This is a genomic window from Streptosporangium sp. NPDC002544, assembly GCF_040295965.1.
In the GTDB taxonomy this organism is placed as follows: domain Bacteria; phylum Actinomycetota; class Actinomycetes; order Streptosporangiales; family Streptosporangiaceae; genus Streptosporangium.
The window spans coordinates 171,839-283,619 of the sequence record NZ_JBEOWJ010000004.1; the positions used below are offsets into that span (position 1 = coordinate 171,839).

General features: G+C 68.4%; 113 protein-coding genes and 1 tRNA gene (1 of these 114 only partly in view). 50 read left to right on the forward strand and 64 right to left on the reverse strand.

Annotated features, from left to right (window positions below):
* Positions 1-343 precede the first annotated feature (343 nt).
* The 4 genes from ABT061_RS07445 to ABT061_RS07460 all read right to left on the reverse strand — a co-directional run bounded on the left by ABT061_RS07445 (position 344) and on the right by ABT061_RS07460 (position 3,399).
* Entirely contained in the window at positions 344-718 is a 375-nt protein-coding gene (locus ABT061_RS07445) for a nuclear transport factor 2 family protein (RefSeq protein ID WP_350913747.1), read from the reverse strand.
* Positions 715-1,620: a DUF1684 domain-containing protein gene (locus ABT061_RS07450; protein ID WP_350913749.1), complete on the reverse strand. Its 906-nt coding sequence runs from the start codon at positions 1,618-1,620 to the stop codon at positions 715-717. Before ABT061_RS07450 ends, ABT061_RS07445 begins: the two co-directional genes overlap by 4 nt.
* Positions 1,621-1,810: 190 nt before the next feature.
* Entirely contained in the window at positions 1,811-2,680 is an 870-nt protein-coding gene (locus tag ABT061_RS07455) for a class I SAM-dependent methyltransferase (RefSeq protein ID WP_350913751.1), read from the reverse strand.
* Between the two features lie 119 nt (positions 2,681-2,799).
* Positions 2,800-3,399 carry a helix-turn-helix domain-containing protein gene (locus tag ABT061_RS07460; protein WP_350913753.1) on the reverse strand — a complete coding sequence of 200 codons (600 nt, stop codon included), beginning with the start codon at positions 3,397-3,399 and terminating at the stop codon, positions 2,800-2,802.
* 93 nt (positions 3,400-3,492) lie between these two features.
* On the opposite strand from ABT061_RS07460, the gene ABT061_RS07465 reads away from it, so the two are divergent.
* Together ABT061_RS07465 and ABT061_RS07470 are read left to right on the forward strand one after the other, a co-directional pair.
* Positions 3,493-4,503, forward strand: a complete 1,011-nt coding sequence (locus tag ABT061_RS07465) for an NAD(P)/FAD-dependent oxidoreductase (RefSeq protein ID WP_350913755.1) — start codon at positions 3,493-3,495, stop codon at positions 4,501-4,503.
* 239 nt (positions 4,504-4,742) lie between these two features.
* Positions 4,743-6,230, forward strand: coding sequence for an MFS transporter (locus ABT061_RS07470; RefSeq protein ID WP_350913757.1), 1,488 nt, complete (start codon positions 4,743-4,745; stop codon positions 6,228-6,230).
* Between the two features lie 371 nt (positions 6,231-6,601).
* Here the strand turns inward: ABT061_RS07470 and ABT061_RS07475 are convergent, their stop codons facing one another.
* On the reverse strand, positions 6,602-7,426 hold the full coding sequence (locus ABT061_RS07475; RefSeq protein ID WP_350913759.1) for an SDR family NAD(P)-dependent oxidoreductase: 825 nt from the start codon (positions 7,424-7,426) through the stop codon (positions 6,602-6,604).
* Positions 7,427-7,525: 99 nt separating this feature from the next.
* Between ABT061_RS07475 and ABT061_RS07480 the strand changes: the two genes are divergently transcribed.
* The gene (locus tag ABT061_RS07480) at positions 7,526-7,666 is read left to right on the forward strand and encodes a hypothetical protein (RefSeq protein ID WP_350913762.1); all 141 of its coding nucleotides are present in this window, start codon (positions 7,526-7,528) and stop codon (positions 7,664-7,666) included.
* A 58-nt stretch (positions 7,667-7,724) separates the two neighbouring features.
* Here ABT061_RS07480 and ABT061_RS07485 read toward each other — a convergent pair whose 3' ends face one another.
* Positions 7,725-8,102 carry a cupin domain-containing protein gene (locus ABT061_RS07485; RefSeq protein WP_350913764.1) on the reverse strand — a complete coding sequence of 126 codons (378 nt, stop codon included), beginning with the start codon at positions 8,100-8,102 and terminating at the stop codon, positions 7,725-7,727.
* 326 nt (positions 8,103-8,428) lie between these two features.
* Between ABT061_RS07485 and ABT061_RS07490 the strand changes: the two genes are divergently transcribed.
* From ABT061_RS07490 to ABT061_RS07500, 3 genes are all read left to right on the forward strand, one after another.
* The gene (locus ABT061_RS07490) at positions 8,429-9,178 is read left to right on the forward strand and encodes a TetR/AcrR family transcriptional regulator C-terminal domain-containing protein (RefSeq protein WP_350913766.1); all 750 of its coding nucleotides are present in this window, start codon (positions 8,429-8,431) and stop codon (positions 9,176-9,178) included.
* A gap of 376 nt (positions 9,179-9,554) precedes the next feature.
* Positions 9,555-10,340 carry a DUF72 domain-containing protein gene (locus ABT061_RS07495; RefSeq protein WP_350914213.1) on the forward strand — a complete coding sequence of 262 codons (786 nt, stop codon included), beginning with the start codon at positions 9,555-9,557 and terminating at the stop codon, positions 10,338-10,340.
* A 230-nt stretch (positions 10,341-10,570) separates the two neighbouring features.
* Positions 10,571-11,815: a serine hydrolase domain-containing protein gene (locus tag ABT061_RS07500; RefSeq protein WP_350913768.1), complete on the forward strand. Its 1,245-nt coding sequence runs from the start codon at positions 10,571-10,573 to the stop codon at positions 11,813-11,815.
* A 21-nt stretch (positions 11,816-11,836) separates the two neighbouring features.
* On the opposite strand, the gene ABT061_RS07505 is transcribed toward ABT061_RS07500, so the two are convergent.
* The gene (locus ABT061_RS07505) at positions 11,837-13,039 is read right to left on the reverse strand and encodes a sensor histidine kinase (protein WP_350913770.1); all 1,203 of its coding nucleotides are present in this window, start codon (positions 13,037-13,039) and stop codon (positions 11,837-11,839) included.
* Positions 13,036-13,692 (reverse strand): response regulator transcription factor, encoded by a 657-nt coding sequence (locus ABT061_RS07510; protein ID WP_350913772.1) that lies wholly within the window; start codon positions 13,690-13,692, stop codon positions 13,036-13,038. The genes ABT061_RS07505 and ABT061_RS07510 overlap by 4 nt, the downstream gene beginning before the upstream one ends.
* A gap of 136 nt (positions 13,693-13,828) precedes the next feature.
* Between ABT061_RS07510 and ABT061_RS07515 the strand changes: the two genes are divergently transcribed.
* Genes ABT061_RS07515 through ABT061_RS07530 form a run of 4 tightly spaced genes read left to right on the forward strand, consistent with a single transcriptional unit; the run spans position 13,829 to position 17,362 of the window.
* Entirely contained in the window at positions 13,829-14,350 is a 522-nt protein-coding gene (locus tag ABT061_RS07515) for a hypothetical protein (RefSeq protein WP_350913774.1), read from the forward strand.
* Positions 14,347-15,444: a peptidoglycan-binding protein gene (locus ABT061_RS07520; RefSeq protein ID WP_350913775.1), complete on the forward strand. Its 1,098-nt coding sequence runs from the start codon at positions 14,347-14,349 to the stop codon at positions 15,442-15,444. The genes ABT061_RS07515 and ABT061_RS07520 overlap by 4 nt, the downstream gene beginning before the upstream one ends.
* Positions 15,441-16,136, forward strand: a complete 696-nt coding sequence (locus tag ABT061_RS07525; protein WP_350913777.1) for an ABC transporter ATP-binding protein — start codon at positions 15,441-15,443, stop codon at positions 16,134-16,136. The genes ABT061_RS07520 and ABT061_RS07525 overlap by 4 nt, the downstream gene beginning before the upstream one ends.
* Positions 16,133-17,362, forward strand: a complete 1,230-nt coding sequence (locus tag ABT061_RS07530; protein ID WP_350913780.1) for an ABC transporter permease — start codon at positions 16,133-16,135, stop codon at positions 17,360-17,362. Before ABT061_RS07525 ends, ABT061_RS07530 begins: the two co-directional genes overlap by 4 nt.
* Before the next feature lie 10 nt (positions 17,363-17,372).
* On the opposite strand, the gene ABT061_RS07535 is transcribed toward ABT061_RS07530, so the two are convergent.
* Positions 17,373-18,056 carry an HAD-IA family hydrolase gene (locus ABT061_RS07535; protein ID WP_350913782.1) on the reverse strand — a complete coding sequence of 228 codons (684 nt, stop codon included), beginning with the start codon at positions 18,054-18,056 and terminating at the stop codon, positions 17,373-17,375.
* Between the two features lie 96 nt (positions 18,057-18,152).
* Here ABT061_RS07535 and ABT061_RS07540 point away from each other — a divergent pair, with 96 nt between their 5' ends.
* Positions 18,153-18,836 carry a hypothetical protein gene (locus ABT061_RS07540; RefSeq protein WP_350913784.1) on the forward strand — a complete coding sequence of 228 codons (684 nt, stop codon included), beginning with the start codon at positions 18,153-18,155 and terminating at the stop codon, positions 18,834-18,836.
* Positions 18,837-18,975: 139 nt separating this feature from the next.
* Here ABT061_RS07540 and ABT061_RS07545 read toward each other — a convergent pair whose 3' ends face one another.
* Entirely contained in the window at positions 18,976-20,241 is a 1,266-nt protein-coding gene (locus tag ABT061_RS07545) for a serine hydrolase domain-containing protein (RefSeq protein WP_350913786.1), read from the reverse strand.
* A 165-nt stretch (positions 20,242-20,406) separates the two neighbouring features.
* On the opposite strand from ABT061_RS07545, the gene ABT061_RS07550 reads away from it, so the two are divergent.
* Positions 20,407-20,682, forward strand: coding sequence for a pectinesterase family protein (locus tag ABT061_RS07550; protein WP_350913788.1), 276 nt, complete (start codon positions 20,407-20,409; stop codon positions 20,680-20,682).
* Here ABT061_RS07550 and ABT061_RS07555 read toward each other — a convergent pair.
* Positions 20,665-20,994: a putative quinol monooxygenase gene (locus tag ABT061_RS07555; protein ID WP_350913790.1), complete on the reverse strand. Its 330-nt coding sequence runs from the start codon at positions 20,992-20,994 to the stop codon at positions 20,665-20,667. The two genes, ABT061_RS07550 and ABT061_RS07555, sit on opposite strands and share 18 nt — an antisense overlap.
* Positions 20,995-21,262: 268 nt before the next feature.
* On the opposite strand from ABT061_RS07555, the gene ABT061_RS07560 reads away from it, so the two are divergent.
* Positions 21,263-21,976, forward strand: coding sequence for a YqjF family protein (locus ABT061_RS07560; RefSeq protein WP_350913792.1), 714 nt, complete (start codon positions 21,263-21,265; stop codon positions 21,974-21,976).
* 7 nt (positions 21,977-21,983) lie between these two features.
* On the opposite strand, the gene ABT061_RS07565 is transcribed toward ABT061_RS07560, so the two are convergent.
* From ABT061_RS07565 to ABT061_RS07590, 6 genes are all read right to left on the reverse strand, one after another.
* Complete coding sequence (locus tag ABT061_RS07565; protein WP_350913794.1) at positions 21,984-23,204, reverse strand: cytochrome P450; 1,221 nt, start codon at positions 23,202-23,204, stop codon at positions 21,984-21,986.
* A 28-nt stretch (positions 23,205-23,232) separates the two neighbouring features.
* Entirely contained in the window at positions 23,233-24,618 is a 1,386-nt protein-coding gene (locus tag ABT061_RS07570) for an NAD(P)/FAD-dependent oxidoreductase (RefSeq protein WP_350913797.1), read from the reverse strand.
* Positions 24,615-24,815, reverse strand: coding sequence for a ferredoxin (locus tag ABT061_RS07575; protein WP_350913799.1), 201 nt, complete (start codon positions 24,813-24,815; stop codon positions 24,615-24,617). Before ABT061_RS07575 ends, ABT061_RS07570 begins: the two co-directional genes overlap by 4 nt.
* A 618-nt stretch (positions 24,816-25,433) precedes the next feature.
* Positions 25,434-25,886: an ATP-binding protein gene (locus ABT061_RS07580; RefSeq protein WP_350913801.1), complete on the reverse strand. Its 453-nt coding sequence runs from the start codon at positions 25,884-25,886 to the stop codon at positions 25,434-25,436.
* Between the two features lie 127 nt (positions 25,887-26,013).
* On the reverse strand, positions 26,014-26,403 hold the full coding sequence (locus ABT061_RS07585) for an STAS domain-containing protein (RefSeq protein ID WP_350913803.1): 390 nt from the start codon (positions 26,401-26,403) through the stop codon (positions 26,014-26,016).
* A gap of 150 nt (positions 26,404-26,553) precedes the next feature.
* On the reverse strand, positions 26,554-26,907 hold the full coding sequence (locus tag ABT061_RS07590; RefSeq protein WP_350913805.1) for an STAS domain-containing protein: 354 nt from the start codon (positions 26,905-26,907) through the stop codon (positions 26,554-26,556).
* A 280-nt stretch (positions 26,908-27,187) separates the two neighbouring features.
* Between ABT061_RS07590 and ABT061_RS07595 the strand changes: the two genes are divergently transcribed.
* The 4 genes from ABT061_RS07595 (at position 27,188) to ABT061_RS07610 (ending at position 28,958) form a co-directional block, all read left to right on the forward strand.
* Complete coding sequence (locus ABT061_RS07595; RefSeq protein WP_350913807.1) at positions 27,188-27,472, forward strand: GNAT family N-acetyltransferase; 285 nt, start codon at positions 27,188-27,190, stop codon at positions 27,470-27,472.
* 385 nt (positions 27,473-27,857) lie between these two features.
* Complete coding sequence (locus ABT061_RS07600) at positions 27,858-27,977, forward strand: DLW-39 family protein (protein WP_211264163.1); 120 nt, start codon at positions 27,858-27,860, stop codon at positions 27,975-27,977.
* Positions 27,978-28,006: 29 nt separating this feature from the next.
* Positions 28,007-28,744 carry an HAD family hydrolase gene (locus ABT061_RS07605; protein ID WP_350913809.1) on the forward strand — a complete coding sequence of 246 codons (738 nt, stop codon included), beginning with the start codon at positions 28,007-28,009 and terminating at the stop codon, positions 28,742-28,744.
* A 138-nt stretch (positions 28,745-28,882) separates the two neighbouring features.
* A tRNA-Ala gene (locus ABT061_RS07610) sits at positions 28,883-28,958 on the forward strand.
* Between the two features lie 357 nt (positions 28,959-29,315).
* On the opposite strand, the gene ABT061_RS07615 is transcribed toward ABT061_RS07610, so the two are convergent.
* The 4 genes from ABT061_RS07615 to ABT061_RS07630 form a co-directional block, all read right to left on the reverse strand.
* Positions 29,316-29,726 (reverse strand): RidA family protein, encoded by a 411-nt coding sequence (locus ABT061_RS07615; RefSeq protein ID WP_350913811.1) that lies wholly within the window; start codon positions 29,724-29,726, stop codon positions 29,316-29,318.
* A gap of 325 nt (positions 29,727-30,051) precedes the next feature.
* Positions 30,052-31,263: an ISAs1 family transposase gene (locus ABT061_RS07620; protein ID WP_350914215.1), complete on the reverse strand. Its 1,212-nt coding sequence runs from the start codon at positions 31,261-31,263 to the stop codon at positions 30,052-30,054.
* 208 nt (positions 31,264-31,471) lie between these two features.
* Positions 31,472-31,816, reverse strand: coding sequence for a DUF1801 domain-containing protein (locus ABT061_RS07625; protein WP_350913813.1), 345 nt, complete (start codon positions 31,814-31,816; stop codon positions 31,472-31,474).
* 40 nt (positions 31,817-31,856) lie between these two features.
* On the reverse strand, positions 31,857-32,345 hold the full coding sequence (locus ABT061_RS07630; protein ID WP_030926130.1) for a cupin domain-containing protein: 489 nt from the start codon (positions 32,343-32,345) through the stop codon (positions 31,857-31,859).
* A 181-nt stretch (positions 32,346-32,526) separates the two neighbouring features.
* Between ABT061_RS07630 and ABT061_RS07635 the strand changes: the two genes are divergently transcribed.
* Complete coding sequence (locus tag ABT061_RS07635; protein WP_350913815.1) at positions 32,527-32,919, forward strand: helix-turn-helix domain-containing protein; 393 nt, start codon at positions 32,527-32,529, stop codon at positions 32,917-32,919.
* A 535-nt stretch (positions 32,920-33,454) separates the two neighbouring features.
* On the opposite strand, the gene ABT061_RS07640 is transcribed toward ABT061_RS07635, so the two are convergent.
* Positions 33,455-34,270, reverse strand: coding sequence for an ABC transporter ATP-binding protein (locus ABT061_RS07640; RefSeq protein ID WP_350913817.1), 816 nt, complete (start codon positions 34,268-34,270; stop codon positions 33,455-33,457).
* 140 nt (positions 34,271-34,410) lie between these two features.
* Positions 34,411-35,055, reverse strand: a complete 645-nt coding sequence (locus tag ABT061_RS07645; protein WP_350913819.1) for a FadR/GntR family transcriptional regulator — start codon at positions 35,053-35,055, stop codon at positions 34,411-34,413.
* Positions 35,056-35,345: 290 nt separating this feature from the next.
* Between ABT061_RS07645 and ABT061_RS07650 the strand changes: the two genes are divergently transcribed.
* Positions 35,346-37,055, forward strand: coding sequence for a 2-isopropylmalate synthase (locus tag ABT061_RS07650; RefSeq protein ID WP_350914217.1), 1,710 nt, complete (start codon positions 35,346-35,348; stop codon positions 37,053-37,055).
* Positions 37,056-38,791: 1,736 nt separating this feature from the next.
* Here ABT061_RS07650 and ABT061_RS07655 read toward each other — a convergent pair.
* Complete coding sequence (locus ABT061_RS07655; protein ID WP_350913821.1) at positions 38,792-39,985, reverse strand: sensor histidine kinase; 1,194 nt, start codon at positions 39,983-39,985, stop codon at positions 38,792-38,794.
* Entirely contained in the window at positions 39,982-40,638 is a 657-nt protein-coding gene (locus ABT061_RS07660) for a response regulator transcription factor (protein ID WP_350913823.1), read from the reverse strand. The genes ABT061_RS07655 and ABT061_RS07660 overlap by 4 nt, the downstream gene beginning before the upstream one ends.
* Positions 40,639-40,778: 140 nt before the next feature.
* On the opposite strand from ABT061_RS07660, the gene ABT061_RS07665 reads away from it, so the two are divergent.
* The 5 genes from ABT061_RS07665 (at position 40,779) to ABT061_RS07685 (ending at position 45,356) form a co-directional block, all read left to right on the forward strand.
* On the forward strand, positions 40,779-41,213 hold the full coding sequence (locus tag ABT061_RS07665; protein ID WP_350913824.1) for a hypothetical protein: 435 nt from the start codon (positions 40,779-40,781) through the stop codon (positions 41,211-41,213).
* 27 nt (positions 41,214-41,240) lie between these two features.
* Positions 41,241-42,269 carry a peptidoglycan-binding protein gene (locus tag ABT061_RS07670; protein WP_350913827.1) on the forward strand — a complete coding sequence of 343 codons (1,029 nt, stop codon included), beginning with the start codon at positions 41,241-41,243 and terminating at the stop codon, positions 42,267-42,269.
* Complete coding sequence (locus tag ABT061_RS07675) at positions 42,266-42,928, forward strand: ABC transporter ATP-binding protein (RefSeq protein ID WP_350913829.1); 663 nt, start codon at positions 42,266-42,268, stop codon at positions 42,926-42,928. Before ABT061_RS07670 ends, ABT061_RS07675 begins: the two co-directional genes overlap by 4 nt.
* Positions 42,925-44,115, forward strand: coding sequence for an ABC transporter permease (locus tag ABT061_RS07680; RefSeq protein WP_350913831.1), 1,191 nt, complete (start codon positions 42,925-42,927; stop codon positions 44,113-44,115). The genes ABT061_RS07675 and ABT061_RS07680 overlap by 4 nt, the downstream gene beginning before the upstream one ends.
* Positions 44,116-44,525: 410 nt before the next feature.
* Positions 44,526-45,356 (forward strand): alpha/beta fold hydrolase, encoded by an 831-nt coding sequence (locus ABT061_RS07685; protein WP_350913833.1) that lies wholly within the window; start codon positions 44,526-44,528, stop codon positions 45,354-45,356.
* A gap of 581 nt (positions 45,357-45,937) precedes the next feature.
* Here ABT061_RS07685 and ABT061_RS07690 read toward each other — a convergent pair.
* From ABT061_RS07690 to ABT061_RS07700, 3 genes are all read right to left on the reverse strand, one after another.
* Positions 45,938-46,231, reverse strand: a complete 294-nt coding sequence (locus ABT061_RS07690) for a tyrosine-type recombinase/integrase (protein WP_350913835.1) — start codon at positions 46,229-46,231, stop codon at positions 45,938-45,940.
* A gap of 75 nt (positions 46,232-46,306) precedes the next feature.
* On the reverse strand, positions 46,307-47,125 hold the full coding sequence (locus tag ABT061_RS07695) for a S1 family peptidase (RefSeq protein ID WP_350913837.1): 819 nt from the start codon (positions 47,123-47,125) through the stop codon (positions 46,307-46,309).
* A gap of 447 nt (positions 47,126-47,572) precedes the next feature.
* Entirely contained in the window at positions 47,573-47,941 is a 369-nt protein-coding gene (locus ABT061_RS07700; protein ID WP_350913839.1) for a tyrosine-type recombinase/integrase, read from the reverse strand.
* A gap of 577 nt (positions 47,942-48,518) precedes the next feature.
* On the opposite strand from ABT061_RS07700, the gene ABT061_RS07705 reads away from it, so the two are divergent.
* From ABT061_RS07705 to ABT061_RS07715, 3 genes are all read left to right on the forward strand, one after another.
* Complete coding sequence (locus ABT061_RS07705) at positions 48,519-51,332, forward strand: helix-turn-helix transcriptional regulator (RefSeq protein ID WP_350913842.1); 2,814 nt, start codon at positions 48,519-48,521, stop codon at positions 51,330-51,332.
* Between the two features lie 92 nt (positions 51,333-51,424).
* Positions 51,425-51,586 (forward strand): lipase family protein, encoded by a 162-nt coding sequence (locus tag ABT061_RS07710; protein ID WP_350913844.1) that lies wholly within the window; start codon positions 51,425-51,427, stop codon positions 51,584-51,586.
* Positions 51,587-51,612: 26 nt separating this feature from the next.
* On the forward strand, positions 51,613-51,867 hold the full coding sequence (locus tag ABT061_RS07715) for a hypothetical protein (RefSeq protein ID WP_350913846.1): 255 nt from the start codon (positions 51,613-51,615) through the stop codon (positions 51,865-51,867).
* Positions 51,868-53,036: 1,169 nt separating this feature from the next.
* On the opposite strand, the gene ABT061_RS07720 is transcribed toward ABT061_RS07715, so the two are convergent.
* Positions 53,037-53,363 (reverse strand): PadR family transcriptional regulator, encoded by a 327-nt coding sequence (locus ABT061_RS07720; RefSeq protein ID WP_350913848.1) that lies wholly within the window; start codon positions 53,361-53,363, stop codon positions 53,037-53,039.
* Positions 53,364-53,751: 388 nt separating this feature from the next.
* Here ABT061_RS07720 and ABT061_RS07725 point away from each other — a divergent pair, with 388 nt between their 5' ends.
* Positions 53,752-54,291, forward strand: a complete 540-nt coding sequence (locus tag ABT061_RS07725) for an RNA polymerase sigma factor (RefSeq protein WP_350913850.1) — start codon at positions 53,752-53,754, stop codon at positions 54,289-54,291.
* On the forward strand, positions 54,288-55,202 hold the full coding sequence (locus ABT061_RS07730) for a hypothetical protein (RefSeq protein ID WP_350913852.1): 915 nt from the start codon (positions 54,288-54,290) through the stop codon (positions 55,200-55,202). The genes ABT061_RS07725 and ABT061_RS07730 overlap by 4 nt, the downstream gene beginning before the upstream one ends.
* Positions 55,203-55,629: 427 nt before the next feature.
* Here the strand turns inward: ABT061_RS07730 and ABT061_RS07735 are convergent, their stop codons facing one another.
* From ABT061_RS07735 to ABT061_RS07755, 5 genes are all read right to left on the reverse strand, one after another.
* Positions 55,630-56,127 carry a tyrosine-type recombinase/integrase gene (locus ABT061_RS07735; RefSeq protein WP_350914219.1) on the reverse strand — a complete coding sequence of 166 codons (498 nt, stop codon included), beginning with the start codon at positions 56,125-56,127 and terminating at the stop codon, positions 55,630-55,632.
* A gap of 601 nt (positions 56,128-56,728) precedes the next feature.
* Positions 56,729-57,805 carry a WD40 repeat domain-containing protein gene (locus tag ABT061_RS07740; protein ID WP_350913854.1) on the reverse strand — a complete coding sequence of 359 codons (1,077 nt, stop codon included), beginning with the start codon at positions 57,803-57,805 and terminating at the stop codon, positions 56,729-56,731.
* A gap of 223 nt (positions 57,806-58,028) precedes the next feature.
* Positions 58,029-58,873, reverse strand: a protein-coding gene (locus ABT061_RS07745) for an IS5 family transposase (protein WP_502991389.1) whose coding sequence is annotated in 2 segments (ribosomal slippage) — positions 58,029-58,520 and positions 58,523-58,873 — 843 coding nt in all. Because the reading frame shifts where the segments join, the coding sequence is not laid out codon by codon here.
* Between the two features lie 235 nt (positions 58,874-59,108).
* Positions 59,109-59,672 carry a hypothetical protein gene (locus ABT061_RS07750; RefSeq protein WP_350913857.1) on the reverse strand — a complete coding sequence of 188 codons (564 nt, stop codon included), beginning with the start codon at positions 59,670-59,672 and terminating at the stop codon, positions 59,109-59,111.
* A gap of 388 nt (positions 59,673-60,060) precedes the next feature.
* On the reverse strand, positions 60,061-60,789 hold the full coding sequence (locus tag ABT061_RS07755) for a LysR family substrate-binding domain-containing protein (protein WP_350913859.1): 729 nt from the start codon (positions 60,787-60,789) through the stop codon (positions 60,061-60,063).
* Between the two features lie 55 nt (positions 60,790-60,844).
* On the opposite strand from ABT061_RS07755, the gene ABT061_RS07760 reads away from it, so the two are divergent.
* On the forward strand, positions 60,845-61,216 hold the full coding sequence (locus ABT061_RS07760) for a DUF5997 family protein (protein WP_350913861.1): 372 nt from the start codon (positions 60,845-60,847) through the stop codon (positions 61,214-61,216).
* Between the two features lie 494 nt (positions 61,217-61,710).
* On the opposite strand, the gene ABT061_RS07765 is transcribed toward ABT061_RS07760, so the two are convergent.
* Positions 61,711-62,370: a GbsR/MarR family transcriptional regulator gene (locus tag ABT061_RS07765; RefSeq protein ID WP_350913863.1), complete on the reverse strand. Its 660-nt coding sequence runs from the start codon at positions 62,368-62,370 to the stop codon at positions 61,711-61,713.
* Between the two features lie 198 nt (positions 62,371-62,568).
* Between ABT061_RS07765 and ABT061_RS07770 the strand changes: the two genes are divergently transcribed.
* Positions 62,569-63,819 carry a serine hydrolase domain-containing protein gene (locus ABT061_RS07770; RefSeq protein ID WP_350913865.1) on the forward strand — a complete coding sequence of 417 codons (1,251 nt, stop codon included), beginning with the start codon at positions 62,569-62,571 and terminating at the stop codon, positions 63,817-63,819.
* 520 nt (positions 63,820-64,339) lie between these two features.
* Here ABT061_RS07770 and ABT061_RS07775 read toward each other — a convergent pair.
* Positions 64,340-64,876 carry a GNAT family N-acetyltransferase gene (locus ABT061_RS07775; RefSeq protein ID WP_350913867.1) on the reverse strand — a complete coding sequence of 179 codons (537 nt, stop codon included), beginning with the start codon at positions 64,874-64,876 and terminating at the stop codon, positions 64,340-64,342.
* 379 nt (positions 64,877-65,255) lie between these two features.
* Positions 65,256-65,399 (reverse strand): hypothetical protein, encoded by a 144-nt coding sequence (locus tag ABT061_RS07780; RefSeq protein ID WP_350913868.1) that lies wholly within the window; start codon positions 65,397-65,399, stop codon positions 65,256-65,258.
* A gap of 481 nt (positions 65,400-65,880) precedes the next feature.
* Here ABT061_RS07780 and ABT061_RS07785 point away from each other — a divergent pair, with 481 nt between their 5' ends.
* Complete coding sequence (locus tag ABT061_RS07785) at positions 65,881-68,904, forward strand: FG-GAP-like repeat-containing protein (RefSeq protein ID WP_350913870.1); 3,024 nt, start codon at positions 65,881-65,883, stop codon at positions 68,902-68,904.
* 242 nt (positions 68,905-69,146) lie between these two features.
* Entirely contained in the window at positions 69,147-69,605 is a 459-nt protein-coding gene (locus ABT061_RS07790; protein ID WP_350913872.1) for a cytochrome P450, read from the forward strand.
* A gap of 145 nt (positions 69,606-69,750) precedes the next feature.
* Here the strand turns inward: ABT061_RS07790 and ABT061_RS07795 are convergent, their stop codons facing one another.
* Positions 69,751-70,230 (reverse strand): YcxB family protein, encoded by a 480-nt coding sequence (locus tag ABT061_RS07795; protein WP_350913874.1) that lies wholly within the window; start codon positions 70,228-70,230, stop codon positions 69,751-69,753.
* A gap of 429 nt (positions 70,231-70,659) precedes the next feature.
* On the opposite strand from ABT061_RS07795, the gene ABT061_RS07800 reads away from it, so the two are divergent.
* Positions 70,660-71,499: an SMI1/KNR4 family protein gene (locus ABT061_RS07800; RefSeq protein WP_350913876.1), complete on the forward strand. Its 840-nt coding sequence runs from the start codon at positions 70,660-70,662 to the stop codon at positions 71,497-71,499.
* A gap of 85 nt (positions 71,500-71,584) precedes the next feature.
* Here ABT061_RS07800 and ABT061_RS07805 read toward each other — a convergent pair whose 3' ends face one another.
* Positions 71,585-72,628 carry a saccharopine dehydrogenase family protein gene (locus ABT061_RS07805; protein WP_350913878.1) on the reverse strand — a complete coding sequence of 348 codons (1,044 nt, stop codon included), beginning with the start codon at positions 72,626-72,628 and terminating at the stop codon, positions 71,585-71,587.
* A gap of 101 nt (positions 72,629-72,729) precedes the next feature.
* Between ABT061_RS07805 and ABT061_RS07810 the strand changes: the two genes are divergently transcribed.
* The gene (locus ABT061_RS07810; RefSeq protein ID WP_350913881.1) at positions 72,730-73,677 is read left to right on the forward strand and encodes a helix-turn-helix domain-containing protein; all 948 of its coding nucleotides are present in this window, start codon (positions 72,730-72,732) and stop codon (positions 73,675-73,677) included.
* Positions 73,678-73,725: 48 nt separating this feature from the next.
* Here ABT061_RS07810 and ABT061_RS07815 read toward each other — a convergent pair whose 3' ends face one another.
* On the reverse strand, positions 73,726-74,277 hold the full coding sequence (locus ABT061_RS07815) for a CGNR zinc finger domain-containing protein (RefSeq protein WP_350913883.1): 552 nt from the start codon (positions 74,275-74,277) through the stop codon (positions 73,726-73,728).
* Between the two features lie 95 nt (positions 74,278-74,372).
* Between ABT061_RS07815 and ABT061_RS07820 the strand changes: the two genes are divergently transcribed.
* Positions 74,373-75,617: an MFS transporter gene (locus ABT061_RS07820; RefSeq protein ID WP_350913885.1), complete on the forward strand. Its 1,245-nt coding sequence runs from the start codon at positions 74,373-74,375 to the stop codon at positions 75,615-75,617.
* A gap of 72 nt (positions 75,618-75,689) precedes the next feature.
* Here ABT061_RS07820 and ABT061_RS07825 read toward each other — a convergent pair whose 3' ends face one another.
* A complete protein-coding gene (locus tag ABT061_RS07825) occupies positions 75,690-76,649 on the reverse strand; it encodes a helix-turn-helix transcriptional regulator (RefSeq protein ID WP_350913887.1) in 960 nt (319 codons plus the stop codon).
* A 62-nt stretch (positions 76,650-76,711) separates the two neighbouring features.
* Between ABT061_RS07825 and ABT061_RS07830 the strand changes: the two genes are divergently transcribed.
* On the forward strand, positions 76,712-77,827 hold the full coding sequence (locus ABT061_RS07830) for an epoxide hydrolase family protein (RefSeq protein WP_350913889.1): 1,116 nt from the start codon (positions 76,712-76,714) through the stop codon (positions 77,825-77,827).
* A 273-nt stretch (positions 77,828-78,100) separates the two neighbouring features.
* Here the strand turns inward: ABT061_RS07830 and ABT061_RS07835 are convergent, their stop codons facing one another.
* The 5 genes from ABT061_RS07835 to ABT061_RS07855 all read right to left on the reverse strand — a co-directional run bounded on the left by ABT061_RS07835 (position 78,101) and on the right by ABT061_RS07855 (position 82,124).
* A complete protein-coding gene (locus tag ABT061_RS07835) occupies positions 78,101-78,766 on the reverse strand; it encodes an AIM24 family protein (RefSeq protein ID WP_350913891.1) in 666 nt (221 codons plus the stop codon).
* A gap of 164 nt (positions 78,767-78,930) precedes the next feature.
* Positions 78,931-80,136, reverse strand: a complete 1,206-nt coding sequence (locus ABT061_RS07840; RefSeq protein ID WP_350913893.1) for an RNA polymerase sigma factor — start codon at positions 80,134-80,136, stop codon at positions 78,931-78,933.
* A 151-nt stretch (positions 80,137-80,287) separates the two neighbouring features.
* Positions 80,288-80,629: a YciI family protein gene (locus ABT061_RS07845; protein WP_350913895.1), complete on the reverse strand. Its 342-nt coding sequence runs from the start codon at positions 80,627-80,629 to the stop codon at positions 80,288-80,290.
* A gap of 138 nt (positions 80,630-80,767) precedes the next feature.
* On the reverse strand, positions 80,768-81,589 hold the full coding sequence (locus ABT061_RS07850) for a class I SAM-dependent methyltransferase (protein ID WP_350913897.1): 822 nt from the start codon (positions 81,587-81,589) through the stop codon (positions 80,768-80,770).
* Positions 81,590-81,716: 127 nt separating this feature from the next.
* Positions 81,717-82,124, reverse strand: a complete 408-nt coding sequence (locus ABT061_RS07855; RefSeq protein WP_350913899.1) for a hypothetical protein — start codon at positions 82,122-82,124, stop codon at positions 81,717-81,719.
* A 98-nt stretch (positions 82,125-82,222) separates the two neighbouring features.
* On the opposite strand from ABT061_RS07855, the gene ABT061_RS07860 reads away from it, so the two are divergent.
* On the forward strand, positions 82,223-84,910 hold the full coding sequence (locus ABT061_RS07860) for a helix-turn-helix transcriptional regulator (RefSeq protein WP_350913901.1): 2,688 nt from the start codon (positions 82,223-82,225) through the stop codon (positions 84,908-84,910).
* A 251-nt stretch (positions 84,911-85,161) separates the two neighbouring features.
* Entirely contained in the window at positions 85,162-86,013 is an 852-nt protein-coding gene (locus ABT061_RS07865; protein WP_350913903.1) for a DUF72 domain-containing protein, read from the forward strand.
* Positions 86,014-86,032: 19 nt separating this feature from the next.
* On the opposite strand, the gene ABT061_RS07870 is transcribed toward ABT061_RS07865, so the two are convergent.
* The 3 genes from ABT061_RS07870 to ABT061_RS07880 all read right to left on the reverse strand — a co-directional run bounded on the left by ABT061_RS07870 (position 86,033) and on the right by ABT061_RS07880 (position 88,684).
* A complete protein-coding gene (locus ABT061_RS07870) occupies positions 86,033-86,485 on the reverse strand; it encodes an SSI family serine proteinase inhibitor (RefSeq protein ID WP_350913905.1) in 453 nt (150 codons plus the stop codon).
* 160 nt (positions 86,486-86,645) lie between these two features.
* Entirely contained in the window at positions 86,646-88,121 is a 1,476-nt protein-coding gene (locus ABT061_RS07875) for an MFS transporter (RefSeq protein WP_350913908.1), read from the reverse strand.
* Positions 88,122-88,195: 74 nt separating this feature from the next.
* Positions 88,196-88,684 (reverse strand): MarR family winged helix-turn-helix transcriptional regulator, encoded by a 489-nt coding sequence (locus ABT061_RS07880; protein ID WP_350913911.1) that lies wholly within the window; start codon positions 88,682-88,684, stop codon positions 88,196-88,198.
* A 156-nt stretch (positions 88,685-88,840) separates the two neighbouring features.
* Here ABT061_RS07880 and ABT061_RS07885 point away from each other — a divergent pair, with 156 nt between their 5' ends.
* Positions 88,841-89,161, forward strand: a complete 321-nt coding sequence (locus ABT061_RS07885) for a hypothetical protein (protein ID WP_350913914.1) — start codon at positions 88,841-88,843, stop codon at positions 89,159-89,161.
* 79 nt (positions 89,162-89,240) lie between these two features.
* On the opposite strand, the gene ABT061_RS07890 is transcribed toward ABT061_RS07885, so the two are convergent.
* Positions 89,241-89,489 (reverse strand): cell division protein SepF, encoded by a 249-nt coding sequence (locus ABT061_RS07890; protein WP_350913916.1) that lies wholly within the window; start codon positions 89,487-89,489, stop codon positions 89,241-89,243.
* A gap of 162 nt (positions 89,490-89,651) precedes the next feature.
* On the reverse strand, positions 89,652-90,230 hold the full coding sequence (locus ABT061_RS07895; protein ID WP_350913918.1) for a CGNR zinc finger domain-containing protein: 579 nt from the start codon (positions 90,228-90,230) through the stop codon (positions 89,652-89,654).
* Positions 90,231-90,338: 108 nt separating this feature from the next.
* Here ABT061_RS07895 and ABT061_RS07900 point away from each other — a divergent pair, with 108 nt between their 5' ends.
* Complete coding sequence (locus ABT061_RS07900; RefSeq protein ID WP_451955949.1) at positions 90,339-91,217, forward strand: SCO6745 family protein; 879 nt, start codon at positions 90,339-90,341, stop codon at positions 91,215-91,217.
* Between the two features lie 12 nt (positions 91,218-91,229).
* Here ABT061_RS07900 and ABT061_RS07905 read toward each other — a convergent pair whose 3' ends face one another.
* Positions 91,230-91,694, reverse strand: coding sequence for a MarR family winged helix-turn-helix transcriptional regulator (locus ABT061_RS07905; RefSeq protein WP_350913922.1), 465 nt, complete (start codon positions 91,692-91,694; stop codon positions 91,230-91,232).
* A 7-nt stretch (positions 91,695-91,701) separates the two neighbouring features.
* Here ABT061_RS07905 and pip point away from each other — a divergent pair, with 7 nt between their 5' ends.
* A complete protein-coding gene (gene pip / locus ABT061_RS07910; RefSeq protein WP_502991390.1) occupies positions 91,702-92,688 on the forward strand; it encodes a prolyl aminopeptidase in 987 nt (328 codons plus the stop codon).
* A 58-nt stretch (positions 92,689-92,746) separates the two neighbouring features.
* On the opposite strand, the gene ABT061_RS07915 is transcribed toward pip, so the two are convergent.
* Positions 92,747-93,619, reverse strand: a complete 873-nt coding sequence (locus ABT061_RS07915) for a L,D-transpeptidase family protein (protein ID WP_350913926.1) — start codon at positions 93,617-93,619, stop codon at positions 92,747-92,749.
* Between the two features lie 403 nt (positions 93,620-94,022).
* Between ABT061_RS07915 and ABT061_RS07920 the strand changes: the two genes are divergently transcribed.
* Together ABT061_RS07920 and ABT061_RS07925 are read left to right on the forward strand one after the other, a co-directional pair.
* Positions 94,023-94,724 (forward strand): PadR family transcriptional regulator, encoded by a 702-nt coding sequence (locus ABT061_RS07920; protein ID WP_350913929.1) that lies wholly within the window; start codon positions 94,023-94,025, stop codon positions 94,722-94,724.
* The gene (locus ABT061_RS07925) at positions 94,721-95,161 is read left to right on the forward strand and encodes a hypothetical protein (RefSeq protein ID WP_350913931.1); all 441 of its coding nucleotides are present in this window, start codon (positions 94,721-94,723) and stop codon (positions 95,159-95,161) included. The genes ABT061_RS07920 and ABT061_RS07925 overlap by 4 nt, the downstream gene beginning before the upstream one ends.
* A 133-nt stretch (positions 95,162-95,294) precedes the next feature.
* On the opposite strand, the gene ABT061_RS07930 is transcribed toward ABT061_RS07925, so the two are convergent.
* The 3 genes from ABT061_RS07930 to ABT061_RS07940 all read right to left on the reverse strand — a co-directional run bounded on the left by ABT061_RS07930 (position 95,295) and on the right by ABT061_RS07940 (position 97,792).
* Complete coding sequence (locus ABT061_RS07930; RefSeq protein ID WP_350913933.1) at positions 95,295-95,690, reverse strand: Rieske (2Fe-2S) protein; 396 nt, start codon at positions 95,688-95,690, stop codon at positions 95,295-95,297.
* A gap of 64 nt (positions 95,691-95,754) precedes the next feature.
* Positions 95,755-97,122, reverse strand: coding sequence for a sensor histidine kinase (locus ABT061_RS07935; RefSeq protein ID WP_350913935.1), 1,368 nt, complete (start codon positions 97,120-97,122; stop codon positions 95,755-95,757).
* A gap of 1 nt (position 97,123) precedes the next feature.
* Entirely contained in the window at positions 97,124-97,792 is a 669-nt protein-coding gene (locus ABT061_RS07940; RefSeq protein WP_350913937.1) for a response regulator transcription factor, read from the reverse strand.
* 124 nt (positions 97,793-97,916) lie between these two features.
* On the opposite strand from ABT061_RS07940, the gene ABT061_RS07945 reads away from it, so the two are divergent.
* Positions 97,917-98,489: a hypothetical protein gene (locus tag ABT061_RS07945; protein ID WP_350913939.1), complete on the forward strand. Its 573-nt coding sequence runs from the start codon at positions 97,917-97,919 to the stop codon at positions 98,487-98,489.
* A 137-nt stretch (positions 98,490-98,626) separates the two neighbouring features.
* Here ABT061_RS07945 and ABT061_RS07950 read toward each other — a convergent pair whose 3' ends face one another.
* Together ABT061_RS07950 and ABT061_RS07955 are read right to left on the reverse strand one after the other, a co-directional pair.
* Positions 98,627-99,718: an Rv3169 family protein gene (locus ABT061_RS07950; protein WP_350913940.1), complete on the reverse strand. Its 1,092-nt coding sequence runs from the start codon at positions 99,716-99,718 to the stop codon at positions 98,627-98,629.
* A 163-nt stretch (positions 99,719-99,881) separates the two neighbouring features.
* Positions 99,882-100,430, reverse strand: coding sequence for a hypothetical protein (locus tag ABT061_RS07955; protein WP_350913942.1), 549 nt, complete (start codon positions 100,428-100,430; stop codon positions 99,882-99,884).
* A gap of 206 nt (positions 100,431-100,636) precedes the next feature.
* On the opposite strand from ABT061_RS07955, the gene ABT061_RS07960 reads away from it, so the two are divergent.
* Positions 100,637-101,173, forward strand: a complete 537-nt coding sequence (locus tag ABT061_RS07960; protein WP_350913944.1) for a peptidylprolyl isomerase — start codon at positions 100,637-100,639, stop codon at positions 101,171-101,173.
* A 151-nt stretch (positions 101,174-101,324) separates the two neighbouring features.
* Positions 101,325-102,200: a rhomboid family intramembrane serine protease gene (locus ABT061_RS07965; protein ID WP_350913946.1), complete on the forward strand. Its 876-nt coding sequence runs from the start codon at positions 101,325-101,327 to the stop codon at positions 102,198-102,200.
* A 49-nt stretch (positions 102,201-102,249) separates the two neighbouring features.
* Here ABT061_RS07965 and ABT061_RS07970 read toward each other — a convergent pair whose 3' ends face one another.
* Complete coding sequence (locus tag ABT061_RS07970; protein ID WP_350913948.1) at positions 102,250-102,495, reverse strand: cell division protein CrgA; 246 nt, start codon at positions 102,493-102,495, stop codon at positions 102,250-102,252.
* Between the two features lie 212 nt (positions 102,496-102,707).
* On the opposite strand from ABT061_RS07970, the gene ABT061_RS07975 reads away from it, so the two are divergent.
* Genes ABT061_RS07975 through ABT061_RS07985 form a run of 3 tightly spaced genes read left to right on the forward strand, consistent with a single transcriptional unit; the run spans position 102,708 to position 104,107 of the window.
* Positions 102,708-103,340, forward strand: coding sequence for a class E sortase (locus tag ABT061_RS07975; protein ID WP_350913950.1), 633 nt, complete (start codon positions 102,708-102,710; stop codon positions 103,338-103,340).
* Between the two features lie 39 nt (positions 103,341-103,379).
* Complete coding sequence (locus ABT061_RS07980) at positions 103,380-103,535, forward strand: hypothetical protein (protein WP_350913951.1); 156 nt, start codon at positions 103,380-103,382, stop codon at positions 103,533-103,535.
* Complete coding sequence (locus tag ABT061_RS07985; RefSeq protein ID WP_350913953.1) at positions 103,535-104,107, forward strand: anthranilate synthase component II; 573 nt, start codon at positions 103,535-103,537, stop codon at positions 104,105-104,107. The genes ABT061_RS07980 and ABT061_RS07985 overlap by 1 nt, the downstream gene beginning before the upstream one ends.
* 178 nt (positions 104,108-104,285) lie before the next feature.
* On the opposite strand, the gene pknB is transcribed toward ABT061_RS07985, so the two are convergent.
* From pknB to ABT061_RS08010, 5 genes are all read right to left on the reverse strand, one after another.
* Entirely contained in the window at positions 104,286-106,139 is a 1,854-nt protein-coding gene (gene pknB, locus ABT061_RS07990) for a Stk1 family PASTA domain-containing Ser/Thr kinase (RefSeq protein WP_350913955.1), read from the reverse strand.
* An 82-nt stretch (positions 106,140-106,221) separates the two neighbouring features.
* On the reverse strand, positions 106,222-107,724 hold the full coding sequence (locus ABT061_RS07995; RefSeq protein ID WP_350913957.1) for a serine/threonine-protein kinase: 1,503 nt from the start codon (positions 107,722-107,724) through the stop codon (positions 106,222-106,224).
* Positions 107,721-109,178, reverse strand: a complete 1,458-nt coding sequence (locus ABT061_RS08000; RefSeq protein WP_350913959.1) for a peptidoglycan D,D-transpeptidase FtsI family protein — start codon at positions 109,176-109,178, stop codon at positions 107,721-107,723. The genes ABT061_RS07995 and ABT061_RS08000 overlap by 4 nt, the downstream gene beginning before the upstream one ends.
* On the reverse strand, positions 109,175-110,554 hold the full coding sequence (locus ABT061_RS08005) for an FtsW/RodA/SpoVE family cell cycle protein (RefSeq protein ID WP_350913961.1): 1,380 nt from the start codon (positions 110,552-110,554) through the stop codon (positions 109,175-109,177). Before ABT061_RS08005 ends, ABT061_RS08000 begins: the two co-directional genes overlap by 4 nt.
* 4 nt (positions 110,555-110,558) lie before the next feature.
* Positions 110,559-111,781, reverse strand: partial view of a PP2C family protein-serine/threonine phosphatase gene (locus tag ABT061_RS08010; RefSeq protein ID WP_350913963.1) — the 3' portion only. 103 nt of this gene lie beyond the right edge of the window; only the last 1,223 of its 1,326 coding nucleotides appear in the window; its start codon lies beyond the right edge, outside the window — the gene reads right to left on this strand; the stop codon is at positions 110,559-110,561.

A 111,781-nucleotide genomic window follows, 5' to 3' on the forward strand; every position in this document is an offset into this window, starting at 1 on the left:
CTCCTCTTCGCGGATCTTCTGCCCGCCCCGCTGGGAAGCGCGGGTGTTCGCGGTGTTTCGGGTGAGAAACGGGTGAACCCGCACGCCTTCCGCAGTTCATGGCAGCGGGGCGTGCGGGTTACCGGAATCCGAGCCGGTGTCCTGCTATCGGTCGCAGGGCTTTACGGCTACTGCCGCGTCAACCTGCGGTAGATATGAGCCGCTGTCTTGACCAAGGGCAAGCGAACTCCTCGGCTCCTCCGCGGGTAGGCCGCGGAGCCATGCGCCGTTCTGCCTGGATGGGGAGCGAACGGCGCATCGGCTTCCGCGCCGTCGTGACGGCTGCAGCGAGTCCGTTGCGGCCTCAGCTGTCCTGGCCGGCGGGGATGAAGTTCGCGTATTCCTCGATGCGGGTGATCAGGCCGGCGTCGTCGAAGCGGAAGTACACCGCGGCGTGCACCTCGCCGCGCATGCCGTTCTTGGCGGCCACGTGCACGACGTGCTGCTGGAGGACTTCGCCGGACTGGGAGAGTTGGCGGGTGATGTCGTAGCGCATCGATTCCATGGTGTGGATCTTCCCCTTCATCCCCTCGATGTTCGCTTCGATGGTCTCCTCGCCCTTGCCGTCGTTGTGCCAGACGGTCGCGGTGTCGGCGCACATGGCGCGGGCGGTGTCCCAGTCAGCCGTCTCCAGGGCGCGGAGGTAGGTGACGGCCTTGTCCTTGAGGGTCTGGCTCATGGTGTTGCTTCTTTCTGTACGTGCGGGTTGCCGACGATGGTGGGGGGTCGGTTCTGGTCTGTCCTGTCGTGGATCAGGGAGCGTTCGCCGGCCTCGACGCGCATGGGCAGGTGGTTGCCGGGCGGTGAGAGGGGGCAGACGAAGACGGCCGGGTTCAGGTGGTGGTAGGAAAGGGTTGCCTGGTTGAAGTCGACCGGCAGAGTGCTGCCGGGCTCGAGCAGGGGCAGCGAGAGCCAGCGGCCGATCTCGGGTGTCTCGTTGCCGTTGGTCTCGTCGGTGAACACCACCAGGCGCTGGCCGGGCTGTTCCTGGAGGACAGCCAGTACGTATTCGGTGCCGTTGATGGTCACGGCCAGGTCGACCGGGGCCAGCATGGCCTCGGTGCTGCGCGGGACGGTCAGCCGCCGCACCTCGATGCGGCGGCCCTCGGGAACTGCCCGGTACTGGCCTTCGAACACCCACGAGGAGTCGTAGGGGAAGGTGTCGATACCGCTGAGACCGGAGCGCTCGACGGCCCCGTTGTCCATGACCACCAGGCCGTAGAAGCCGTCGGCACCACCGGCGAAGCCGACGCGATCGTCGGGGAATCGCAGTGAGCAGCCCGAGGGTACTTGCGCTGTTCCATCGACCGTCGTGCCGTCGATCGTCACGCCGTCCGCGGCCGTGGCCGTCACGGTCAGTGCGCCGGCTTCATCGGTGCTCCACTTCCCAGGGACGCCGGGGAGGGTGTGGGTGTCACGGTCAGTGATCTTGCCGCTGGTGATGACCTTGGCCTTGCCGTTCGGGCCGGCGACCTCTTCCCACCGGTCCTTGCGCCACGCCTGGTATTCGGCGGGAACGCCGTCTGCGGTGCTGGTGCCGGCTGTGGCCTGCCGACCAGAGGGGGACCGTAGTGCAGTCATCGAAGTGCTCCTTTCCTCCGTCGCGAGCGCGCCGAGGTGGATGGTTCGCGACGGTGTCTGCGCAGAGAGGCTGCGCGGGCTCAACACCCAACCTACAAGGCTCATGCCTTGCAGGCATCATGTGTTGCGTATAAGGCAAGGAGTTGGGTGCTGATGCTGCCTGGCGGGCAACCTGCGTGGAGATTGCAGATCAGCTGAGGCGTGCGGCCCAGACGGTGCGTTCGGTGCGTACCGAGAGGTCGTCGCGGTGCAGGATGCTGTGCGGGCTGTCCGTGTCGAGCAGCCGGTCGAGCGCGGCGAGATCTGCGGCCGGAAGCGCTTGTGCGGCGGCATCGCGGATGCGTAGCAGACTGCTGAGTGCGTAGCGGCCGATGGCCTCGCTGTGGGAGCCTTCGATGTTCACGGCGATGGTGCGCTCGCCTTCGAGGGTGAACCCGGCGGCGATCAGCATCGGCCCCCAGTCGGCGCCGCGGTGGGGCACGTGTTCGGCGTGGAAGTGCTCGGTCGCAGCGTGGCAGCGGTCTTCCAGGCCGGGCCGGTCCTCCGGGGCGTTCTCGGGCAGGAAGCGGGGGAATCCGGCCAGCTCGACGACGGCGAACAGGCCGCCGGGCGCGAGCATGTCGTGGACGTTGCGCAGTGCGCGGCCAGGGTCGGCCATGTGGTGCATCGAGGCCGAGGCCCAGACCAGGTCCGGCGTGCCGAGGTCGGGCCAGTCGGCGGCGTCGAGGTCGGCCTGCACGGTGCGCACGCGGTCATCCGCATCCTGGGCGCATGCCTTCTTCCGCAGGCGCTGCAGGTGTCCGGGCGAGGCGTCGACGGCTGTGACGTGTGCCTCGGGGAAGCGGTCGAGGAGGGCGAAGGTGCCCGCTCCGGTGCCGGAGCCCAGGTCCACGATATGGCGCGGGCTGGTCTTCAGGGGCAGCCATGCGGTGATGGATGCGATGTGCTCGCCGAGGACTTCCGCGTCCAGGTCGAGGATCTCCGCCTGGCCGGCGTCGTCCTGCTGGTGGTGGCCGTGCTGGGCGGAGTGGTGGGGGGCGTGCGGGTGTGCGTGGGTCATGCCGTCACCGTAAGGCGGGTTTGCTTACCCGGCACGATGGCTCCCGGGATGCGCAAGATATCGGCGCGTGATGGTGCCCGACGCGCAAGGCGCACCCGTACCGAGGGTGCGCGTTGCCGTCATTCGCAGATGTCAGGGGTGTCGCAGTCGCCGTTGCCGGTGTCGCGCTGGTGGCCGCGGCGGGCGTCGCGGTCGAAGATGCCCAGGATCTCACACGGTCCGCCTTCGGCGCCGATGGCGTGCGGCATCATGGTGGGAAATTCGGCGGCCTGGTTGGTCTCGATGCGGAAGCGGCGATGTCCCAGCATGAGGATCGCGGTGCCGGAGAGTACGACCAGCCATTCCCGGCCGGGGTGGGCACGCATGCGGGAGGGGTTGTCGGGCGGCGGCTCGGTCATGCGCTGGCGTACGACGCTCATGCCGGGGTCGCCCTTGACGGGCCAGCGCATCAGGCCGTGGGCGCCGTCGATCATCGGGCTGGTGACGACGTCGTCGGCGGCGGTCTCGACGAGCTGGTCGAGGGTGGTGTCCAGGGCGCGGGCGAGGGTGACGAGCTGGTCCAGGGCGAGGCGGCGCTGACCGTTCTCGATGCGGCTCAGTGAGGACTGGCTGAGGTTGGCGCGGGTGGCCAGTTCTTCCAGGGACCAGCCCTGCGCGACCCGCAGGGCGCGGATGCGTTTGCGTACGAGGCTGTCCAGGTCGCCAATTTCTTGCGTCATGGGCAACATCATATGCCCATGATGCAAGGTGGGTTTAACGTCGTGTGCAGAAGGCCCGGAACGGTTGGGCCACGCACGATGAAAGGGCGCGACATGTCTGTGCGGACTTCCGCGTACGCGAGCGACGCACTGCCCGGTGAGACCGTGGACGTTGTGGTGATCGGCGGCGGCGCCGCGGGCTTGAACGGTGCCCTGATGCTGGCCCGCTCCCGCCGTTCGGTCGTCGTGATCGACAGCGGGACGCCCCGCAACGCGCCTGCCAAGGCCATGCACGGCTTCATCGTGCTGGACGGCACGCCGCCCACCGAGCTGCTCAAGCGGGGCCGGGAGCAGGTGCGCCAGTACGGCGGCAGGGTCGTCTTCGGAGAGGTGACCTCTGCCGAACCGGCCGCCCCGGCCGTCGACGGTGATCTGCGTTTCATGGTCAGCCTGACCGACGGCGGCACGGTGACGGCGCGCCGCGTGCTGGTGGCCACCGGCCTGCGGGACGTGCTGCCGGACGTGCCCGGCCTCGCCGAGCACTGGGGGCACGCTGTGGTGCACTGCCCGTACTGCCACGGCTGGGAGGTACGCGACGAACCGATCGGCATCCTCGCCACCGGTCCCGCCTCGATCCACCACGCGCTGCTGTTCCGCCAGCTGACCGACGACCTCATCTACTTCACCCACGGCACCGATCTCGACGACGACACCCGAGCACGCTTCGCCGCCCGCAATATCCGCATCATCGACACCCCGGTGCAGGAAGTCATGACGAGCGAGGACGGCGGCATCGCGGGCGTGCGCCTGACCGATGGCACGGTCGTGGCCCGCCGCGTCCTCGCGCTCGCCACGCAGATGCAGGCCCGCACCGAGGGCCTGGACGGCCTGAAGCTGCCGATGGAGGACCTGCCCGGCGACATGGGCCGCCGCTTCGCCTCCGGCATGGCCGGCACCACCGAGGTGCCGGGCGTGTGGGTGGCCGGCAACGCCACCGACCTGACCGCCCAGGTGGGCGCCTCCGCCGCGGCGGGCGCTCTGGCCGGCTCCCACATCAACGCCCTCCTGGCCACCGCCGACACCGACGTGGCCCTCGCCGCCGCCCAGACCGGCACCACCACCTGACGTTAGGGCTCCTACCGGCCCACCGCGCACCCGCGCTCAGCCGCGCGAGGTGGCCGGACCCCTACTCCATCCACTTCGGCGACCGGACCTGCTCCGGCGCTGACGCTGCATGCCCATTTTGAGAGGAATCCATGAGTACGAACCAGCCTCCACAGGTGGCGGCCGCTGACGGAAGCGGCGGAGGCGCACCGGATGCACGTCAGCTGCGCACCATTCTGATTACCGTCTCCATCGCGCTGATGGCCGTCATCGCGTCGGTGTCCGGGCTGAACGTCGCCCAGACGCACATGGCCGTCGAGTTCGGCGCCTCGCAGAACACCATTTTGTGGATCATCAACATCTACACCCTGGCCCTGGCCGCGCTGCTGCTGCCGCTCGGCGCGATCGGTGACCGCCTGGGCCGCAAGCCCATGCTGATCGCCGGGCTGGGTGTCTTCGGCGTCGCCGGCGTCGCGGCGGGCCTGGCTCCGACGGCCGAGGTGATGCTGGCCGCGCGGGTGGCCGGCGGTATCGGCGCCGCGATGATCATGCCCATCACCCTCGCCGTCATCACCTCCACCTTCCCCGAGGAGAAACGTGGCACGGCGATCGGCGTGTGGACCGGCGTCGCGGGAGGCGGCGGCATCCTGGGCATGTTCCTTTCCGCGCTCCTCGTCGACGTCGCCGACTGGCGCTCGCTGTTCGTGCTGCCCGTCGTCCTGATCATCGTGGCCCTGGCCATGACGATGAAGTCGGTCCCCAACTCCCGCGAGAGGTCCGGCCACGGCTTCGACACCATCGGCGCGCTGGTATCGACCGTCGCCGTGGTTGGACTCATCTTCGTCCTGCAGGAGGGGCCCGAGCGTGGCTGGACCGCGCCCGTGACTCTGATCAGTCTCGCTGTCGGTCTCATCGCCGCCCTCGGCTTCGTGGCCTGGCAACTGCACCGCCGGGACGCATCGCTGCTGGACGTGCGGCTGTTCCGTGAGCGTGGCCTGGCCGGCGGCTCGATCACGCTGCTGGTGGTCTTCGGCGTCCAGGCGGGCATCGCCGTGGTCCTCTTCCCGTTCTTCCAGGCCGTGCTCGGCTGGTCGGGGCTGCTGTCCACGCTGGCGCAGATGCCCATGGCCGTGATGATGATGACGACCTCCGGCCTGGCCCCCAAGCTGGCCGCACGCATCGGCTCCCGCTCGACCATGGCCGCGGGCATCGCGCTGGCCGGCGTCGGACTGGCTCTCATGGCCCTCTTCGTCTCCGCCGACGGGGGCTACCTGACCATCCTGCCCGGCATGCTCGCCATGGGCATCGGCATGGGCCTGTCGATGACCCCCTCCACCGAGGCCATCACCGGCTCCCTGTCGCGCGAGAAGCAGGGCGTCGCCTCCGCCCTCAACGACGTCACCCGCGAATTCGGCACCGCCCTCGGCGTCGCCCTGCTCGGCGCGCTCCTATCCGCCGGCTACCGCAGCGCCATCGACGACAGGCTGCACGGCATCCCTCCGGAGGCCGCGAACACGGCCCGGGAAGGCATCGCCAACGCCGTTGAGGTGGCCGGCAGCACCGGCTCGCACGCGCAGAACCTGGTTCACGCCGCCCAGCAGTCCTTCGTCGACGGCTGGCAGCAGGCCATGTGGGCCGGTGTCGCCGTCATGGGCGCTCTGTTCGTCTACATCGCCCTGCGCGGCCCGAAGAATTCCGTCCCCGCGATGGCCGACGACGCCGAGGCCACCGAGCCCGTCGCCGCCTGATAACGGGGTAAGCGGTGGGCGGACGGCACGAAGACCGCCGTCTCAGGGGTAGACGTTGGGCACCGCGAGCTCGCGGTGCCCAACGCCCAACCCCAACCGTCTCAGCTCTCGGACCACCACCAAGCAGTGCCGACTACTAGCGCGCCGTACTCCGCACCGGGGGCCGCACCGCCGCCCGGTTACCTGCAAACCGGTCGCGCAGACGCCGCACTGCCGAAGATCAACACTTTGGTGGATCTCCGCCGATCGCATGGAGGGCATCGATGTACCCGCCACCGACGTCGAACCGGGTGATGTCCGGAGCCTGTCACCGGCGACCCGCGGGAGTCGGCCGGACCCGACCGCGAGAGGGCTGACCGGTGAGGGCGCGCTCAGGACATGTGGATGAGCTGCCCGGTGATGTAACGGGCCTGGTGCGAGGCCAGGAAGACGATGACCTCGGCGACCTCCTCCGGCCGGCCGACGTGCCGCAGCGGGCTGTTCGCGCGGACCGCCTCCTCGACGACCGGGGTGATCCAGCCGGTGTCGGTGGCGGGTGGGTGGACCATGTTCGCGGTGACGCCGTGGCGACCGAGTTCGGCGGCGGCGGACATCGTGTAGTTCTCCTGGGCCGCCTTGGCCGCGCCGTACGAGACCTCCTCGGGGAAGCCGCCGGAGCTTCCGGAGGTGAGACCGATGATCCGGCCCCAGGTGGCGCCGCGGCCTACGTGGCGGCGGGCGAACTCGGCGATCAGCAGGGCAGGGGCGCGCACGTCCACCGCGAACTGCCGGTCATGGGAGTCGGCGTCGACGGGGCGCAGCGCGCGCCCGAAGCGGTCGCGCGCGTTGGGCAGGAAGGTGTCGGCCAGCCAGCCACTGGCGTTGTTGATCAGGATCTCCACCGGCCCGAAGGCCGCCTGTGCCCGGTCGAACAGCAGGCTTGCGACGTCCGGCTCTGCCAGGTCGGCCTCGATGGCCTCGGCCCGGCCGCCGTCGGCCCGGATCCGGGCCACGACCTCGTCGGCGCTCTGTGCCCGCAGCCTGCCGTAGGCGTCGGGGAAGGCCGGATCGTCGACGTGCTCGGCCGGGTCCAGTCGTTTGTAGGTGAGCAGCACCGCCGCTCCGCACGCGGCCAGCGCGATGGCGGTCGCCGCGCCGATGCCCTGGTTCGCGCCGGTGACCAGTGCCACCCGGCCGGTCAGCCGAGGATCGATCATGGCCGCATCCTGGCACCCGCCGAGGCGGACCGGCCACCGGTTTTCCCCACCGTCCGCCCGGACGGGGATCGGTCACGGCAGTGGGCACGCCCGTCGGGGATGCTCGCCACGCTCGATCGCCAGTGCCCCGTCCAGCCGGCGCCGCTGCTCTTCGGTCGGCAGCGGCAGCGTCTCGGCGAAGTCCACTTCGGGGTGTCGGTCTCTGACCTTGAAGAGAAAAAGCCTCTCGAAATGATGTGAACACGGCGCGGGTGGCCGTCTCCATTCGCCGTCGGCCACGCCGCTCCGGTCTGATCGGCTATCCGATTTCCCGGTCGGGGACCGCGTAACCCTGAACGGACGGCCAGCGGACGGTGAGCACCACCGATTCCTCCTCCGCGTACCAGGAGTGATCGACACCATGACCCCACACGACGTAGTCACCTCGCTTGGCCAACAGCACGCTACGTCCTGGCAGTTCCACCCGGAAACGGCCGCTGATCAACATGAGCAGCGCCGTACGCTTCTCGCCGGTGACCCATTGCGCACGCTCGTCGCCACGCGGATGGACGCCCCATTTGATCTCGACATCACCGCTGTGCCGGACGTCATCGGTCGGCTTGAAATGTCCGAGCAGCCAACCGCGGTCATCGGCCGCATCCACGTCCGCACTACCCACGTACACGTTCTCCAGCACGGAGCGTGACGCTAGCACGGCACCCGTCTTCCCACTCGGGAAACGGCTCCGGGACGATCAGAGGCGGATCATCAAGGCCCCAAGCGGGGCAGGCCGCCGCCCGTGGTGATCGTTCTTGTGCCGGCGGGTCGTGGGCGGCGCCGTCGCGCTGAACCGCTACGCCCGCGGAGGTTGATCGATGTCGGGGTCCGCTTGCGTGACTAATCTACGTGTGAGGTACAGCATATGTTGTACAGAGTGCGTGGTTCTAAACTTGGGTCACGTTACCAACGGATCATCGAATTCGGATCGCAGCGGGCAACCGGGCGGGGAGGAACGGAGGCGTCATGGCAGAGGAGCGTGTGCTGCCCCCCGTCGTGGCGCGGATGTGGGGGCGTGAGACCGTGTCACGCCACGGGCCGCGACCGAGCCTCGACGCGGCCAGGATCATCGCCGCCGCGATCGAGATCGCCGACACCGAGGGGTTGCCGGGCGTCCGGATGAGCAGCGTCGCCTCCCGCGTGGGGGTGGCGACGATGTCCCTGTATCGCTATGTCGGCAGCAAGGAGGAGTTGCTGACGGCCATGGCCGACGCCGCGGTCCCCGACCCCCCCGAACTCGGCGGGCTGCCGTGGCGGGACTACCTCGTGACATGGACCCGCGCCAACCGTGACTTCTTCCTCGCCAGGCCGTGGATGCTGCTCGTCGCCCGCCTCACCCCGCCCATGGGTCCGCGGAGCCTACGCTGGCTCGACCGGGCGCTGGCCGCACTCGCCGACACGGGGTTGGACGCGGGCGAGAGGGTCAACATCGCGAGCACCCTCGGCGGGTACGCCCTCAGCGAGGCTACGTTCGTGCACGGGATGAGCAGCGAGCGGGAGGTCGGTGGTGACGCCGGGGTCGCGGGAATGGCGGAGTACAGCGAGGTCCTCGCCGAGGTCATCGACCCGGAGGGGTATCCCGAACTGTTCGCCGCGATCCACGCCAATGCCTTCGGAGACGCCGCCGAATGGGTCGGCGACGACGACTTCACCTTCGGCCTCGACCTCCTTCTCGACGGTGTCGAAACGCTCATCGCGCGCCGGACCACGGCCTGAAGGACCGCGCTCCCACCGGTCGGCCATGGCGATTTCCCGCATTCCCGGGCTGCTGAGCGCGAAGGTCTCCATCGACGTCGGCCTGACCTCCGGCAACGCGCACCTGATGGTCACGATGACCTTCGACTCCCAGGACTCACCGAGCACATCAAGCCGTTCCTGGCCTCGAAGACGTTCGTGCGGATCGACGAGACCTTCGCGTCATGAGCGGATCAGGGGAACCTGTGGCGCGGGTCGAGCAAGCCTACGGAGAGAGTGACGGAGGACGCTGAGGGGATCGCCGGCGGAGAAGGTGGGCGGCGGCCCGTGTGGGGGCCGCGGTGGCGGGCAGGTTCTGCTGGTGGAGGGCCGGAATCGACGGGGCTGAGCTGTCATGATGCTGGTGGGGACGTCTGGCTGGCAGTATGCCGACTGGCGCGGGGGGCTCTACCCGCCCGGCCTGCCCCAGCGGCTGTGGCTGGAGCGGTATGCCGAGTGCTTCGAGACGACCGAGAACAACAACACCTTCTACCGGCTGCCGGCGCGCGAGACGTTCGAGAAGTGGCGGGACCGCACCCCGGACACGTTCGTCATGGCGATCAAGGCGAGCCGCTTCCTCACCCATGTCAGACGGCTGAAGGATCCCGAGGAGCCCGTCGAGCGCCTGCTGGCGGCGGCCGAGGGGTTGGGAGCCAAGCTCGGGCCGATCCTCCTGCAGCTTCCGCCGACGTTGCCGGCCGATCCCGGCAGGCTCGCCGCGTGCCTTCGCTGCTTTCCCGCCCATGTGCGGGTCACCGTCGAGTTCCGGCACGTGTCATGGTGGAGCGATTCCGTCCGCGAGGTGCTGTCAGCCCACGGTGCGGCCCTGTGCTGGGCCGACCGGCTCGGCCGCCCGCAGACACCCCTGTGGCGGACCACCGACTGGGCCTACCTGCGCTTCCACGAGGGCCGAGCACACCCTTGGCCCGCGTACGGCGACGGCGCGCTCCGTTCCTGGCTGCGCCGCCTGGGCCGGGAATGGGACGAGCGCTGCGATGTCCATGTGTACTTCAACAACGATCCTGGCGGCGCCGCGGTGCGCAACGCCGCCCGATACGCGGAACTCGCGCGCGCCGAGGGGTGGCCGGTGAGTCGCACGCCGGACCGGATCCCGGCACCCGAGGAAACGGCGCTCGCCCGGTGACGCTCCCCTGCGGCAGGGCGGGGCAGACACCGGCGGCCCCGGAGAATCGGCGAACGGCCAACGCCGAGGAAACAACTGATCGAGTTACCTCTCCTCCTGTACGGCCGGGGCTGCTCCGGCGACAACGACAGACGACATGGCGGGACGTGTACGGATTCGCAGGCCGTGCCGGCAAGTGACCTCGGCTGGGGTTCACACGTTCCGTCCGGTCTTGGAAGGAGATCATGCGTATGACTGGGGCCCGACCGTCTCGGCGTTCCACGCTTGGTTTGCTGGGTGCCGCCTCCCTCGCCACCGGTGGGGTGTTGGCGGTGCCCGGGAAGGCCTACGCAAGCCCGTCCCGGCCTGGCCGGATACCGAAGGATGTGCGGCCCGGCGGTGCGTACGACCGGTTCGTCGCACAACTGGCGGCCGAGGACAAGTTCTCCGGAACCATCCTGCTGGCCCACCGTGGTCGTACCGTACTGGCCCGGTCCTACGGGATGGCCGACAGGGAAAGGAAGATCCCCAACCAGATCGACACCATCTACAATCTCGCCTCCGCCTCCAAGCCGTTCACCGCTCTGGCGATCGTCCAGCTCGCCCAGGAGCGCAAGATCAAGTTTCACGAGAAGCTCGGCACGTATCTGGACGGCTTCCCCGATGAGATCGCCGACACCGTCACCGTGCACCACCTGCTCACCCACACCGCAGGCATGGGCGATCCCACCCGTCCCGGGGACGGCGCGCCGAACGGGAAGATCTCCAACAGCGCCGAAGAGCGGATGGCCGACCTCCGGAAGGCGATGCGCGAGCAGAAGCTGGAGTTCGCCCCCGGCACCAGGCACACCTACAGCAGCATGGGCATGGAGGTTCTCGGCGAGATCGTGGCGAAGGTATCCGGGAAGACCTTCTGGGACTACGTCCACGACCACATCTTCGTCCCGGCCGGGATGACCCGCTCCGCCTACTACACCAGGCCGGAATGGCTGAGCGACAAGCGCATCGCCCATCCGTACATGTACCAGTCCGACGGCACCCGCGTCGACGCCGTCCGCAACCTGGACAAGGGCGCCGTCCTGGGCGGCGCGCCGGGGAGTAACGCGGCGCGCGCGTTCATCGGCTCCGGGGGCGGAAGCGGGTTCTCCACGGCGCCGGACCTGGTCCGCTTCGCACTCGCGTTGCAAGGTGGCAGGCTGCTCGACCGCGCCTACACCGAGCTGTACCTGGGCGGGAGGATCCCGGTGCCCCCTCGGTCGAAAAGCAGCCCCGTTGATTCTGCCCGCCAGGAGGCATTTCAGGGGTACGGGGTGCTTACTCCCATCTTCAATGGCCAGCGGATGATCGGGCATGGCGGCGGCATCGGGGGCGGAGGGACCAATTGGTCCATCTACCTCGACATTGACTGGACCGGGATCATCCTCTGCAACTACGACCTCGATATCGAGCCGATCATTGAAAAAGAAAGGCACGCTGTCACCGACGACATGTCATGAGACCCGTCCGCGATGAGGTGCTCACTGCCCCGGCAGGGTGACGGTCACCACCAGGCCGCCACCGGCCCGCGGGCGGGCGGCGACCTCACCCCCGTGCGCGCGGGCCACCGAGCGCACGATGGACAGGCCCAGCCCCGCACCCTTGGCGGTGACCATGCGCTCGGCGCCCAGCCGCCGGAACGGCTCGAACAGCGCGGGAAGCTCGTACGGCGGCACCGCCGGCCCGCTGTTGCTCACCTCGACCTCGGCCCTGCCGTCGGCTCTGACACGGCTGGTCGCCCGTACCCAACCGCCCTCCTTGGCGTTGTGCCGCACTCCGTTCTCCACCAGGTTGTGCACCATCCGCTCAAGCAGCAGGGCATCCCCCAGCGTGAGCGCCTCCCCGGCGTGCTCGGTGATCTCGATCCCGGCCTGCCCGGCCTCGGGCGCGCACTGCGCCACGACATGGCTGAGCACATCGGCCAGATCGACGGGAAGCCGCTCGGTGATCTCGTTCTCCGATCCGGCCAGCAGCAGCAGCCCGACGATGAGCCGCTCGTGCCTGGTGTTGATCTCCAGCAGGTTCTCGCCAAGCTGCTTGACGTCCTCGGAGGCCGACTTGCGGTGCATGGCCAGCTCGACCAGCGCCCGGCCCAGGGTGAGCGGGGTGCGCAGCTCGTGGGAGGCGTTGGCGACGAAGCGCCGCTGCCCGTCGAAGGAGCGGTCCAGCCGCTCGACCATGACGTCGAAGGTGTCGGCCAGATCCTTGACCTCGTCGTCGGGTCCGCGCAGGGCGATCCGCTCGTGCAGTCCCCGGTCGGCGGCGGGGGCCGCGGCGATCCGCCTGGCGGTCTCGGTCACCTGGTGCAGGGGTGCCAGGACCCGGCCGGTGACCAGCCAGCCGAAACCCGCCGCGGCACCGCCGACGACCACCAGCGCGATACCGCCCAGAGTGAGCATCGAGGTGGTGGCGGCCTCGTGCAGGGTGCTCTGCTGCTGCCTCATCCACTGCTCCGCCTGCTCCGCGTCGAGCCGGGTGGCCGACGGCGGGCCGTACATGACGTCGGTGGCGGGCGTCGAGCGTCCGATGGTGATGACCTTCGTCCTGGAGGTGAGCTGCTGGCTGAAGAGTGTGTAGGTGGCACCGAGCAGCACGATCCCGGCCACCAGGAACAGCCCGCCGTAGATCAGGGTCAGCCGGGCCCGCAGCGTGATGCGGCGCGGCAGCAGTGTCCGGGACCTCACGGGATGCGATACCCCACTCCGGTGACGGTCTCGATGACCGGGGGGTCGGCGAGCTTGCGGCGCAGCTTGAGGATGGTGAGCCTGACGGCACCGGTGAACGGGTCGGCGTACTCGTCCCACGCCTTCTCCAGCAGGTACTCGGCGGGAACCACCGCGCCGTCGGCGCGCAGCAGCTCGGCCAGCACGGCGAACTCCTTCTTGGCCAGCGGCACGTAGCGGCTGTCGCGGAACACCTCGCGGCGTGCGGGGTCCAGGGTGATGCCCGCGCGGCGCAGCACCGGCGGCGTGGCGGGGCGGCACCGGCGCCCGAGCGCCAGCACGCGGGCGGCCAGTTCGGGGAAGGCGAACGGCTTGCTGAGGTAGTCGTCGGCGCCCAGCGACAGGCCCTCGACCCGGTCGGTGATCTCGGCGGCCGCGGTCAGCATCAGCACCCGCGCGCCGGTCCCCGCCTCGACCAGTTCCCGGCAGACCTCGTCGCCGTGTACGGCCGGCAGGTCCCTGTCCAGCACGACCACGTCGTAGTCGTTGACGCCCGCTCGCTCCAGCGCCGCCGCTCCGTCGAGGGCGACGTCGACCGCGTGGGTCTCCTCGCGCAGCCACTCCGCGATCGCCTCGGCGAGCAACGGCTCGTCCTCCACCACCAGAACTCGCATGCCTCCATGGTGGCCGCCCCGGTGTTTCCTCCACGTTAGCGATCGTTCCTGGAAACGCCGGGGAAACACCGCACCCGCTTGCATCACCTCCCGAAGGGCCGGAAACGCTCCGGCCGCGACTTGAGGAGACGACACCATGCGACTGCGGACGCACCACGCGCTGGCGGCACTGCTACTGGCCCTGACCGTGACCGGATGCGGTGCCGCGCCCGAAACCGGCACGGTGGCCTCGGCTGACGGCGGGGCCAAGCAGGCGGGCGGCAGCGCCGCCCCGACCCTGAGCCAGGAGGAGAAGGGCGTGAGGTTCGCCCAGTGCATGCGGGAGAACGGCGTGCCCATGGAGGACCCGGAGGGTGGCCGCATCCAGCTCAAGTTCGACAAGAACAGCGGCGTCGACAGGGCCACGGTGGACAAGGCCATGCAGGCATGTCAGGAGTTCAACCCGCAGGGCGACAGGTCCAGGGCCGCCGACCCCAAGGCGGAGGAGCGAGGCCGCGCCTACGCGGCCTGCATGCGCGAGAACGGCCTGGAGAGCTTCCCCGATCCCAAGCCGGGCCAGCGCGGCATCATGATCACCCCCGAGATCGGTGAGGACCCCGACTTCCCCGCCGCCCAGCAGAAGTGCCAGGACATCATGACGGCCGGCGGCCCGCAGTGACCGCCGAGGAGACCCGCCCACGACGCCGCGCGCGCCGCGGGGGAAAGATCGTCCTGGCGATCGCCGCCATGGCCGTGGGCGGCGCGGCCGCCGCCGGCGTGCTGGGCATGGGCGACGGCACCGCGGCCGACGCCCCCGCCACTCGGCTGCCGCCCAAGACCGTCCCGGTGACCAGGCAGACGCTCACCGACACGCACACCGCCGACGGCGCGCTCGGCTACGGCACCACCAGCACCGCCACCAACCGGTTGCCCGGCACCCTCACCCACCTGCCGGGCACCGGCGACCGTGTCACCCGTGGCAGAGCGCTGTACCAGGTGGACGACAGGCCGGTCGTGCTGATGTACGGCACGCTGCCCGCCTACCGGACGATGCGGATCGGCGACGAGGGCCCCGACGTCAAGCAACTGGAGAGGAGTCTGAAGGCGCTGGGCTACACCGGCTTCACGGTCGACGACGAGTACACCTACTCCACCGCCGAGGCCGTCAGGCAGTGGCAGGAGGACCGGGGGCTGGAGGAGAGCGGCGAGGTCGAACTCGGCCGGGTGATGTTCGCCCCCGGCGCGATCCGCGTCGACAGTCTCCAGGCGGGAGAGGGCGACCCGACAGGCCCGGGACGCAAGGTGCTGACCTATTCCGGCACGGCCAAGGCCGTCACCGTCGAGCTCGGCGCCTCCGAGCAGCGACTGGCCAAAAAGGGCGGCAAGGTCACCGTCACGCTCCCCGACGACACCACCATCGGCGGCCGCGTCAAGGAGGTGTCCACCGTGATCAAGCCGGGCGGCCAGGGGCAGAGCCCCACGACCAGCGTGGAGGTGGTCGTCGAGCTGCGCGGTGGGAAGGCGCAGAAGGCGGCCGCCGCCTACGCCATGGCCTCGGTCGATGTCACCTTCACCGCGGGCAGGCGCAAGGACGTGCTGACCGTCCCGGTCGCCGCGCTGCTGGCGCTGCGGGAGGGCGGCTTCGGCGTCGAGGTCGTCAACGGCTCGACGTCCTCCTACGTCCCGGTCACGACGGGCCTGTTCGCGGCCGGCCAGGTGGAGATCTCCGGTGACGGGATCACCGAGGGAGCCGTGGTGGGGATGCCGAAGTGATCTCGCTGAGCGACGTGACGAAGGTCTATCCCGGCGGCGTCACCGCGCTGGCCGGCGTCTCACTGGACATCGGCGCCGGCGAGCTCGTCGCCATCGTGGGTCCCTCGGGCTCGGGCAAGTCCACCATGCTCAACGTGCTCGGCACCCTGGACCGACCCACCACGGGCAGCGTGCGCATCGACGGCTACGAGGTGGGCAGGCTCGGTGACGCCGGGTTGTCGGCACTGCGGGCCACCCGGATCGGCTTCGTCTTCCAGCAGTTCCACCTCGCCGCGCGCGTCACGGCGCTGGACAACGTGGCCGATGGGCTGCTCTACTCCGGCCTGCGGCCGAGCGAGCGGCGGCGCAGGGCGGCGTCGGCGCTGGAGCGGGTCGGGCTGGGCCACCGGATGGACCATGAGCCGCACGAGCTGTCCGGTGGCGAGCGCCAGCGCGTCGCGGTGGCGCGGGCGGTGGCGGGCGACCCTCCGCTCCTGCTGGCCGACGAGCCGACCGGCAACCTCGACTCCGCCTCGGGGGCCGGGGTGATGGAGCTGATGCGCGGCCTGCACGCGGGAGGCACCACCGTGGTGATCATCACGCACGACCGGGAGATCGCCGAGTCACTGCCCCGCCGGGTGCGGATGCGCGACGGCCGCGTGACCTTCGACAGCGCGCGGCCCGAGGCCGCGGTCTCGGAGGTGGGCCGATGACCGCCGAGATGCTGCGGTCGACACCGCGACCGGCGCTGCGACCGGCCAGGATGTGGCCGCGCGATGTGCTCAAGGTGGGCGTGGTGGGCCTGCGCACCCGGCCGATGCGGGCGTTCCTGTCCGCGCTGGGGATCGCCATCGGCATCTCCGCGATGGTCGCCGTGGTCGGCATCTCCTCCTCCTCACGTGCCGATCTGGACCGCACCCTGTCCGAGCTGGGCACCAACCTGCTGACCGTCTCGCCCGGCACGACGATGACCGGCGAGCAGGCCAGGCTGCCGGCCGAAGCCGAGGCGATGGTGGGCAGGATCGCTCCGGTGGAGTCGGTCTCGGCCATCGGGCGGGTGGCCGACGCCGACGTCTACCGCACCGGAAAGATCCCCAAGGCGGAGACGAACGGGATCGCGACCTACGCCACGCGGACCGGGCTGCCCGCCACCGTCGGGGCCGAGATCCGTAGCGGTACCTGGCTCAACGCCGCCACCGCCTCCTATCCGGCGACGGTGCTGGGCGCGGTCACCGCGCAACGCCTCGGGATCGGCCACGCGGGGCCCGACACCCAGGTAATGGTCGGCGGGGTGTGGTTCACCGTTGTCGGCATCCTGGCCCCGGCGCCGCTGGCGCCCGAACTGGACACCGCGGCACTGGTCGGCTGGCCGGTGGCCGAGTCCAGGCTGGGCTTCGACGGCCGCCCGACCGTCGTCTACACCCGCTCGCGGGACGCGGAGGTGGAGGCGGTGGCTCAGGTGCTCGGCGCCACCGCCAACCCGGAGGCCCCCAACGAGGTCGACGTGTCGCGTCCCTCCGACGCGCTGGCCGCCAAGCAGGCCGCCGACGCGGCCTTCACCGGGCTGCTGCTCGGCGTGGGCGGGGTGGCGCTGCTGGTCGGCGGGGTCGGGGTGGCCAACACCATGGTCATCTCGGTGCTGGAACGGCGCGGCGAGATCGGCCTGCGCCGCTCCCTGGGGGCGACCAAGGGGCAGATCCGCACCCAGTTCCTCGCCGAGTCGCTGCTGCTGTCGGCGCTGGGCGGGATCGCGGGCGCGCTGCTGGGTATGGCGGTCACGGCGGGATACGTCACCTCGGTGTCGTGGCCCGTGGTGATCCCGGCGTGGGCGGTGCTCGGCGGGATGGGCGCCACGCTGGTCATCGGCGTGCTGGCCGGTCTGTACCCGGCGATCCGCGCCTCCCGCCTGTCGCCCACCGAGGCGCTGACGCAGCCGTAGCGGCGCTCGACTACGACGGGGAGACCGGCCCGTGGCCGCCGTCGAGCAGCGGGGCAAGAGCCTTATGGAGATCGTCGGGGCTCCGGAAGTGCACGGCCGTCATCCCCAGTTTCCGAGCGGCCTCGACGTTCTCCAGCCGGTCGTCGGTGAAAAGGCACCGGTCCATCGGCACACCGGCGTGTTCGGCGGCGATCTCGTAGATCCGCCGATCGGGCTTCGCCACCCCGATCCGGGCGCTGCTGACCACGGCGTCGAAGGCGTAGCGCAGGCCGAGTAGGTCGAGGTCGTCCTCCAGCCGGGTGGTCGCGTTCGTGACCAGCACGACGGGAACCTTGGCCTGTGCCCGTTCCAGCAGCCCCCGGACGACCTCGTCCACCCGGAACCCGGTGTTGACGAACGCCGCACCGAGCTGCCGGGCGTGATCGGCGGAGAGAGGCAGCGCGGTGAGCGCCGTGACGATCGACGCCTCCCACTCCGCGCAGGTGATCTTCCCGAGTACGGCGGGTCCCAGCAGCTCGGGCGAGAGCGCGACCCTGGCCACCGTCCCCGGCTCCAGCCCGAAGGCACTCTCCAGCCGCGCCCGCTCGGCACCGTCGTGCAGGCGCAGCACTCCGTCGAAATCGCACAGCACCGCGTCGTACGGGGGCCGCCGCAGGTCGTTCACGTCACGCGAGGTCCGGGAGTCAGAAGACATTTCGTCATGATGCCGGGTCCGTCTCCCCAGAAGCAGGGAAATTTCCAAACATGACCCCATGGCGAACCATCGCGGGGAGGGGTACGTCATGAGGGCATGAGACATCGGCTACTCGTCGTTCTGCTTCTGCTGACCGGGATCCTCGTGATCGCTCCCGGTACGGCATGTGCCTGCTCCTGCGCTCTTCTCGAACCGGCCGAGCAGGTGAAGGGGGCGGCGGCCGTCTTCACCGGGACGGTGGTGGCCGCCCGCCGGGTCGAAGGAGACCCGCTCGGTCCCCCACCGCCGGTCGTCTACACCTTCCGGGCCGACCAGATCTACAAGGGGAAGGCGAGCGCCGAGTTCGAGGTGGCCACCAACGCCGACAGCGCCGCGTGCGGATACAACTTCGTCACCGGGTCGCGGTACCTGGTGTTCGCCGCCGCCGGCCAGTCGGGCCTGCTCACGGCCGATCCGGGGGTGGCACTGAACACCTCGCTCTGTGCCGGTAACCTGCTGGTCAGCCCGGGTGATGCCGCGTTGCGTGCCGGGGACGGCCTGCCGAGCGGGGAGTCGCTCGCCGCGGAACTCGTCACCGCTCTCGGTACGGCGACCCCAGCCCCGGCGACCCCGCCCTCGACGGCCGTCGCCACTCCTGCACCGGACGCCTCCGGCAGCGGCGGCGGCCAGCCGATTCCGATCTGGATCTACGCGGGGGTGGCCGTGACGGGCGCCGGCCTCACCTTCACCGGATGGCGATTCTCCCGGCGGCGCGGACGGAACAGGCGCCTGCCGGACTAGGCGTACCGAGCGGGCGGGCCGGTGACGCGACCGAAGGACGCCTCGCGACGGACGGGAAGATCCACAGAACGCCATGCGGTCGTCATGGTGCGGGCCGCCTCCCTGGGATACGGGCTCGCCCGGGGAGGCGGCACAGGGCTCAGAGGCCGTAGGTGGAGAACAGGTTGGTGGTCGGCCAGGTGGTGACCGCGTTCGCGGCCTTGTGCAGCAGGGAGTCGATGTCGCCGTAGCCGAGGCCCGAGGGGTCGTCACGCTGGTCGAACAGCACCACCCAGCTCAGCCCGTCGTACCTGCGGACCATGAGGGTCGAGGTGCCGGGCAGCGACCCGGTGTGCCAGGTGTTGATGCCGCCGGTGACCGGGCGCACCTGCCAGCCCAGACCGTAGTACCAGCCGTCCGCGTTGACCCCGATGGACGGCTTGGCGAACGTCCTGGCGATGGACGCCGCGGTGAGCGGTCCCGCACCGTCGAAGATCGTGCTGAACTTCGCCAGGTCGACGGCGGAGGAGAGCCAGCCGCCGTGCGCGGCCATGTTCTCGATGTTGAAGCTCCCGTAAGGGGCGGGCACCACGGTGCCGGAGGCGTCGAGCACCGTCGCCCCGGTCCTCCCGGAGAAGTACGGAGCCTCCGTCGACCGCCTCTGGCTCTTCGCGGATCTGCCGAGCGCCATCCGCTTGATCTTGACGGCGCCGAGGACCTTCTGCTGTACATAGTCGGCGTACGACAGGCCGCCGACCTTTTCGATGATCTTCTCAAGCAGCAGGTAGCCGTAGTTCGAGTAGGCGTACCTCGTTCCGGGGGCGTGGTCGAGCGGGCGCCTGCTCGACCACTCGATGACGTTGGCCTGGCTCACGGGCAGGGACACTCCGAGCAGCTTCGCGACGGCCCGGTCCTGGAACATCGGGTCCGAGGAGATCGCGCTGTCCCAGCCGCCCAGGTGCTGCAGCAGGTGGAGCACGGTGACGGCGCCGAGCCGGGCGTCGGCGGCGGTGCTCAGGCCGAGCAGTGGCGCCACCCGGGCGGACAGGCTCAGTTTCCCGTCCTGGACGAGCTTCGTCACCGCGGTCGCGGTGACCGGCTTGCTGAGGCTGGCGACGCGGAACAGCGAGGTGGGGCCCGCCTGGAACGTGGTGTCCGCGGTCCAGTTGTAGCCACGGGCCAGCATCAGCTTGCCCTTGCGCACCACGGCCAGGGACGCGTGCGGGATGGCACGTGCCTGCATGAAACTTTTCAGGGTGCTGTCGAAGGACGCCAGCCCCGAGGCGCTCTTCCCGGTGACCGTCCAGACGGGGGCGATCGTCTGGCCTGACGTGGTCGCGGCGAATCCCGGACGAGCCTGCGTGGCGGCGGCTCCGGCCGCCGCGGCGCCCGCGAGCAGCCTGAACGTGTCCCTACGGGTCAACATCCCAGATCCCCCGATCTTTGAGGTCATGACAAGATCGGGATCTTACGGGAAATCAGCCCATATCGGTTGGAGATGGGGCGGATAGGTCCGAACTTCCGCTGTTGACAGCGTCATCAAGCCTCTCTAACTTGCAGATGGTCTTGTCCGCGGAAGCTGTTCACCTGTGTGACCCGCCCCAGAGTCCGTTGTTCGGCCGACGTCAGATGCCGGCCGGGACCGCCGCCCTCCCACCCGGAGATCACCGCGACGCAGGCCGTCGCGGTGAAGGTGATGGGCGACCGTTCGTTCTTTGAGGCGTGCCGTTTCCTCGGTCATCAGGACACGCTGTACGCCGACACCCTCAGCCTGGCCGCCTTCGCCGGGCAGACCACCCGCACCTGTTTCGGTGACTGGAGGCCGTCAACGATCGGTGATCATCTCTGGTCAGCTCTGGGCCGGTGACAGTTCCGCCATCTGCGACCAGCCCTCGCCGGGCACCTCGACGTTGATGATCTCCGGTGTCTTCGTGATCAGCTCGGGCATCCAGGCCATGGCGGTCCTGAAGTGCTCCGAGTTCACGTGCGCCTCGCCCGCCGCGGGCGAGGCGAACGCCTCCAGCAGGACGAACTGGCCGGGCACCTCGACGCTCCTGGACCATTCGAAGAAGACGTTCCCGGGCTCGCTGCGAGTGGCCTGGGTGAAGTCGTCGACGAGCGAGAGCCACTCCTCGGCCCGCTCGGGACGGACCGTGAACTTGACGGCGATGAAGATCATGAGTTGTTCCCTGTCGAGAGTCGAGGCGAGTCTTCCTCGCCTGCGGTCATGGCGTGAGGCAGGTGTGCGGCGCCAGGGCCAAGATAAGCGAGCGGATGCCGGGGCGGAGGAACCCACCCGCCGTGAGCCCGCCTCGGTCGGCAGCGCATGGGCGGGTCTCAACCGGGAAGACCGGCACATGACGGGCGACGAGACCTGGCTCAGGAACCTCACCGTCCCGGACGCCGCCGTCACGTGAGCACCGTCGTCACCCGACAAGGAGCAGACCATGCAGGCTCCGCCGTCCCTGCGCGTGGCCCGGCCGGTCATGTACCACCGCTGGTCCGAGATGACCTTCATGCACTGGCGGTACCCACCCGCCGAGATCCAGCGGCTGCTGCCGGCCGGACTCACGGTGGACACCTTCGACGGCGCCGCCTGGGTCGGCCTCACCACCTTCCTGATGGAGGACGTACGGGCGCCGCACTCGCCGGCCCTGCCGTGGCTGTCGCGATTCCCCGAGACCAACGTGCGCACGTACGTACGAGATGACCGGGGGCGCGACGGCGTCTGGTTCCTGTCGCTGGACGCCGGGCGCCTGCTCGCCGTGCTCGGCGCGCGGGTCGTCTACCGGCTGCCCTACTTCTGGTCCGGCATGTCCGTCCGCGCGAACGGTGAGCGGCGCGGTTACCGCTGCCGCCGCCGGGCCGGGCCGGCGGGCGCGCGATGCGACGCGGACGTGGAGGTCGGTCCGCCGCTCGCGGAGCCGGAGCGTGACGAGTTGGCGCACTTCCTGACCGCCCGCTACCGGTTGTTCACCACGGTCGCGGGCCGGACGGCCCACGCCGAGATCGAGCACCCGGACTGGCCGCTGCGCCACGCCCGGCTGATCCGCCTGGAGGAGGACCTTCTCCAGGCGGGCGGGCTCACCGCCCCGGACGGCGCCCCCGTACTGCACGCCTCATCCGGGGTGCCGGTGAGGATCGGGATGTGGAGCCGGTGACCATGCGTCATCCCTGCCTGACCAGCAGGTGGCGCGGGCCGCGCAGGACCGCGCTCTGCCGGTACGGGGGCGGGTCGGCGACGAGCCGGGGATTCTCCAGGTGACGTACCAGCCCGTTCAGTGCGATCTGCGTCTCCAACCGGGCCAGGGGGGCGCCGAAGCACAGATGGATGCCACTGCCGAAACCGAGGTGCCGGTTGTCCTGCCGGTCGGGGTCGAACCGGTCGGGGTCACGGAAGTACGCGGGGTCGCGGTTGCCGGAGGCGAGCATGAGCGTGATCTGCGAGCCCTTCGGGATGGTGACGCCCGCGACGGTGAGGTCGCTGTAGGCGGCCCGCCAGGGGACGATGTGCACCGGAGGTTCGTAGCGCAGCAGTTCCTCGACCGTCCGGATGATCATCTCGGGCTCACGGCGCAGGCGCTCCAGCACATCGGGGTGGCGCAGCAGGGTCAGCACGCCGTTGGTGATCAGATTGACCGTCGTCTCGTGACCCGCGATGAGCAGCAGGTTGGCGGTGCTGACGATCTCCTCGTCCGTCATGCGCCCGTCGGGGCCCTCGTCGCTCGCCAGCCGGGACAGCAGGTCGTCGCCCGGTGGCCGGCCGCGGCGGCTCTCCAGGAGCTCGGCGAGATAGTGCCTGAGGTCCTTGCGGGCCTGCACGCCCTCCCGCAGGCGTTCCTGAGAATCCGTCGCGGGGTCGAAGTCGAGCAGCGCGACGATCGCCTCGACCCACCGGTGGAATCGCGGCTCGTCCTCGCGGGGCACACCGAGCAGGTGGCAGATCACGGTGACCGGGAAGGGGTAGGCGAAGTCGTCCACGACGTCGATCTGGTCCCTGCCCGCCAGGTTCTCGATCAGGCCGGTGACGATGGCGGTCAGGTCGGGTCGCATGCCGTCTATCAGCGTGGGTGAGTGCGGGGGGCCGAAGTGCCGCATCGCCATGCGGCGCAGCCGGTCGTGCTGCGGCGGGTCGAGGCCGATGAACGCCGGTGGGTCCCCGCGCTCGGCGAGGGCGGGCCCCGGGTGTTCGAGGCTGTGCGCGTCGGAGCTGAGGTGCGGGTCGTGCAGCAACGTGCTGATCTCCCGGTAGGTGCTGACAACGTAGTCGCCGTCCTCCTGCCGGGCCACCGGCCTCCTGCGCAGCTCCGCGTAGAGCGGGTACGGGTCGGCCCGGCTGGAGTAGTCGAGGATCCGCTGGAGAGTGCTGGGCGCCTGAGCGACTGTCATGACCGCTTCTCCTAAGGTTTGCCCGGGTTCAACGGCCCGGCCGTGCGAACGCCACGCGCCGCTCGCTCGGCTCGTGGCCGGTGACCATGACGGTGGCTCCGTGGGTGATGATGAGGGGATCCGGGAAGCGGGCGGGGACCGGCTTCATGTCGGCGGGCTGGTCGGGGGTGGGGCAGGAGGGCGGGAAGGGGGCCGCCGTCTCGATCAGCTGCCGGTAGTGGTCGAGCCATTTGGCGTTGTCGAAGCTGACGGCCGCGATGACCCTGCCGCGGTACCCGTAGGCCGCGACAAACCGGCGCTCCTTCACCGCCCCCTGGGTGACGGTGATCTCGTCCGCCATGATCGGAACACCGACGGACTTGATGTTGACGCCGAACTGCATGGACCAGAACGTCGGCATGGACAGGTGCGGCCAGCGGTCGGTCGGAGGGCTGACCATGTTGTGCGCCGCGACCTGGGCCTGCTCCACCGCGTTGGCCCAGTGCTCCAGCGACAGGAATCGGTACTCGTAGACCGGGTGCGGGCAGCGTGCCACGTCCCCGGCGACGAAGACGTCATCGGTGACCAGGCCGTTGATGTCGAACGCCCGGCACCCCGAGTCGCAGGCCACCCCCCAGCGGCCGGCGGCCAGCCCCGAGTCCTGCAGCCACTCGGTGTTGCGCACACCGCCGAGCGCGACCACCACCACGTCGGCGTCGATCGCCTCTCCATCGGAGAAGTGAGCGCGGCGCACCCGCCCGTCGCCCTCCAGCCGGGTGACCCTGACACCGCAGCGCAGGTCGACGCCGTGCGCACGCTGGAGGTCCGCGGCGATCGAGCCGATCATGCTGCCGAGTGCTCCCACCAGCGGGGCCTCGGCGACCTCGGCGACGGTCACCGGTATACCGCGCTCGCGGCAGACGGAGGCGATCTCGGAACCGGCGAATCCGGCCCCGATGACGAGCACCCGGCCGGGTCCGGCCTCCAGCCGCTCCCGCAGGCGACCGGAGTCGTCGCGGGTGCGGACCACGAACACGCCGTCCAGTGCGGCCTCGGCCTCGTCGGGCCAGGATCTGGCACGTACCCCGGTGGTGATCAGCAACCTGTCGTAGGGAACCTCCCGCCCGTCCGCGAGCCGCACCCGCTTGCCGGCGAGGTCCAGCCCCGAGGCGGCCACGCCGAGCAGCCACTCCGCGCCGATCTCGCGGCGCCGGGGTAGCGCGGTGCCGTCCGCGGGTACCCAGCCGGTCAGGACCTGCTTGGAGAGCGGGGGCCGGTCGTAGGGCTCGCACGCCTCGTCCCCGATGAGGGTCAGCGATCCGGTGAAGCCCTCGTCGCGCAGCGCCTCCGCGGCTCTCAGCCCCGCGAGGGAGGCGCCGACGATCACGATGCGGCCGTCACGCCTGAACGCCTTCAGGCTCTGCTCGCTGCTCATGACGGTCCAGGTGTCTCGACCAGGATCGCCTGGACCGGGCAGGCGGCGGCCGCACGCAGGACCTGGTCCCGCTGCGCGTCGTCGGGGCTGGAGTGGAACGCGAGTGCCTCCTCACCCTGCATCCGGAACGCGTCCGGGGCCAGGAAGGCGCACTGCGCATACCCCTGGCAGCGCGCCAGGTCGACGACAACCCTCATAAGGACCGTTCCTTCCGAGCCCGAACACGGTTGAGTAAGGCGCGAGGGGAGCCAGGACGGTTTTCCGTGGGTCGGGCCTACCGTGAACCCGGCCCGGGGCGATGCCGCGGCACGTCCTCACATGCCGTCGGCAGCCGCCACGGTTCCGCGAAGAACGGTCAGGGAAAACAGCGCGGTAATGCGCTGACCTGGCTAAACGAGCGTATCGCGGACATCGGGCCGGAACATCGCCCTTCTGCCAGCGGGTGGTCAAGGATTGCGTACGAGCCGGCCCCTCCGGTTCGGCCGGAACGCTCAGGATGACTGACGGTCCCGGTGCGCCCCCCAACGCATCGGTGACCCCTTTGCGGGCGGTGATGCCCGGTTGGTCGGCGGCCCGGGATCAGGGCTGTCAGCAGGTCCAGATCCGTCTGCCGGAGGTACAGGTCGAACCAGGGTTCAGCCCAGCACACTCCGGTAGTGCCGGGTGACCATTCCTGGGGATCGTTCCGGACACGCACATCTTCCGGAGAGATGAGAAAAGGCCCGGCGGTGATCGGCCGGACCCTGACGAGGGGCCGTGGCGGGTTTCCGGTGGACCCTCGCGTCACGGGACTTGGGGCCCATGACGATCGAGGCTCAGAACGCGGCCCGGACCTCTTCCTGGCCGGGGTCTTCGTGACTGAGCGCCCCGATCCGTGCCGATGGGGAGCGCAGATCCATCCGCAGGCGGACCCGGGAGCCTCCGGCGATCTGCTCGATGGTGAACTCGTCGCACAGCTGGGTCATCAGCCACAGACCGAAACCTCGAACGGTGCCCGTAGGGCGTTTCGCCGGGATGTGCTCGGTGGCCAGGAGCCCCACGGTGTCGGTGACGTCGATGGTCAGGTGGCTCTCGTCCTGCCAGACGTCCACGGTGCCCTTGCCACCGCCGTGCTCCAGGACGTTGATGACCGCCTCGTTGGTGGCGAGGAGGAGGTCGTTCAGGCGTTCGCCCCGCAGGCCGGCCTGGGTGGCGTGATGGTGGAGACGTTCTCGCAACGCGCTGAGATCCTCGTCGATCGGCCAGTGCTGGCCGTGGTCGCCGATCACGACACCCCCTTGACGTCGCCTTGTCTGGCAGTCACCGGGGGACGAGCCGACTTGCTCCAGAATCAGGGCGTTGCAGATGAGTTACACGATGCTAGACACCTGCCCGATCGTTGCCAACTTACGACGGTCATCCGCCGTGAATATCCGGGGTGGACTGCTGTGGTCGCAGTGCCTTGACGGCGTCGGCGACGGTGGGCTGGATGCCGAAGGCCTGGGCGAGTCCGGTCAGGTGGAGGATTCGCTTCAGGCGGGGGTGCGGATTGGCCAGGACGATGCTGCCTCCGCGGTCCTGGACGATCTTGCGGGTGTTCAGGAGTTGCTGGATTCCCGTGGAGTCGCAGAAGGTCAGATCGGTCAGGTCTATGACAAGGTCACCCCGGTCCTGGCCGATGGCCTGGTGAAGGTCGTGACGGAACCGCTCGGCATTGGTGTAGTCGAGTTCGCCGGCCAGGCTCAGCAGGACCATCTCCTTTACCGAGGGGTCGGACACATCGGTCACGCGGACGGCAGCGCTCACGGATACACCTCTGTGGACGGTCGAGGGGGAGGAAAGGCGGCCGGATGCCGCCGCCGGGTCGCGGTTACCTCAAGTCTGGAGCCGGCCGGTGCTCAGCTTGAGATCTTCCGAATTTCTCTAGAGCACTTTTACGCTACAGCCGAGAAGTGATCAGTTGTTATCCCGCTGACGGATACGTTTTCCGGACCTGCTGTCGAGCACCTCCGCCCAGCCGCAGAGCTCGGCGATCCGCCACGCGTGCGGCTGGAGACCCCTGACGACCAGCCTGCGGTCGCCCGCCATCCTGAACGCGATCTCCGCCAGCACCCGCAGACCGCCCACGTCGACGAAGTCGACACCCTGGAGATCGGCATACAGATCGCCGCGGGTGCGCTCCGCCGCCATGGCGAGGGCCTGCACCAGGACGTGCCGCGTACAGAGGTCGATCTCTCCCTCGCAGCGTAGGCCGACCGGCAGATCGGTGAAGAGAACGCGCAGTGAGCCGTGGCTGACCTCACCTACCATTGTGATCACCTTCTGGGTGGGGCATGAGGGTCAGTCAACGTCTGTCGTGACGGCGCAGGTGTGTCGGCTGATCGCCATGAGGCATCGGCGGTGCCGGTACCTGCTCTCATCATCCTTCAGCTGGGCGCCTTTTGGTATGGTTTGCCGGTTTCATGTTTCAGTGCGCATAAACCAGTCGGCCATCGCGTCCGCCGAAGATCCGCACACATGGGAATGAACGTCTCGCGGAATCGGCTGAAGAGGGAACCGTCGTACGGCGGTCTGGCAAAGGAGAACCTCCATGCAGGTGGATGTCAAGCTCTCCCCCGGTGGCGATTCCTTCGTGGCGACGGTGGACGGCAGGCACGCGGGGCGGCTGGAGCTCGTCCGGCGTGACGGGGTCATCGTCTATCCCCACACCAAGGTCGAGCCGGAGTACGAGGGCAACGGGGTGGGATCCGCACTCGTCCGCACCGCGTTGGACGAGGCCCGCGCCGAAGAGGCCAAGGTCGCACCTCTCTGCTGGTTCGTCAGGGAATGGATAGATCGTCACCCCGACTACGCCGATCTTGTTCAGGGCGCCTGACCGATCCATAGCGAGGGGGTTTGGGACATTCGCGCCCCCCGGTAATCGCGCCGGAGTGAGCGGACATGCTGGTCACCGCGATGTCCGGGCAGAAACCTTCCTGGCGGCCGGTGACCGGAACTTTCGGGCGGATGGAGCGGCCCGCTCCGGGGGTTATCGTAAGAACGCGGGCGGTTTTGCAACAGGATTCATGGCAGATTGTGATCATCAGATCGCGAGTCGTGCGGGATGATAGTGACAATTACCCGGTTAGCGTAGATCGGCTGTGACGCTTGTCATGCGGACCGGGTCATGGCCCGATCCCTTGCTAGGCTGCAGGGAACCGTTCGAACCGGGCGTTGTCTCACCCCGGCAGGTGAGACTTCTCAAGAAGTGGGGTCACACCGTGAAGAAGTTGCTCGTTCTGGCGCTCGTCGCCCTCGGGGGGCTGCTGGTCTGGCGCAAGGTGCAGGCCGACCGCGCCGAGCTCGACCTGTGGACCGAGGCCACCGGCAGCGAGAACTGACAGACGCGGCTACCGATTCGGGTGCTTTCATGGTCCTTGCCCAAGATGGAGTAAAGCCCATCAGGCTTGTCTGCCTGGATCTGCCAGGCACCACGATCGGTGACGTCGCCATGGTCGAGCGGGCGTTCGCCGAGGCGATCGCCACGCAGGGCATCGTGCCCGGGACCGGTGCGTACGCTCGTGCCATGGTGCACGTGCACCGGTCCCGGGGATGCTCCAAGATCGATGTCTTCCGGGGGATCTTCCCGGACAACGAGGCCCAGGCCCAGGCGGCCAATCTGACCTTCGAGCGCTCCTACGAGGGCGCCATCGGACGCGCGGGCCTGGTTCCACTGCCCGGAATCGTCGAGGCGCTCGACAAGCTCCGCGGTGCCGATGTCAAGATCTGCCTCACCACCGGCTTCAGCCGTGTCACGCTCGGCCGCGTGCTGGCTGCCCTGAGCTGGTCCGACAGGCTCGATCTGGCCCTGTGCCCCGAGGACACCGGCCGTGGCCGTCCGATGCCCGACCTGGTGCTCGCCGCGGTCATGCGACTCGGTATCGAGGACGTACGCCAGGTCGCCGTCGTCGGGGACTCCGAGAGCGAGATGCTCTGCGGCCGCCGTGCCGGCGCGGCGGTGGTCGGCGGCGTCCTGACCGGCGTCCACAGCAGGGAACGCCTCCTCAACGGGGGAGCCACTCACATCCTCGACTCCATCGCGGATCTCCCCGGACTTCTCCTTGACGGCACGCCCGCCGAGTCCCCCCTGGCCACCGCCGCCCACTGATCCTCGTCTCGCTCGAAACCCGTCCTCGCGGAGCCATCCGACACGACGCCGCGCACGGATCCAATTGGCGTAGGAGCGGTTCCTGTTGCTACGGTGTACGACTGAAGCAGGTCGTCTCCAGGCGCCGGCTTGAATCTCGGGGCCTTAGCTCAGTTGGCAGAGCGCCTGCTTTGCAAGCAGGATGTCAGGAGTTCGAATCTCCTAGGCTCCACCACCCTCACGGACACGAAGAAGCCCAGGTTAGGCATGGTTGTCGTAACCTGGGATTTGATCTTCATTCGGCCTTCTTTCGCTCCCGTGCCCGTTGCGTGCCCGATCCCTTCGTCAGTGCCCCACGGGCGAGACTGTCGAGCTTCCGGGCCACCTCCCGCTGCCGTTCGTCGGTCAAGGGGCGGCGGCGCTGAGCGCCGTCGCCCGGCCCTGCGCCTGCGCCTGCGCGCCGGGCATGCGGCCTGGGGGCCGGTCCCGGCGCGCGGGCAGGACTCCGGGCCGTCGCCGTACGCCAGCCGCGCCGCCCGGACCATGCTGCCCCGCCCATGGTCACGCCACCGCCCAGATGAGGCCTTACCGCTCAGGAATCAAGTACGGCGGCGACGGCTTCGATCTCAACGAGCTGGTCGTCGTAACCAAGCACGGTGACTCCCATCAAGGTGCTCGGTACGTCATGGTCACCGAATGAGTCCCGGACTACCTTCCAGGCAGCCACCAAATCCTCCCGCCGTGTGGACGCGACGAGAACCCTTGTGCTGATGACGTCCTGCAATGATGCGCCAGAGGCGGTGAGAGCCGCCTGCATGTTCTCGATGGCTTTCGCTGCTTGGCCCGCGTAGTCCCCAATCGCTGCCGTCGAGCCGTCCTCGTTCAGGGGACACGCTCCAGCGAGGAAGACGAGTCGCGACTCGGCAGGCGCCGTGGCTGCGTAAGCATACTCGGCGACGTCGGACAGAGAAGCGGAGCGGATCAAAGTGATGGCGCTAGGCATGGTCCCTCAGTTCCTTTCATATCGGGCACAGAGCGACCACCCTGACATCGGCATCCTGCTGCCGCATCCTCTTTTCGCAGCCAAGCCGCCCGTACCTCGCGGCCCGCCCATGGTCACGCCGCCGCACAGCTACAGCCCTACGATCGCCACTCCGTGGTCGGACGCCGTACGTGGTCGGGGGCGATCGACGATCCAGGGTTCGTTCCTCACCCTGGTTCAGCGAGCGAGGTAGTTGATCGCCGATCAAGAGGAGCGGCGTTCGGGCCATTAACTTTTGGAAACCGGCACATCGGCCGCGTCCACTTCGTCAGGGCTGAAGGAGTTCTCACATCGTGAGACTCAGGGCGATCAGCGGGTTGTGGAAGTCATCACGCGCCCACCGGGTGCCATCGGCGATGTTGGTGAAGCCGAGCAGGCGTAGCGCGCCGATCGCGTAGCTGCGCATGGTGGCCAGGATCGACGGGGCCGAGGCGGTACGGACCCTGCATCGGTCCTCCCCGAGGGTGACATCCCTCACGTAATGATCTTTGTTTTCGATCGACCATTCGCCCCTGACCAACTCGGCCAGGCGTCGTGGGCCGGCCAGCGTCGCGGGCAGGTTGGTGACGCCCAGCACCGCGACGCTCGACAACGGCTTCCAGCGCAGGTCGTAGACGTGGCGTTCGAGGAGGAAGACTTGCTTGACGTGCAGGAAGCGGGTTGTGGCCGGGGCGGGCATGACCTGGATGGTGCGGATCTCGGTGCGGCCGTGGCCGCGGTCGTAGGTGGTCCATCCGATCGGCACGTCCTTCCAGGCCAGAGCGTCGAGCTGGTCGAACAGGGCCGGCTGGTTGCCGCCGACCGGGAAGACGTAGAAGGCCTCACGCCGGTGCAGGTAGCGGGCGTGCTCCCGCTGCGTATGGAGCCTGTCGGCGCTGATCATGACGTTCTTCAGGCAGCCGATTTGGTCCAGCAGCGGGGCGAAGGCAGTGATCTCGTTGGATTTGGAACTGACGTCGATCGTCGCGACCATGAGGGCGTCGTCGGCCAACTGTGCGCCGAGTCGATGTCGGGCGGGTGTGCCGGGGGTGGCGGTGCCGCGCTGGGTCTTGCCGTCGACGGTCATGGGGATCGGTTCGTCGGGATCGTCGTACAACTCGCGCAGTTGGCCGGTCCGGTGCATGGCGTAGGCAGCGTCCACATATGCGGCGTTGACCTGCGCGATCGTTCGGCACACGGTATCGGAGTGCGGGGCTTGGAACAGGCCGGTCCGCCGATCCCGCTGGGCGCCGAGCTGGGCCAGGACCTCTTGCGGAGCGCGGGCGATCCAGTGCCGGATCGCGGCGGAGGAGACCGCGCCGGACACGATCGCCGCCTGGACCAGGGCCAACATCAAGGCCAGTGGATAGCGCCGTCCGCGTCGATCACGAGGATCTGGGACCTGGGCCCATGCCTGGCGCAGACCGGCCATGTCCACGACCTCATCGGCTGGTGTGAGAGATCCGTGCTGGTCAGCGGCGCTGGTGGTGGCGCTGATGGCGGACACGACGGGCGGCATGGCAAACTGCACGGACAACGAGGCTCAGGTAGATCGGATTGGCGTGAGAACCGCCGTTCTACGGGGCCTTGTTGCATGTCAGGACTTCGCCATGCCGTACGCGATCAACCCGTGACCTGCGAATCCCCTTCTGGTCGTCTCAACATTCGAGAACTCCGTCAGCCCTGATGCCGGGGCCGTGGCCCTGCCGCGGCAGACACCCTCGCAACTACAAGGTGGCCGTGGTCTTTTCCAGGATGCCGGCAAGTGCGTCGTAGTCGACGTTATCTCCTTCCTTGATGTCGACGGTCTTGCGTTCACCGGCGCCCATTGCCCGGAGGAATCCCTTGACCTCAGGGATGTCCGTCGCGTTGAACACCATGAACGAGATCTTGGCCTTGGCTACCGCGATGACGGCCGCGTAGTGCCCGTTCTTGAGGTAGTGCGGCTTGCCGTACTGGAGCCGTTCCTCGACACCTGGAATGGTCTCGCCGATCATCGCACGTAGTTTCTCGCACACGTCGATCTGCCACGGCTGCGTCTTGTTGATGTACTGGGTGACGTCGTCGTTCATGCTCTTCACCTTGATTTACTGTTCGCTGGAAAGGATGGGCCTATACCCAGAACGTGTCGTGGCGGAGGTAGAACTCGGCGAGTTCCTCCTCGCTGGGGCGCCCGGACACGGCGAACTCGACCAGCCCTTCGAAGTAGCCCTCGCGGGGCGCGCCGGGTGAGAAGTGCAGCAGCATGCTGGCCGGTTCACCGGACTCGTTCCGGAAGCCGTGGATGCCGCCCTCAGGGACGTGCACGAAGTCGCCAGGGACGGTGTCGATCCACCGGGTGCCGTCGTAGATGCGGATTGTGCCGGCGAGGACGTAGAACGACTCGGAGATCGAGCGGTGGAAGTGCGGGCTCGGGCCGCTCGGCACCGGGCCCATCTCCCACCGGTACATCCCGAACTGCCCGTTCGTCGAGGCCCCGGTGGCGAGGTAGTGCGTCACGGTGCCACCGGAGGACCGCAGCTCGGGCTCGTGGTCCGCGGTGCGGTAGGTGGCGTTGATCTCGCCCGTGTCGCCGAGGTAGCGGGGTTCTGGATAGCTCATGAAGGTCCTGCACTCACTGTCTGGGGGTCGTCATCGGGCACCCAGGCAGCGGCATAGGTAACGTTGGTCATGGTCGCGACCGTACCGAACGGGTCTGACAAATAGTCGCCATTCGGAAGCACTGCCGCATCGAAATACGCCTCGGACCCCCAATTTATCCGACGACTCGGTACGCCTCTTGATGCGCGAGTTCCTCACTGTGGAGTACCGGCTGCCACGTTGGGGCGAACCATCGCGGCCCCACTCATCCGGCGAACGCCGTCGACGGCATGCCCACGGCGCCCAACTGATCGATGGCGTGCACGGGGTCGTCGTCGGAAAGATCGAGCCCTTCACGGGCCGACGTGATGTACAGAACCTGCGTCAGGAGACGCAGGGGTGGCGGCTCGCGGAGATGCGCAAGCGCCGTGGGCTTACCCAGACTCAGGTCGCCGATCGTATGGGTATATCCGTGGCTCGTGTGTCACAGATCGAGAACGGCGATGTATCCACTCGTGAGGTCTTGGACCGTTACGTTGCCGCGCTCGATGGCACGCTCAAACTTGTTGCAGATTTCGGCCAACGCGTCAACTGAAGGTCAGTTGACGCGTTGGCCGAAGGGTCCTCAGGTTCGACACGGTGCAGATGGCACTTCAGCCCCGACATGGAGTATCGGATGCCGTGGCCGAGAATCTCGTCGGGTCGGCTTGTCCCGTGACGAGTACATGATCGATTGCTCCGCTGCTGGAAGCGAGCTTGGCAGTGGTGTCCGCCGTAGGCCGACGAGACCGATCACCGGGCCATTAGCGGGCCATTAAGGGCGGTCAACAGGGGTACTCACGGTCACTCGCGGACTGCCTCTCGCCCCGGGCGGGGCCGTTGTCCCTGAAGATCAGGCCGATTTGCAAGCAGGATGTCAGGAGTTCGAATCTCCTAGGCTTCACTCAAAGTTCCTCACGGGAACAGAGTCCCGAGAACAGCCTGCCCCGAGGCTCGCTCAACCCGTAGTCCCGCACGGTATCACCGTGTGAGTGTTCGTATTGGCCCCGGCGCTGTCGCTGCTGTTCTCCCGATGAGCAGAGGATCGCGTCGTGGCTGGTGTGGCCATCGGAGATGCGTCAGCGGTCAGTTCATGCCTCCAGTAACTGCCAGTTGAGCATCCGGTCGGCGCGGGCTTGCCAGCGCCGGTCGCGGTATTCGATCTGGATTGGGTAATTGAAGCTTTCGGTTACCAGCTCGGTGGTGAGTACATCGTGTGCAGGGCCGGAGGCGAGGACCCGGCCTTCTTTGATGAGCACGGCGTGCGTAGTTGTCTCAGGCAGTTCTTCAAGGTGGTGGGTGACGAGCACGGTCGCGAGGTCTGGTTGCGAGCGGTGCAGGTGATCGACTGTTTCGAGGAACTGTTCCCGTGCGGCCACGTCCAGGCCGGTCGACGGCTCGTCGAGTAGCAGCAACGGCGGATCAGGCAGTAGAGCCCTGGCGATGAGGGTTCTGCCGCGTTCGCCCTGCGACATGGTGGGCCAAGTCGCACCGTCCAGCTCTTTGAGGCCGAGCATCTCGATGAGGTATTCGGCGCGGGCCAGGATGCCGGGTTCTGCTTCCCAGCGGTTCATGAGTTCGGTTGTACCGGTCGCCCCGGTGAGGACGACCTGCCGCACGGTGAGCGCGGAGCGCAGTGGATGGCGGGGGTTGACGTGTCCGATGGACTCGCGCAGCTTGCGTATCTCGACGCGGCCGAGCTGGTGCCCGAGAACGTGGACGGAGCCGCGGGTGGGGTGTTTTTCGGCGCCGCACATACTCAGGATCGTGCTCTTGCCTGCCCCGTTGGGGCCGATGAGCGCCCAGTGCTCGCCCGCGTGGACAGTGAGGTTGATGTCGGTGAGAATCTGCCGCGATTCGCGGACGAAGTCCACGCTGTCCAAGCGCAGTATCTCGGCGGCGGTCAAGTGTGCTCCTTCCTTGCTCATGTCAATGTGTGTTCTCAGGGATGATCGCCTTGTGGTGCTCGATGCGGCGATCAGTCAGGACGCAGGACAGCCGGACAAGACCTGCCCGCCCGTGGTCAGGCTTCCAGGCCATGGAGCTGCTACGTGAGCCCCTCTCTGAGGGTCAGCAGGTGGGTACGGCTGCGTTCTGCGGCGGCGGTCTCTTCCCGGTCGGCGATCGCGTCGGCCAGTTCGGTGTGGGCGGCGTGGTCGGCGTCGCTGCCGAACTCTTTACGGATACGGAGCATGTCGATCATCGCTTCGCGCAGTCGCGGGGTGAAGCTGTCGAACAGCTCGATAAGGACCGGGTTGTGGGCGGCGGCGACGATAGCGCGGTGGAAAGCGGTGTCGGCATCGACGTGGCTTTCGATGTCGGATCGGTGCTCGGCTCGCTGCGCAAGTGCGCGGCGGATGGCACGCAGGTCTGCGGGGGTGCGCCGCGCGGCGGCGAGGGCGGCGGCTTCTGTCTCGATGGCGATGCGCGCTTCGATGACGGACACGATCCCGGCTCGGCGAAGCACCACGTCCCAGTCCTCTGGCGCGTCGAGCGCGGTGACGAACACACCGGCGCCTTGGCGTGAGGCGAGCACGCCACGACCGGCGAGCTGACGGATCGCCTCGCGGACGGTGGAGCGACCGACGCCGAGCTGCGGCGCCAGGCTGGTCTCGCCGGGCAGCTTCTCGCCCAGACCCCACTCACCGGACCTGATCCGCTCCAGCAGCAGCTCGGCGGCCTGATCCGCCAATGGTGCCCGCCTCACCTGCGCCATATTTACGACCCTCTCTCTGCTCTGCTTGTCTGAGGAGTTGTGTTAGAGTCTACTCATGTTCTCTGTCGAGCTCCTTCTTCTTCGCCGCCACGGCGGGGCCTAGCCAGACCGGCTCCCTGCCGTGGAGCCGAACCCTGTGCCGGTCGCCAGGACCGAAGAAGAAGGAAACCCTCGACATGACCACGACATCGTTCCCCCGCATCTCCACGCCCGCCGGCCCGGTGCCCGAGCAGGCACCGTCCTGGAACCGGCAGCGGCACTCGCAGATGCCCTCGCACCGTTACGCCGACGTGTACTCCCGTGTGGACGTGCCCCTCGCCGAGCGGGACTGGCCGACCCGCCGCCTCACGACCGCTCCGTTGTGGGTGCCGGTCGATCTGCGCGACGGCAACCAGGCGCTCGCCGAGCCGATGGACCCGTCCCGCAAGCGCCGCTTCTTCGAGCTCATGGTGGCGATGGGCTACAAGGAGATCGAGGTCGGTTATCCCTCGGCGTCGCAAACCGACTACGACTTCGTGCGGCTGATCGCCGAGACCGACATCGCCCCCGACGACGTGACGATCGTCGTGTTCACCCCGGCCCGGCGCGACCTGATCGACCGCACCGTCGCCTCCATCCGCGGGATCACCAACCCCGTGGTGATCCACATGTACACCGCGACCGCACCGACCTGGCGCAGCATGGTGCTCGGCTACGAACCGGATGACCTGAAACAGCTCATCCTCAGCGGCGGCCGTGACGTGCTGGAGTTCGCGGGCGACCTGCCGAACGTCCGTTTCGAATTCTCGCCCGAGGTGTTCAATCTCACCGAACCCGACTATGTGCTCGACATCTGCGACGCGATGACCGGGCTGTGGGATGCCACCCCGGCGCGGCCGGTGATTTTGAACCTGCCCGCCACGGTCGAGGTCGCCACCCCGAACGTGTACGCCGATCAGATCGAGTACATGCACAAGAACCTCTCCCGCCGCGACAGCGTGATCCTCTCCATCCATCCGCACAACGACCGGGGCACCGGCATCGCCTGCGCCGAATTGGCCGTGCTCGCCGGCGCCGAGCGGGTCGAGGGCTGCATCTTCGGTAACGGCGAGCGCACCGGGAACGTGGACATCGCCACGCTCGCACTGAACATGCACGCCCAAGGCATCGATCCGATGATCGACTTCTCCGACATCGACGAGATTCGCCGCACTGTCGAGCACTGCAACCGCATCGAGGTACACCCGCGCCACCCCTACGTCGGTGACCTGGTGCACACCGCGTTCAGCGGCACTCACCAGGACGCGATCCGCAAGGGTTTCGCCGAACACCGCGCCCGCGCCGCCACCGAGGGCCGACCTGAACGAGAGCTGGAATGGCGGGTACCATACCTGCCGATCGATCCGGCCGACATAGGCCGCGACTACGACGCGGTGATCCGCGTCAACTCCCAATCTGGCAAGGGCGGCATCGCCTACCTGCTGGAAACTGAGTACGGCGTCGAGCTGCCCCGCAGATTGCAGATCGACTTCGCCCGCCACGTTCAGCAGCACACTGACACCACCGGCGGTGAGGTCACCGCCGCCGAGCTATGGGATTCCTTCCGCAGTCTCTACCTCCACCGGCCCGCGCCCACCGATCCCGTCGTCCTGGTCGGGTACGACACTTCGGAGACAGTCGGGCAGACCCGCACCCGTGTCAGCCTCCGCATCGACGGAACCGAACAGACCAGCACACGCACAGACATCGGTCCCGTCGAAGCACTCACTGCAGCGCTCGACGCCCACGGCATCCGGATCGACGTGCTCAGCCTGCACCAGACCAGCGTCGGCGCCGGCAACGACAGCGATGCACTGACCCTGCTCGAATACCGCACCGAGGACACCATCGGCTGGTCCGCCGGCCAGGAACGCTCCGTCCTCGCCGCGAGCATGGCCGCCGTGATCGCCGCCGCGAACACCATCAAGCGCGCCCCAGCCTTGGCCAGTATCCATTGACCGCTTCTGCGTCCACTCGACCACCGGCGTCAGGTGGCACCATGTGACCCCCCAACAGGGCGCGGTATCGATCCCAATCCCTCGCCCTGTCTCCTTCCCCATACCCGATCGGCCGGACGCAAGTTCCCATGAGTTCTCATGACCGGCCCTTATCCGCGGCGGCAATCCTTGCCCGGACACGCACGGTTCACCGTCCCGTGGGTCCGGTCGCTTATGACTGCGTGAAGGTCATCGTGGTCAGGTCGGGCTCCGCGATGGCCAGTGGCTCGCCGGAGCCGCCGGGGCCGTGGTCGGCGAAGACCGTCATGGGGTGGAAGTCGAAGGTGTGTTTCCAGGTCGGGGCGGCGTGTTGTTTGTCGGAGTGGGTGATGACGATGGTGGTGTTGAGATCGAGGGGGGCAACTCGCCGTCGCTGCCTGGCGCCATCGTTGCTGCCAGTTCCCAGGCGCGCTGGCGGGCGAGGGCGCGATCTGCGCGCAGGGCTTTGAGCGCCTTGGTCGCCAACGCTTACCTCGTCTGATGCCTTCCGCAGACCCAGTTTTCTCGAGAGCAGCAGATGCGTCAGCGAGCGCCTGGACTCCGGCGGCATTCTCACGGAAGCGCAGCGCGACCTTCTCGGTGCCCGAGTGAACCGGCTTGAGCAACGTCTGCACTCGTGCGATCTCCTGCTGGTCGTTCGGCATATCGAGGTGGCATCAGGTCTGCGATAGCTCGAAGCGACGAGAGGCCGACCCGTGCGGTTAAGGCGGTGGGTTTGGCTGGCGAATCGTCCAATGACGCCGGGCGTTCCCGCGGCGTGCAGTACAGCAGCCGGATACAGCAACGTCGCCTCACCCGATTAGACGCCACCAGTCTCCTACCACCGCTTGAGCAGGGAGAGGAGGCCTCTACGTCGTGACCGGCTCCCGTTTGCGAGCAGGATGTCAGGAGTTCGAACCTCCTAGGCTCCACCACCCTCACGGACACGAAAAAGCCCAGGTCAGGCATGGTTGCCGCAACCTGGGCTTTGATCTTCATTCGGCCTTCTTTCGCTCCCGTGCCCGTTGCGTGCCCGATCCCTTCGCCAGTGCCCCACGGGTGAGGCCGTCGAGCTTCCGGGCCACCTCCCGCTGCCGCTCGTCGGTCAAGGCGGCGGCTCCGCCACCGCGCGCGGCCCTCCCCGCGCGAGCATGCGGCCTGGGGGCCGGTCTCGCGCGGGAGCCGCGCGGCCAACCAACTGCTCTCTACCGTGAATATTCCTTCGACAACGCGCGGTGCCGGGCTCTACCGGTGCCAACGACCATGAGCGCGACGAATGCGAGCACGAAGAACGACAGAAGACGCCATATCGGCTAGGCCATTCTGGGCGTAGTGAACACGAAGCCTATTCCGGCTCCGAGCCACCCGATCTGGAAGCACCAGATCGCTGCCGCCACGCGGAACCAGATCGAGCGCTTGAACTCATCCACGCGGCGCAATCTTCCATGGAACTCCCACACCGGGCAAGAGCATGCATCCGGCGGGGACTCAGCTCCGGGGTGATCGCGAAATCGGACCGACTGCACGTAGTCGAGTGGCTAGCGTGAGCCTGACCTTCCCGCCCGCCACGTCCAGGCAGACCCGTGCTTTCCGGGCGAGGGGCATCAATTTTCAGCCATCCCACAAGGATCCCTGTGGGAGAAGGAACTGTGGAGACGAGTTTTCCGCCGTCGGAACCCTGTTCACTCGGTACGTCGCAGGTTATGTCGGCAACAGCGTCACAACAGGGGCGACAAGGCCGATGGGGGCAGGCGCACGGTCACCGTCAGCCCGCCTTCCTCGCGCGATTCGGCCATCACCGTGCCCTTGTGGGCTTGGGCCGTGGCGCGCACGATGGACAGGCCCAGCCCGGTGCCGCGGTCGGAGCGCACCCGGTCGGAGCGCACCCGGTCGGTCCGCAGGCGGCGGAATGGCTCGAAGATCGCTTCCAGGTCGTAGGCGGGCACGATCGGGCCGGTGTTGGTCACGGACAGCTCCGCTTCGCCGTCGCTGAGCCTGGTGGTCACCCAGACCTCGCCGCCCTGGACGTTGTGCCTGATGGCGTTCTCCACGAGGTTCTGCACCAGCCGTTCGAGCAGGATGGGGTCGCCCTTGGTCGGCGCGGATGCCAGCGCCTGGTGCAGGACGATGGCCTTGGCGTCGGACTCCTCGCCGGCATGGTCGACGACGTGGGAGGCGACCTCGGCCAGGTTCACGGACTGATGGCGTTCCAGGACGGGTCTGTCGCTCTCGGCCAGCGCGAGCAGGCCGTCGATGAGGCGCTCGTGCCGGGTGTTGACGACCAGCAGTGATTCGCCGAGCCGCCGGGCATCAGGGGTGGCGTCGGGCCTGCGCAAGGCCACGTCCACCAGCGTCCGGTTGATCGTCAGGGGTGTGCGCAGCTCGTGGGAGGCGTTGGCGACGAACCGCTTCTGCACGTCGAAGGCGTTGGCCAGGCGGGCGAGCATCAGGTCGAAGGTGTCGGCCAGGTCCTTCACGTCGTGGTGGGGGCCGTTGTAGGCGATGCGCTCGTTGAGGTTGTGGCCGTTGGCGACCCGCCGGGCGGTGTCGGTGACCTGGTAGAGGGGCTTGAGGACGCGCCCGCTCAGCACCCAGCCCGCGGTCGTGGCGAGCGCCCCCAGCAGGGTGACGACCAGCCCGGTCTGGATGAGGAAGCGGGACATCGTCGCCTGCTCGTAGTTCTGCTGGGCGTTGAGCATGTCCCGCCTGGAGACGTTGACCAGCACCAGCTTCCCGCTCGGCTCCAGGATGGCGTGGTTGGGTACGAACTCGGGGGCGGCCTGCAGCCTGAGGCGGGTGTCGTCCAGGATGCCACGGACGATCATGTAGCTGATGCCCAGCAGCAGCAGGCCGACGACGAAGAAGATTCCGCTGTAGAGCAGCGTGAGCCGCAGGCGGACGGACAGCTTCACGAAATCCGGTACCCCATTCCCTGGACGGTCTCGATGACCTGCGGCTCGCCCAGTTTGCGGCGCAGGCGCATCATCGTCACCCGCACAGTGTTGGTGAAGGGGTCGGCGTTCTCGTCCCACGCCTTCTCCAGCAGTTCCTCGGCGGAGACGACGGTGCCGCCGGCCTTCAGCAGCTCGGCGAGCAAGGCGAACTCCTTGCGGGCCAGCGCGACGTAGCGCCCGTCACGGTAGACCTCGCAGCGGGCCTGGTCGAGCCGGATTCCGGAGCGTTCCAGCTGCGGCGGGTCGGCGCGGTGCGCGCGCCGGCCCAGTGCGTGGATGCGGGCCAGCAACTCCTCGAAGGCGAACGGCTTGGTGAGGTAGTCGTCGGCGCCCAGCGACAGCCCCGAGACCCTGGACGACACGTCCGAGGCGGCGGTGAGCATGAGCACTCGCACCGCGAGCTCCGACCCGACCACGGTCCTGGCGACGTCGTCGCCGTGCACGCCGGGCAGGTCACGGTCCAGGACGAGCACGTCGTAGTCGTTGACGCCGAGCTGTTCGAGCGCGGTCTCCCCGTCGTAGGCGACGTCCACGGCGAGTGCCTCGGCACGCAACCCTTCGGCGATCGAGTCCGCGAGCATCTGTTCGTCCTCGACGATCAGCACGCGCAAGAGAGGCCCTCCTTCATCTGAGCGCGCTAAACCTTCCAAGCGCGGCATAACACCGGCATAACAGGATTGCGTAACCGCCCTGTTAAGACGATCCGGGTCTACTCGATTCGCATTCACTGCTGACCGAATCTAGGAGACCTATGAAGAAGCTCACCGCCTTGCTTCTGCTCGCCCTGGCCACCGCGTGTTCCGGCCAGCAGGCCGCGCCCCAAGCCCAGCAGTCGCTCCCCGCCTCCGACGCCGAGGTGAAGTTCGCCCAGTGCATGCGTGACAACGGCATCGGCGACTACCCGGACACCATCGGCAGCGAGGGCTACCCGGTCAAGGACGCCGTCGCTTTCGACAAGACACAGCAGACCTGCGCCAGATGGAAGGAGGCCGGAGGAACGGCCAAGAAGGTGGACGCCGCCTATGTCGACGCCGTGACCAAGTTCGCCAAGTGCATGCGCGAGCACGGCATGAAGGTTCAGGACCCCGACCCCAAGACCGGCCAGTACCGCGTCTCCGTCGACAACAAGGATCGCAATGCCTTCGAGAAGGCGCAGAGCGAGTGCGTTCACCTGCTGCCTCGATGAACCTGCTGCCTTGATGGAGGGAGAACGATGAAACGGGTACTCATCGGCCTGGTCGTGGCCGCCGCCGCCGCGACGACGGGGGCCGTCGCGGCCCTGTCCATGGGCGGCACAGGCGACCGGGACGCCGCCCCCTCGCCGCCACAGGCCACGGCGGAGATCGTCCGCGGCGACCTGACCGATGCGGTCTCGCTCTCTGGAAAGATCATCTTTTCGGGGGAGCGGGTCGTGCGTGGCCAGACAGCCGGGACCGTCACGGCACTCGCCCTCCCTGGCCGGACCCTGCGCCAGGGCCAGGTGCTCTACCGCGTGGACCGCGAGCCCGTCGTGCTGATGTACGGCAGGCTGCCGCTCTACCGGCCGCTCCGCCAGGGCGTCAAGGACGGGCCCGACGTCCGCCAGCTGGAGACGGCCCTGAAAGCGCTCGGCCACGGCGAGGACGTCACCGTCGACGACCGGTTCTCGTGGGCTACCGCGCGTGCCGTACGGGCATGGCAGAAACGAGCCGGCCTCCCGCAGACCGGAGTCGTGAACGCCGAACAGGTCGTGTTCCTGCCGTCGAAGGTCAGAATCGCGAAGGCGGACGTGGCCGTCGGCGACAGCGTCTCACCCGGCCGCCAGGTGTTCACCGTGACCGGCACCGACCGCCTCGTCCACCTCGACCTGGACGTCGCCGACCAAGCGATGGCCAGGAAGGGTGCCAAGGTGAAGGTGGAGCTGCCCGACGGCGGCACGGTGGCCGGGAAGGTGGTCATGGTCGGCGACGTGGCCAAGCCACGCGAGGGCATCGCCACCATCGACGTCGGCGTCCGGCTCGCCAAGGTCAGGAGCGGGATCGCCGACCAGACGCCCGTCACCGTGCTGCTGGAGAGCACCAGCAGGCGCAACGTCCTCAGTGTTCCCGTCGAGGCGCTGCTGGCCACCGCCGGCGGTGGTTACGGCCTGGAGATCGGCGGGCGTGTCGTACCCATCAAGACCGGTGTGTACGGCGGAGGCCGCGTCGAGATCTCCGGCCCCGGGCTGGAAGCGGGCATGAAGGTCGGGGTTCCTGCCGAATGATCATTGAGGTCGAGAACGTCAGCAAACGCCACAACGACACCGTTGAAGCGCTGCGCGGCGTGAACCTGAAGGTCGCCAAGGGCGAACTGCTGGCCATCATCGGCCCATCCGGGTCGGGCAAGTCGACGCTGCTCAACCTCCTCGGCACCCTGGACCGCCCCACATCCGGCACCATCCGCGTCGCCGGGCACGACGTCGGCAGGCTGACCGACCGCCAGCTGTCCGCTCTGCGCGCGCTCCACCTGGGCTTCGTCTTCCAGCAGTTCCACCTGGCCGCCGAGGTCTCGACCGTCGATAACGTGGCCGACGGCCTCCTCTACGCAGGACGCCCACTGGCCGAACGCCGCGAACGCGCTCGGGCCGCGCTGGAACGCGTCGGCCTCGGCCACCGGCTGGGCCACCGCCCGCACCAGCTGTCCGGAGGCGAGCAGCAGCGCGTGGCCATCGCCCGAGCCGTCGTCGGTGACCCGCCGCTGCTGCTGGCCGACGAACCCACCGGCAACCTCGACTCCGCCTCGGGCCAGCAGGTGCTCGCCATCCTGCGTGAGCTCCACACCGCGGGCACCACCATCGTCATGATCACCCACGACATGGACATCGCCCAGTGGTGCCCGAGACGGGTCCGCATCCAGGACGGCACCATCAGGGAGGAGTCATGAACTCGCTCGTACCCGCTCGCCTGCGGCCGCGCGACGTCGCCAGGGTCGGCGCCGCGGGACTGCGGGCCAGAACCTCACGCGTGGTGATGTCCGCGCTCGGCATCGCCATCGGCATCGCGACGATGATCTCGGTGATCGGTATTTCGGCCTCCGGTCAGGAACAGCTGCTGCGTCAGCTCGACCGGCTCGGCACCAACCTGCTGCGGGTGGAACCCGGCCAGTCGTTCTCGGGCGACCCGGTCAAGCTGCACCCGGATGCCGCGCTCATGGTCCGCAGGATCTCCGGTGTCACCGACGCCAGCGCCACCGGCACCGTTGCCGTGAACATCCGCAGGACCGACCGCATCCCCAAGGAGGACACGGGCGGACTGACCGTCCAGGCCACCTCCCTGGACCTGCTGAACACGCTCGACGGACGCGTGGGCACCGGACGGTGGCTCGACGAGGCGATCGCTCACCAGCCCGCGGTCGTCCTCGGCACGGTCGCCGCCCAGCGGCTCGGTGTCAGCCGTACCGGAACGCAGGTGTGGGTGGGCGAGCGGTGGTTCACCGTGACCGGGATTCTCGCCTCGCTGCCGCTCGCGCCGGAGATCGACCGGGCCGCGCTGATCGGGTTCCCGGCGGCGCGGGAGCGGCTCGGCTTCGACGGCCATCCCACCACCGTCTACGAGCGATCGAGCGAGGAGATGGTGGAGCAGGTCAGGGGTATGCTCGCCCGGACGGTCAGCCCGGAGCGGCCGCACGAGATCGCGGTCTCCCGCCCGTCGGACGCGCTGGTCGCCCGCGCTGCCGCCGCGGGTACCTTCACCAACCTGCTGCTCGGACTCGGCGCGGTCGCACTGCTCGTCGGCGGCGTGGGCGTGGCCAACACGATGGTGATCTCGGTGCTGGAGCGCCGCAAGGAGATCGGGCTGCGCCGGGCGCTCGGCGCCACACGGGGGCAGATCAGGATCCAGTTCCTGACGGAGTCGCTGCTGCTGTCGGTGTTCGGCGGGGTGGCAGGGCTCGCGCTCGGTACCCTGGTGACTACCGGGTACGCGCTGTCGCAGGGCTGGCCGCCCACGGTGCCCACCTGGGTGCTAGCCGGCGCCTTCGCCGCCACGCTGGCCGTCGGTGCGATCGCCGGGATCTACCCGGCGATCAGGGCCTCCCGTCTGGCCCCCACAGTGGCCCTGGCGGCAAGCTGACACCGTGACCAGCGTCTGCCGGGGCGCCCCTGCCCCGGCAGACGCTCGCTGTCTGGCCCGCATGCCGCACTGGCCGCCATCTGTGGTGCGGTCGCAGCCGTATGTGGTCGGGGCGATCGACTCATTAGGGGATCCTGGTAGGGCAGCCCCGGTGCTCGGCCCTGAAGGGTCTGCGCTCTGGGCTGGCTTGTCACCGGGATGCCAAAGGCGGTTCGCCGTAGCGGGTGCCGAGTCGTGTCGTTGCTCTACAGCTGCTCCACGATCGCACCGTCTGATCGTCAGAGGCGTTGACCAGCTACGACCCATCCGCGGCACTCGCACGAGTGCGATCATGCCTGCCCATGCTGAGGCCTTCGGTCACGCGTCAACCTCAGTTGACATCAATATGATTGTCAATCTAAATTGACGTCATGGAATGGGATGAGAGACCTGGAAACAACGATGTCCCGACGCCGATGATGGTCGATGTAGGCGATCACGCGCTCTGCGCACAGGTCCGCGGGAAAGGTCCTACCGTGCTTCTCGACTGCGGCGGCTCGGGCCAGGGCATAGGCGGCTGGGGAGAGGACCTGGAGCGCACGTTAGCCGAGCGGGCCACCGTGGTGACCTACGACCGGGCCGGCGTTGGCCGCTCCGGCGGATCGCAGGCCCGTACCGTCACCGAGATGGCCGACGACCTGCGCCGACTTCTTCACGCCCTGCATCTTGAACTGCCAGCGGTGTTCGTAGGCTGGTCCTACGGCGGGCTCGTCACCCAGTTCTATGCCACCCGCTATCCCAGTGACGTGGCGGGACTGGTCTTCGTGGATCCAACCGCCAGCGGAACCCCGCCAGGCTCAGCGCTCGTACGCGACCTGTCGTTCCTTCTTGCCCCACGGCTACTGCGCCTGCGTGCGATATTCGGCGGCACCAACGCGCAGCCGCTGCGCGAATTGGCCGTCACCCTGTCCGGGATGCAGAACGTCATGCGCGAGGTCGCCCAGGCGCGTCAGGAGAGCGGATTGCCGCCCGTGCCCATCCGCGTGATCACGGCAGGCCGACGGCCGCGGATGCCCAAAGCGCATCTAGAGCATCTCAACGCCGACCATCACGCTCTGGCCGACCAGTCCCCGCATGGGCAGATGACGGTCGCCGAACGGGCCAGTCACCAGATTCCGTTCGAGCAACCCGAAATCATCAGCCAAGCGGTCGACGAGGTGCTGAGCCTGCCGCCGAACTCACAGGAAGATTTGAACGGGTAGCTCAGATTCTCCGACGCGGCTCCCTACGATCGCCATGCTGTGCTTGGCCGCCGTAGATGGCTGGGGGCGATCGACGGGCCGGGCACCAGGGTTGCACTTCGGGTTGCAATACAGGGTCGTTCAAAGTTGTTCAGGATGGGCCGCACATACCCTCTGATCTGCATTGAACTGTCCGGAACAGCGCAAGGTCGGTCTTTTAATCCGCAGGTTTCTTGGGTCGGCATGCTTCCTTGGGGCACAGGGCGGTGACGGCCTCCGGTGCTATCCAGCATTCCCGGCGTCGTGCCCGATCACCTACGGCAAGCCGTACCCATGCGGGGAGGCGCGGCGCAATGCCGGAGACCGTCTCAACGAGAGTACCGCCGTGCCCGTCGCGTGCCCGATAGGACGGGAAACGAGGGGGAACAGCGGGGAGTCACGGGGAACGCGATCAGTGCCGTGATCTGTGTCTTCGCAGATCGAGCAAGATCGGCGTATGTCTTTGCAAGCAGGATGTCAGGAGTTCGAATCTCCTAGGCTCCACCAGCCAAAACACTCAGTCTGTGATCATGAAAACCGGGCTTGAGTGACTATCTGGGTGACTAAGCTTCCCGCCCGCCTCCGAAGAGACCGTCCATCGCCGTCGTGCCTTCCTGCATGACGGGCCGGATCTGGAGACGGTAGACCGTCTCGGTGACCACGGTGTTGGCATGGCCGACCAGCCGGGAGATGTGCTCGATGGGAACGCCGGAGTCCGAGAGCAGCGAGACGAAGCTGTGCCGCATCTCCCTGGGCGTCCACTCCGTGTCGACCAGTCCGGCCTCTTTGAGGATCTTCCGGAAGTCCCGCCGGACGTTGCCGGCGCTCAGCGCGGCCCCGTTCTTCGTGCAGAACACCAGCCTGCCGGTTCCGCCGTGGTCGGTGGTCCCGCTGGTGAGCCCGGTCCGTCACCGGGTCTGCTGTGCTGCGGCTCAGCTGTTCGCGCGGATGGTCTTGTTGATCCAGTCGCTGTAGGCGGGCACGTTGGTGTAGAGGCCGGGGCCCTGCTCGCAGGAGGGGCTCTTGGCGCCTGGGCCGGAGGTGACGCCGATCAGCTCCCACCTGTTGTTGCGGCCGCGCTGGATCTGGGGGCCGCCGGAGTCGCCGTTGCAGGCCATGGCCTTGGGCTTCTGGCTGACGGTGCACAGGCGGGTGTCATCGGCGAAGCCGGGGCCGCACTCGGAGACCGCGCCACGCCGGGTGTCGAGCTGGCGCAGCTTCTTGGCCATCTTCCACTCAGCCGGGTTGGTGCTGAACTTGGTGATGCCGAAGCCGATGATCCGGGTCGGCGTGCCGGGCTTGCCCGCCTGCTCGGCGATCTTGATGGGCTTGATGCTGACTGGGCGGTCCAGGCGGACCAGCGCGATGTCGTTCTTGTTGGGTGAGTTCTGGGCGTAGTCCGGGTGCAGGAACGCCTGCGCGATCTTGCGGACGGTTCCGCCGGACTTGCGCTTGTCGCTGCCGATGCGCACCGTCCCCTTCGAGATCGAGCCGATCTCCATGTCGAGGCAGTGCGCGGCGGTCACGACCCACTGCGGGTTGATCAGGGCCGCGCCGCAGTTACCGTCCGTCAGGCCCATGAGCGGGGCCGTGGTCGGGATGGTCGCCATGAAGGGGTAGGACTCGGTGGACTTGGAGCCGTTGATGATCGCTCCGGCGCTCCCGGCGGTGACCGCGAGGCAGGCCGCGCCGGCCAGCGCGACGACAGCGGAGCGGGAGACGATACGGCGGAATGAGGTGGTACCAGACACGAGTGAAGCCCTTAATCGGTTGTTTGTGACGTTATGAAGCTATATGTCCGGCTTCGCCGAGGTGACCATGCCAGCAGGCCAACACGCGGTAGGGATAACCCCACCTGACCAGGGCGGATGCGCCCAGCGGCGCCCTGGCTACTCGAGTCGATGGGTGGCACCTCTACGAAGCCTTGATGACTGCCCAGAACGCCGAAGCTTGACGACGCGGCTGCTGTACTGAATCTGAAAGCTCGACGTGACGCGCGATCATGCCGCTGACCTGCAGCGATAGATAGTCTTTGGGTAACGTCCACCTTTGATCGTCAGTACGGCAGCGAAGTACAGCAACCGGGCCGCACAGGCACTTACATCGACAGGCGCCACCACACGCCGGAACAGGCCGAGACATGGCCGATCCGGTGACCGGCTCCCGTTTACAAGCAGGATGTCAGGAGTTCGAATCTCCTAGGCTCCACCCACTCGGAAGCCCAGGTCAGGGACCGTTTTCCCCACCTGGGCTTTGATCGTTATTCGGCCTCGTTGCATGCCCGATCCACTTTTGAGTTGTCCTCGTGCGAGGCTGTCGAGCTGCTCGGTCACCTGGTGCCGTCGCTCGTCGGTCGCGTGCTGGTAGATGATCGCGGCGCGTGTGCTGGAGTGGCCCATGCGGTCCATGAGCTCTCGCAGTGATGCGCCCGTGCTGGCCGCCAGGGTGTTCCCCGTGTGTTGGAGATCGTGAAAGTGGACCTTCGGGACACCGGTCTTCGTGAGCGCCTTGGTCCAGAAACGGCGGTTGAAGTTGCTGTTCCACAGCGGCCCGTCGTCCGGCCCCACGTACGGGGTCGAGCCACCGGACGTTGAGCGTGCCGCAGATGGAGCAGCGCAGCCCGTCGAGGAAGTACGCCAGGCCAGTCATACCGACCACCTGCCGTACTCGCCGCCCCGGCTGGCGTGTGATCTCATCTGCGCACTCACAAGCGATTTGGTCGGCCGGGGAGATTCGCGCGAATGATCTGGGCAGAGTCGGTGGGAGGGCCCTTGGCCGTCGTAGAGACGAGTGCGTTGGGCGAATGGACCGGTTGCGAGGGGGATTACGAGCGGGCCTGTGCTATCGCCTACACCGCAGACCCCAATTCACCATCCCATGAGGCACTGCGCTTCCTCCTGCAGTGGTTCGCAGCCCAACCGGCCAAAACGATCACGGGGACGAGTCACCTCTTCATAAGTGATCATCTATGAAGAGGTGACTTGGGCAACGGTTGGCTGCGCTTCATGAGGACGGTCAATTGGGGGTGCCGGTAAGCGCATGTCGTATGCCCCAAACCGGGATGATTTAGTTCGTGTCGCCTGCTGGTCCCATAAGATGATGAAGCGCCGGGCTGTGCCATTCCGGGTAGATAGAGGAGCCTAGGTGGCCGATTCGCCAGCCGACCGACCCAAGATGGTCGGCGACGCCGCCGGCAATGTTGGTCTATTCGGGCGCGACGGCGATCTCCGCGTACTCCGCTCCTTGGTGGAGCGCGCCCGGCATGATGGCGGAGCGCTGCTGTTGTTCGGCGAGCTCGGTGTCGGAAAGACGGTGCTGCTGGACGCGGCGAGCGCGTACGCCGAGGCAGCCGGTACGCACGTCTTGCGGGCATCAGGCACGCAGTTCGAGGCGGCTCACAGCTTCTCCACGCTCCATCAGGCCTTGTATCCACTGGTGGGCGATCTCGACGCGTTGAACCCGGTACACCGCAGGGCGCTCGGCGTCGCACTGGGTCTTCGAGGCGGTTCCCCGCCGGGCCTGCTGGTGATCGCGAACGCGGCCTTGGCGCTCTTGTCCCACGCGGCGGTGACCCGGCCCATGCTGGTGGTCGTCGACGACCTGCCGTGGCTCGATCGGGCCAGCGCCATGGTCCTGGCTATCGTCGCCCGCCGGGTGGCGGGCAGGCGGGTCGGTTTCCTGGCCGCCTACCGGTCCGGCGACGAAAGCTTCTTCGACCGTGCCGGCCTGCCCGATCACGAGGTGCGGCCGCTTGCGGACGAGGCCGCGGACGCGCTGGCGGCGCACTGGTTCCCCGCGCTCGTGCCCGCGGTGCGGCGACGTCTCCTGGCGGAGGCGCAGGGGAACCCGCTGGCTTTGCTTGAGCTTCCCCTCACGCTGTCGGGCCGGCAACGATCCGGTGTCGCGCGTCTGCCGGAGGTGCTGCCGTTGAGCGGCCGTCTCCAAGCGGCGTTCGAGTCGCGGATCAGCGGGCTGCCGTTGTCGGCACGACAGGTGCTGCTGCTGCTGGTGCTGGACGGCACGGGCAGCCTGCGCGCGCTGGCGGCGCTCGGCGCCGACGCGACGGCGCTGGCCCCGGCTGAGCGGGCGGGGCTGGTCTCCGTTGAAGAGGGGGCCGGCCGGGTGAGGTTCCGGCATCCGTTGACGCGTTCGGCGGTCGTCGACCTGTCCACAGCGGAGGAACGGATGCGGGCGCACGCGATGCTCGCCGAGCGGCAGTCGGACAGTCCGGAGCGCAGAGCCTGGCATCTGGCCCACGCCACGGTCGGTACGGACGAGCGGGTGGCGCAGCTGCTGGAGAAGGCGGCTCACACGGTCCGCGCACGCGGCGACGCGGCCGGTTCGGTCACCGCTCTGCTGCGGGCTGCCGATCTCAGCCCGGTCGGCGCCGACCGGAGCCGTCGGCTCGCCCAGGCGGCGTACTTCGGGGCGGTGATGACCGGCGACCTGCGGGAGGTACCGCGCCTGCTTGCCGACGCCCTGCAGGGCGAGAGCGGGAGCGTCCGATCGCTGGTCTCAGCCGTCGCGGCCGCCCATCACCTGCTGCTCAGCGGCGAGGGAGACGTCGACACCGCGCACCGGCTGCTGGTTGGCGCTATTGAGATGCAGCCCACGCCCTACGACAGTGAGAACGACACGCTCGTCGAAGCGTTCTACACCCTGGGCTGGGTCTGCTACTTCGGCGGGCGAGCTGAGCTGTGGACGCCGTTCCACGCGGCGTTCGCTCAGCTGGCCGCGCCGGTTCCGGAGCTGCTCACCCTATTGGTGGGTACCTTCGCCGATCCGGCCCGTACGGCGTCCACGCTGCTCGCCCGGATCGAGGCGGCGATCGCCGATCTGGGTGAGCACGGTGACCCGGTCTGGAGCGTCCGTGTGGGGCTGGCCGCGATGTTCGTGGATCGGCTGACCTTGTGCCGGGCCGCCTTGTGGCGCATCCTGCGCGACCATCGTGATGGCGCCGCAGTGACGCTGACCCTGCACGCCCGGTCGTTGCTCGGGCTGGATCAACTCATCACCGGTGAGTGGGATGAGCTGCGGGCTCTGGCCGAGGAGCACGTCGAGCTGTGCCGGCTGCACAACTATCGGCTGCTGGAATGCCTGGGGCTGTACCTGTTGGCGATGCTGACCGCTGCCCGTGGCGACTATGAGGCCACCAAGGCGCTGACCGATCGGATGACGGTGTGGGCGACGCCGCGGCGGGCCGGGCTGGTGCGGCGTATCGCGGCCCAGGCTCTGATACTCGACGCGCTGGGCCGCGGGGATTTCGAGGAGGCCTACCGGCACGCGATGACGATCACGGCCGCCGGCGAGCTGGCCAGCCATGTGCCGCACGCGTTGTGGGTGATCATGGATGTCGTCGAGGCGGCGGTGCGCACTGGGCGAACGGCGGAAGCGGTCGCGCACGTCGAGGCGGTACGGGCCTGCGAGGTTGCCGTGCTGTCGCCGCGGCTGGCCATGACCGTGGACGCCGCGGCTGCCTTGGTGGCGGGCGACGAGGACGCGGTCATCCTGTTCGAGCGGGCGCTTTCCGTGGCCGACGGCGAGCACTGGCCGTTCGATCGCGCACGTATCGCCCTCGCCTACGGAGAGAAGCTACGGCGTAACAAAGCGGCTATCGAGGCCCGTCGGCACCTCACCAATGCCCTGTACGCATTCCAGCGGCTGGAGGCCCGGCCATGGGCCCAACGGGCCGCGAGTGAGCTGCGCGCGACCGGGCAAAGCATCGGCCACCTCGCCCCCACCGGTCCGGGATCCCTCACCCCGCAGCAGCGTGAGATCGCCGAACTCGCAGCCGCCGGGTTGACCAACAAGCAGATCGGCGAACGGCTCTTCCTGTCGCCCCGGACCGTTGGGACCCACCTCTATCAGCTCTTCCCGAAGCTCGGCATCACCTCACGCGCCGCCCTGCGCGACGCGCTGGCCGACCTCGACGACGAGGCGCCGCCCGCGATCCCCTGAGGGCGCCAGTCATTTGGCGCAATCGAGCATGGCCTACGGCTGCCTACTGTCCTTCACGTCTGCATCACACCAGTGCGCGAGGAGGAAGCATCATGAGTTCCACTGCGGCCAACGTTGTGCTCGTGCACGGTGGTTTCGTCGACGGGTCGGGCTGGCAGCCCGTCTATGACCTGCTCAAGCAGGACGGCTACCGGGTCAGCATCGTCCAGAACCCCACACTGACGCTGGACGGGGACGCTGAGCCACCCGGCTGATCCTGGACCGCCGGGACGGTCCCACCGTGCTCGTCGGACACTCCTACGGTGGCGCGGTTATCAGCGAGGCCGGTAACCACCCGCGGGTGTCGGCGCTGGTCTACTGTCATGCGCGGATGCGGCTCCTTCGTCCGCCCCATGCCCGAGCGCCAGGTCATCCTCATCAGCCACCAGAGCAGGCCCGACCTGGCCGCCTCCGGCACCCATCCCGACATCCAAGCCTTCGGCTGGGACCTGGCCCTACGCGACGTCGACCCCGAGGCCCCGCTGTTCACCGGTGAGAAGATCACCGCCAACCGAGATATCGCGATCATCCTCGGCGTCCGGAGCGGACATCCGGTCATCCACCGCCGCAGCATGTGGCACCGAGGCCACACCGCCCGCATCCACGGCGCCTCGGCCCGCCTGGAGATCAACTCCTACACCAACGCCGACATGCTGCCCGACTGGGACGACCTCAAGCGCTTCCACCAGTACCGCAAGCGGCCCGCGTTCTTCTACCAGACCCTCATCCGCGAACACGGGATGACCCTGACCACCTCCCGCATCGCCTACGAAGACGAACGCACCCGCCTGGGCATGGACTACGCCGAAGCGATCCTCATCATCCGCCGCACCATGGCCGACCCAAACGGCCACCCGATCGAGGTCACCGAGGTCAAAGCCCCCGCCAACCGCTACGAGATCGGCTACAGCGCCGAGCTGGCCGATGATGTGAGCGCGGTGTCCACCCCCGAAGAACTAGCCGACAATGGCATCGCCCTGATGATCTGAAAAACGCGTGCTCGCTCGGTGCCTCCGCCACTCAGCGTGGGAACACCAAAAACTCAATATGGATGCGGCAGTGATAGAAGGCGGCGTTGAGCGTTTTACTGGCCTAGTCTTTTTATTCTCTGGACATCGTCCGGTTTGGGCTCATGTGCTCTGCCGCCAGGGCGGACTTTCGGTGGAACCGGAACGTAAGAGGTGCCATTTGGATGGAACTCGTACTTGGCAAGAAGCCTACGTCTCTCCGAACCCTTGAATGGTAGAAATATCAGATAGGCGACTAGTGCTCCCACCATATGCGCGTATGACGGAGACGACTGGCTGATTACTAGAAACAGCAAGCCATAGAAAAACACGACTAAGATGAACCGCCGCTCGAAGAAGAATCGGCCTTGGATATCGTCCCTGGCCCACCAGCGGTACTGCCAGGGCAGTCGGTAATGCGTCAACTGGTATCGCAACCAGGGCCATGGTGGCGGATGCTCGCGTAGGCGCAGTATGAGGCCGCTGCGGATTATGTCCAGGCAGTCGCGCAAGGTCGGGCTACTCTTGCCTGGTTCGGACAGATCCAGCAGGGTGCCCATGAGTTCGGCGCCACGGAACTCCCGGAAACGGGGCGGGTAAGCCAGGCGCATCAGCAACCGGCAGCGGCGCTCGTAGGTGGAGGCGGCGTCGGAACTCGTCACATCCCCATCCCGGGCTGGAGGCTCAAGCGACGCTGAGCGGTAGCGGCCAGGCGCGTCAGGCGGGCGGTCTCCTCGGCCAGCACCTGACGACCGTGTCCGGTGAGGTTGTAGTAGCGGCGGTGACGGCCGGAAACGACCTCCTCCTTGACCACGATCACCAGTCCGTCACCAGCCAGTCGATCCAGGGCGCCGTAAAGGGTGCCCGCGCCGAGGCGTACACGCTCTTCGGACAGCTCCCGCACCGCTTTGATCACCCCGTAGCCATGGAGCGGGCCTTGGGACAGGGCCAGCAGGATCAGGTAACTCTGCTCGCGTAGTGCCATACCTGATATATATCGTCATTCGTACTATTGGTTCAAGAGCGACTAGCCACTGTCCAGTCCCAGGAGATGAGGCTAAGTCGTCAAGGCAGTCCGCCTGCGGCGGTCTGCGCGCGCTGGGCGGTCGCTGGCCGCGCTGCGGCTCTCCGGCCGGTCGCGGCCGCGCCGCCCACGCGCTTGAACCGCCGTGACGGATAGCGAGACAAGTGAGGCGCGTTCCAAACCGGCTACGAGCTGTACACGCCGACCTCCCCAGAGCCATGCGAGGAAGCGGCTATGACCTCTCTCACAGTAGGGCGTTTGATCACCGATGGGTGATACCTGACGGCTGCGCGACATCTACCAGGTAGATGACACGACACGCACCGAAACGGTGGAGGAGAGGCCGCGTGTGAGTGATGAAGAAAGCTTCACCCGCATGTTCCAGGACCATTACGAGTCGGTTCTGCGGTACGCCTGGCGACGGGTTGGTCCTGCGGAAGCTCCAGACATAACCGCCGAGACGTTCAAGATTGCCTGGGAGAAGTACGAGCGATTCCCCCGAGAACAACCGCTGCCCTGGCTGTACGCGACCGCTCGGAATCTCACGCTGAATCTGATCAGACGAGACAACCGGCGAGATGAACTCGCCGGTCCATCGAGTGAGGGCCTGAAGCACCACGGTGTCGAAGCAGACCACGCCACCACGGTCGTCGCCCGACAAGCGGCACTGGCCGCGCTGAACAGTCTGAGCGAAGACGATCGGGAACTGGTGCTCTTGATGTCTTGGGAAGGACTCGACCTCCGCGGGGCTGCGAAGGTTGTGGGCTGCTCCCGGCCTACAGCTGCCATGCGACTGCATCGCGTACGCAAACGACTACGACGCTTGCTCGGAGAAGAGCCGCAATCCGTCGCTGCTCGCCAGCCTTCCTGCCAGGGGAATGCCGTATGACCAATGATCTCAAGCAGTTGATGACCACGCTCCAGACGCATGACCCCGCCAGTCGTGTCCGAGCGGATCCCCTGGTGCTGTCCGCCACCCTCCAGAGCGTTATCGCTGACACGGCACGGGCACCCCGGGCGATCAAACCACGCTGGTCCTGGAGGAGGTGGCTCACCCTCATTCCCATCACCGCCCTCCTGGTGGGAGCAGCGGTCGTCATGCATCCCGACGAAATTGGTCCTATGACTCTGGGGCCGGCCAAAGCGTTGGCTTTCACCAAGAATGGTGACTACATCGACGTCAGGATCGTGGAACCGGATGCCGACCCCGAGCGATATCGGCAGGACTTCGCGGCACATGGCCTGAACGTCGAATTGAAGATGGAACCCGCATCGCCCAGCCTCGTCGGCGCGATGGTCTCCGTCTCATCTCCCCAAAGGATGGTGGTGTTCCACAGCGACGGATTCGAAATCAAGGATGGAAATAGAAGCCCTAGAATCAAGAAAATCGAAGGGGCCGACTGCGGCAAGATTTGGTGCCTGGCCGGAGTGAGTATTCCTGTCGGTCTGCGCAGCCCTTTCGAGGTCACTTTTGGGCGGGCTGCTCGGCCTGACGAACGGTATGAGATCTCGGGAGATCCGACCGCTCGCGGCGAGATTCTGGAAGGAATGGAGCTGGCGAACAGGACGGTAGGTGAGGTCAAGCTCATGCTTCAGCAGCGGCATGCCACCGTCTCGCGCTACTACAAGGCTCCTCCTGAGCCCTCTCCTCGTGACGGCTCTGGCTTGGATGTGACCGAGCACCCCCTCCAGGCGGAAGATGTTCCCGACACCTGGTACATACATGAGGTGTTGGGCGGCCATGAAAAGAACACGGTAAGGCTCATCGTCGCGCCCCAGCCCACCGCCAACCCACACTGAGCGGCCTTCACACCTACACGGCTGCGCCCTCAACAGTCCACAGAGGGTGCAGCCACGCTTATAGAAGCGCTTCAGCAGTAAGCCTGAAACCGTAAGCCGCAGCGCGGATGCTCAGCCCCTACGCGCCAAGATCCTGACTGTCGCGGGGCTTCCGTCCCTTGGGCCTGGCGGCACTGCGCTTGCCACCGGATGAGCGGGCCGGTCATCTGCCGGGGTGCTGTACGGCAGCGGGATACAGCAACCCCGCCTCACACGATCACACGCCACCGGTCCGTATCTGCTGCGTGATCAGGGCAAGGAGCCCTCTACGTCGTGACTGGCTCCCGTTCGCGAGCAGGATGTCAGGAGTTCGAATCTCCTGGGCTCCACCGGCCAGAACACTTCTCAACGGGTCTTGGTGTGCGGCATCCGGGCCATTAGCCTTCCCTCAGGTCGTTTCGCCGTCATCGTTCTTCTGTTCGGCTTCCACCCGTGCGCTCAGCGCGTCGGCGATCCTCTGATCGGCATCCCGTGTGGCGTGCTGATAGATCAGTGCGGCCCGGTCGCTGTCGTGCCCCATCCGTGTCTTGAGGTCGGCCAGGCTTGCCCCCGACTGCGCGGCCAGCGTGTTGCCGGTGTGCCGCAGGTCGTGGAGGTGCAGGCCCTTGACGCCCATCTCCTTGAGTGCGTCCGCCCACCTGGCCTCATGCCGGAAGTTGTTGCCCCGCAGGAACCCTCCCCGCTTGCCGGGAAAGGCCCGGTGACCACGAACTCCGCCAGGTGATCGGAGAGCGCCGGGACTATCGCCGAGGGAATGCCGATGATCCGCCGGCCAGCCCGGGACTTGGGCGGACCAAGGGGCGGCGGCGCTGAGCGCCGCGCCCGCCCCTGCGCCTGCACCGCCCGCCGGGCATGCGGCGTGGGCGCCGGTCCCGACGTGCGGCAGGACTCCGGGGCCACCGTACGCGGCATCCGCCGACCGGACCCAAAGGCTCGGCCCTGGCCGCGCCGCCCCCCGCTATCGTCGTCGGGCTCGTACCACAAGAACGATGGCGATCACGATTAGCACAAAGAGCAAAACCTCAAACCAGCTCAGGCCGAACATGCATGCGTCCCTTCCGACTGAGATTGCCGACCTTCACGATGTCCGAGTAGATGAGTCAGGTCAATGACAGCGCCGCGCCTGGGCCACAGCGACCGGACCGGGTACGAACTTCGGACGCGTCGCCGCCAGGTACAGCACGACGATCGCCACAGGGTGGCCGGCCACCGCTCGTGGTTGGGGGCGATCGAAGGTCCGGGGCAGCCGTCGCCCCTAGGGAGTGTCGTCAAAGTCCTGCGGAGAGTGGATGCCGAACGAAGTCGTGTAGTGGATATGGCTCATGGCGGGCGTGGTGCGTTGTCATGAGTTGGCCCGGTGCCAGGTGAGGCCGGTCAGCCACGGCCCGCGGTACGGAACGGTGCAGGGTTGTCCCTGGGGCTCAATGTCGTGACCGATACGCCCCCGTCCTCCGGTGCGATCTCAGGTCGGCGGCACCGGCCGCGTGTCAGCTCCTGTCTACCGTCATGTCCCACAGAGTGATGTCGTCGTAGGTGGTGGGCTCGTAGGGCTTCTTGGGCAGCCAGCTCTCCGTGGCGAGCAGGCTGCCGCCGGGATGGAACGTCGCCTTACGGAACCCCTGGGGCCAGCGGTCGCCAGGCTCGGGGTAGTCGTACTCACCGGTGGCCGGATCCCACAGCACCAGGCCGAAGACCGTTTCCGGACCAGGTATCCCGGCGACCGCCAGCACACCGCTCTGCGGGTGGAAGGCCACCTCGAAGACACGATCGAAGAGCGCGAACGGATCACAGGCCGTACCGGTGAACAGATCCCATACCCAGACCTCGTGGGGCAGCCGTTCGTGACGCCGTAAGGCGGGCCAGCTTATGGCAGCGGCGAAGCGGGTGGCGGCTGGATCGAAAGCACAAGCTCTGATGATGCCCCCGTACAGACTGTCGGGCAAGTGCGGGCTGATGGGTTTGCTCGGGATGCCGGTCAAGGGCAGGGTGGTCGGCTTGCGGTTGCTCGTCGGAACCTCCCAGCGCCGGGCGGTGGGGCCCGCCGGACTGCTGCCCACACTGATGAGCGGGCCGCCGCCGGGCGGGAAGGTCATGTCCCAGATACTGTGGCCCGCGATCAGGAACGGGCCGGCGGCCCGCCCCTTGCGGGGGTTCCACATCCGCACCCGGCCGTCCCCGTAGCCGAGGGCCAACAGGTCGCTCTCGGGATCGAACGCCATCACCTGAGGGTGCTTGTCCGGCACGAAGGGAACACCGAATCGCTTGCCGGTGGACAGGTCCCAGATGTGCACCGTCGGCCCGTGGAAGTTGAAGACCACGGCCAGCAGATCACCTCGCGGGTGGAAGGCGGCCTGCTCTGTGTAGCCGGGCATCTCCTCCCAGCCGGGCATCGTGATGGTCTTGTCGGGCAGAGGCGATCCGCTGGGCCCATCCCAGAACAGGACGGTGCGGCTGTTGCGGGCGATCAACTCGTCCCCGCCGGCCCGGAAGACAAGGGGATCGACTGGCACGGCTTGGCGATGGTGACGGAGCACGCCCGCGCGCTGCATGAAGACGCCGTCCACAGGGCTCCTCAACGATAGGAATGACAGAGGGAATCAGCTGCATTGGACGACGCGCGGGATGGAATGGTTCGAAAAAGGGTCCGCCGCGTCTGGGGAGGGACGCGCGAGGCGGGCAGCCAGGAGCAGGAAAGGGGCGGGGCGGAGGTCGAGGCGCCGGAGGCGCAGGCGTGACAGGCGAACCTGGCGACGCACTTACCAAGGGCGGGGGTGTCGTCAACGCTGATCAGAGCCACAGCAGCAAGGACGCGATGGTGACGACGGCGGTGTAGGAGGTGGAGGTCTTGTCATAGCGGGTGGCCAGGGCGCGGAATTGCTTGAGCTGGTTGAAGCAGCGCTCGACGACGTTTCGGCGCTTGTACAGAACGCGGTCGAAGGCCGGCCGGCGACCGCCTTTGCTGCCGCGGTTGGCCCGGTGGGCGATCTGATCGGCCCGCTCGGGAATGGTGTGGCTGATACCGCGTCGCCGCAGGTAGGTGCGGATGGCGCGAGAGCTGTAGCCCTTGTCGGCCACCACATGATCGGGGCGGCTACGAGGTCGGCCACGGCCCAGGCGGGGAACGCCGATGGCGTGCAGGACCTGTTCCAGGCGGGTGCAGTCGTTGACGTTGTCGCCGGTCACCACGAACGCCAGCGGTCGTCCGCGTCCGTCGCAGGCCAGGTGGATTTTACTGGTCAGCCCACCACGAGATCGGCCGAGGGCGTGATCTGCCGGCTCATCGGGGTCAGGTCCCCCTTTTTGGCCCCGGCGGCGTGCTGATGAGCCCGCACCACGGTTGAATCGACCGCCACCAGCCAATCGATGTCGGCCCGGGCATCGGCGTCGGCCTGCAGGGCCTGCAGCATGCGGGTAAAGGTGCCGTCCAACGCCCAGCGTCGAAAGCGGGTGTAGATGCTCTGCCAGGACCCGTACCGGGCCGGGACATCCCGCCAGGCCGCCCCGGAACGAACCTTCCACACGATGCCGTTGAGCACCCGGCGGTCATCATCTCGTGGGTGGCCCATCTGCCCCGAGGGGAGAAGCGTCTGCAGCTTCTCCCACTCCTCATCCGTCAATTCATACCGGCGGATCACACCATGTCATGATCCACCAGCAAGGTCACATTGAAGACACGGCCTAGCGGGATGTTGATCGGGAAGGCCGCGAAGTGCGCCGCCTGCCGCGGCCGGGGCCGCGATGTCGGGTGTGCGCCGGCGGAGGCGATGAGCACGCGGGAACGGCGCTCAAGCGCGGACCCAGCGGACCCAGCGGACCCCGCTGCTCCGCTGCCGCCGCGCGCCAGTCCGGCTGTGACGTGTCGTCAGGTCAGCCGGATCCGCACAGCCTCTTGAGCTCGGCGAGGTCCGTGTTGATATCCGCGATCACCTGGTTGGGATCGCCGCCGGTCATGCCGGTCAGCCGGAAGTTCAGCTCCTGGAATTCGGCGGCCAGTCGACTGATCGTCGCCCCCACCGCTCCTTGCGCGTCGAGGACCGCGCCCATCAGGTCGAGGTAGGTCTGGCGAGCCGCGACCGCCTGGCTGCTGCGGGTGGTCCCGGCGTTCTGGCGGTATGCGGTCAGCGCCGTCGCCGTCTCGTCGCAGCCCCCGGGCCGGACCGCTGACACCAGCGGGGAGACAACCGGCACCGCTCGCGTGGGGCTTGGCTCCGGTGGCTGGGGCGCGCTGGACTCGGGAGGTGGGCTCGGGGCGGGCGGTGCGGGCCGGGTGGTGACCGGATCCGGTGACGACGGCCGCGGGGCCGAGGTGGTGACCACCGGGTCGGACGGGGGCTGCGGAGGCGGGGCCGGCGGCATCAGGTAGGCGACCAGCGCGACCACGGCGGCCACCGCACCCGCCAGAGCGCTCATCGCCGCCCAGTTCGGGCGCAAACCTGCTCCTCCACCCGCCGTCGGTGGCTGCGCTGGCCCGTTCTCCGTCATGCCCTCATCGTGGCCGAGCCGCCGAACTCGGTCCAGGAAACCCTGAACAGCGCCTATATAAGGCGGGCTGGTGAAGTGGCGGCAGGCGCCTTCGGTGACGCCGGTGAACGCAACCTCGGCCGAACGCCATTCCTGGCGTGCCCGATAGGGCGGGAAACATGGGGGAACAGTGGGAGGTCACGGGGAGCGTGATCGGTACGCTGAGGCGCGTTGGCGCCGGTGAAGCGAGATCGACTTGCGGCTTTGCGAGCAGGAAGTCAGGAGTTCGAATCTCCTGGGCTCCACCGGCAAAAACGCTTCTTCTGTACCAGAGATGATCGGCGCATCTGCCTGCAGGTCACCGAGGCCGGTAGCCCTTCTTTTTACGGCCGGCCGGCACGGCCCGGCGACCGGAGCCATTCTGTGCGGGTTTTTGTGCCTGCCGCTGTGCCGGTTTCTCCGCAGGGGAGGCGGGGGTACGGCCCCGCGAGCTGTTCACCGTCCGGCCGCGGACGATGCCGATGAAATCTTCCACCAGGTCAGTGGTCGCGTCTGTGGGCCAGGCCAGCGCGACCTGAGACTGCGGCGCGTCCGGCACCGGCCGGTAAGTGAGATCCCTGCGGTGGTGGAGGCGTGCCAGCGACAGCGGAACCAGGAGAATCCCAGTGCCGGCCGCTACCAGCTCGACCGCGTCCGCCGTTGTGGCCGGGCGGGTGAACGCGGGCAGCCCGGGCCGGACCGTCCACTCGATGGTGTCGTCCAGAGGATGGAACACCTCGTCGTCGACAAGGTCGGCGATGGCCACCTCGTCGGCGGCGACTATCACGTGGTCCTTGGGCACCATGACCACCGTGGTCTCCACGTAGAGAGGAATCACGCTGAGCCCGTCCCGGTCGACCGGCAGCCTGACGAATCCGGCGTCGGCGCCGCCATTCCGCAGCAGTCCCACCACCTCGGCGGCGGGGACCGCGGCCAGGGTAATCGGCACGCCGGGCATTCTCTCGGTCCAGACGTTGACCCATTTCGCGGGTGTCACCCCGGGCACGTACGCCAGCCGAAACATCCTGCCGGTCTCTTCATCAGTCACTTCCTCAGGGTACTGATGTCAAGGGAACCTGTTCCGGCTGACTACTCTTGACGCCATGACCTCGCCCAAACCGAAGACCATCCAGACAATGAAGCCCGCGACCGCGGCCAAGAAGCTGGGTGTCCCCCTCTCGGCCACTCCCGCCGAGTTCCAGGTGAGTGTCGTCTCCAGGGACGAGCTGAACGAGTTGCAGTCGACGCCACCCGCCTGGCTCGCTGACCTGCGCCGCAACGGCCCGCACACCAAGCAGGTCATCGCCGCGAAGCTCAGGATCTCCATTGCCGGCCTGATCAGAGGTGGGATCACCGGACCGCTCACCACCGCTGAGATCGATGCGCTGAAAGCGGAGAACCCGGCGTGGCTGGAGCGCGAGCAGTCTCTCCAGGTCGAGGTCCGCAAAGAAGCACTCCGCCTCAAGCAACGCTAGACGGCTGAGATCCTGCACGTTTCCGACCCCAGACGCGTCTCCAGGCTGCCGCCACCGTCTCGCCGAGTGACAACGACCTTGGACGAGGCTGGACGACGACGGATCACTGTGGACCGTATGCACAGGTGGGGGCGGGTATGTCCCAATGGTCTCGCCCCCGCCCGTCTTGCTTTGCGAGCAGGATGTCAGGAGTTCGAATCTCCTAGGCTCCACCACCCTCACGGAGGGGAAAAAGCCCAGGTCAGGCATGGTTGCCGCAACCTGGGCTTTGATCTTCATTCGGCCTGCTTTCGCTCCCGTGCCCGATCCCTTCGCCAGGACCACGGGCGAGGCCGTCAAGGCGGCACAAGCGTCGCCGCTCCCGCGCTGCGCGTGCGGCCTGGGGGCCGATCCCGCGCGACTGCCGGGCTTGCGGGGTACGGGAAGCGGCGTCGGGCGGTGACGATCAGCAGGAACTGGTCAGCCGGCTCCTCAGGTGGTTCGGCTGAGACCCATCACGTCAGGAGGGCGCGCCAGCGGTCGGCCGACTCGATCATGTCCAGGCTGACCCGCTCCAGGAACGCCGCTGTCTTGGCCAGCCTTTGCCCCACGGGGCTGTCGAGCCCGTAGGTCTCGGCCGCCGCCATCGTGGCCTGCACCGTATCGAGCGTCTGCCGCCTGCCGGTCACGATCGAGTGGTACCAGGCGTCGTCGTCGACCACGTAGATGTCGCGACGCCGCTGCGGATCGCGCTCGCGCCGGACGAACCCCTGCTCGACCAGGAAGTTCACGGCGACGGAGACGGAGGCCGGGCTGATCTTCAGCCTGTGGGTCAGCTCGGCCGCGGTGCGCCTGCCGTCCTCGGACAGCAACAGATCGAAGTGCACGCGCGCGCTCATCCTCGGCAGCCCCGTTCTGACCGCTACCTCGACGAGCTCCTCTTCCATCGTGCCGCCCGGCGGTCCGCCTGCGTGCGGGGGTGCCGGCGTGCCGCGCCGCGCCCGCTGGATCGTCGCCTGGTGTGCCTGCTGGGGCCGGTAGCCGCCGGGGCCGCCGTTGCGCCCGATCTCCCGGGTGATCGTCGAGGTCGGCCGGTCGAGCCGCCTGGCGATCTCGGCGTAGGAGAGCCCGTCGGCGAGTCCGGCCGCGATGCGCTCGCGGTCCTGCTGGGTCAATCGTCCTCCTGGCATGCCGCCAGTATTGCCTTCGCCATCATTCATTGCAACTCAGAATTGCATTCGAGGCCAACGTCATTGCATCAATTTAACGTTACTCACCTGGGGAAATGTGTTTCTGCTGATTGACTGAATTTCGAATGCAACGTAGCTTTCGAGTCAAGCTGAATGCGTACTATCGCGAAACGAGGAACGACCGTGAGTGAACCCCTCCACATCACCGAGAACACCGGAGCCCGGACGCCGCGGGCCTCCCGGCGAGTGGCGGTCACGGCGCTGGCGGCCACGCTGCTGGCCGGGGCGGCCACACCCGCGGCCGCCGCGGGTGTGGCCGTGCCGAAGGCCGCTGCCGGGCAGGACCGCCCGGAGCTGCAGAAGGCCATCCAGGAGTTCGTCGATGCCGGTTACGCCGGGGTGCAGATGCGCGTGAACGATCAGCGGGGCGAGTGGGTCGGCAGCGCCGGGGTGCGCAAGCTGGGCCAGAGCGCCAAACCGCCGACCAACGGCCACTTCCGGATCGGCAGCACTACCAAGACCTTCACCGCGACCCTGGTGCTGCAACTGGTGGCCGACGGCGAGATCGGGCTGGACAGCCCGGTGGCCGACTACCTGCCCAAGTTCAAGCTGGACCGGCAGATCACGGTGCGGATGCTGCTGCAGCACACCAGCGGGTTGTTCAACTTCACCGGCGAGTACTACGACGATGGGACGATCGTGCCGGGGATCCCCTGGGCGGGCCAGGAGTGGGTGGACAAGCGGTTCCACACCTACCAGGACGAGGAACTGGTACGGCTGGCGTTGTCCAAGCCGGCGAAGTTCGCGCCGGGGACGAACTGGAGCTACGCCAACACCAACTACGTGCTGGCCAAGCTGCTGATCGAGAAGGTCACCGGCCACTCCTACGCCACGGAGATGAAGCGGCGGATCCTGGGGCCGCTCAAGATGCGGCGCACTGTGGTGCCGGGCACCTCGCCGGAGATGCCCAGGCCATACGCCCACGCCTACTACCGGTATGAGGACGCCGGCCAGTGGAAGACGATCGACGTCACCCGCCAGAACCCCTCCTGGATCTCCGCCGCCGGTGAGATGATCTCGACCACCGAGGATCTTCAGACGTTCTTCTCCGCCCTGCAGGGCGGCAAGCTCCTGCCGGCCCCGCTGCTGGCCGAGATGCGCAAGCCGCACCCCAAGAGCAGCGGCCTCTTCGGCAGCTACGGCCTCGGGCTGTACGTGCAGGACCTGGGCCCGGGCTGCGTCGGCACCGTCTTCAACCACAACGGCAGCAACAACGGCTACGGGGCGCTGATCTACAGCACGCCCGACGGCAAGAAGACCATGGCCGCCTCGATCACCACCGGGGACGCCGCAACCGACCCGGCGCAGGTGTTCCCGAAGGCGCTGGACAAGCTCCTCAAGGAGGTGTTCTGCGGCGGGAAGGCCGCGGGCTGACGGGGCCGAGCCGGCCAGGCATTCCACACCAACTCCCGCCCCCTGGCGGTCGGCGATCCTGCCGGTCGCCGGGGATAGGGCGGGGAAGTAGAGCCGGATCATGAGCGCCGCAGGTTGTCCGCGACTTCTGGACCATGCTCTACCAGACGATCGACGACTGACACCGCGCCCGCGCCTGGTACGCCCGCCCGCAACCCGCGGCACCCGACGGTCAGCCCCTGGCGGCCGAACCGTCGACGTTTCCACGAGGGTGTGGTCGTGGCCTGTTCGCCTGAGGCCGGCTCGCCCGCCCGGCGGCACAACCGCGACGGCCAGGCCAAGCAGTGCCGGGCGCGAAAGGTCGGGCAGGTGACCAAGGCCGAACGCATCGGCGGCAGAGCTCACCACCAGGGTCAGCCCCGCTTCGCCGCGCTCAGCGCAGGAGATCAAATGGGCCTTGATCGTTGTCAGGCCTTCTCGATCTCACGTGTCCGTTGCGGACCGATGGCTTCTTCATGCGGTCAAAGAGGTCCGAGGTCGATCAGATCGACAGCGGACGACGGTAGCGGACCTTGGTGATGAGGAACCCGTCACTCCGGTCCTCGACCATGCCACCGTCCTTACTCCAGCCCTGCCCTCGATAAAAGTCCTGGGCCCTGTCATTGCCTTCGAGCACCCACAGGGTGGCCTCGGCATAGCCGGCTCGGGCCAAGTTGTCGACGACTTCCGCCATCAGCGCCTTGCCGACCCCGGTGCCCCAGACCTCGGGCAGCGTGTAGATCGATCCGATCATGCCTACGGCTGTCGGGTCGTCATCGGCGTCATCGGTGGGATAGAAGCGTGAGTAGCCCACGACCCTGTCGGCTTCCTCGGCCACCAGCGCGCCTGACGAGGGCCACTGAGATTCGGCGATGACGTTCGCCCACGTTTTCTGGAAGGCCTCGGTGTCCAGGTTCGCCAGGTACTCCCCGGGCATGAGTCCGTGGAAGGCCGCCTGCCATGACGCGGCCTGGATCACGCCAAGGGGCGCAGCGTCCAGCGGAACCGCCTGTCGAACTCGGCGCGTCACGATTTCCACTCCGATAGGTCGGGTTGCCTACGTCCGGGCGAACGTACAGCGGCTCCGTACGAGCGCCAAATCGTATCCCGTCGCCTTGGGGATACTGCACCGGTTTTTCTGCTGGGCGACTAGCCAAGCAGTTGACCGAGCAAGACCTACGGGAAGAGCTACTGGCATGATCGTCGGGCCATTAGTGGGCCATTAAGGGGGGTAAACAGTGGTCAATCACGGTCACTCATAGACGGTCCGCCGCCCAGGTCCAGGCCGTTACGGCTTAAGCTCGGGCCGATTTGCAAGCAGGATGTCAGTGGTTCGAATCCGCTAGGCTCCACTCCACGTCGAAGGCCACTTCCCATGATCAGGAAGTGGCCTTTTCGGTCTTGTACGCAAAATACAGCTACGAGTCCAGCCGATCGCCGAGCTTCTTGAGGGCCCTGCGCGTCTCCTCCGATGAGACCTCGCTGCAGATGTTCATGATCACCGAGATCTGGGAGTGCCCGAGGATCCGCATGGCCACGCGCGGGTGGACGTCGAGGGCCACGAGCAGGGACGCGCAGGTCTTTAGCGAAGTAGTCGGTGACCCTGGCCGGCCGCCATATGCCGCCGCTGGTGGTCTCGTACTCGGAGAAGTCCAGCTGCCCCACCTGGTTGGGGCCGTCCGGCGGTTCGGCGTTGCGGGCCTTGGCCAACTCCCGACGTTCACAGCCCTGCTCAGCCAAAGTGAAACCTTGACAATCCAAGACATACACATATAAACAAATGAGAAACCACATGAATCAGTAGTGAACCCACATGACTTAGCCGACGTCCCCAGCGTTCCCGCCGTGGGGAGTGTCCCTCGCCCCCACCGAAAGGGCAGTCCTATGAGGTTCTTAACGATCATCCTGATCGCCGCAGTGATGATCGCGACCGGTGGGACGAGCCCCGCTGCGGCCGAAGGAAGAACGACGTCGTTATGCGCACGTCCGCCCTCTCTCGGGACCGCAGTCAAGATCAGCTGCGGTGCCGCCTGGGGAGGACAGGTGGGCGCGCTCGCCGTCGCCGCTGAGGATGTGGTGATCAGCGTCGACAACGAAGGCATCGATCCCGCGATGGTGGAGCGGATGATCGAGCTTAAGGGGTTGGATCAGGGGCTCCTGAGCGACGTCATCAGGAACACCATCGAGACCTACGCCCTGGGCCCCCCGGATCCCGACATCCGCTGGTTCGACTTCGACGGCACCATCGTGAACGCGAACGGCGAGCTGGCGATCGTCATCCCCCAGGAGGATGTCCAGGCCGAGATGGAAGATTGGGTGATCACGACCGTCGCCGGGACCATCGGGCAGTTTGCCGGGCTCGCGGCGGGTGCGATCTGCCTGGCGGCCTTCGCTCCCGGCGCCGCCGCGGCCGGCCCCGTGTGCGGGGCCGTCTTTGGTTTCACGAACGCGTTCGTGTGGACCCTGTTGAGTTCGGTGCTCAGCGGTAAGGACCCGGGTGACATCAAGGTCCTGGGAGCAGCGCTCTGCGCCGGGGTCGTCGCCGCCGTCGGCGGCGCCGTATGGGGCAACGCCCTGGCGCCGTGGGTGGCCGAACGCGCGCAACCCATGCTCATTCGGCTGGGCAAAATCGTTGTCGACGCCGCCCGCTCCCTCGCTTGGTGGTTCGGGGACGCGGTGATGTCCGCCGGAGTCTGGGTGGCCGCGCAGCTGGTCATTCTGGGCCGGGTCATCTACCCCATGATGGTTGAGGCGGCTCGGCGCCTCGGCTACCCCACTCCCGCCTCGAACATGCGCATCATGCCGCTGGGTGATTCGATCACCCAGGGGATGGGCAGCCCGACGCGGTCGAGTTACCGGGCCGAGCTGTGGGAGGGGTTGGATCCGGTCACCGACGTGATGAACTTCGTGGGCACCCAGAAAAGCGGCAACGTGCCCGACAACGACCACGAAGGCCATATCGGGTGGCGTATCGACCAGATCGCCGCGGTCGCCGAGTGTGCGCTGCCGTACTACCGGCCCAATGTCGTGACCCTGCACGCCGGCACCAACGACATGAACCAGAACTATGCCGTGGAGACGGCGCCGCAGCGGCTGGTCCAGCTGGTCGAGCGGATACTCGCGCTCTCGCCGGGGGTGACGGTGGTGGTCGCGACCCTGGTGCCGTCCACCAAGTCCGATGTGGGCCCGCGCATCCAGGAGTACAACCGGCGCATCATCCCGCTGATCCAGCAGCTGCGTGACCAGGGCAAGCGGGTGCGCCTGGCCGACATGAGCGCGGTGACCACCGCCGACCTGTACGACCAGCTCCACCCCAACGACACGGGGTACCGCAAGATGGGGGAGTCGTTCACCCTCGCCGTCAACCAGGCCGCGGCCGGTGGGCTGATCGTGCCGGTGTCCGGCGGGCAGGAGGGGCAGAACCCGTGTGTCGGGCAGGCGGTCCCCGTGACGTGGGAGAACTGGGGGCGGATCGCCCCCGGGGTGGGCCCCGGCATCTCGCGGGACCAGGTGCAGTTCGCCGACGTCAACGGTGACGGCCGCGACGACTTCCTCACCGTGGACGCCGAAGGGCGCGTGCAGGCCCACATCAGCGTCAATGGAACCTTCACTTCCTGGGGTGAGATCGCCCCCGGGGTCGGCGTTCCGGGCAGTCGGGTCCGCTTCGCCGACGTCAACGGCGACGGCCGCGACGACTATCTGATCGTGGCGGAGAACGGCGCCGTGGCGGCCTGGCTGAACACGCCCGGCGGCGGTGGCCGGCCGTCGTGGTCCCTGTGGGGTCCGGAGCCCTGGTACTCCGCTGGCCTGATCGCCACTGGCGTCGGCGCGCCCGACAGCCAGGTCCGTTTCGCCGACGTCAACGGCGACCGCCGCGCGGACTATCTCGTCCTGGCCGACGACGGGTCCGTACGCGCCTGGCTGAACACCCCCGGCGCCGGCGGCCGGCCGTCGTGGAGCTCCCTGGGGCAGATCGCCGCCGGCACGGGGTCGCCGGGCTCGCACGTGCGCTTCGCCGACACCGACAAGGATGGCCGGGACGACTACCTCGTCGTGGGCGACGACGGTTCCATCACCGCCTGGCGGAACGCGCCGGGCAACGGTGGCGTACCGTCCTGGTCCTCCCTGGGCCGGATCGCGACAGGGGTGGAGGGGGGCTCCCGCGACGCGGTGCGCCTGGCCGACTTCGACGGCGACGGCGATGCCGACTACCTCGCCGTGGCCGAGGACGGGGGCGTGCGCCTCTGGCTCTACGGCGGCCCTGGCTCCTGGGCTTCCCAGGGTGCCGTGCTCGCCGGTCAATCCGGGGCGAAGGTACGGTTCGCGCAGATCGAGGGCGATGCCCGGCAGGACTACCTGATCGTGGAGGACGACGGGTCCGTACGCGCCTGGGTGAACACGCCCGGAAACGGCGGCAAGCCCTCCTGGCAGAGCCTGGGGGTGATCGCGCCGGGAGTGGGCGCGCCCGGCGACCGCGTCCAGTTCGCCGACATCAACGCCGACGGCCGCGACGACTACCTCGTGGTGCAGGACAACGCATCGGTGTCCGCCTGGCTGAACACGCCCGGGAACGGTGGCAAGCCCTCCTGGCAGAGCCTGGGGGTGATCGCGCCCGGGGTGCAGGGCGTCACCGGGAACATGGTCCGGTTCGCCGACTACGACGGCGACGGTCGTGACGACTATCTCGCGGTCTCCGACAGCGGCGCCGTGCGTGCCTGGCGGAACACCTCTGGGAACAACGGCATCCCTTCTTGGTCTGCCCGCGGAGTCCTCGCCGCCGGTGTCGGCGGTGCCACCCGGGACAAGCTCCGCTTCGCCGACATCGATGCCGACGGCCGTGACGACTACCTCGTGGTCCAGGACAACGGAGCGGTGCTGGCCTGGGTGAACAACGGTGGCGAAGGGTCCGGCGGCTGGATCAACCAGGGGACGTTCGCGTCCGGGGTCAGCGGCGCCACCCGCGACAAGCTCCGCTTCGCCGACGTCAACGGCGACAGTCGGGCCGACTACCTGATGGTGTCGGAAAGTTCGGCGGTGGATGCCTGGCTGAACCGGGCCGGGGCCTGATCGCCGTACGTGCGTGCCGATGGGGGCTCCCCGTCCGTGCCGGGGTGGAGGCTCGGCCACCGCGACTGGTAAGACACGGGCCGACATCCCTTCCGATCGGGGATCCCGGCGGATCGCTGCGAACAACTCGGCCTTGCCCTTGTTCTGGTGCCAATCCACACCTACATAGCCAGTTGGGCCCGCTCAACGGTCCATCTCCTTGCACGACTGGCTGGCCGCGCACGCGGTCACGCCCGTCGCCTATGGTCGAGGAGTTGCTGCGCTACGAACCACCGGTGCAGATGCTGACCGGTCGCAGTACGCCGGCCGACATCGACCTTGCCGGCACCACCATTCCCAAAGGCGCACCACTCGCGTTGGTGCTCGCCGCCGGCGACCGCGACCCCGACCGCACCGACAACCAGCACCTCGGCTTCGGCAGCGGCATCCACTACTGCTACGGGCCCCGCTCGCCCGGGTCGAGGCGCAGGTCGCATTGTCCGCGCTGGCCCGCCGACTGGTGTAACCCCGGCTGGTCACCGACCCGCCACCTTACCGGCCCAGCCCTGCGCGGCCCCCGCCACCTCTTCGTCGACATCGACGCCATCGCCCCGGCAGCCGAGGCAGCGATCGGGGTGCAGCCCCGCGAACGGGTGCCACGACATCGCGTGCCCGTCGATGGGTACGGCAACATGGCGTCCGAGGCGTCGGTCTTGGTCTGATGGTGGAGGAGCCGACCGGCGACCCGCTGGATCTGCCGGCCGATGGTCATCTCGGCGTTGTCGAGGTCGACGTCTTCCCGGACTTACGGCAGAAGGTCAGACCGTGCCCGCTGCGTGGCCCGCCGGGAGAGTGAAAGGCTTGCGATCAGGTAGTCCCTGCGTTCTGCCGGGAAGCCAGCAGGCCATCAAGCTCGGCCTGTTGCTCGCTGCTGAAGGCACGCCTGGGGAGGAAGCCCGTGAACTGCCTACCTATGAAGAACAACCAGAAATCGGTGCCGGTCACGACCCGTTCGAACAGCGACCATCGCATCGTGGTGGTGGACTGGTCGGTTCGGCACTCGTACCCGTCGTCGGTCACCCGGAGCGTGGTCGGCACGCAGAGGTAGGCGAGCTGCCGCTTGCCGGTACGTCGGATCGACCAGGTCAACGTGAGCGGGAAGACGACTGCTCCAATGAGCATGGCGACGCCCATGTATGTGGCGTCGACCAGGATGCAGACAAGCCCTGACACGATCAGGACCGACGGCAACGCCAGATAGGCGATCTTGAGCTGCTGTCTGACGCCCTGTCCGAGCGCCTGCGCCACTTCGTCGGGAGTGGGCTCGTATCTGACTGTGAAGTCCACTATGCCGCCTTCGTCCGTGTGGTGACACATCATTCAGGGCTCTGCGCAGACTCGCAACGCCGTATCCGCATGATGAAGCCGATCTGGTGATCTCGTGGAGGTGGGCCAAGACGACCGGCCGGGCCATTAGCGGGCCATTAAGGGCGGTCAACAGGGGTCGGTCACGGTCACTCGCGGGGAGGTCGCCGCCCAGCTTGCGGCCCGTACGGCCGGAGGTCGGACCGATTTGCAAGCAGTGTCAACGACGAAGATTCAGACGTCGTTGACACACGGACCCCGTTCGCAGAACTGCTTCCAATGACCTTGGGTTCTCGACTTCCGGTGCGAAACGCAGCACCGGCGAGGTATCCGCCGCGGTCCGAGCTCGCGGCCTACGTGACGCTGATGGGCGCGAGAAACCTGATCGTCGGCTCACTACACTTGCCGGCCATGACGGCGATGGAGGAATTGATCCGCCTTGTGGCGCCGCCCACGGAACCGGTCGACGCGCACGGCGACTGGAGTGAGGTCGAGGCCACCCTCGGGCTTGGGCTGCCCGCTGACTTCAAGACGCTCATCGAGCAATATGGGCACGGCCAGTTTGTTGACTTCATCACGCCGCTGACTCCGTTTGGCGCCCACGACCTGCTGGTCCAGTACGCACAGCGGCTGCTGGACAGAGAGCGGTCTTTCCGTGAGAGGTATCCCGACGAATGCCCGTACCCGTTCTATCCGGAACCCGGTGGGCTGCTGGAGTGGGCCGGCACCGACAACGGTGACTCGCTCTGCTGGCTGACCGACGGAGAGCCGGACAGTTGGCGGGTCGTGGTCTGGAACTCGCGCGACGTCTGCTACGACGCACATGACGTCGGCGCGGTGGAGTTCCTTCACGGCTGGTTGAGCGGACGGATCACCACGACGATATTGCCCGACGGGGTCGAGGCGTCGCCGTGGTTCGAGCCGTTTCGCGAGCGCGAACACGTTTACATCAAGCTGTCCGAGGGCGAGTTGCCCTACCTTGAGCGGCTACGGATTCTCCGTGATGCGCTCGCGCCCACGGCCGATCGGGGCGCGAACGATGATGGAGACGACTGTCGACAAGACCATTTCGCCGCCACGGACCTCGGCTGGTTGCTGACCTACGAGACGGCCTACGGTCACCAGATCCGGGTTGCCTTCCCGGCTGAAGACGAAGGGCGGGCGCGCGTCACACTGTTCGATGCCGTCCGCCGCATGGGTTGCCAGGTGCTGTCGACGACGACGCACCGCGGAGAGCCTGTCTGGCCCTAGCCACACGTGATAGGGATGCCAGGCCGTGTCCGCGGCCGGCATCGACCGCACTGACCACGGTCTGAATCCCGGTACGGGTCGTCGGTCAGCCGCGTGTGTCGAGCGGGACGTGCACCGAGAGGTGCGCGGACAGGGCGCGGAGGAAGTCCGGGGCGTCGAAGACCGCGCCCGCGGAGGCGACGCCGATGGTCCTGGTCCGGCCGGTGAGGATGCGGTCGACGGCCTCCACCGCGAGCGGCGCGCTGATGGCGTAGATGTCCTGACCGGCGGCGGCCACGCGGCGTTCCGCGCCGCCCGAGCGGACCAGGACGTCGACGACGAAGGTCTGCGCGGATCGGCCGAGCTCGTCGACGGCGGCCGGTGCCGAGGCGTCAGGGGCGGACAGGTCCGCGGCCGCCTTGGCGGTCATGTAGGTGCGCACCTCCGGGACGGCCAGGTGACTGGGAACGGTGACGACGTCGGCCATGGTGAACTCTCCGATGACGCTCTGGGGGCCGAGCGGAGCCGGGAAGGGCCACTCCAGGGTCGGCAGGGCGTCGTCGTGGTACTCCAGCCGTCCGCCGGTGTAGCGGACACGGCGGCCACCCCGCCGCTGCCCTGAGACCGTGCCCGAAGCGAGTGTTCCGGCCGTGGGGTGCCAACTGCTCAGGCCGTAGGCGATGTGCGCCTCGTCCGCCGCCGCCCAGTCGCCCAGCGCGGTGGTGACCAGCAGGTCGCCGAGGCCGCCGTAGAAGGCCATCGCCGGGACCACCACGGTGCCCGTGGCGCGGGCACGCTCTGCGAAGTGCGCGAACGTGTCAAGGTTCGCCTCGATCTCGGCCGCCACGTCGACATATGGGATGCCGGCCCGCAGCGCCGCCTCGACCAGCGGGGCGGCGGTCGTGGCGAAGGGCCCGGCGCAGTTGATCACGGCAGCCGCGCCGTTCAGCGCGCGGTCGAGCGAGGCCGGATCGTCGGCCGACGCCTGCCGCGCCTCAAGCCCCGGCTGGGCCTGCGCCAGCGCCAGCAGCTTGTCCTGGTCGCGGCCGAGGAGCAGCGGGACATATCCGCGCTCGCGCAACTCCGCGACCACGAACCGCCCGGTGTGCCCGTAGGCGCCGAACACCGCCACGTTCCGACCCGATTCCATGTCTGCTCCCTCGTGCTCGAAGTGATCCACTGCGGAAATCCTGTCCCGGTCGGCCTATCGGGGCCAGTGTCCGAAACGACATGACCCGTACAATTCCCGACATGAGCCCTGTCCCGCGCTCTGTCGCGGTCGCCGCTACCGACGGGATGCTGCACTTCGAGCTGGCCCTGGCCTACGAGGTGTTCGGCTCCGCCCCGGCCGCCCTGCCAGGCCCCTGGTACGACGTCAGGGTGTGCGGCACGCACGCCGCCCGGGTCGGCCGGTTCCTGCTGGAGCCGGACTGCGGGCTCGACCGGCTGGCGCACGCCGACACCGTGATCGTCCCCGCCTTGGCGGACGTCGACGAGGACCCGCCGGCCGACCTGGTCGAGGCGGTGCGCGCGGCCCACGAGTCGGGCGCGCGGGTGGTCTCCCTGTGCACGGGCGTGTTCGTGCTCGCCGCCGCCGGCCTGCTGGACGGGCTGCGCGCGACGACCCACTGGGCCCACACCGAGGAACTGGCGGCGCGCTATCCGCGGGTGCAGGTCGACCCGGATGTGCTGTACGTCGACAACGGCAGCGTGCTCACGTCCGCGGGCAAGGCCGCGGCGATGGACCTGTGCCTGCATCTGGTCCGCCGCGACCACGGCTCGGCGGTCGCCAACGTGGTCGCCCGCCGCCTGGTCGTGCCGCCCCACCGGGCCGGTGGCCAGGCTCAGTTCGTCACCACACCGGTGCCCGCCCAGGACGGCCATCCCCTGGCCGAGCTGCTCACCTGGGTGATGCGGCGGCTGGACCAGCCGCTCACCGTGGAGGACCTGGCCCGCCAGGCGAACATGAGCTCGCGCCACCTGGCCCGCCACTTCCGCTCGGTAACCGGCACCACCCCACTGCAGTGGCTGCTGACGCAGCGGATCCGCCGCGCGCAGGAACTGCTGGAGACCACGGACGACAGCGTCGAGGCCATCGCCTCGGCCGCGGGCATGGGCACGGCGACGACACTGCGCCGCCACTTCCACCGCACGATCGGCGTACCGCCGGACGCCTACCGGCGGACCTTCCGAGCGTGAGGCCTATGGTCCTTGGCGTACCGCCACGTCCCAACACGACCGAGGCCCTCAGGAGGAGCGTCCCGCGTAGTAGCGCCGCGACTTGTCGCGGCTGCCGCAGGTGGTCATGCTGCACCACCGGCGGCGACGATTCTTGCTGACGTCCAGGAACAACCAGCAGCACGAGGGACACTCACCGAGCCGATCCAGTGGCCCGTGGGTGAGTAGCTCGACCGCCGAAGCCGCGACCTCCCAGAGCAGGATTCGCACCGTACGCGGTCCACCCCACGAGAACCGGAAGTTCCCACCGGCCTCCTCCAGCCGGCCATGGGCAATGCCGTCACCGTGCAGCGCGACGACGACATCAAGATCTGGCCGCGGCGCCGGACCCCCCTGCGCAAGCGGCTGAAACACCCGGAACATCGCCTCACGCAGCTCGCGGGCATCCGGCAGGGTCGCTGCGAGCCCGTCCGGTTCCTCGATCGGATGCCCCGTCGCCGCGGCCCAGGCCACAGCCTCCTCCGGCGTACCCAGCCAGTCTCGCCGAGCCACCGGACGAGCGTTGACCGTGTTGGCGAAGTCCAGGCACAGCGCGTTCCCAACCAGCTCGATGGCAGTCACGGCATCGAGTATCTCACCGATCAAATCCCATTGACAGGTCAAGTGGCACGGGCCACGCTATGACCGATCAAAGCTATTTGAAAGGTAAGAAACGAATGCGCCTCCTCCCCTTGTCGCTGGGTCGGCCGTTCAACGCGCTGTGGTTCGGCACCGGTGCTGCGAACCTCGGCGACGGCATGGCGCTGTTCGTCCTGCCACTACTCGCCATCGCCGCCGACGCCTCACCCGGCGGGGTGGCGGCCGTGACGGCGGCGCTCACCCTGGCCTGGCCGGTCTTCGGCCTGCACGCCGGCTGGATCGTCGACCGGGTCGACCGCCGGACACTGCTGAGCGGCGTCAACCTGGTCCGCGCGCTGGTGCTGTCCGGCCTCACCGTCAGCCACTTCACCGGCACCCTGTCGCTGCCGCTGCTCCTCGCCGTGGCGGTGCTGCTCGGCGTGGCCGAGACGCTGGTCGACACCGCGCTGACCTCGACCATCCCCATGGTCGTCGAGCCCGCCGGTCGCAACAGAGCCAACGCGCGCATCGAGGCGACCATCAACGTCACGAACCAACTCGCCGGCCCACCGCTCGCGGGCCTGCTGGCGAGCCTCACCCTCGCCCTGGCCACCGGTGCGAGCGCGGCCCTCTACGTTCTGGCCGTCGCAGGCATCGCCATGATGGCCCTGCGCCGGGCGCCCGCCGAGGCCCGAACCTCAGCGGGCGGCGGCGTGGTCGCCGGCTTCCGGTACCTGTGGCGGCAGCCGGTGGTGCGAACGCTGACCCTCTTCACCGCCGTGATGAACATCCCCTGGGCAGTCGCGACGGCCCTGCTCGTCGTGTACGCCGTCAGCCCCGGCCCGCTCGATCTCACCGCAGCCCAGTACGGCCTGGTGCTGACGGCGATGGCCGTGGGCGGGTTGCTCGCGGCGGCGGTGGTGGAGCCGTTGCGGCGCCGGTTCGGGGTGACCAGGCTGCTGATCGCCGACGCCGCCGGGACCGTTCTGCTGGTGGCGCCGGTGGCGCTGGACGGGCCGGTGTGGACCGTGGCCGCCGGGGCAGTGATCGCTGGGGCAGGGTCGAGCATCTGGCGCATCCTGGTGGCCACGATCCGGCAGAACCTGTCGCCGCCGGAGTTGCTGGGGCGTATCTACGCCGCGTCTCGGGTGCTCAGTTGGGGCGTGATTCCCGCCAGCGCGGCGCTGGCCGGAATCGCGGCGGAGCTATGGGGGGTACGGGTGGTGTTCGTCCTGGCCACGGGGCTCGCCGTCGTCGTGCTGGGCGTCTTTGTGCCGTACGCGCTCCGTACGGATCTGTCTGCGGCCATCGAGCCGAAAGTGGACCATCAGCCCGTCGCGTGAGCGCGGTCGACGGCACTTGGCGCAGGCTCCCATCCTTTGCCAGGCTTGGTGGTGATCAGGTGGAACGGGTCGTCAGGCAGTCGCTCGCGCGTATCGGCCGGCGAGACGGCGCAGGTGCGCGAGGAGTTCCGGTGGCCCGGTGACGTGGAAATCCTCGCCGAGCAGGCCCAGGTAGACGCCGAGGGTCTCGACCGTGTCCGCGCCGGTGTGCAGGACGCAGGTGCGTTCGTCGATGCGTTCGACCGTGCCGACCGCCGGGCTGATCCGATCGGCGACGACATCGGCCGGCGCGTGCACGGTGACCTGTGCCCGGTAGCGCCAGGCGGCGGCGGACGCCCGGTGTGACACGTACCCGGCGACGTCGTCGTCGGGCAGGTCGCGCGGTGTGAAGCGGGGGCCTGTCGGGGTACGGGGCCGTATCCGATCGACGCGGAAGGTGCGCCAGTCGCCCCGCTCGACGTCCCACGCCAGCAGGTACCAGCGGCGGCCCCAGTTGACCAGCCGGTATGGCTCGACGATGCGCAAAGTGGCCGTACCGGCATGGTCGTGGTAGTCGAACCGGAGCTGTTCCCGGTCGCGGCAGACCGCGGCCAGGGTGGTCAGGATCAAAGGGGCGACGCTGGGACCGGCGTCGTCGCGGGGAACCGGCACCGTGTAGGTCTGCAGGGTGTTGACCCGGCGCCGCAGCCGGGACGGCAGTACCTGCTCCAGCTTCGCCAGCGCCCGCAGGGACGCCTCCTCGATTCCCGCGACGGCGCCACCGGTCGCGGTCCGGAGGCCGACCGTGACGGCGACCGCCTCCTCGTCGTCGAGCAGCAACGGCGGCAGGGCCGCGCCGGCACCGAGACGGTAGCCGCCGACGGCGCCGCGCGTGGCCAGTACCGGGTAACCGAGACTGCGCAGGCGCTCCACATCGGTACGCACGGTCCGCCCGCTCACCCCGAGGCGCTCGGCGAGTTCGGCACCGGTCCAGTCGCGTGAGGTTTGCAGGAGGGAGAGCAGCCGCAGGAGACGGGCCGAGGTTTCCAACATTGCTCAAGGTTCTCCGACAATTAGGAACAAACTCATCCTAATGGTCCGACAGAGTCGATGACATGACCGAGATCCGCGAATTCCGCATCGACATCCCGCAGGCCGACCTGGACGAGCTGACCGAGCGCCTGGCCCGGGTCCGCTGGACCAACGAGCTGCCCGACGCCGATAGCGACTACGGCGTTTCGCTGCAGTACCTGCAGAGCCTCGTCCAGCGGTGGCGCGACGGGTACGACTGGCGCGCCTGGGAGACGAAGCTCAACGAGTACCCGCAGTTCACCACGGTCATCGACGGGCAGAACGTGCACTTCCTGCACGTCCGCTCGCCCGAGCCGGACGCCACGCCGCTGCTGCTCACGCACGGCTGGCCGACCACGATCGTCGAGTACCTGGATGTGATCGGCCCGCTGAGCGACCCGCGAGCCCACGGCGGCGACCCCGCCGACGCGTTCCACCTGGTGATCCCGTCGGTGCCCGGTTTCGGCTTCTCCGGTCACACCACGGAGCGGGGTTGGAACCGGTACCGGATCGCGAAGGCGTGGGCCGAGCTGATGCGTCGCCTCGGGTACGAACGGTACGGCGCGCACGGCAACGACGGCGGCTCGCTCATCTCGCCCGAAGTGGGCCGTCACGATCCCGAGCACGTCATCGGTGTACACGTCACCCAGGTCTTCTCGTTCCCGTCCGGCGACCCGGCCGAGCTGGCCGACCTGTCCGAAGAGGACCGGAAGAAGGTCGAATTCCTGCAGTGGTGGCTGGAGAACGGCGGCGCGTACGACAAGCTGCAGTCCACCGCGCCGCAGACCCTGGCCCACGCGCTGGCCGACTCACCGGTGGGGCAGCTGGGCTGGAACGCGCAGCTGCTCGGCCCGAACCTCGACCCCGACTACGTGCTGACCAACACGATGATCTACTGGCTGACCAACACCGCCGCGTCATCCGCCCGCCTCTACTACGAGGACTTCCACCCCACCGGCAAGCCGGCCGAACCCACCACCGTGCCGCTCGGGCTGGCGAACTTCGCCGGGGACTTCCAGTCGATCCGCCCGTTCGCCGAACGTGACCACAAGAACATCCTGTCCTGGAACGTCTACGACACCGGCAGCCACTTCGCCGCGCACGACGCGCCCGACCTGCTGGTCGACGACATCCGCGGCTTCTTCCGCCGGCTCCGCTGACCTCGGCCGACCGGGTACGGGTGGCGAGCGTCCGCCACCCGTACCTCTGATCTGAACCTTCGGGAGTGCCCGCATGCCGACGTTGACCCGCCGCGCCCCCCTTCGCACCGCTGTCCGCGTCCGATCGCGAGGAGTTGACCGTCGAAGGCGGCGGCCTGCCGGACCTGCTCGCTCCCAAGGCGTCACACGAGATCCGCCCCAGCATGTATAGCGACTCATCACGGACGCACTGCCGGCTCAGCGGACGTTCTGGCTCCGCCGCTCCCCGCGGGCCTACTGTGCCTGTACCACCGGCGGGCCCTCGCTCGCCTGGACGAGGACGAATCCCTGGCCCTGGAAGGCGAGTTGCATGGCCTCGCCACTGCCACGGCCGATCAGCGCGCCGACCTTCATGGTTCGGTTGACGCCCACGTGTAGGCCGGCACTCCAGCAGACCGCGGACTGACCGTCGGCGAAGGTCGGCATCTGGGAGGTATCGAGGAGCACCGGCGTGCCGTGCGCGGTGACCGCGACCCAGCCGGTGCCCTTGATCGTCATGTTGAACAGGCCGCCCGCGACGATCCCCGCGCCCTGCACGCGCTGGATGTCCCAGGTGAGCTGGGGATCGAAGGCCAGCAGGTTGCGGCCGTTGACGGTGAGAGCCTCGTTCTCCAGGTAGAACAGGTGGATGTCGTCGGCGCTGTCGGCCAGGAACAGCAGGCCCTGCCCCCTGACCCGCATCAGCGGGGCGCCCTCGCCGGTCACCATCTTCTTGAACAGTTTTCCGACCCCGCCCGATCCCTCGTAGTCGAACTCCATCTGGCCCTGGAAGGCGACCATCGAGCCCTGCCTGGCGAGCACCTCGTGCGGTAGCCGGACGCGAAGCATCTTGGGGTTCTGCAGGGCGAAGTTGGCGGGAACCTGCTGGAAGTCCAGGTTCCCGAAGAGCGCGCTGCGCATGAGGCTCCCTTTGACGGGTGTAGTCGACATGGGTAGTGACGAACGAGGACGGTGCTCCGGTTCCCGTGGCCTGGTCGTACTCCCACGCTCGACGACCCGGCGGTGGCGGTCCGACCTCTGACCGGACTCGATTCCGGCGGGCGATGCGGGGGCCGAGCATGCCGTCAGCGAAGCCGCAGCCGGTTGCGCAGGAAACGACGCTCGGCGTCGGTGGGTGCGAGGTCGAGCGCCGCGCGGTAGCTGTCGGTCGCCTCCTGCGTGCGGCCGGCGCGTCGCAGCAGGTCGGCGCGGGTGGCGTGCAACAGGTAGTAGTCGTTGAGCTGTCCGGTCTCGGTGATCGCGTCGACCAGTGGTAGCGCCGCCTCGGGACCGTTGGCCATGCCGATCGCTACGGCACGGTTCAGATCCACGATCGGGCTTGGTGCGATGCGCGCGAGCTGTGTGTACAGCCCGACGATCTGTGGCCAGTCCGTCCGGGCCGCGACCGGCGCGGTCGCGTGGCACGCCGCGATGGCCGCCTGGAGCTGGAACGGCCCGGCGCGGCGCCGGCGTAGTGCCTGTTCGCAGATCGTGGCACCCTCCGCGATTTGCGCCTGGTCCCACAGCGAGCGGTCCTGCTCGGCCAGGGTGACCAGCTCGCCGGCCGCGTCCACGCGCGCCGGCCGCCGGGCATCGTGCAGCAACATCAGCGCGAGCAGGCCATGAGCTTCGGGCTCGTCGGGCATCAACACCGTCACCACCCGCGCGAGACGGATGGCTTCCCGGCACAGCCGGGCCTTCCGCGGGTCTCCGTATCCTTCGTTGAACAGCAGATAGAGCACGTGGAGTACGGCGGGAAGGCGGTCTGGTAACAGGTGCGCGGGCGGCACCCGAAACGGGATGCCCGCGTGCGCGACCTTCTGTTTCGCTCGAAAGAGGCGCTGACCCATGGTGCGCTCCGGCACCAGGAACGCACGCGCGATCTCCACGGTGCTCATGCCGGCCAGGCTCCGCAGGGTCAACGCCACCTGGGCGTCGAGGCTCAGCGACGGATGGCAGCAGGTGAACATGAGCTCCAGGCGCTCGTCGGGGATCTCGCTGTCGCTCAGGTAGGGCGACGGCTCCAGGTCCATCGCGGCCACCTTCCGTAGCTTCGCCGCCTCGGTCGACGCGCGACGCATCCGGTCGATCGCGCGGTGGCGTGCCGTGGTGGTCAGCCACGCCAGTGGCTGGTCCGGTACGCCTGATTCCGGCCACCTTTGGAGTGCCTTCGTGAACGCGTCCTGCGTACACTCTTCGGCCAGGTCCCAGTCGCCGCCGGTGAACCGGATCATGGTGGCCACGATCCGGCTCCATCCGTCGGCGTAGATCCCGGCGATCCGGTCCTCCACCTGACCTGTCACCGGCGTCGTCCGTCTTGGCCGCTAGTGCTCTGTTCCTCAACGGAGGTTGCGAACGCGCTGCAGGGAAACCGAGACCGTCGGGCCCGCCTTCCTGGCGCCAGGGCCGGGGGGATCTGTACTTCCGGTAAGGAACGTCGCACTAGTCCTCGTCGTCCGGCCAGAACGGACGCAGCTCGATCATCCCGGCCCACGCCATCGGGTGCCTGGACGCGACGTCGACGGCCTCGTCGAGGTCGGCGCACTCGAGGATGTCGAAGCCGGCTATCTGGTCCTTGGTCTCCGCGTACGGGCCGTCGGTCAGCAGCACCTCACCGTTGCGGACGCGAACCGTGGTCGCGTCGCTCGCCGGCCGGGTGCGGTTGCCCATCAGCCGGATCCCCTTGCCGTCCATCTCCTTGACCCAGTCCTCCACATCCGGGGCGCCGTCGTCCTGGCCGGGCGAGTAGCTCGGGTCGGTGCACACCAGCATCAGGTACTTCATCGGGCTGCTCCTGTCGCGGAATCGGTGGTGGTCATGGATGACGAACAGGCAGGGCCCGCTACTACAGGTTCACATCAAGATTTTTTGCGCAGCCGGGCAGTCGGAACAGCCGCAATCGAAGGCTCGGGGCGGAGAGAGTCAACGAACGCTTCGGCTTTGGGCTGACTCGTGTTCTCTCTGTTTCGTACTCGGAGGAGGCTGGTGCTCCGGCGGGATGCGGTAGACGGACACGTGGGAACGCGACTCGGCGGTGAAGTCGGCCCCGGCCCAGTCCGCATGCCTGGTCTCCAGCTCGAACCCGGCCAACTGAGCCATGAGGTCGAGCTCGGCCGGCCAGATGTAGCGGTGCGGGCTGCGGAACAGCTGAGCCTGCCTGCTCTCATCGAACCTGAAGTGGTGCGACACGACGTGCTGGCGCAGAACGTCGTAGGTGTCCAAGCCGATGTAGCCGGGCTCGGAATGCCACACCGTGGCCTGCTGCCCCGGTGGGAGCTTGCGCAGCTCAGGCACCCAGAGCTCGATCACGAAGCGGCCGCCGGGTATGAGGTGGCGGGCGGCATTGCGGAAGCACGCGACCTGCTCGGCTTGGGTGAGCAGGTTCGAAATCGTGTTGTAGACGAGGTAGACGAGCGTGTATTCGCCCGGGGCGACGGCAGTCGCCATGTCGCCGACGATTACTGGGATCGTCGCTTCGTCCACTTTCGTGCGCAGCTGGTCGATCATCGGAGGTGACAGTTCGATGCCGGTGACGGGCACCCCTCGCGCGGCGAGCGGGACGGCCACCCGGCCGGTTCCGATGGCGAACTCGAGCGCCTGTCCGTCGCCCGCGAGTTCGGAGAGGCGGTCCACGGTCGGTCCCAGGACCTTGGGCGCGAACATGCCGGTGCCCGGCGTGTCATAGCGCCGGGCGGTGTCGACGTCCCAGAGCTCCTCCTGCTGCATGCCTCCAACGATCGTCATGGGTATACGCATTGTCCAATGATTTTGCGACCCTACGGGTCGCGAACGTACGCGAGCCGCTGCGCGCTCGGATCCTGTCAAGGATCGGCCGGGACACGACGCCGGCCTCCGTTGGATCGCGGCGGGTTCACGCGGCCTTGCGAAGGCCGGCGAACTGCAGGCCGGCGAAGCCGGCGACCACTACCGCCTGTACGATCACCAGCGCGGTGCCCAGGCCGGTCAGCGGGAACCAGCCGGCGATGAGCAGTTCCGCGCTCGCGGCCACCCAGGCGATGTTGACGGCCATCACGACGCCCACGGCGGCCTTGCTCACCGTCGGCCGCGAGGCGAGGAAGAGCAGGGCGGCCGCGAAAGCGACCAGGAACGCGCCGATCGGGTAGAGGAAGGCGGCGGGGAGGCCGAACATCTCGCCGAAGATCGCCGCGACGACGACGTAGACGACTCCGTTGGCGCCCGTGCCCACCGCGTCCTGCCTGAGGGCGAAGCGGAGCAGCTTGGCGTCGGTGGTCTTGACGGTGCCGGCGATGGTAGCCATTTCGAAGATCCCTTCGTGGTGCTGACGTGCGTGTGATCACGAAGTTACGCAGGTCCGCGCCATCCCGAATCAGTCATCGTGACGGTAGGTTCCTGACCGTGCTGTACGGGCGATCCAGTGAACAAACGGACATCGAACGGCTCCTGGCGGAGGCCAGGGCCGGCCAGAGCGGGACCCTCGTCATTCGGGGGCAGGCGGGGATCGGTAAGTCGGCGCTGCTGCGCTATGCCGCCACGCGAGCGGAAGGCATGCGAGTGCTGCGCGGTGTCGGCATCGAATCCGAGGCCGAGTTGCCCTTCGCCGCGCTTCATCTGCTCCTTCGCACCGGGCTCGACCGGATCCGCGCACTGCCCGATGCGCAGGCCGCGGCACTCAGCGGGGCCCTGGGCCTGGGCGACATCGCGCCGGAGAACCGGTTCCTGGTCGGGCTGGCCACGCTGAGTCTTCTCTCCGAACTCGCAGGGGATGGCGCACTGCTCTGCCTCATCGACGACGCGCAGTGGTTCGACCGGGCGTCCATCGACGCGCTGGTGTTCGCCGCCCGCCGCCTTGAGGCCGAAGGTGTCGTTATGATCTTCGCCGCCCGCGCGGGTTTCCACGCCGCGGGGCTGCCCGAGCTCCGGCTGGGTGGGTTGGACGGTGCGGCCGCCGCCGCCCTGCTCCCCGCCGACCTGCCACCGCAGGTGCGAGAACGCCTCATCGAGGAGTCGGACGGCAACCCCCTGGCGCTTGTCGAGCTGCCTGCCGCGCTCACCGCGGAACAGCGGGCGGGACGATTGTCACCGGTGGGTGCGATGCCCGTCGCCGATCGAGTTCGGGAGGCGTTCCAAAAACAGATAGCCGCGCTTCCCGAGCCGGCGCGGGCCGCGTTGCTGATCGCGGCGGCGGACGGCTCCGGCGAGCTTGAGACGGTGGCGGCCGCGGGCGCCTCCCTGCAGGGCCTTGAGTCAGCCGAGCGGAGCCGCCTGATCGAGATAAGGGGGACGACCATCGGCTTCCGTCATCCCTTGATCAGGTCGGCCGCCTACCAGAGCGCGCCGGTCACTCGGCGCCTTGCCGTACATCGGGCCCTCGCCGACGCCCTCACCGGCTCGGCCGCCGTGGACGCGGCCGACCGGCGGGCGTGGCACCTGGCCGCCGCCGTACTCGGATCTGACGAGGGGGTCGCACGGGAACTGGGGGAAGCGGCGGAACGGGCACGTACCCGCAGCGGCTACGCCGCGAGCGCGGCCGCCTACGAGCGAGCCGCCGAGCTCACCGCCGATCCGGTACGACGATCCGGACGGCTGGCCGCCGCCTCGTTGGCGGCGAGTGACGCCGGGCTGACGGGCCGCGCCGCCGCGCTCGCCGACAGCGTCACGTCCGATGTGGACGACCCTGATGTGATCACCGCGCTGATCCAGGTGCGTGCCCATCGCGAATTCGAGCTGGGCACACCGCTCGCGGCGGGCCGGATCATCCTGGACGGCGTTCCCCGGGTGGCGGCTCGCTCCTCGGAGTGGGCCACCTGGCTACTGGTGGAGACCGTCCGCTGCGCCTGGTTCGCCGGTGACGCGCGGCTGGCCGAGGAGGCGGCCGCGAGTCTCCGCGCGCTTCCCGAGACCGGCTCGCCACTGGTCAGCGGGGCGCTCGGGCTGACCCGCCTGCTGAGCGGTGACATCGAAGGAGGGATCAGGCTCATGGGCGAGGCGGTCGACGGACACGCGCTCGCCGGACTGGGGGTGCCCGGGCTGACCTTCATCGCCTCTCTGTGCCTTCCGCTGGGCCGTGCCGTCCACTACGAGGAGATCACCGGCCAGATCCTGGCGGAGTGCCAGAAGAGCGGAATGATCGGCTGGCTCGCCTTCGCGTTCCAGGATCATGGTCTCGCGCAGGGGTGGCTCTGCCGGTACGGCGAGGCCAGGGCGGCCCTGGACGCGGGGCTGCGACTGGCGGTGGACCTGGGCCATGAGCACCGGGTCAGTCACCTCATGTGCTCTCTCGGATGGGTGCTCGCCCACCAAGGGGATGTGGAGAGGTGTCGAGCGACCGCCGAGGAGGGCGTCGCGAGGGCCGACGGCCAAGGACAGGCCCTTGCCGCGGCCATCGGACGCTGGGCACTCGGCCTGCTCGAACTCGGCCTGGGCCGCCCGGACGCCGCCCTGCGGCAGTTGGAGGCCATCTCGCTGACGGGCATCGCCGTCCTCTCCGCCGCCGACCAGGTCGAGGCGGCCGTTCGTGCCGGTCGGCCGGAGCGGGCGAAGGAGCCACTCGCCCGATACCTGGCCTGGGCGCGGCACGTCCGTCAGCTGTCACCCGACGCGATCGCGCTGCGCTGCCGTGCCCTCGTCGAGGGGGACGAGGCGCACTTCGCGCATGCCGTGCGCTGCCATGAGGCAGCCGGTCAGCCATACGAGCAGGCGAGGACGCGACTCGCCTACGGCGAGTGGCTACGACGGGCACGGCGGCGAGCGGATGCCCGGTCGCAACTGCGCGGCGCGCTGGAGATCTTCGACCGGCTCGGCGCGGAGTCGTGGGCCGAGCGCGCCCGGGTGGAGCTGCGCGCGACCGGAGACGTTCCGGCGGCGCCGCGCAAGGCCGACGACCCGCTCAGCGTGCTCACCCCCAGGGAGCGCCAGATCGTACGGCTGGCGGCCAACGGCGCCTCCAACCGCGACATCGCAGCCCAGCTTTTCCTCAGCCCGCGGACCGTCGGCTATCACCTCTACAAGGCGTTCCCCAAGCTGGGGATCACCTCCCGATCCCAGCTGGCAGCCGTCGCCCGGTCCTCACGGGTACCCGACTGATCGTCCACCCGGATGTGCGGTCGAAGCATGTGCGGTGACGACCCGGCCTGTCCAGCTCCGATGATCAGGGCTCATCACCCGCCTCGTCGATCTCATCGCCAAGGCGGGCGAGGACGCCGGACGTGGCGGTGCGGTTCGGTCTCGCGGGATCATCAAGGCCGTAGGTGGGGTGCCGCGGCCGGCCGGGTGGGGAGTCCTTTCAGTCCTGCTGCCGGTTCTCTCTCCTACCGGCCTTGGATAGCGTCGAGGTCATGCGGCTTCATGTGGGATGCGCGATGTGGACTCTCAAGTCATGGCAGGGGCGTTTTCTGCCTCATCCGCTCCCGGTCGGGGAGCGCCTGCGGGCCTACGCGACCTGGTGCAACGCGGTGGAGGGCAACACGACGTTCTACGCGACACCGACGCGAAGCACGGTGGAGTCGTGGGCGCGGCAGACCGGCCCGGACTTCCGCCTGGTGGTCAAGCTGCCCAAGTCGATCACGCACGAGGGGCGCCTTACCGGCGTCGAGGAGGAACTTCGATCGTTCCTGGAGGCGATCGAGCCACTCGGGCCCCGCGCTCACGCCCTCTGGATCCAACTGCCGGGATCATTTGCTCCGACCGACCTCGGCACCCTGGCGGGCTTTCTGCGCAGGCTTCCCCGCTCGTACAGATGCGCCGTCGAGGTCCGCCACCGCGCGTTCTTCGACGACGAGCGATCCGAACGGCTTCTCGAAAGGGTTCTCGCCGGTGTTGGTGCCGAGTGGGTTCCCTTCGACACCGTCACCCTCTTCCAGAGCCCTCCGACCAGTGACGCCGAACGAGACGCGTGGACGAAGAAACCGCGTGTGCCGCGCCGGTCGGTCGCGCTCACCGACCGTCCGATCGTGCGCTACCTCGGCCGGGACGCCACGGAGCGCACGATCGAGGGCTGGCGGCAGTGGATCGACACGGTCACCGAATGGCTACGTGAGGGCCGCTCGCCGACCGTGTTCATCCATACCCCCGACAACGCCGATGCGCCGATGCTCGCCCGTCGTTTTCACGACGACGTACGGGCCCGGCTGCCCGAGGTCGAGCCGCTGCCCGAGCCCATGCCGACCGAGCCGCTGACCCTCTTCTGACCGCGCAGGTTCAGCGTGGTCAGAAGCTGCCCACGGCTCCGAGCGCATTGCGCATCTGGCAGCTGTTCCCGAAGGTCTGAGACGACATGGTGAACCGGCTCTTCCACACACCGACCGCCGACACCGTCACCGGCTCATAGATCAGTGGGCAGACCAGCCCCGCCGCGGGCTTGAACTTACGCACGTCGCCACTCGCGGGTTCCAGAGCCGTGCACGCCTCCCGTGTTCTCGGGTGCGTCCCTCCGCCGACCGGTGAACACTGCAACACCACCGCCCGAGTCGACGGCAGGACGGTCGCCCCCTGAGTGAGCGTCAGCACCAGCGCCCGGGCTGACAACTCGTCTCCCGGCACATTGGACGCACCCGGCCTGGGGTCACCGAGTGAATCAGCGCCGGCGGGTGACGCACTGAGCGTGGCCGTCGCAGCGAGGAACGCCGAACCGAGGACCATCCACTTCGTAAGCCGCTTCATCCAGACCATCTCCCAGCTCACGTGGTGTTCGACGCTCCCAGCGTGACCAGCGGTGACGAGGAGACCAAGTACCGACCCTCCAGGTGCGGGTCAAGATTCCGCGAGGGTAAAGCCGGGGGAGGCACATCCGGAGCCGGGGCCGAACCGGCCGCGGTGGTGATCAGGCGATCCCGGACCGGACCGTCGGTGCGGTGGAGGGCTCGTCCTGGGGGGCGGTGTCCGGCCTGGGCTGCCGCAGCACGATGAGCGCGACGGTGAAGGCGGCCACGAGCAGAGCGGCGGCGGTGCCGAAGGCCAGCTGGTAGCCGCCGGTCAGGGCGGCCGCCTGGCTCTCGCCGGCGGACAGCAGTTCCTCGGTACGCGAGGCGGCCAGCGTGGACAGTACCGCGACGCCGGTGGCCATGCCGACCTGCTGGGTGGTGTTGAACAGCCCGGAGGCCAGGCCCGCGTCGTCGGCCCCGGCACCGGACATGCCGAGCGTGGCCAGCGCGGGGAGCACCAACCCGCCACCCGCGATGAGCAGCATCACCGGGAGCAGGTCGGTGACGTAGTTCGCGTCGACCGGGACGCGGGTGAGCCAGCCCATCGCGCCGAGCAGGAGCGCCAGGCCCGCCAGCAGGACGGCGCGCTCGCCGAAGCGGGTGTTGAGCCGGGCGGAGACGAACAGGGACACGCCGCCGATGGCCGTCGCCGCGGGGAGCATCGCCAGGCCGGTGTCGAGCGCTCCGTAGCCGAGGACCTTCTGCATGTAGAGCGCGACGAGGATCTGGAAGGCGAACATGGCGGACAACGCCAGCATCTGGGCCAGGTTGGCACCGGAGACGTTGCGCGAGCGGAAGACCCGCAGTGGCATGAGCGGGGTCCTCGCGGTCGCCTGACGGATGAGGAACGCGGCCAGCAGGGCGAGCGACACCGCGCCGAGGCCGAGGGTGTGCGTCGCGAGCCAGCCGTACTGCTCGATCTTGACTACGGTGTAGATGCCCAGCATCAGCCCGCCGGTGACCAGCACGGCGCCGAGGACGTCGGCCCCGGCGGCGAGCCCCGCCCCCCGCTCGCCCGGTAGTGCCCTGATCGCCAGTGCGATCGTGGCCAGTCCGATGGGCAGGTTGATGAAGAAGATCCAGTGCCAGCTGAGCGCGTCGGTGAGAACTCCGCCCAGAACCTGGCCGATCGAGGCTCCGGCGGCACCGGTGAAGCTGAAGACGCCGATCGCCTTCGCGCGCTCCCCGGCCTCGGTGAACAGCGTCACCAGGATGCCCAGCACGACCGCGGAGGCCATGGCGCTGCCGACGCCCTGTAGGAAGCGGGCGGCGATCAGCATGCCGGGCCCGGCGGCCACTCCGGCCAGCAGCGACGCGACGGTGAAGACCGCGTTGCCCGCCAGGAACATGGTCTTACGGCCGATGAGGTCACCCAGCCGACCGGCCAGCAGGAGCAACCCGCCGAAGGCGATGAGGTAGGCGTTGACGGTCCAGCTGAGCTCGGCGGGTGAGAAGCCCAGATCCCGCTGGATGGCCGGCATCGCCACGGTCACGATGCTGCCGTCCAGGATCGTCATCAGCGCCGCGGCGGACAGCACGGCGAGTGCCGACCAGCGTGATCGGGCTGGTTGGAGCGAAGGCAGGGTCTGCGGCATGGGTCATCTCCTGTCCGGAAGGGAACAGGAGTGACCGTAGCAGATAGTTTTGTTGTAGACGATCCTTTGTGGATCTACTTTGCCCGCTGCCGTGCCCGCCGGACCGCCTGCGGCGCCTCGACCGGGACGGCCAGATGGCCGGTCACCAGGCGATTCATGGCCCGTACCAGTACCTCGCGCTCATCGGCGGGCAGCGATCCCAGTGCCGCCCGGTGCACCCCGTCGACGATCTCCTGGCTCTGCCGTGCGACCTCGGCGCCCTTCTCGGTGACCGAGATGATCCGGGCCCGCCGGTCCGTGCTGGACGGGCGGCGCTCGGCGAGCCCCGCCTTCTCCAGGGCGTCCACCGTGACCACCATCGTGGTCTTGTCCATGTCGCCGATCTCGGCGAGCTGGATCTGGGTGCGCTCCTCCTCCAGGGCGTGCACCAGCACGCAGTGCATCCGCGCCGTCAGCCCGATCTCGGCGAGCGCCGCCGCCATCCGGGTTCTCAGCACGTGGCCGGCATGGTCCAGCAGGAACGACAGATCGGGCTCGGTGCGGGTGGGTGCCATGGCGGTCATGTCCCCAGCATAGCGATTAGTTCTGTTCTGGATTATCTGCAAAGGTTGTTGACGGCCGCCAGATGATCGCTGTGCCTGACGGAAAAGTTCGCTTTCGATAGTCAGTGAGAGAATATCCGCACGATAATTAGTGCATTTCCTGCGACGATGACTCACATGAGCGACATGCTTCTTGGCCTTGCCGATCTCCGTCGGGCATGTGCTCTACTGCTCGACGCGGTGGAGAGGCAATACGGCGAACACGTTGAGTTGGAATCACTCGCGGTGGACTACTACTGGGACCTGTCCCTTGCGGCGGCTTTCGACATGTCGAATGACCCGGCCGCGGAGATAGGGGTCGGTCAGGTAAGTGACGACCTCGACGAGATTCACGCTCTGCTCGCTCGTGCACCGGACGAACCCGTGATCCTGTGGCATGATCTCGCGCATCTCTGCGGGCTGCTGCGAGCGATCGCTCTGGCCGATGCCTCCGGGTGATGACCGCCGGTCTGCCCGGGAGCGATCGACGGTGGTCGGTCGCGGGAACTCGCGGGGAGCACGCCGCCGGGTCGGCTGCCTACCGCGCCTCGTGAGCGGCCGATGGCCGCTCGGCCATTCCGCGAGGCATCAGCAGGAACACCTTGGGAGACAGGCGGTCCATATTCCCGCCCCTGCCGAACACCAGGCCGGCGGCGAAATCCACGAACTGCTTGGCCTCGCTGTCCGGCAGCTTGGTGAGGTCCATCACCACGGGGGTACCGGTACGAAAGAAATGCCCCACGTAGAGGGCCTCGTTGTAGTCCCGGGGACACAGTGTTTTAATCACCGCATCAGTCTCCACCGCCCGCGGTGACCGTCAAGTCCTCTGCTGAATCGGTGGTCACGCGTCGCGGCGAAGATTCCGGTCATCCACGCGGGGCGTACATGCTCGGCGGGCTCGGCCGTCGCCCGTGCTCCGCCGCGAGCGGCCCACACCCCGAATCAGGATCTATCCGGGGTCCGTGCCGGACGTCGCGTCCTGCGCGGGGTGGCGGGCGGCCTGCCGTCTGGCGCGGTAGGCGCTGGCCTTGGCCCGGTTCTGGCAGGACAGGTCGCAGAATCTGCGCGAGCCGTTGCGGGTGGTGTCGAAGAAGACCAGGTCGCACCCGTCGGCCTGGCAGGCGCCGAGCCGGGTGGCCTGGCCGACGCCGATGACCATGGCCAGCGCCGTGCCCATGTCGGCCGCCCAGGCGTCCACGAGGGGCGCGTCGGGCCGGTGGAAGGCCAGCCGGTGGGGCTGACCCGGATCGACGCGCAGGCTGGGGACGGCGGCGTGCCGTACCAGCAGATCGTTGAGTGCGGCCGCGACCTCGGTGATGGTCTCGCCCGCGCCGAACGCCGGCCGTAGCCGGGCGGCGATCCCGGCCAGCCGATCCGCCTCCGCGACGGTGAGGGCACGCGGAGCCCGGTCGGTCACGACGCCCTCCTTGTTGATCGCGGCCAGTCGCTCGGCGCTCGAGGCCGGTGGCGTGACCTCGCGGCCGTGTGCCGAGGTGGCGGTGAGGCGGTTGACCAGAAGAGCGGCCAACTCGATCCTGCTACCGACGTAACTGTCTATTTGAGGTTGACGAGTGATGCGCCAAGGATCTATTGTCACTGTCATATTCTACATAGGTAGTGATGAACGGGGCTTATGATGTCGGAGTTCTCCAAGCTGGCACGGCAGATGTGGCACCAGATCGAGCCGGTGCACGCGTCGCTCTACTTCTCCCCCGAGGCTTTCGATGAGGCGGCGCGGCTCGGCTACGACATCGAGTCGCGCTGGCCGAGCTACTTCGCCTGGCGTACGGCGCCGCTCGGTGCCGCCGGGCCGAAGCTGGTCACCGGCACCTACTACAGCTTCAGCCCGGCGGCCGTCGCCGAGCACGTGCCGGGCATCTGGGCCACGGCGCGGCCCGAGGCGGTGCTCCAGGCCCGGTTGCGGGCGGTGGACCGCACCTTGCGCACCCTCCTCGGTGACAAGGTCGCCACGCCCGAGCTGGCCGAGGCGGCCGAGCTGGCCGTCAGGGCCGCCGAGAGCGCCGAGGTCGTCCACCGGCCCCTGGCCGCCGCCAACCTCGATCTGCCCTGGCCCGAGGAGCCGCACCTGGCGCTCTGGCAGGCCTACACCGTGCTGCGTGAGCACAGGGGCGACGGGCACCTGGCAGCCCTGGCGACCGCGGAACTGGACGGGTGCGAGGCGCTGGTCTCGTTCGCCGCGATCGGGGCCGCACCGGTGAGCAACTTCGCGGGCCGCGGCTGGAGCGACGAGGAATGGGCGGCCGCCCGCGACCGGCTGGCCACCCGTGGCCTGGTCGACGCGGAGGGGGTCGCCACCCCGGCGGGCCAGGCGCTCCGTGACCAGGTCGAGCGGATCACCGACGAACTGGCCGCCGGGCCGTGGCGCGCGCTCGGGACCGAGTCGGCCCAACGGCTGGCCCTGCTCAACCAGCCTCTGCTGGGCGCGGTGTTCGAGTCGGGGATGCTGCCGATGGTCAGCACCCTGGGCATCGGCAGCGTGCGGGCGCCGGAATAGGGACGGCCCGGTCTACAGATCGACCGCCCCGGCGATCCTGTCCCGCATCGGCCGCCTGCTCAGCGACTCCAGCGCCTCGTCGACGAGCCTGCTCAGCGGGTAGGACAGCTCAGCCTCCAGTTCGGCCGCCGCCGCGCTGGTCGCCGCCCACTCCTTGTCGAGGAGGGGCATCAGTGACTCGGCTCTGGGGGTCAGCCTGACGATCCGCTGGCGCGCGTCGGCGCCGGGGGTGAGAGTGACCAGATCCTCCTTGGCCAGCTGCGCGACCGTCTGGCTGGCCGCCGAATGCGTGACACCGATCGCTCTGCCCAGGTCGCGGATGGAGCTGGGCCCGGTGGTCGCCAGTGTTCGCAGGATCGGTGTGTAGCGCGGGCGGAAGCCGTCCAGGCCGAGGTCGCTGTAGACGGCGGCGACCCCCGCGTCCAGCTGGTCGAGGAGATGGCGCAGCCGCGTACCGAGTAGCTCGGGAGTTGACATGCCACTAATGTACCAGTGCTGTTATATCTCCGGAGAGGAACTCGCCTTGTACCCCCCTATCGAGCCCCACGAGCACGGCCTGCTCGACACCGGTGACGGCAACCTCGTCTACTGGGAGGTCTGCGGCAACCCCGCCGGCAAGCCCGCGGTCGTCGTCCACGGCGGCCCCGGGTCGGGGTGCGGGCCCGGCCACCGTCGCCTCTTCGACCCCTCGCGGTACCGGGTCGTCCTGTTCGACCAGCGCAACTGCGGCCGCAGCCTGCCGCACGCCGGCGACCCCGCGACCGACCTGAGCACCAACACCACCCATCATCTGGTCGCCGACATGGAGCGCCTGCGCGAGCACCTCGGCATCGACCGGTGGCTGCTGTACGGCGGATCGTGGGGCTCCACGCTGATGCTCGCCTACGCCGAGACCCACCCCGAGCGGGTGTCGGAGATGGTCGTCGCCAGCGTCACGATGACGCGCCGCTCCGAGATCGACTGGCTCTACCGGGGGGTCGGGCGGTTCTTCCCCGAGGAGTGGGAGCGGTTCAGGCGGGGAGTCCCCGAGGCCGACCGCGACGGTGACCTGCTCGCGGCCTACGCACGGCTCATGGCCGACCCCGATCCCGAGGTGCGGGCCAGGGCGGCGCGCGACTGGACCGCCTGGGAGGACGCGGTGATCTCCCTGGAGCCCAACGGCACGCCGAACGCCTACAGCGACCGGCCGTCCGCCGCCCTGCTGGCCTTCGTACGGATCTGCGCGCACTACTTCTCCAACGCCGCCTGGCTGGAGGAGGGGGTCCTGCTGCGCGAGGCCGGACGGCTGGCCGGGATCCCCGGCGTACTCGTCCACGGCCGCCTGGACCTGGGCGGACCGCTCGACACGCCATGGCAACTCGCTCAGGCCTGGCCCGACGCCCGGCTGGTCGTGGTCGACGACTCCGGGCACACCGGCAGCGACACGTTCAGGACGGAGATCCTCTCAGCCCTCGACGCCTTCGCCGCCTGAGCACGCGAAAGGCCGGCGGCCGGTACGGGAGCGGCCCAGGATTCGCCGAGCTGAGGTCTCACCTTCCCCGCGAGCCGTGCGCGGGGCGTGCGGACGTGGCGTGTCCGCGCGGAATACGGGGGGCCTCGGGGTGCCGAGCCCTGGGGATTAGCCGGGGGCGTTCCGGGTGAGCCTCCGGGCGGCGTTCGACGCGGACCTCGGGACGGCGGACGTACACCGGATCACCCGGCTGGAGGAGCCGGTAGAGGGGGACGGCGTTGTGCAGCGGGACCCGGACGCATCCGTGGGAGGCGGGGAAGCGGGGAACGAGGGTGGAGCCGTGGATGGCGATGCCGCCGTTGAAGTAGACGGAGTAGAACATCGATCCCAGGATCCCGGTGGACCAGCCGGGGACCCGCGCTCCGACCCGGTAGTCGCCGACCGGGGTGTCGGCGAACCCGCAGTGGCCCTTCTCGCAGTACGACATGCGGGCACCGGTCGAGATATGGGTCACCAGCACGGGTTTCCCTTCCTTCCACACCGTGAGGAGCTGGCGTCGCAGATCGATCTCGGCCCGCTCGGGCCCTCCGTACCCCACCAGGGGCCTGATGCGCCTGGGGCGTAGGAGGGCCTGCCAGGTCGGCAGGTCGATCCTGTCGACGGGCCTCAACCCGTTGGCCTTCTGGAAGGCCCATACGGTCATGCGCAGCGCGGAATCATACGTGGAGCTGAGATTTCCCGGGGTGAAGCCCAGATCTCTAAGCCTTTTCTTCGCATTATGCACCTCGATTCCCCTGCTGCCCATTTTGAGGATCGTGAATTGGTCGGGAAGGGGGGCCTGCTGGAAATCCGGGGAGGGGTCGATCGCGGCGTGCGCGACGCCGATGGGGAGGGTTGTGGCCAGGGCGAAGATGGCGCCTGCGATCAGGGAGCGGTGGACGGTGCTTCGCATATGTGACGCCTATCCGCTGGCAGGAGGGATTAACCCTGTAATGCCGCTTGCCAGAAAGTAAGAGTTATACCGCTACGTGCGACCCGACGGTTAATGTGGAGGGATTTTCCCGAGAAAACAGATATGTGTTTTCAGGTGATGTTATGTGATGATTTTAGGGACCTATATAAGATATTTTCGGAGCCGTTGAGCGCGAACGGTGCACTGCCGCGCACCGCTCGCGCTCGCGTGCGGGTGCGCCCTGGGGCGTACGAGAAGCGCGGAACCTGAACGCCGGTCCTCGCTCCCGCCGACCCGCTCGCGAGCCGTACGAGAACGCAGGGTCTGGTACGGCGTGCGGTGTACCTATATAGTGCAGATTGCAATAAAGAATTTTGCACTACACGGAGCGTGGGGAGTGGCCATGGCACGGGGCGTCGATCTGGTCCGGCTGACCGTGCTCGCGCTGCTCTCGGTCCGGCCGAGCCACCCCTATGAGATGCACCGCTTCGTCGTCGACACCCACAAGGACTACGTGACCGGGCTGCCGCGCAGCCTCTACCACGCGGTCGACCGTCTGGTCAGGGACGAGCTGATCGCGGCTGTCCAGACCAGCAGGGAGGGGCGGAGACCGGAGCGCACCGTCTACGAGCTGACGGATGAGGGCAGGGCGGAGCTCGCCACCCGGCTGCGGCGGCTGCTTGAGCAGGTGGGGCCCGACAGCCTCACCTTCACCGCGGCGATCTCGCTGATGGGGTGCCTGCCGAAGGCCGAGGTGGAGCGGGCGCTGCGGGTCAGGGCGGCCACCCTCGAAGGGAGGGTCGTCGCGGCCGACGCCAGTCTGAAAGGGCTCACCGAGAGTGGGCTGCCCCCGGTGCTCCTGCTGGAGCTCGAATGCGAACGCGCCCTGCGCGCCGCCGAGCTCGACTGGGTACGCGGTCTCCTCGTCCGGCTGGAGTCGGGCGAGATCACCTGGACCGGCAGCCTCAACCGTGAGCTGCCGGGCTGGATCGACGAGGACGATGAATCGCCCCATCCGCGCGAAGAGCAGGAGAAGGACCAAGAACCGCCCGGTCTCTCCGGAGACGACGTCGCACGGCTGAACACCCCTGGGAGCTCACTGTGAAGTCCACTCCGCTGTTCGAGGCGGCCGGGGTGATCGAGGCCCCGGTAGGCCGGGTGGAGCGGCTGCTGCTGGCCGTGCGTCCCGGACCCGTCGGCGCGGACAACGTCTGGCTGCTGGCGGAGCACGGCGGCGTCGTGGCGGGCGGCCCGGAGCGGTTCACCCTCAGCACGCCGATACACACCATGACCGTCGAGGTAGGCGAACACACCATCGCCTTCCAGGGCGGCTGGTGGTACCGCGGGGAGTACGCCGTCGAGCCGCACTCGGAGGGCGCCCTGCTCACCCACCGGGTCCGCAACGTCGCGACCTGGGGACGGTGGGGCGTGCCGCTCGCCAACCGCTTCTTCATGGGCTTCGACAGGAGCACGCGCGACGGTTTCACCGCGGGACTCCGGCGGATCGGCGATGAACTGGGCTGCCGTACACGCCTGCTCTGAGCGTACGGCGTTTCCGGTACCGGCTCCCGCGGTGAGAGCCGGAGAACGCCGGATGTGCCCCTCTGGGGCGCACGGGATGCTCGCGGACGTCACGAAGACATCCCCGTACGGGATCCAGAGGAGCACCGGCCGATCAGCCGAGCCGGATGACGCCCTTGGAGACCTTGATCTTCCTGCGGGCCAGCGGCCGGGTGGCCGGCCCTCTGGCCACCGAGCCGTCGGCGATCCGGAACCTGCTGCCGTGGCAGGGGCAGTTGATGATCCCGCCGCGGATGGTGGCGACCGCGCAGCCCTGGTGGGTGCATTTGGCGCTGAAGGCGCGGAAGGTGCCCTTGACGGGCTGGGTGACCACCCATCTGCCGTTGATGATCCGGCCACCGCCGACGGGGATGCTGCTGGTCTTGGCGAGCACGGGGCCGGCGGTCTCTCCGGCCGCCTCGGCCTCCTCGGCCGCCTCGGCCGGGCGTACCAACGCGACGGCCGACGCGATCGCGGCGGCGGCGCCGCCCGCGAGGCCTCGGAAGATCATTAATCGACGGGTGGGGGTGGGCATGGCGGGCCTCCCGGGGGGACGAATGGATCGCGTGTGTGGTTCATATCACAGGAAAGCGGGCCTGCAGGCAGGCTCCGCGATCCTCCCCGGCGATGCGCAGGCTGCCACCGTGCCGTACCGCGATGTCCCTGGCGATGGCCAGCCCGAGGCCCGATCCGCCCGCGTCCCTGTCCCTGGCCTCGTCCAGCCGGGTGAACCTGTCGAAGACCGCCTCGTGGTGCTCGGCGGGGATGCCGGGGCCGTCGTCGCACACGTCGAGCACCGCCTCACCGCCGTCGGATGCCAGCCGGACGGTGACCGCGGAGTCCGCGTGACGTACGGCGTTGTCCACCAGGTTGGCCACCAGGCGGCGCAACTGCCCGGCCGAGCCGAGGACCACCGTGTCGGCCGCCACCTCCAGCGTCACCCTGATCTCCGGCCTGGGCCGCGATCGGGCCGCCTCCTCGGCGGTCACCTGGCCGAGGTCCACCTCCTCGTGGCAGACGGGCTCTGCCGCGTCCAGGCGGGCGAGCAGGAGGAGGTCGGAGGTGAGCACCTGGATCCGTTCCACGTCGGTCAGCGCCTCGGCCGCCAGCGGCCCCGGCGGTGCCAGCTCAAGGCGCGTCCTCAGGATGGCCAGCGGGCTGCGGAGCTCGTGGGCGGCGTCGGCGACGAAGCGCTTGTGCCGGCTGACCGCCAGTTCGAGGCGGTCGAGCGTGCGGTTCATGGTCTCGGCGAGGCGGGCGATCTCGTCGCGCGACCGCGGTACGGGGACCCGCCGGTGCAGGTCGCTGGCGGTGATGTCGGCCATCTCGGTACGGATGGCCGAGACCGGTGCCAGTGCCCGGCCGACGGCGAGCCAGGTCAGGACGGCGACCAGCAGGAGCAGCGCGGGGATGCCGGGCAGCAGCAGGCCCCACAGTGCCCGCAGCGCGTCTCCCGTCGGCTCCAGCGACGCCCTGGCCTGCACGACCAGCACGCCGTCGGCGGCGTCCACGGGCATCGTGGCCAGGGCGAAGTCGTCTCCGGGCGCCCACTGCGCCACCTCGGCGGGCTGGGCCGCGGTGTCGCCCTGGAAGTCCCGCACGACTACCGGGGGCTTTTCCCCGGGCGATGCGGTGGCGGCCGGGCTTCGGACCGAAAGCTCGGAAACCAGCGGTGCGGGGTACGTGAGGATCTTGACGTCGGGGTCGAGGAGAGTCGTCCTCGCCAGACTGACAACATCGGCGGGTTTTCCGGCGACCGCCACGCCGCCGGCGAGCACCTTGGCGGTGGCGTCGGCACGGCGGACGGCCTCGTTGGAGGCGCTCCGCGCCAGGCTCCCGGTCAGCACGCCGACGAGCACCGCGGCCGCCACGCCCAGCGCGACCGCGACGATGGCGGTGGCCGCGAGGGTCGTCCGGAGCCGCACCGACAGACGCGACGCCACCTCAGGCCTCCAACCGGTAGCCGGCGCCGCGCACCGTCACCAGCGACGAGCGGCCGAACGGAGAGTCGATCTTGCGGCGGAGCGCGCTGATGTAGACCTCCACGATGTTCGGGTCGCCGTCGTAGGAGAAGTCCCACGCCTGGGCCAGCAGCTCGCTCTTGGAGACCACCTCGCCCTGCCTGCGCGCCAGGCCGTGCAGCACCGCGAACTCCTTGGGGGTGAGGGGGATGTTCACCTCCCCGCGGCGGCAGCGGAGCCCCGCGGGATCGACGGTCAGGTCGCCGACCACGATGGACACCGGTCTGGCATGGCCGCCCCGGCGTACCAGCGCGCGCAGCCGGGCCAGCAGCACCACGTAGGAGAACGGCTTGGACAGGAAGTCGTCCGCGCCGGTGTCCAGGGCCTCGGCCTCGTCGTGCACCCCGTCCTTGGCGGTGAGCATCAGGATCGGCGTCCAGTTCTCCGCGTCACGGAGCCTGGCGCAGACGGTGTAACCGTTCATCCGGGGCAGCATGACGTCCAGCACGATCACGTCGTACGGGTTCTCGGTCGCCATCCACAACCCGTCGCGCCCGTCGTACGTCACGTCGACGGCGAATCCCTCGCCCGCCAGCCCATCCTTCAGCAGATGGGCCAGACGTTTCTCGTCCTCAACCAGCAGCACACGCATACCGCTCAGAGTGCCGCACTCCGCCTAAAGCCAACCTGAAGATGATTTCTGCCGCCTTCAGGCTGGGTTCAGGCAGCGGGCGGGAGTCTGTGATCTCCAGATCCGCCTGACAAGGAGAACACCCATGCGTATCCGCATGCTCGCCGCCGCCGTGGTGACCGCGGGGGCACTGATGGCCACCCTGACCGGGGCCGCCAACGCCGACGACACGCCCACGCCGGGTCCCAAGGAGGGCACCGTGCAGATCCAGTGTGAGGGTGGCGGCCAGGCGACCCTGATAACGCGCCGGCTGACCGAGGCCGAGATCAAGGAGTTGGCGAAGGCCGGATCGTCGCCCGCCGCGCCCTTGGTACGGGCCGATGAGGCCGGGGTGCCGAGCGGCCAGGTCAAGGTCTTCAGGGGCACCCGGGCGGAAGGGGAGGACGCGAAGGTGCTCCCTCCGCTTCCCGAGGGCGTGACTCCCGGCAAGGACGTCAAGGTCATGGCCGCTCCCTCGGTGCCTGCGGTGCCCGGGGCCCCGGAGGCCGTGGCGATGACCGTGATCCTCGATGACGTCTCCGAGGGGGCCGAGAGGGTCGAGGGGGCCAGGAAGGCCGAGAAGGTCGAGGGGGCCGAGGGGCCCGGAGGTGCCGCGTTCAAGGTCACGAGCACGCCCGCCGAGGGCGCCCCCGTCGTCACCTGCGCCAAGAAGGAGTAGCTCCGCGGGGGTGATCCCAAAGACCTGCGAGCCGGCCGGGGAAACCCGTGCGGGAGTGACTCCGGCCGGCTCGCAGCCGATCGGGACGATCGGGGAGCGTCCCGGGAGGCCGTACCGTGTTGGGGGGCCGGTGCGGTTCAGCCCTCGGGGAAGGTCGGGTGCGGGCCCAGGGCCCAGTACTCGTACAGGCCGTAACCGACGTGGCCGTCGTACTCGAAGCGGCCGACCGCGTCGACCAGGCCCCACATCGTGGCGGCGTCCTCCGGAAGGGTGTGGGTGACGCCCTGGACCACCGGTTCCGGCCCCTGGTACATGCCGTGCCTCCAGTCCGATTCCAGGCCATATCCGGTGCCCACCATCAGGTGCACCGGGAGAATCGGGGTGCAGTGCACGTCGAAGGGCTTGCCACCCGGCGGAGAGAAGGAGATCGTCGCCTCTCGTACGTCCCGGGTGCCCTCCGCGTACGTCGGACGGTACTCGGGACGGCCGAGATACTCCTCCTCGCCCTGCCTCGGGGTGCCGAACCCCCACACCCGCACCGCCTCCTCCAGCACCCGGCGGCCCTTCTCGTCCTCCTGGACGATGCACAGGATGGCGTGGTCGTCGAACTGGATCGGGGTGTAGAGCCAGTAGAAGGTACCGGCGTCGCGGGCCTGGATGCCGGGGGGCTCGGGCTCGCCGACCGGGCGGATGCCCCACGAGCGGTCGCGGGTGCCCTGCCAGCGGTCCGGGGTTACCTCGACGCGCTCGTCGCCGATCAGTATGTGCCCACTCCACCTGCCGGTCTGGGCCAGCCGGGAGGAGTCGAACAGCACGCGCTCCTGCCGGCGTAAGAAGTGCCGGGGCTCCAACGTGGCCGGGATGGTGCCCTCCCAGCTGAGGTCGAAGGAGAGGCCGTGCTCGGTGGGGTCGAGCACCACCCGCAACCGCCTGAGTCCCTCGATCACCTCGACCCGGAACGGGCCGACCCGGGTGTCCATCCGGTCGTCGCCGAGTTCCCGGGAGGCCCGGACCACGCGGTGCAGGTTCCGGTGGCGTACGCAGGCGAACGCGTCGGTGACCCCGAGGTTGGGATACTGCCCGAGGCCGACGATGAGCATCAGCTCGTCGGATCCGGCGTGACAGTTGAAGTAGTACCGGTCGTAGAAGTTACGGTCCGAGGTCGTGACGTGTCGCATCACCTCGGGTGACTGGTGTACGGGATGGTCGTCGAGGGGCGACAGCGTCATCGGGTGCTCCTTCTGTCTCAGGAACACGTTCTAACAAGCGCTTGGTGAATCGGTCAATGGCGCGCGGTCCGCACAGCGGTATGGCCCGCGCCTTCGAAGGCGCGGGCCATACCGCTGACAGGTGACGTACGCCGTGGTCGGCCGACCCGGGTACGTCGTACCGCTAGGGCAGTTTCTTGGACGTGTGCTCCGCCTTGGCGTCGGCCCTGCCGCCGATCTCTTCGGCCTTCGACGTGGCGTCGTCCGTCACGTCGGAGGCCTTGCCCGCCGTCGCCCCCATCTTGTGTCCCACCCATTGGGACGCGTCGGAGGTGCTGTCCTTCAGGGTGTCCGCCCACTGGTCGGCGTTCTTGCGATACAGCGCGTAGCCCGCCGCTCCGATCGCGACGCCGGTGACCAGCAGGACCATCGGCCATCCGCGGGACTTGGTGGGCTTGGGATCAATCCTCGCGGCAGCCTGGGACAGCGCGGCGCTGAGTTTCGGCGCGAGCTGTTCCTCGATCGAGTGCGCGGCGGCGTCAAGCCTCGGTGCCGCCCACCCGCGTGCGACGATGATCTTCTCACCGGCCACGTTGCGAGCATGATCGGCCATCTCAAAGGCCTGGCCGGCCACGTCGCGGGCCTGGCTGGCCAGCGGGCTGACCCGATCCACGACGAGGACAGCCTGAGCCTTCGCGTGGCGCAGCCGCCTTTCCGGAGCCACGATCTTCATGTGGCGCTTTCCAAACAGTGCTAGAGGCACAACAACCTCCCCATTCGTTGGGGCCCCGACGCCACCCCTTCCCGCTCGAAGACGGCTCAATCATGACGGCCCGTGGGAGGATGCATGAGGGATCGGCTCCGGCCGAAATCGTCAAAGCGCTACAAAAGCAATACGTTGCATAGGCATTGCCACAACCTGAAGGGGGCAGTCCGATCATGGCTGAGAAGTTGATCGCGAACCTCAACACCAATCGCGGGAGCGTGAAGGTCCAGCTCTTCCCGGACCACGCGCCCAAGACCGTGCGCAACTTCGTCGAGCTCGCCGAGGGCACCCGCGAGTGGGTGCACCCGGAGACCGGCCAGAAGTCCACCGCCAAGCTGTACGACGGCACCATCTTCCACCGGGTCATCTCGGGCTTCATGATCCAGGGTGGCGACCCGCTGGGTCAGGGTGTCGGCGGTCCCGGCTACAAGTTCGACGACGAGATCCACCCGGACCTCTACTTCAACCGCCCGTACCTGCTCGCCATGGCGAACGCGGGCATCCAGATGGGCCGCGGCACCAACGGCTCCCAGTTCTTCATCACCGTGGTGCCCACGCCGCACCTGAACGGCAAGCACACCATCTTCGGTGAGGTGATCCAGGGTCAGGACGTCGTGGACGCCATCGCCAAGACCGACACCGACGCCCGCGACCGTCCCACCGAGCCCGTGGTCCTGGAATCGGTGACCATCGAGCGCGTGCAGAGCTGATCTCTCGCCCGGCGGCCTCCTGCGGAGGCCGCCGTTCGCGTTTCCGGCCGGCGTCGCTCAGCCGCCGTTTATGTGTGTACGGGCACTCGGGATCGTGAATAGGCTGGCAGTCTGGGGATAACAGAACGCGCGAAGGGGCCAGCCACAGACCATGACCACCCAGCCGTCCAGCGACCCCGACACCGTTGTCCCCAACTGCTACCGGCATCCAGGGCGTGAGACCTACGTCCGCTGCCAGCGCTGTGAGCGCCCCATCTGCCCCGACTGCATGCGCGAGGCCGCGGTGGGCTTCCAGTGCCCCGAGTGCGTGGCGGAGGGCAACAGGGGCATGCGGCAGGCGCAGTCGGTGTTCGGCGGCCGGGCGGTCGTCACGCCCCGGGTCACCTGGGCGCTGCTGGTTCTCAACGTCCTGGCCTACTTCGCCGAGACCGTGCGCACCGACTGGGTGCTGGCCAACTTCACGATGAACTCCTACGCCGTCGCCTACGACGGTGAGTGGTGGCGCCTGATCACCGGGGCCTTCCTGCACATGCCGCTCGGTGGTGGCGGCTGGGCCCTGACCCACATCGTGTTCAACATGTGGGCTCTCTACGTCATCGGCCCCGAGTTGGAGCGGCGCCTCGGCTCGGCCAGATTCCTGACGCTCTATCTCCTCGCGGCGATCGGCGGGTCCGTCGCGGTCTACCTGTTCGGCATCGCCGCGGTCGGCGCCTCGGGCGCGATCTACGGCATGTTCGGCGCGCTGTTCGTGCTCGGCAGGAAGCTCGGCTACAACGTCCAGGGTGTGCTCTGGCTGATCGGCATCAACGCTGTGATCACCTTCGTGATCCCCGGCATCAGCTGGCAGGGACACCTCGGCGGCCTGATCGCCGGCTCCCTGGTCGCGGCGGTGTTCGCCTTCGCCCCGGCCAGGAACCGCAACGCCGTCCAGTGGGGAGGTTGCGCGGCGATGCTGGTCGTTCTGGTCGCGCTGGTGCTGGCGTTGCCGCCGTTCGCCGTCCAGGCCGAACTCGGCATCTACGGTTGATCCACACCCTGATGCTTCCCCAGGGTGTGGATAATGCCTGTGGAAAAGGCTAACGCCAGCGGGTGGACAGGATCACACCGAGGATGATGAAGGCGAACCCGACCAGCAGGTTCCAGTTCTGGAGGGCGCCGAGAACGGGCGCGGTGGGCGCCACGTAGTAGACGGCGATCCACAGGATGCCGACGATCCAGCAGGTCACCATGACCGGCGCCAGCCAGCGCGGGCTGATCTTGATCTGCTGTGCGGTCTGCGGCGGGGTGTAGACCGGCTTCTTGCGAGTCTTGGGCTTGGGCACTGGGGTTCTTCTCCTGCGTCAACCCTGCGCGATCCGGACCGTGCGCAGGCCATGTCGATTAGCGTAGTCGCTGGTGGGTGAAGTCCCGTGTAAGGATAGTCCGCGCAGGTGGGCCATGGCGATTCCGTGAGGCACCATACTGCGGCAAATGTTCTGCCGGACCCGTGATTCGTTCCCGCCGGGCGGGTGTCCCGTGGCTAGCCTTGCCCTTCGTGAGAGCCGTGTTGAGGGTCATGGGCGATCTGAGCATCACCGCCGGCCTGGTCATCCTGCTCTTCTGCGCCTACCTGTTGTGGGGCACCGGCTCATACACCGCGGAGCAGCAGGTGCTGTTGCAAAGGCAGCTCATCGAGGGTGGGAAGGCCGGCCAGGGGCACGGGCCCGGCCCGGTCCGGCTGGGCGGGGCGGTCGCGCTGCTGTCGATTCCCAGGCTCGGCGACGACTACCGGTACGCCGTCGTGGAGGGCGTCGACCAGGACCGGCTGCGGATGGGACCGGGTCACTACCCCGGAACCGCCATGCCAGGAAAAATCGGTAATTTCGTTCTTTCGGGCCATCGGACCACCTATGCCGCCCCCTTCGGCCGCATCGACGAGCTCCAGCGGGGCGACCACATCGTGGTCGACGCCCGCGAGGCCCGCTACACCTACCGGGTCACCGGCAGGCGCGTCGTCGACCCCACCGAGCTCGGCGTCATCGCCCCGGTCCCCGACCAGCCGGGGAAGACGCCCACCAGGGCGACGATCACCCTGTCCACCTGCCACCCGAAGTACTCGGCCGCCCAGCGGCTCGTCGTCTTCGGCGCGCTGGACCGGAGCCAGGACCGCCTCGGACGACCCGAATAGCCCCGGCGACCAACCCCGACAACCCGGAGAAGGAGTCTCGTGTACGGCTGGATCTGGCGGCTGCTTCCCGGAAACCTCGCGGTCAGGGTGTTCACCGCCGCCGTACTGGTCGCCCTGGTCGCGGCCGTACTCTGGTATTTCGTGTTCCCCTGGATCGAACCCCGCATCTCCCTCGACCCGACCGGCGTGGGCTGATGAGCCGCGTCCTGGTCGTGGACAACCACGACAGCTTCGTCCACACCATCGTCCAGTACCTCCGTGAGCTCGGCGCCACCTGCGACGTGCGGCCGCGTGACCAGGTCAGGGTCGAGGACGCCGCCGGCTTCGACGGGGTTCTGATCAGCCCCGGCCCCGGCACCCCGGAGAACGCGGGTGTGAGCGTCCCGCTCGTCGGCTACTGCGAGGCCCACGGCATCCCGCTACTCGGCGTCTGCCTGGGGCACCAGGCCATCGCCATCGCCCACGGCGCGACCGTCTCGCGGGCCCCCGAACTGGTGCACGGCCGCACCAGTGCGATCACGCACGACGGGCGCGGCGTCTTCGCCGGCCTGCCGTCGCCGACGACCATGACGCGCTACCACTCGCTGGCCGTCCTGCCCGAGACGGTTCCTGAGATCCTTGAGGTGACCGCGACCACCGGTGACGGTGTGATCATGGGCCTGCGCCACCGTACGGCCCCCGTCGAGGGTGTGCAGTTCCACCCCGAGTCGGTGATCTCCCAACACGGTCATCGGCTGCTCGGAAACTGGCTGGAAAGATTGTTGTAACGCGGCGCCCTTCCTGGGCGATTGACCAGTGAGAGTCCTTCCGCCATCGCCCCCGAGTGGCGGAAGGACTCTTCCCCGTTTCCGGGCTCTCGCACAGGCGATGCCGGAAGGTCACGGGGAACGAGGAAGGCCCCCGCGATCACGGGGGCCTTCTCATCTGCTCGCCAGGTGTTCCGGGTCAGGTCCCGTCGGGCGGCGACTCGTCGAAGATGGTGCCGTCGTCGGGCTGCGTGGGCGTGTCGTCCGTCGGCTCGTCGGGAATGGTCGGTTCGTCGGACGGGTAGGTCGGCTGCTCGGTCGGCTGGGGCGCCTGCCCGCTCGACACGATCAGCGTGATCGTCGTCCCCGGCTGGTACTTGCCGCCCGCCTCGGGAGACTGGCTCAGCACGGTGTCCTTGGGCAGGTCACTCGGCTGCTCGACGACCTTCCACTTGAAGCCCGCCTCCTTGAGCATGTTCTTGGCGTCCCCGACGGTGAGGTTGACCACACTCGGGACCTCCACCGCCTCCTTGGGCACGTAGATTCGCACGGTGCTGCCCTTGTTGGCCTTCTTGCCCGCCTCGGGCAGGGTCTCGAAGACGATGCCCTGCTTCCGGCTGGAGGGCTTGCTCTGCAGGCTGACCTTGAAGCCGGCGTCCTCAAGGGTCTGCCTGGCGTCCTCCGCGGTCATGTTGAGCACGGAGGGCACCTCGACCTTCTCGACGCCCTTGGAGACCTTGAGCGTCACCTCGGTGTTCTCGTCCACCTCGGTGTCGGCCGCCGGTTCGGTGTCGATCACCGAACCCTTCGGTATCTCCTCGTCGAACGCCTGGACCGTCTTCACCTTCAGGCCGAGGTCCGTCAGCGCCTTGGTCGCCGCCTCCATGGTCTGCGAGGCCAGCGGAGGGATCTTCACCTTGCCCGAGGCGGTGGGGGTGCCGGGGGAGCTGAGGAACATGTAGCCCACGCCGATGAAGGCACCGATGACCAGCAGGGGGATGAGGATCCACGCCGCGGTCTTGACCGCGGTGTTGCTGCTCTGCTGCCGACGCCGGCCGCGCTCGCCGGTGCGCCCGCCCCCCTCCTCGCCGTACTCGTACGCCGGGACGGCGGTGGTGCGCTGGGTGGCCGGGCCGCCGGGCCCGGGAGCCTGCATCGTCCGGGTGGCCGAGCCGTAGTTGTTGGACAGCGCCATGGTCTGGGCGTCCGTCGGAATGCCGGACATCGCCCGCTGGATGTCGGCCCGCATCTCCCCGGCGCTCTGGTAGCGGTGCGCCGGGTCCTTGGCCATCGCCTTGAGCACGATGGCGTCGGCCCACTGGGGGATGTCGGGGTCGATCTGCGACGGCGGGATCGGCTCCTCGCGCACATGCTGGTAGGCGATCGCGACGGGCGAGTCGCCGGTGAACGGGGGCTGTCCGGTCAGCAGCTCGTACAGCACGCAACCGGTGGAGTAGAGGTCGCTGCGGGCGTCGACCCGCTCGCCCCTGGCCTGCTCCGGCGAGAGGTACTGGGCGGTGCCGATCACCTGGGCGGTCTGTGTCATGGTCGCGGCCGAGTCGGCCATCGCGCGGGCGATGCCGAAGTCCATGACCTTGACGTCGCCGTTGCGAGTGATCATGATGTTCGCCGGCTTGATGTCCCGGTGGACGATGCCGCCACGGTGGCTGTAGTCCAGCGCCCGAAGGATCCCGTCGACCAGTTCGGCGGCACGCTCGGGCAGCAACCGCCGGTCGGCCCGGAGCAGGTCGCGCAGCGTGCGGCCGTCGACGTACTCCATCACGATGTAGGGAACGGGCGCACCCTCTGAGACGTCCTCGCCGGTGTCGTAGACCGCGACGATGGACGGGTGGTTCAGCGACGCGGCGGACTGAGCCTCCCGGCGGAACCGCGCCTGGAAGATGTGATCCCTGGCCAGGTCAGCGCGGAGGGTCTTGATGGCGACGATCCGATCCAGCCGGATGTCTCGGGCGCGATAGACCTCGGCCATGCCGCCACGCCCGACGACGCCGTCAAGCTCGTAGCGATCGCCGAGGCGTCGGGGCTGAGTCATTTCCTGCACTGTCCCTTACCGTTCATCTTGGGTGCCGGTGGGCTCTTGGGCCACCGGTGTCCATCATCGACCCGTTGCCGCATCACGTCTCCCCATTCGGCTGGTCTGTCTCGCCGGGTTCGGGAGTCGTACTCGGTGTGGGGCTCGGTGTCACCGTCGGGGTGGTGGGCGTCGGGGTGGGCGTCGGGCTGGGGCTGGGGCTGGACGGTGGTGACGTACTCGGCGTTGCGGTGGGCGTGGCCGATGTGCTTACCGTAGCCGACGGCGTGACCGAGGGGCGGACCGTCTTCGTCGGCGAGACAGGTGGTCTGCTCGCCGGAGACGCACTCCGGCTCGGCGTGGCCGTCGGCGATTCGATAGCCGGGCTCGACGGTACGACCGGTTTCTCCGGCTCGCTGCCGCCCGGCCGGCCGGTCAGCTCGTAGGCCGCCAGAGAGCCCAACCCGACCGCGGCGGCGCACGCCGCGACCACGGCGACGATCACTGTTCTCCTGCGCGGGCGACGGCGCCCATGAGGCGCAGGCCCGGTACCCGGGGGCGTCCCGCCCGCCCCGGCACCCCCGGCGCCCTCCGCGGAACCTCCGGCGCCCTCCGCGGAACCTCCGCCCGCACCGGCGTGTGCCCCGGAGCCCGCCCCGGAACCCGCGCCCGCACCTGCGGCGGGGCCGACGGGTGCGGCCATGGCCGAGGTGATCTCCTGCGGCCACTCGGTCGCGGGCTCGGCGCGCCAGCCCGAGGGGTCGGTGAGCATGCCAAGACCGGTGGCGTCGGTGGCGGCCAGCGCGTCGAGCAGCACGTCCGCCCGTTCCGACAACTCCCTGGCGCCGGCCGGGCGCCGCAGCGGGTCCTTGGACAGGCACGCCATGACCAGGTCACGGACCGCGGGCGGGATGCTCTCCGGGAGCGGCGGCGGGGGCTCGCCGATGTGCATGAGAGCGATCGCCACCTGCGTCTCGGCGCGGAACGGCGCCCGGCCGGCCAGGCACTCGTAGGCGACCACCCCGAGGGAGTAGATGTCGGTGGCGGGCGTCAGCGGTTCGCCGGACGCCTGTTCGGGGCTGACGTACTGGGCGGTGCCGAGCAGGACTCCCGTCTGGGTGACCGGCGCGGCCTCCAGCACCCTGGCGATGCCGAAGTCTGTGATCTTTATCACGCCCGCCTCGGTCACCAGCAGGTTGCCGGGCTTGATGTCCCGGTGGATGACCCCCGCGCGGTGCGCGGCCTGCAGGGCCCTGGCGGTCTGATGGACCACGTCGAGGGTGACCTTGGGGCTCAGCGCGCCGTCCCTGGCCAGGATGCCGGCCAGGGACTCGCCGGGCACCAGCTCCATCACCAGGTAGGCGACGCCGTCGCTCTCGGCGTAGTCGAAGACCTGCGCGATACCCGGGTCGGACAGCCCGGCTGCGATGCGGGCCTCGGAGCGGAAGCGCTGCCGGAAGGCGGGATCCTCCGCCACGTGCGCACGGAGCAGCTTCACCGCGACCTCGCGGCCGAGCAACTCGTCCCTGGCCCGCCACACCTCGCCCATGCCGCCCGACGCGATACGCCCCAGCGGGCGGTATCGGCCCCCGAGCAACGCGGTCATCTACCCAGCACCGCTTCCATCACGCTCTTGGCGATCGGGGCGGCGGTGTGACCACCTGAGGCGTCGTCACCCGCGCTTCCGGACTCGACGATCAGTGCGACGGCGACCTTGGGGTCCTCGGCGGGAGCGAAGGAGATGAACCACGCGTGGGGAGCCTGGCCCCTGGCGGTCTCGGCGGTGCCGGTCTTGCCGGCGACCGTCACGCCCGGAATCTGCGCCGCGCTCGCCGTGCCCTTGTTGACGACGTTGACCATCATCTCCTGGAGCTTGCGCGCGTTGTCCTCGCTCATCGCGGTGTCCAGCTCGTCGGGGTCGGCGGTCTCGATCTCGCCGCCCTCGGCGTCCGCGATCTTGTTCACCAGGTACGGCTTCATGACCACGCCGTTGTTGGCGATGCCGGCGGCGACCATGGCCATCTGCAGCGGGGTCATCTGGTTGCTGCGCTGGCCGATCGACGCCTGGGCGAGGGCCGCCAGGTCCTCCTCGGGGCCGATCCCGCTCCCCGCGACCGGCAGCGGGATCGACAACGGCTCGCCGCCGATGCCGAACTTGGCGGCCTGGTCGCGCAGCGCGTCGTAGCCGAGCTCCATGGCGATCTTGCCGAACGGGGTGTTGCAGGACTTCTCCAGCGCGAACGAGAGCGTCACGCGCCCGGCACCGCAGGCCGCGCCACCGTAGTTGGGCAGGTCGGCGGTGGTGTTGGGCAGGTCGAGCACCTGCGGCGCGTCGACCTGGGTCTCCGGGCCAAGGGTGTCGTCGCTCTCCAGATAGGCCGCCATGGTGACCACCTTGAAGGTCGAGCCCGGCGGATAGGTGCGCTCGATGGCCCGGTTGACCAGCGGCTTGTCCTTGTCCTTGTCCAGCTTGTTGTAGGCCTCGTTGACGGTGGCCTTGTCGGGCTTGGAGAGCGGGTTGGGGTCGTAGGTGGGGATCGAGACCATGGCGAGGATCGCCCCGGTCTTCGGCTCGATCGCGACCAGCGCGCCCTTCTTGCCGCTGGCGCCCAGCGCCTTGTAGGCGGCCTCCTGCGCCCTGGGGTTGATCGTCAGGTCGACGTTGGCGCCCTTGCTCCGCTTGGCGGTGAACAGGTCGATGCTCCGCCGGATCAGCAGGTCGGCGCTGGTGCCGTTGAGCAGGCGGTTCTCCGTCCGCTCGATGTCGCGCTGGCTCTCGGGTGCGAAGAACCCGGTGATGGGCGCGTAGAGCTTGCCCTCGGGGTAACGCCGCTGGAAGCGGAACTTGGTGTCGCCGGTGTCGACGGACTCGGCGAGGACCTTGTCGCCCGCGGTGATCCGGCCGCGCTCGACCTCGTACTGGGCGTAGAAGTTGCGGGTGTTGCGCGAGTCGGCGCGCAGGTCCTCCGCGCGCACGGCCTGCAGGTAGTTCACGTTGATCATGAGCAGGCCGAACATGAGCAGGCAGGCCAGGGCCGCGCGCTTGAGGGGACCGTTCATCGCTGGAACACCTGCGTCATTCCTTCGTCCTGGATGGCCTGGGGCGGAGGCTTCCTCGCCGTATCCGACATGCGTACCAGCAGCGCGATAAGGATCCAGTTAGCCAGCAGCGCCGATCCGCCCTGGGACATGAACGGGGTGACCAGGCCGGTCAGCGGGATCAGGTTGGTCACGCCACCGACGATGATGAAGACCTGCCACGCCAGGATGAACGACAGGCCGCCCGCCAGCAGCTTGGAGAACGGTTCGCGGGCCGCGATCGAGGTGCGCAGGCCGCGCTCCACCAGCAGGGCGTAGACCATCAGCAGGGCCATCAGCCCGGTCAGGCCGAGTTCCTCGCCCGCGGCGGTGAAGATGAAGTCGGAGAAGGAGAGCGGGATCAGGTTGGGGTGGCCCTGGCCGAGACCGGTGCCCAGAACGCCGCCCTGGCCCATGCCGAACAGGCCCTGCATGAGCTGGTAGCTGCCGCCGAACGTGCGGTCGTACAGCTCCGGGTCCTCCGGGTTGAGGAAGACCTCGAAGCGGGCCGCGACGTGATCGAAGACGAGCCCCGCCAGCACTGCCCCACCGACGAAGAGCAGGATGCCGATGAGCACCCACGAGGTGCGCTGGGTGGCGATGTAGAGCATCGCGATGAAGGTGCCGAAGATCAGCAGCGAGGAGCCGAGGTCCTTCTGCAGGATCAGCACGCCCAGGCTGAGGCCCCAGGTGATGAGCACCGGGCCGAGGTCGCGGGCCCGGGGCAGGTCGATGAAGAGCAGCCGCCGCCCGGCCAGGGCCAGCACGTCGCGCTTGGCGACCAGGTAACCGGCGAAGAAGACGACCAGGGCGAGCTTGGTGAACTCCGCCGGCTGGAGGCTGAAGCCGGCGATGCCGATCCAGATGCGGGCGCCGTTGATCTCCTGACCGAGGAACGGCAGCAGCGGCGAGACCAGCAGGGCCAGGCCGACGGCACCCGCGGTGTAGGTCAGGCGCTGTAGCGCACGGTGGTCGCGCAGCACGATCAGCGTCACGGAGAACATGACGACCCCGACGGCGGTCCACAGAAGCTGGTTGGTGGCCGAGGCTCCGTCCATGCCGGCCGCCTCAAGCCGATAGATGATCACCAACCCGAGGCCGTTGATCAGTGTCACCAGCGGCAGGATCAGCGGGTCGGCCCAGGGCGCGAACTTGGCCAGCACCAGGTAGGCGGCCAGCATGAGACCGCCCAGGCCGAGGCCGTAGGTGAGCATGCCCGCGGGGACCTGGTTGTCGAGCGCCAGCCCCACATTGGCGTACGCCAGCATCACGATGGCGACCGCGAATGCGAGCATCGCCAGCTGGGCCAACCGCCGTTTGGCGGGAAGCGGGACAGGCTCGGCGCTAGGGGTGCTCATGTGTTCACTGTGACCTTGTGGGTTCGGGGGCCCTGGGGACGGGGGGCGTGGAGGACGCGGTGGCACTCGGCGACGTGGTCGGCTCGGGCTTGTCGGCGGCCTTGTCGTCGGGCTTGGCCGCGGACGACTTCAGCTCTTCGATCTTTTTCAGGCCCGCCTCGACGGTGGGGACGGGGATGCCGTCGCGGACCTGGCCCTGCTGGAACGCACCAAGGGTCGTGATCGATTCTGCGGTGCTCTGGGCGACCTCGAAAAGCTCAAAGGGGCCGAGGTTGGTCTTCACGCCTTGGAAAACCACGATTTCGTTACCTCTGGCCCCTACGAAGTATTGATCGTCCAGCCATTGCCCGCCGAAGTACCAGCCTAGGCCGCTTCCGATGACGATGACACCGCCCGCCGCGGCCACAAGGGGCCACAGCCGGCGACGTTTGGCCGGCCTGGCGGTGGCCCTGATGATCGGCTCGTCGGGATCGTCGTCGGCGATGACCGGTTGCGGCATGGTGACCGCGCTGGCACGTCCCGCCGGGGTGTCCGGTGGCTGTGACCGTGGCATGCCGGAGCCGGCGGCACCGACCACGGCCGCCTCGGTGCGCGGGACGAAGCTCTCGTCCACCTCCAGCACGTCCGCCAGGACGCAGGTGATGTTGTCCGGACCACCGCCCCGGTTGGCCAGGTCGATGAGGGTGCGGACCACCCCGTCGGGATCCTCGATCGTGGAGAGCGTGTGGTGCAGGGTCTCCGCGCTCACCACCCCGGACAGGCCGTCGGAGCAGAGCAGGTAACGGTCACCGACCTGGGCCTCGCGCAGGGACAGGTCGGGGTCGACCTCACCGCTGCCGTCGAGCGCCCGGAGCAGGATCGACCGCTGTGGGTGGGTGGCGGCCTCCTCGGCGGTGATCCGGCCGTCGTCCACCAGCGACTGCACCAGCGTGTGGTCGTGCGTGATCTGGTAGAGCTCTCCCGCGCGCAGCAGGTAGGCCCGGGAGTCGCCGACGTGGACCAGGGCGACCCTCGTCCCGGACCAGAGCATGGCGGTGAGGGTGGTGCCCATGCCCTTGAGGCTGGGATCACGGCCCACCATCTCGTGCAGCTTGCGGTTGGCGTCGCGTACCGCTGCCTCGATGGTGCTGAGCAGGTCACCTCCCTGGGCGTCCACGTCGAGTGAGGACATCGCGGCGATGGCGACCGAACTGGCCACCTCGCCGTGTGCGTGGCCGCCCATGCCGT

Excerpts from the sequence above, each read along its gene's own strand:
- ABT061_RS07445 (WP_350913747.1), bottom strand. The coding sequence starts at position 718 with ATGAGCCAGACCCTCAAGGACAAGGCCGTCACCTACCTCCGCGCCCTG.
- ABT061_RS07450 (WP_350913749.1), bottom strand. The coding sequence starts at position 1,620 with ATGACTGCACTACGGTCCCCCTCTGGTCGGCAGGCCACAGCCGGCACC.
- ABT061_RS07455 (WP_350913751.1), bottom strand. The coding sequence starts at position 2,680 with ATGACCCACGCACACCCGCACGCCCCCCACCACTCCGCCCAGCACGGC.
- ABT061_RS07460 (WP_350913753.1), bottom strand. The coding sequence starts at position 3,399 with ATGACGCAAGAAATTGGCGACCTGGACAGCCTCGTACGCAAACGCATC.
- ABT061_RS07465 (WP_350913755.1), top strand. The coding sequence starts at position 3,493 with ATGTCTGTGCGGACTTCCGCGTACGCGAGCGACGCACTGCCCGGTGAG.
- ABT061_RS07470 (WP_350913757.1), top strand. The coding sequence starts at position 4,743 with ATGGCCGTCATCGCGTCGGTGTCCGGGCTGAACGTCGCCCAGACGCAC.
- ABT061_RS07475 (WP_350913759.1), bottom strand. The coding sequence starts at position 7,426 with ATGATCGATCCTCGGCTGACCGGCCGGGTGGCACTGGTCACCGGCGCG.
- ABT061_RS07480 (WP_350913762.1), top strand. The coding sequence starts at position 7,526 with ATGCTCGCCACGCTCGATCGCCAGTGCCCCGTCCAGCCGGCGCCGCTG.
- ABT061_RS07490 (WP_350913766.1), top strand. The coding sequence starts at position 8,429 with ATGGCAGAGGAGCGTGTGCTGCCCCCCGTCGTGGCGCGGATGTGGGGG.
- ABT061_RS07495 (WP_350914213.1), top strand. The coding sequence starts at position 9,555 with ATGCTGGTGGGGACGTCTGGCTGGCAGTATGCCGACTGGCGCGGGGGG.
- ABT061_RS07500 (WP_350913768.1), top strand. The coding sequence starts at position 10,571 with ATGACTGGGGCCCGACCGTCTCGGCGTTCCACGCTTGGTTTGCTGGGT.
- ABT061_RS07510 (WP_350913772.1), bottom strand. The coding sequence starts at position 13,692 with ATGCGAGTTCTGGTGGTGGAGGACGAGCCGTTGCTCGCCGAGGCGATC.
- ABT061_RS07515 (WP_350913774.1), top strand. The coding sequence starts at position 13,829 with ATGCGACTGCGGACGCACCACGCGCTGGCGGCACTGCTACTGGCCCTG.
- ABT061_RS07530 (WP_350913780.1), top strand. The coding sequence starts at position 16,133 with ATGACCGCCGAGATGCTGCGGTCGACACCGCGACCGGCGCTGCGACCG.
- ABT061_RS07535 (WP_350913782.1), bottom strand. The coding sequence starts at position 18,056 with ATGTCTTCTGACTCCCGGACCTCGCGTGACGTGAACGACCTGCGGCGG.
- ABT061_RS07540 (WP_350913784.1), top strand. The coding sequence starts at position 18,153 with ATGAGACATCGGCTACTCGTCGTTCTGCTTCTGCTGACCGGGATCCTC.
- ABT061_RS07545 (WP_350913786.1), bottom strand. The coding sequence starts at position 20,241 with ATGTTGACCCGTAGGGACACGTTCAGGCTGCTCGCGGGCGCCGCGGCG.
- ABT061_RS07555 (WP_350913790.1), bottom strand. The coding sequence starts at position 20,994 with ATGATCTTCATCGCCGTCAAGTTCACGGTCCGTCCCGAGCGGGCCGAG.
- ABT061_RS07560 (WP_350913792.1), top strand. The coding sequence starts at position 21,263 with ATGCAGGCTCCGCCGTCCCTGCGCGTGGCCCGGCCGGTCATGTACCAC.
- ABT061_RS07565 (WP_350913794.1), bottom strand. The coding sequence starts at position 23,204 with ATGACAGTCGCTCAGGCGCCCAGCACTCTCCAGCGGATCCTCGACTAC.
- ABT061_RS07570 (WP_350913797.1), bottom strand. The coding sequence starts at position 24,618 with ATGAGCAGCGAGCAGAGCCTGAAGGCGTTCAGGCGTGACGGCCGCATC.
- ABT061_RS07575 (WP_350913799.1), bottom strand. The coding sequence starts at position 24,815 with ATGAGGGTTGTCGTCGACCTGGCGCGCTGCCAGGGGTATGCGCAGTGC.
- ABT061_RS07590 (WP_350913805.1), bottom strand. The coding sequence starts at position 26,907 with ATGGTAGGTGAGGTCAGCCACGGCTCACTGCGCGTTCTCTTCACCGAT.
- ABT061_RS07595 (WP_350913807.1), top strand. The coding sequence starts at position 27,188 with ATGCAGGTGGATGTCAAGCTCTCCCCCGGTGGCGATTCCTTCGTGGCG.
- ABT061_RS07605 (WP_350913809.1), top strand. The coding sequence starts at position 28,007 with ATGGTCCTTGCCCAAGATGGAGTAAAGCCCATCAGGCTTGTCTGCCTG.
- ABT061_RS07615 (WP_350913811.1), bottom strand. The coding sequence starts at position 29,726 with ATGCCTAGCGCCATCACTTTGATCCGCTCCGCTTCTCTGTCCGACGTC.
- ABT061_RS07620 (WP_350914215.1), bottom strand. The coding sequence starts at position 31,263 with ATGCCGCCCGTCGTGTCCGCCATCAGCGCCACCACCAGCGCCGCTGAC.
- ABT061_RS07625 (WP_350913813.1), bottom strand. The coding sequence starts at position 31,816 with ATGAACGACGACGTCACCCAGTACATCAACAAGACGCAGCCGTGGCAG.
- ABT061_RS07630 (WP_030926130.1), bottom strand. The coding sequence starts at position 32,345 with ATGAGCTATCCAGAACCCCGCTACCTCGGCGACACGGGCGAGATCAAC.
- ABT061_RS07635 (WP_350913815.1), top strand. The coding sequence starts at position 32,527 with ATGCGCGAGTTCCTCACTGTGGAGTACCGGCTGCCACGTTGGGGCGAA.
- ABT061_RS07650 (WP_350914217.1), top strand. The coding sequence starts at position 35,346 with ATGCCCTCGCACCGTTACGCCGACGTGTACTCCCGTGTGGACGTGCCC.
- ABT061_RS07665 (WP_350913824.1), top strand. The coding sequence starts at position 40,779 with ATGAAGAAGCTCACCGCCTTGCTTCTGCTCGCCCTGGCCACCGCGTGT.
- ABT061_RS07670 (WP_350913827.1), top strand. The coding sequence starts at position 41,241 with ATGAAACGGGTACTCATCGGCCTGGTCGTGGCCGCCGCCGCCGCGACG.
- ABT061_RS07675 (WP_350913829.1), top strand. The coding sequence starts at position 42,266 with ATGATCATTGAGGTCGAGAACGTCAGCAAACGCCACAACGACACCGTT.
- ABT061_RS07680 (WP_350913831.1), top strand. The coding sequence starts at position 42,925 with ATGAACTCGCTCGTACCCGCTCGCCTGCGGCCGCGCGACGTCGCCAGG.
- ABT061_RS07685 (WP_350913833.1), top strand. The coding sequence starts at position 44,526 with ATGGAATGGGATGAGAGACCTGGAAACAACGATGTCCCGACGCCGATG.
- ABT061_RS07710 (WP_350913844.1), top strand. The coding sequence starts at position 51,425 with ATGAGTTCCACTGCGGCCAACGTTGTGCTCGTGCACGGTGGTTTCGTC.
- ABT061_RS07720 (WP_350913848.1), bottom strand. The coding sequence starts at position 53,363 with ATGGCACTACGCGAGCAGAGTTACCTGATCCTGCTGGCCCTGTCCCAA.
- ABT061_RS07730 (WP_350913852.1), top strand. The coding sequence starts at position 54,288 with ATGACCAATGATCTCAAGCAGTTGATGACCACGCTCCAGACGCATGAC.
- ABT061_RS07760 (WP_350913861.1), top strand. The coding sequence starts at position 60,845 with ATGACCTCGCCCAAACCGAAGACCATCCAGACAATGAAGCCCGCGACC.
- ABT061_RS07790 (WP_350913872.1), top strand. The coding sequence starts at position 69,147 with ATGGTCGAGGAGTTGCTGCGCTACGAACCACCGGTGCAGATGCTGACC.
- ABT061_RS07800 (WP_350913876.1), top strand. The coding sequence starts at position 70,660 with ATGACGGCGATGGAGGAATTGATCCGCCTTGTGGCGCCGCCCACGGAA.
- ABT061_RS07805 (WP_350913878.1), bottom strand. The coding sequence starts at position 72,628 with ATGGAATCGGGTCGGAACGTGGCGGTGTTCGGCGCCTACGGGCACACC.
- ABT061_RS07810 (WP_350913881.1), top strand. The coding sequence starts at position 72,730 with ATGAGCCCTGTCCCGCGCTCTGTCGCGGTCGCCGCTACCGACGGGATG.
- ABT061_RS07820 (WP_350913885.1), top strand. The coding sequence starts at position 74,373 with ATGCGCCTCCTCCCCTTGTCGCTGGGTCGGCCGTTCAACGCGCTGTGG.
- ABT061_RS07825 (WP_350913887.1), bottom strand. The coding sequence starts at position 76,649 with ATGTTGGAAACCTCGGCCCGTCTCCTGCGGCTGCTCTCCCTCCTGCAA.
- ABT061_RS07830 (WP_350913889.1), top strand. The coding sequence starts at position 76,712 with ATGACCGAGATCCGCGAATTCCGCATCGACATCCCGCAGGCCGACCTG.
- ABT061_RS07835 (WP_350913891.1), bottom strand. The coding sequence starts at position 78,766 with ATGCGCAGCGCGCTCTTCGGGAACCTGGACTTCCAGCAGGTTCCCGCC.
- ABT061_RS07845 (WP_350913895.1), bottom strand. The coding sequence starts at position 80,629 with ATGAAGTACCTGATGCTGGTGTGCACCGACCCGAGCTACTCGCCCGGC.
- ABT061_RS07850 (WP_350913897.1), bottom strand. The coding sequence starts at position 81,589 with ATGACGATCGTTGGAGGCATGCAGCAGGAGGAGCTCTGGGACGTCGAC.
- ABT061_RS07855 (WP_350913899.1), bottom strand. The coding sequence starts at position 82,124 with ATGGCTACCATCGCCGGCACCGTCAAGACCACCGACGCCAAGCTGCTC.
- ABT061_RS07865 (WP_350913903.1), top strand. The coding sequence starts at position 85,162 with ATGCGGCTTCATGTGGGATGCGCGATGTGGACTCTCAAGTCATGGCAG.
- ABT061_RS07870 (WP_350913905.1), bottom strand. The coding sequence starts at position 86,485 with ATGAAGCGGCTTACGAAGTGGATGGTCCTCGGTTCGGCGTTCCTCGCT.
- ABT061_RS07875 (WP_350913908.1), bottom strand. The coding sequence starts at position 88,121 with ATGCCGCAGACCCTGCCTTCGCTCCAACCAGCCCGATCACGCTGGTCG.
- ABT061_RS07880 (WP_350913911.1), bottom strand. The coding sequence starts at position 88,684 with ATGACCGCCATGGCACCCACCCGCACCGAGCCCGATCTGTCGTTCCTG.
- ABT061_RS07885 (WP_350913914.1), top strand. The coding sequence starts at position 88,841 with ATGAGCGACATGCTTCTTGGCCTTGCCGATCTCCGTCGGGCATGTGCT.
- ABT061_RS07900 (WP_451955949.1), top strand. The coding sequence starts at position 90,339 with ATGTCGGAGTTCTCCAAGCTGGCACGGCAGATGTGGCACCAGATCGAG.
- ABT061_RS07905 (WP_350913922.1), bottom strand. The coding sequence starts at position 91,694 with ATGTCAACTCCCGAGCTACTCGGTACGCGGCTGCGCCATCTCCTCGAC.
- pip (WP_502991390.1), top strand. The coding sequence starts at position 91,702 with ATGTACCAGTGCTGTTATATCTCCGGAGAGGAACTCGCCTTGTACCCC.
- ABT061_RS07915 (WP_350913926.1), bottom strand. The coding sequence starts at position 93,619 with ATGCGAAGCACCGTCCACCGCTCCCTGATCGCAGGCGCCATCTTCGCC.
- ABT061_RS07920 (WP_350913929.1), top strand. The coding sequence starts at position 94,023 with ATGGCACGGGGCGTCGATCTGGTCCGGCTGACCGTGCTCGCGCTGCTC.
- ABT061_RS07930 (WP_350913933.1), bottom strand. The coding sequence starts at position 95,690 with ATGATCTTCCGAGGCCTCGCGGGCGGCGCCGCCGCCGCGATCGCGTCG.
- ABT061_RS07940 (WP_350913937.1), bottom strand. The coding sequence starts at position 97,792 with ATGCGTGTGCTGCTGGTTGAGGACGAGAAACGTCTGGCCCATCTGCTG.
- ABT061_RS07945 (WP_350913939.1), top strand. The coding sequence starts at position 97,917 with ATGCGTATCCGCATGCTCGCCGCCGCCGTGGTGACCGCGGGGGCACTG.
- ABT061_RS07950 (WP_350913940.1), bottom strand. The coding sequence starts at position 99,718 with ATGACGCTGTCGCCCCTCGACGACCATCCCGTACACCAGTCACCCGAG.
- ABT061_RS07955 (WP_350913942.1), bottom strand. The coding sequence starts at position 100,430 with ATGAAGATCGTGGCTCCGGAAAGGCGGCTGCGCCACGCGAAGGCTCAG.
- ABT061_RS07960 (WP_350913944.1), top strand. The coding sequence starts at position 100,637 with ATGGCTGAGAAGTTGATCGCGAACCTCAACACCAATCGCGGGAGCGTG.
- ABT061_RS07965 (WP_350913946.1), top strand. The coding sequence starts at position 101,325 with ATGACCACCCAGCCGTCCAGCGACCCCGACACCGTTGTCCCCAACTGC.
- ABT061_RS07985 (WP_350913953.1), top strand. The coding sequence starts at position 103,535 with ATGAGCCGCGTCCTGGTCGTGGACAACCACGACAGCTTCGTCCACACC.
- pknB (WP_350913955.1), bottom strand. The coding sequence starts at position 106,139 with ATGACTCAGCCCCGACGCCTCGGCGATCGCTACGAGCTTGACGGCGTC.
- ABT061_RS07995 (WP_350913957.1), bottom strand. The coding sequence starts at position 107,724 with ATGACCGCGTTGCTCGGGGGCCGATACCGCCCGCTGGGGCGTATCGCG.
- ABT061_RS08000 (WP_350913959.1), bottom strand. The coding sequence starts at position 109,178 with ATGAACGGTCCCCTCAAGCGCGCGGCCCTGGCCTGCCTGCTCATGTTC.
- ABT061_RS08005 (WP_350913961.1), bottom strand. The coding sequence starts at position 110,554 with ATGAGCACCCCTAGCGCCGAGCCTGTCCCGCTTCCCGCCAAACGGCGG.